At 59.1% G+C, this 115343-nt stretch carries 105 protein-coding genes, 3 tRNA genes and 2 pseudogenes (2 of these 110 running past the window's edge); 59 read left to right on the top strand and 51 right to left on the bottom strand.

Translation table 11 applies throughout. The annotated features are described in order from the left end of the window. From ACTG27_RS03465 to ACTG27_RS03455, 3 genes are all read right to left on the bottom strand, one after another. Positions 1 to 291, bottom strand: the start of a protein-coding gene (locus tag ACTG27_RS03465) for an amino acid ABC transporter permease (protein ID WP_439979103.1). 366 nt of this gene lie to the left of the window's left edge; 291 of the gene's 657 nt are visible here — the first part of the coding sequence; its start codon is at positions 289 to 291; the stop codon falls past the left edge of the window. A 57-nt stretch (positions 292 to 348) separates the two neighbouring features. Further along, entirely contained in the window at positions 349 to 1122 is a 774-nt protein-coding gene (locus tag ACTG27_RS03460) for an amino acid ABC transporter substrate-binding protein (RefSeq protein ID WP_439979102.1), read from the bottom strand. Positions 1123 to 1460: 338 nt separating this feature from the next. Continuing rightward, the gene (locus ACTG27_RS03455; protein ID WP_439979100.1) at positions 1461 to 2039 is read right to left on the bottom strand and encodes an O-methyltransferase; all 579 of its coding nucleotides are present in this window, start codon (positions 2037 to 2039) and stop codon (positions 1461 to 1463) included. A gap of 287 nt (positions 2040 to 2326) precedes the next feature. Between ACTG27_RS03455 and ACTG27_RS03450 the strand changes: the two genes are divergently transcribed. Beyond that, on the top strand, positions 2327 to 3622 hold the full coding sequence (locus tag ACTG27_RS03450) for a DEAD/DEAH box helicase (protein ID WP_005337380.1): 1296 nt from the start codon (positions 2327 to 2329) through the stop codon (positions 3620 to 3622). A 98-nt stretch (positions 3623 to 3720) separates the two neighbouring features. Then, the gene (locus tag ACTG27_RS03445) at positions 3721 to 4371 is read left to right on the top strand and encodes a DUF2913 family protein (RefSeq protein ID WP_279487932.1); all 651 of its coding nucleotides are present in this window, start codon (positions 3721 to 3723) and stop codon (positions 4369 to 4371) included. Positions 4372 to 4465: 94 nt separating this feature from the next. Here the strand turns inward: ACTG27_RS03445 and ACTG27_RS03440 are convergent, their stop codons facing one another. The 3 genes from ACTG27_RS03440 to ACTG27_RS03430 form a co-directional block, all read right to left on the bottom strand. After that, positions 4466 to 4705 (bottom strand): FeoC-like transcriptional regulator, encoded by a 240-nt coding sequence (locus ACTG27_RS03440; protein WP_005350974.1) that lies wholly within the window; start codon positions 4703 to 4705, stop codon positions 4466 to 4468. Beyond that, positions 4702 to 6972 (bottom strand): Fe(2+) transporter permease subunit FeoB, encoded by a 2271-nt coding sequence (gene feoB, locus ACTG27_RS03435; protein WP_439979099.1) that lies wholly within the window; start codon positions 6970 to 6972, stop codon positions 4702 to 4704. Before feoB ends, ACTG27_RS03440 begins: the two co-directional genes overlap by 4 nt. Positions 6973 to 7101: 129 nt before the next feature. Next, positions 7102 to 7329, bottom strand: coding sequence for a FeoA family protein (locus ACTG27_RS03430; RefSeq protein ID WP_279487935.1), 228 nt, complete (start codon positions 7327 to 7329; stop codon positions 7102 to 7104). 119 nt (positions 7330 to 7448) lie between these two features. Between ACTG27_RS03430 and ACTG27_RS03425 the strand changes: the two genes are divergently transcribed. The 10 genes and pseudogenes from ACTG27_RS03425 to ACTG27_RS03380 all read left to right on the top strand — a co-directional run bounded on the left by ACTG27_RS03425 (position 7449) and on the right by ACTG27_RS03380 (position 18654). Beyond that, positions 7449 to 7778: a translation initiation factor gene (locus ACTG27_RS03425; protein WP_005337385.1), complete on the top strand. Its 330-nt coding sequence runs from the start codon at positions 7449 to 7451 to the stop codon at positions 7776 to 7778. A 259-nt stretch (positions 7779 to 8037) separates the two neighbouring features. Beyond that, complete coding sequence (locus ACTG27_RS03420) at positions 8038 to 8595, top strand: TMEM165/GDT1 family protein (RefSeq protein WP_279487936.1); 558 nt, start codon at positions 8038 to 8040, stop codon at positions 8593 to 8595. Between the two features lie 164 nt (positions 8596 to 8759). Beyond that, a pseudogene (locus tag ACTG27_RS03415) lies at positions 8760 to 9697 on the top strand (DUF2157 domain-containing protein). After that, complete coding sequence (locus ACTG27_RS03410) at positions 9690 to 10694, top strand: DUF4401 domain-containing protein (RefSeq protein ID WP_279496507.1); 1005 nt, start codon at positions 9690 to 9692, stop codon at positions 10692 to 10694. Before ACTG27_RS03415 ends, ACTG27_RS03410 begins: the two are co-directional and overlap by 8 nt. Next, positions 10691 to 11209, top strand: coding sequence for a GDYXXLXY domain-containing protein (locus tag ACTG27_RS03405; RefSeq protein WP_439979097.1), 519 nt, complete (start codon positions 10691 to 10693; stop codon positions 11207 to 11209). The genes ACTG27_RS03410 and ACTG27_RS03405 overlap by 4 nt, the downstream gene beginning before the upstream one ends. Positions 11210 to 11280: 71 nt before the next feature. Next, entirely contained in the window at positions 11281 to 12027 is a 747-nt protein-coding gene (locus ACTG27_RS03400; RefSeq protein WP_439979096.1) for a substrate-binding periplasmic protein, read from the top strand. Positions 12028 to 12157: 130 nt separating this feature from the next. After that, positions 12158 to 12904, top strand: coding sequence for a substrate-binding periplasmic protein (locus ACTG27_RS03395; RefSeq protein WP_181497417.1), 747 nt, complete (start codon positions 12158 to 12160; stop codon positions 12902 to 12904). Positions 12905 to 13043: 139 nt separating this feature from the next. Then, complete coding sequence (locus ACTG27_RS03390) at positions 13044 to 13799, top strand: substrate-binding periplasmic protein (protein WP_439979094.1); 756 nt, start codon at positions 13044 to 13046, stop codon at positions 13797 to 13799. Positions 13800 to 14378: 579 nt separating this feature from the next. Beyond that, complete coding sequence (locus ACTG27_RS03385) at positions 14379 to 14912, top strand: hypothetical protein (protein WP_236290429.1); 534 nt, start codon at positions 14379 to 14381, stop codon at positions 14910 to 14912. Positions 14913 to 15663: 751 nt separating this feature from the next. Next, positions 15664 to 18654: a DEAD/DEAH box helicase gene (locus ACTG27_RS03380; RefSeq protein ID WP_439830101.1), complete on the top strand. Its 2991-nt coding sequence runs from the start codon at positions 15664 to 15666 to the stop codon at positions 18652 to 18654. 104 nt (positions 18655 to 18758) lie between these two features. On the opposite strand, the gene ACTG27_RS03375 is transcribed toward ACTG27_RS03380, so the two are convergent. Continuing rightward, positions 18759 to 19400: a hypothetical protein gene (locus ACTG27_RS03375; protein ID WP_429188129.1), complete on the bottom strand. Its 642-nt coding sequence runs from the start codon at positions 19398 to 19400 to the stop codon at positions 18759 to 18761. A 116-nt stretch (positions 19401 to 19516) separates the two neighbouring features. Further along, positions 19517 to 20893 (bottom strand): cysteine--tRNA ligase, encoded by a 1377-nt coding sequence (gene cysS, locus ACTG27_RS03370; protein ID WP_278166850.1) that lies wholly within the window; start codon positions 20891 to 20893, stop codon positions 19517 to 19519. Positions 20894 to 21105: 212 nt separating this feature from the next. Between cysS and ACTG27_RS03365 the strand changes: the two genes are divergently transcribed. The 6 genes from ACTG27_RS03365 (at position 21106) to ACTG27_RS03340 (ending at position 27796) form a co-directional block, all read left to right on the top strand. Continuing rightward, positions 21106 to 21603, top strand: coding sequence for a peptidylprolyl isomerase (locus ACTG27_RS03365; RefSeq protein ID WP_005337417.1), 498 nt, complete (start codon positions 21106 to 21108; stop codon positions 21601 to 21603). Further along, the gene (locus ACTG27_RS03360; RefSeq protein WP_439979092.1) at positions 21593 to 22381 is read left to right on the top strand and encodes a DUF4269 domain-containing protein; all 789 of its coding nucleotides are present in this window, start codon (positions 21593 to 21595) and stop codon (positions 22379 to 22381) included. The genes ACTG27_RS03365 and ACTG27_RS03360 overlap by 11 nt, the downstream gene beginning before the upstream one ends. Beyond that, positions 22378 to 23133, top strand: coding sequence for a UDP-2,3-diacylglucosamine diphosphatase (gene lpxH, locus ACTG27_RS03355; protein ID WP_439979090.1), 756 nt, complete (start codon positions 22378 to 22380; stop codon positions 23131 to 23133). The genes ACTG27_RS03360 and lpxH overlap by 4 nt, the downstream gene beginning before the upstream one ends. Before the next feature lie 297 nt (positions 23134 to 23430). Next, a complete protein-coding gene (locus ACTG27_RS03350; RefSeq protein WP_439979089.1) occupies positions 23431 to 26865 on the top strand; it encodes an ImpA family metalloprotease in 3435 nt (1144 codons plus the stop codon). Between the two features lie 257 nt (positions 26866 to 27122). Next, positions 27123 to 27299, top strand: a complete 177-nt coding sequence (locus tag ACTG27_RS03345; protein WP_005337420.1) for a DUF3606 domain-containing protein — start codon at positions 27123 to 27125, stop codon at positions 27297 to 27299. A 248-nt stretch (positions 27300 to 27547) separates the two neighbouring features. Next, positions 27548 to 27796 carry a GlsB/YeaQ/YmgE family stress response membrane protein gene (locus ACTG27_RS03340; RefSeq protein WP_111899579.1) on the top strand — a complete coding sequence of 83 codons (249 nt, stop codon included), beginning with the start codon at positions 27548 to 27550 and terminating at the stop codon, positions 27794 to 27796. Between the two features lie 65 nt (positions 27797 to 27861). Here ACTG27_RS03340 and ACTG27_RS03335 read toward each other — a convergent pair whose 3' ends face one another. Together ACTG27_RS03335 and tctD are read right to left on the bottom strand one after the other, a co-directional pair. Further along, positions 27862 to 29217 (bottom strand): sensor histidine kinase, encoded by a 1356-nt coding sequence (locus tag ACTG27_RS03335; protein ID WP_019445076.1) that lies wholly within the window; start codon positions 29215 to 29217, stop codon positions 27862 to 27864. A 43-nt stretch (positions 29218 to 29260) separates the two neighbouring features. Continuing rightward, positions 29261 to 29935, bottom strand: coding sequence for a transcriptional regulator TctD (tctD, locus tag ACTG27_RS03330; RefSeq protein WP_019445075.1), 675 nt, complete (start codon positions 29933 to 29935; stop codon positions 29261 to 29263). A gap of 222 nt (positions 29936 to 30157) precedes the next feature. On the opposite strand from tctD, the gene ACTG27_RS03325 reads away from it, so the two are divergent. Genes ACTG27_RS03325 through ACTG27_RS03315 form a run of 3 tightly spaced genes read left to right on the top strand, consistent with a single transcriptional unit; the run spans position 30158 to position 33129 of the window. After that, positions 30158 to 31144, top strand: a complete 987-nt coding sequence (locus ACTG27_RS03325) for a Bug family tripartite tricarboxylate transporter substrate binding protein (RefSeq protein WP_439979088.1) — start codon at positions 30158 to 30160, stop codon at positions 31142 to 31144. 11 nt (positions 31145 to 31155) lie between these two features. Next, the gene (locus tag ACTG27_RS03320; protein ID WP_005350923.1) at positions 31156 to 31587 is read left to right on the top strand and encodes a tripartite tricarboxylate transporter TctB family protein; all 432 of its coding nucleotides are present in this window, start codon (positions 31156 to 31158) and stop codon (positions 31585 to 31587) included. 9 nt (positions 31588 to 31596) lie between these two features. Continuing rightward, positions 31597 to 33129 (top strand): tripartite tricarboxylate transporter permease, encoded by a 1533-nt coding sequence (locus ACTG27_RS03315; RefSeq protein ID WP_111899578.1) that lies wholly within the window; start codon positions 31597 to 31599, stop codon positions 33127 to 33129. A gap of 424 nt (positions 33130 to 33553) precedes the next feature. On the opposite strand, the gene ACTG27_RS03310 is transcribed toward ACTG27_RS03315, so the two are convergent. The 11 genes from ACTG27_RS03310 to ACTG27_RS03260 form a co-directional block, all read right to left on the bottom strand. Beyond that, a tRNA-Leu gene (locus ACTG27_RS03310) sits at positions 33554 to 33640 on the bottom strand. A 41-nt stretch (positions 33641 to 33681) separates the two neighbouring features. Next, positions 33682 to 33755, bottom strand: a tRNA-Cys gene (locus tag ACTG27_RS03305). A gap of 35 nt (positions 33756 to 33790) precedes the next feature. Next, a tRNA-Gly gene (locus ACTG27_RS03300) sits at positions 33791 to 33866 on the bottom strand. 181 nt (positions 33867 to 34047) lie between these two features. After that, positions 34048 to 34602, bottom strand: coding sequence for a CDP-diacylglycerol--glycerol-3-phosphate 3-phosphatidyltransferase (pgsA, locus tag ACTG27_RS03295; protein WP_031227442.1), 555 nt, complete (start codon positions 34600 to 34602; stop codon positions 34048 to 34050). Between the two features lie 199 nt (positions 34603 to 34801). After that, on the bottom strand, positions 34802 to 36655 hold the full coding sequence (gene uvrC, locus ACTG27_RS03290; RefSeq protein WP_128835466.1) for an excinuclease ABC subunit UvrC: 1854 nt from the start codon (positions 36653 to 36655) through the stop codon (positions 34802 to 34804). Between the two features lie 127 nt (positions 36656 to 36782). Continuing rightward, positions 36783 to 37427 (bottom strand): UvrY/SirA/GacA family response regulator transcription factor, encoded by a 645-nt coding sequence (gene uvrY, locus ACTG27_RS03285; protein WP_005337448.1) that lies wholly within the window; start codon positions 37425 to 37427, stop codon positions 36783 to 36785. A gap of 212 nt (positions 37428 to 37639) precedes the next feature. After that, on the bottom strand, positions 37640 to 38389 hold the full coding sequence (kdsB, locus tag ACTG27_RS03280; RefSeq protein WP_439979087.1) for a 3-deoxy-manno-octulosonate cytidylyltransferase: 750 nt from the start codon (positions 38387 to 38389) through the stop codon (positions 37640 to 37642). After that, positions 38386 to 38574, bottom strand: coding sequence for a Trm112 family protein (locus tag ACTG27_RS03275; protein WP_439979086.1), 189 nt, complete (start codon positions 38572 to 38574; stop codon positions 38386 to 38388). Before ACTG27_RS03275 ends, kdsB begins: the two co-directional genes overlap by 4 nt. A gap of 121 nt (positions 38575 to 38695) precedes the next feature. After that, complete coding sequence (lpxK, locus tag ACTG27_RS03270; protein ID WP_439979085.1) at positions 38696 to 39691, bottom strand: tetraacyldisaccharide 4'-kinase; 996 nt, start codon at positions 39689 to 39691, stop codon at positions 38696 to 38698. After that, positions 39691 to 41454 carry a lipid A ABC transporter ATP-binding protein/permease MsbA gene (gene msbA / locus ACTG27_RS03265; RefSeq protein ID WP_005359702.1) on the bottom strand — a complete coding sequence of 588 codons (1764 nt, stop codon included), beginning with the start codon at positions 41452 to 41454 and terminating at the stop codon, positions 39691 to 39693. The genes lpxK and msbA overlap by 1 nt, the downstream gene beginning before the upstream one ends. Before the next feature lie 104 nt (positions 41455 to 41558). After that, positions 41559 to 43760 (bottom strand): DNA internalization-related competence protein ComEC/Rec2, encoded by a 2202-nt coding sequence (locus ACTG27_RS03260; RefSeq protein ID WP_439979084.1) that lies wholly within the window; start codon positions 43758 to 43760, stop codon positions 41559 to 41561. A 27-nt stretch (positions 43761 to 43787) separates the two neighbouring features. On the opposite strand from ACTG27_RS03260, the gene ACTG27_RS03255 reads away from it, so the two are divergent. Both ACTG27_RS03255 and ACTG27_RS03250 read left to right on the top strand, forming a co-directional pair. Further along, positions 43788 to 44306 carry a DUF2062 domain-containing protein gene (locus ACTG27_RS03255; RefSeq protein ID WP_005350890.1) on the top strand — a complete coding sequence of 173 codons (519 nt, stop codon included), beginning with the start codon at positions 43788 to 43790 and terminating at the stop codon, positions 44304 to 44306. Beyond that, on the top strand, positions 44300 to 44803 hold the full coding sequence (locus tag ACTG27_RS03250) for a DUF2062 domain-containing protein (protein WP_158111213.1): 504 nt from the start codon (positions 44300 to 44302) through the stop codon (positions 44801 to 44803). The genes ACTG27_RS03255 and ACTG27_RS03250 overlap by 7 nt, the downstream gene beginning before the upstream one ends. Positions 44804 to 44918: 115 nt before the next feature. Here ACTG27_RS03250 and ACTG27_RS03245 read toward each other — a convergent pair whose 3' ends face one another. The 9 genes from ACTG27_RS03245 to glpT form a co-directional block, all read right to left on the bottom strand. After that, positions 44919 to 46109 carry an amino acid aminotransferase gene (locus ACTG27_RS03245; RefSeq protein ID WP_005350888.1) on the bottom strand — a complete coding sequence of 397 codons (1191 nt, stop codon included), beginning with the start codon at positions 46107 to 46109 and terminating at the stop codon, positions 44919 to 44921. A gap of 145 nt (positions 46110 to 46254) precedes the next feature. After that, positions 46255 to 47196 carry a hypothetical protein gene (locus ACTG27_RS03240; protein ID WP_439979083.1) on the bottom strand — a complete coding sequence of 314 codons (942 nt, stop codon included), beginning with the start codon at positions 47194 to 47196 and terminating at the stop codon, positions 46255 to 46257. 175 nt (positions 47197 to 47371) lie between these two features. Next, the gene (gene hdfR / locus ACTG27_RS03235; RefSeq protein WP_005337525.1) at positions 47372 to 48244 is read right to left on the bottom strand and encodes an HTH-type transcriptional regulator HdfR; all 873 of its coding nucleotides are present in this window, start codon (positions 48242 to 48244) and stop codon (positions 47372 to 47374) included. Beyond that, entirely contained in the window at positions 48244 to 48615 is a 372-nt protein-coding gene (gene maoP, locus ACTG27_RS03230; protein WP_005337527.1) for a DUF413 domain-containing protein, read from the bottom strand. The genes hdfR and maoP overlap by 1 nt, the downstream gene beginning before the upstream one ends. Before the next feature lie 298 nt (positions 48616 to 48913). Next, the gene (gene eco / locus ACTG27_RS03225) at positions 48914 to 49396 is read right to left on the bottom strand and encodes a serine protease inhibitor ecotin (protein WP_005337529.1); all 483 of its coding nucleotides are present in this window, start codon (positions 49394 to 49396) and stop codon (positions 48914 to 48916) included. Between the two features lie 218 nt (positions 49397 to 49614). Then, positions 49615 to 50703, bottom strand: a complete 1089-nt coding sequence (gene glpQ, locus ACTG27_RS03220) for a glycerophosphodiester phosphodiesterase (RefSeq protein ID WP_439979082.1) — start codon at positions 50701 to 50703, stop codon at positions 49615 to 49617. Positions 50704 to 50809: 106 nt separating this feature from the next. After that, positions 50810 to 52297, bottom strand: a complete 1488-nt coding sequence (gene glpD / locus ACTG27_RS03215) for a glycerol-3-phosphate dehydrogenase (protein WP_439979081.1) — start codon at positions 52295 to 52297, stop codon at positions 50810 to 50812. Positions 52298 to 52614: 317 nt separating this feature from the next. Further along, positions 52615 to 53373: a DeoR/GlpR family transcriptional regulator gene (locus tag ACTG27_RS03210; RefSeq protein WP_005337538.1), complete on the bottom strand. Its 759-nt coding sequence runs from the start codon at positions 53371 to 53373 to the stop codon at positions 52615 to 52617. 102 nt (positions 53374 to 53475) lie between these two features. Continuing rightward, entirely contained in the window at positions 53476 to 54834 is a 1359-nt protein-coding gene (glpT, locus tag ACTG27_RS03205; protein WP_005337540.1) for a glycerol-3-phosphate transporter, read from the bottom strand. A 489-nt stretch (positions 54835 to 55323) separates the two neighbouring features. Here glpT and ACTG27_RS03200 point away from each other — a divergent pair, with 489 nt between their 5' ends. From ACTG27_RS03200 to ACTG27_RS03185, 4 genes are all read left to right on the top strand, one after another. Then, on the top strand, positions 55324 to 56172 hold the full coding sequence (locus tag ACTG27_RS03200; protein WP_005350866.1) for an MIP/aquaporin family protein: 849 nt from the start codon (positions 55324 to 55326) through the stop codon (positions 56170 to 56172). 54 nt (positions 56173 to 56226) lie between these two features. Continuing rightward, positions 56227 to 57729, top strand: coding sequence for a glycerol kinase GlpK (glpK, locus tag ACTG27_RS03195; protein ID WP_005337546.1), 1503 nt, complete (start codon positions 56227 to 56229; stop codon positions 57727 to 57729). 226 nt (positions 57730 to 57955) lie between these two features. After that, a complete protein-coding gene (locus ACTG27_RS03190) occupies positions 57956 to 59932 on the top strand; it encodes a methyl-accepting chemotaxis protein (RefSeq protein ID WP_139463902.1) in 1977 nt (658 codons plus the stop codon). Between the two features lie 193 nt (positions 59933 to 60125). Then, positions 60126 to 60359, top strand: coding sequence for a hypothetical protein (locus ACTG27_RS03185; RefSeq protein WP_429091712.1), 234 nt, complete (start codon positions 60126 to 60128; stop codon positions 60357 to 60359). Positions 60360 to 60530: 171 nt separating this feature from the next. Here ACTG27_RS03185 and ACTG27_RS03180 read toward each other — a convergent pair whose 3' ends face one another. Then, positions 60531 to 61433 (bottom strand): LysR substrate-binding domain-containing protein, encoded by a 903-nt coding sequence (locus tag ACTG27_RS03180; RefSeq protein ID WP_406595365.1) that lies wholly within the window; start codon positions 61431 to 61433, stop codon positions 60531 to 60533. Between the two features lie 191 nt (positions 61434 to 61624). On the opposite strand from ACTG27_RS03180, the gene ACTG27_RS03175 reads away from it, so the two are divergent. From ACTG27_RS03175 to dkgB, 4 genes are all read left to right on the top strand, one after another. Further along, the gene (locus ACTG27_RS03175) at positions 61625 to 62029 is read left to right on the top strand and encodes a DUF6404 family protein (protein WP_199416093.1); all 405 of its coding nucleotides are present in this window, start codon (positions 61625 to 61627) and stop codon (positions 62027 to 62029) included. A gap of 56 nt (positions 62030 to 62085) precedes the next feature. After that, positions 62086 to 62304, top strand: a complete 219-nt coding sequence (locus tag ACTG27_RS03170) for a hypothetical protein (protein WP_159163860.1) — start codon at positions 62086 to 62088, stop codon at positions 62302 to 62304. 352 nt (positions 62305 to 62656) lie between these two features. Next, a complete protein-coding gene (locus tag ACTG27_RS03165) occupies positions 62657 to 62953 on the top strand; it encodes a putative quinol monooxygenase (RefSeq protein WP_107682352.1) in 297 nt (98 codons plus the stop codon). A gap of 64 nt (positions 62954 to 63017) precedes the next feature. Further along, positions 63018 to 63821, top strand: coding sequence for a 2,5-didehydrogluconate reductase DkgB (dkgB, locus tag ACTG27_RS03160; protein WP_439979080.1), 804 nt, complete (start codon positions 63018 to 63020; stop codon positions 63819 to 63821). 162 nt (positions 63822 to 63983) lie between these two features. On the opposite strand, the gene ACTG27_RS03155 is transcribed toward dkgB, so the two are convergent. Then, positions 63984 to 64994: an HAD family hydrolase gene (locus ACTG27_RS03155; protein ID WP_439979079.1), complete on the bottom strand. Its 1011-nt coding sequence runs from the start codon at positions 64992 to 64994 to the stop codon at positions 63984 to 63986. 345 nt (positions 64995 to 65339) lie between these two features. Between ACTG27_RS03155 and ACTG27_RS03150 the strand changes: the two genes are divergently transcribed. Beyond that, complete coding sequence (locus ACTG27_RS03150) at positions 65340 to 66518, top strand: MFS transporter (protein WP_111899550.1); 1179 nt, start codon at positions 65340 to 65342, stop codon at positions 66516 to 66518. Positions 66519 to 66661: 143 nt separating this feature from the next. Continuing rightward, positions 66662 to 67333: an NAD(P)H-dependent oxidoreductase gene (locus ACTG27_RS03145; protein WP_139732359.1), complete on the top strand. Its 672-nt coding sequence runs from the start codon at positions 66662 to 66664 to the stop codon at positions 67331 to 67333. A 100-nt stretch (positions 67334 to 67433) separates the two neighbouring features. Here ACTG27_RS03145 and ACTG27_RS03140 read toward each other — a convergent pair whose 3' ends face one another. The 8 genes and pseudogenes from ACTG27_RS03140 to ACTG27_RS03105 all read right to left on the bottom strand — a co-directional run bounded on the left by ACTG27_RS03140 (position 67434) and on the right by ACTG27_RS03105 (position 73900). After that, positions 67434 to 68042 carry an HvfX family Cu-binding RiPP maturation protein gene (locus ACTG27_RS03140; RefSeq protein WP_368194582.1) on the bottom strand — a complete coding sequence of 203 codons (609 nt, stop codon included), beginning with the start codon at positions 68040 to 68042 and terminating at the stop codon, positions 67434 to 67436. After that, positions 68039 to 68824 carry an HvfC family peptide modification chaperone gene (locus tag ACTG27_RS03135; RefSeq protein ID WP_439979078.1) on the bottom strand — a complete coding sequence of 262 codons (786 nt, stop codon included), beginning with the start codon at positions 68822 to 68824 and terminating at the stop codon, positions 68039 to 68041. The genes ACTG27_RS03140 and ACTG27_RS03135 overlap by 4 nt, the downstream gene beginning before the upstream one ends. Further along, entirely contained in the window at positions 68817 to 69674 is an 858-nt protein-coding gene (locus tag ACTG27_RS03130; protein ID WP_362771297.1) for a DUF692 domain-containing protein, read from the bottom strand. Before ACTG27_RS03130 ends, ACTG27_RS03135 begins: the two co-directional genes overlap by 8 nt. Beyond that, entirely contained in the window at positions 69662 to 69994 is a 333-nt protein-coding gene (locus ACTG27_RS03125) for a hypothetical protein (RefSeq protein WP_201908065.1), read from the bottom strand. Before ACTG27_RS03125 ends, ACTG27_RS03130 begins: the two co-directional genes overlap by 13 nt. Then, positions 69987 to 70952, bottom strand: coding sequence for an MBL fold metallo-hydrolase (locus ACTG27_RS03120; protein ID WP_182925737.1), 966 nt, complete (start codon positions 70950 to 70952; stop codon positions 69987 to 69989). Before ACTG27_RS03120 ends, ACTG27_RS03125 begins: the two co-directional genes overlap by 8 nt. 111 nt (positions 70953 to 71063) lie before the next feature. Continuing rightward, complete coding sequence (gene cydX, locus ACTG27_RS03115; RefSeq protein WP_041208534.1) at positions 71064 to 71174, bottom strand: cytochrome bd-I oxidase subunit CydX; 111 nt, start codon at positions 71172 to 71174, stop codon at positions 71064 to 71066. Between the two features lie 79 nt (positions 71175 to 71253). Continuing rightward, a pseudogene (cydB, locus tag ACTG27_RS03110) lies at positions 71254 to 72278 on the bottom strand (cytochrome d ubiquinol oxidase subunit II); the annotation flags it as partial. Between the two features lie 50 nt (positions 72279 to 72328). Continuing rightward, a complete protein-coding gene (locus ACTG27_RS03105; protein WP_439979077.1) occupies positions 72329 to 73900 on the bottom strand; it encodes a cytochrome ubiquinol oxidase subunit I in 1572 nt (523 codons plus the stop codon). A 122-nt stretch (positions 73901 to 74022) separates the two neighbouring features. On the opposite strand from ACTG27_RS03105, the gene ACTG27_RS03100 reads away from it, so the two are divergent. Continuing rightward, positions 74023 to 75441 carry a PLP-dependent aminotransferase family protein gene (locus tag ACTG27_RS03100; protein ID WP_439979076.1) on the top strand — a complete coding sequence of 473 codons (1419 nt, stop codon included), beginning with the start codon at positions 74023 to 74025 and terminating at the stop codon, positions 75439 to 75441. A gap of 69 nt (positions 75442 to 75510) precedes the next feature. Here ACTG27_RS03100 and ACTG27_RS03095 read toward each other — a convergent pair whose 3' ends face one another. Next, the gene (locus tag ACTG27_RS03095; RefSeq protein WP_439979075.1) at positions 75511 to 76149 is read right to left on the bottom strand and encodes a tellurite resistance TerB family protein; all 639 of its coding nucleotides are present in this window, start codon (positions 76147 to 76149) and stop codon (positions 75511 to 75513) included. A 148-nt stretch (positions 76150 to 76297) separates the two neighbouring features. Between ACTG27_RS03095 and ACTG27_RS03090 the strand changes: the two genes are divergently transcribed. Both ACTG27_RS03090 and rsmS read left to right on the top strand, forming a co-directional pair. Continuing rightward, positions 76298 to 76765, top strand: a complete 468-nt coding sequence (locus tag ACTG27_RS03090) for an acyl-CoA thioesterase (protein ID WP_041208541.1) — start codon at positions 76298 to 76300, stop codon at positions 76763 to 76765. A gap of 94 nt (positions 76766 to 76859) precedes the next feature. Then, entirely contained in the window at positions 76860 to 77015 is a 156-nt protein-coding gene (gene rsmS, locus ACTG27_RS03085; protein WP_005337582.1) for a pleiotropic regulatory protein RsmS, read from the top strand. A 76-nt stretch (positions 77016 to 77091) separates the two neighbouring features. On the opposite strand, the gene ACTG27_RS03080 is transcribed toward rsmS, so the two are convergent. Continuing rightward, positions 77092 to 77934: a LysR family transcriptional regulator gene (locus ACTG27_RS03080; protein WP_439979074.1), complete on the bottom strand. Its 843-nt coding sequence runs from the start codon at positions 77932 to 77934 to the stop codon at positions 77092 to 77094. A gap of 109 nt (positions 77935 to 78043) precedes the next feature. On the opposite strand from ACTG27_RS03080, the gene ACTG27_RS03075 reads away from it, so the two are divergent. Together ACTG27_RS03075 and ACTG27_RS03070 are read left to right on the top strand one after the other, a co-directional pair. Then, on the top strand, positions 78044 to 78574 hold the full coding sequence (locus ACTG27_RS03075) for a nucleoside deaminase (RefSeq protein WP_439979073.1): 531 nt from the start codon (positions 78044 to 78046) through the stop codon (positions 78572 to 78574). Beyond that, positions 78567 to 79841 carry a cyanate transporter gene (locus ACTG27_RS03070; protein WP_439979072.1) on the top strand — a complete coding sequence of 425 codons (1275 nt, stop codon included), beginning with the start codon at positions 78567 to 78569 and terminating at the stop codon, positions 79839 to 79841. The genes ACTG27_RS03075 and ACTG27_RS03070 overlap by 8 nt, the downstream gene beginning before the upstream one ends. 67 nt (positions 79842 to 79908) lie before the next feature. On the opposite strand, the gene rluF is transcribed toward ACTG27_RS03070, so the two are convergent. Continuing rightward, positions 79909 to 80943 (bottom strand): 23S rRNA pseudouridine(2604) synthase RluF, encoded by a 1035-nt coding sequence (gene rluF / locus ACTG27_RS03065; protein ID WP_439979071.1) that lies wholly within the window; start codon positions 80941 to 80943, stop codon positions 79909 to 79911. A 450-nt stretch (positions 80944 to 81393) separates the two neighbouring features. Between rluF and ACTG27_RS03060 the strand changes: the two genes are divergently transcribed. Further along, positions 81394 to 82974 (top strand): alpha/beta hydrolase, encoded by a 1581-nt coding sequence (locus ACTG27_RS03060; protein WP_439979070.1) that lies wholly within the window; start codon positions 81394 to 81396, stop codon positions 82972 to 82974. A 122-nt stretch (positions 82975 to 83096) separates the two neighbouring features. Here ACTG27_RS03060 and ACTG27_RS03055 read toward each other — a convergent pair whose 3' ends face one another. Both ACTG27_RS03055 and ACTG27_RS03050 read right to left on the bottom strand, forming a co-directional pair. Continuing rightward, the gene (locus ACTG27_RS03055; RefSeq protein ID WP_043825666.1) at positions 83097 to 83465 is read right to left on the bottom strand and encodes a VOC family protein; all 369 of its coding nucleotides are present in this window, start codon (positions 83463 to 83465) and stop codon (positions 83097 to 83099) included. A 163-nt stretch (positions 83466 to 83628) separates the two neighbouring features. Beyond that, entirely contained in the window at positions 83629 to 84096 is a 468-nt protein-coding gene (locus ACTG27_RS03050) for a hypothetical protein (RefSeq protein WP_075115198.1), read from the bottom strand. Between the two features lie 154 nt (positions 84097 to 84250). Here ACTG27_RS03050 and ACTG27_RS03045 point away from each other — a divergent pair, with 154 nt between their 5' ends. The 9 genes from ACTG27_RS03045 to gloA all read left to right on the top strand — a co-directional run bounded on the left by ACTG27_RS03045 (position 84251) and on the right by gloA (position 95277). Further along, positions 84251 to 87394, top strand: a complete 3144-nt coding sequence (locus tag ACTG27_RS03045) for a DUF3427 domain-containing protein (protein ID WP_439979069.1) — start codon at positions 84251 to 84253, stop codon at positions 87392 to 87394. A 181-nt stretch (positions 87395 to 87575) separates the two neighbouring features. Next, a complete protein-coding gene (rsxA, locus tag ACTG27_RS03040; protein WP_005337600.1) occupies positions 87576 to 88157 on the top strand; it encodes an electron transport complex subunit RsxA in 582 nt (193 codons plus the stop codon). A 2-nt stretch (positions 88158 to 88159) separates the two neighbouring features. Continuing rightward, complete coding sequence (gene rsxB / locus ACTG27_RS03035; protein WP_005350799.1) at positions 88160 to 88738, top strand: electron transport complex subunit RsxB; 579 nt, start codon at positions 88160 to 88162, stop codon at positions 88736 to 88738. Positions 88739 to 88752: 14 nt separating this feature from the next. Continuing rightward, complete coding sequence (rsxC, locus tag ACTG27_RS03030; protein WP_439979068.1) at positions 88753 to 91635, top strand: electron transport complex subunit RsxC; 2883 nt, start codon at positions 88753 to 88755, stop codon at positions 91633 to 91635. 11 nt (positions 91636 to 91646) lie between these two features. After that, a complete protein-coding gene (gene rsxD, locus ACTG27_RS03025; RefSeq protein WP_307895127.1) occupies positions 91647 to 92699 on the top strand; it encodes an electron transport complex subunit RsxD in 1053 nt (350 codons plus the stop codon). A gap of 43 nt (positions 92700 to 92742) precedes the next feature. Then, positions 92743 to 93375: an electron transport complex subunit RsxG gene (gene rsxG / locus ACTG27_RS03020; protein WP_005359614.1), complete on the top strand. Its 633-nt coding sequence runs from the start codon at positions 92743 to 92745 to the stop codon at positions 93373 to 93375. A 15-nt stretch (positions 93376 to 93390) separates the two neighbouring features. Beyond that, positions 93391 to 94152, top strand: coding sequence for an electron transport complex subunit E (locus ACTG27_RS03015; protein WP_005350792.1), 762 nt, complete (start codon positions 93391 to 93393; stop codon positions 94150 to 94152). A gap of 13 nt (positions 94153 to 94165) precedes the next feature. After that, a complete protein-coding gene (gene nth / locus ACTG27_RS03010; RefSeq protein WP_439979067.1) occupies positions 94166 to 94807 on the top strand; it encodes an endonuclease III in 642 nt (213 codons plus the stop codon). A 56-nt stretch (positions 94808 to 94863) separates the two neighbouring features. After that, positions 94864 to 95277 carry a lactoylglutathione lyase gene (gene gloA / locus ACTG27_RS03005; protein WP_005347113.1) on the top strand — a complete coding sequence of 138 codons (414 nt, stop codon included), beginning with the start codon at positions 94864 to 94866 and terminating at the stop codon, positions 95275 to 95277. An 86-nt stretch (positions 95278 to 95363) separates the two neighbouring features. On the opposite strand, the gene ACTG27_RS03000 is transcribed toward gloA, so the two are convergent. After that, positions 95364 to 96239: a flagellar protein MotY gene (locus ACTG27_RS03000; RefSeq protein WP_005337611.1), complete on the bottom strand. Its 876-nt coding sequence runs from the start codon at positions 96237 to 96239 to the stop codon at positions 95364 to 95366. Positions 96240 to 96462: 223 nt separating this feature from the next. Here ACTG27_RS03000 and ACTG27_RS02995 point away from each other — a divergent pair, with 223 nt between their 5' ends. The 5 genes from ACTG27_RS02995 (at position 96463) to ACTG27_RS02975 (ending at position 100978) form a co-directional block, all read left to right on the top strand. After that, entirely contained in the window at positions 96463 to 97428 is a 966-nt protein-coding gene (locus ACTG27_RS02995; protein ID WP_201912212.1) for an autotransporter domain-containing protein, read from the top strand. A gap of 623 nt (positions 97429 to 98051) precedes the next feature. Beyond that, on the top strand, positions 98052 to 98591 hold the full coding sequence (locus ACTG27_RS02990; protein WP_439979066.1) for a hypothetical protein: 540 nt from the start codon (positions 98052 to 98054) through the stop codon (positions 98589 to 98591). Between the two features lie 87 nt (positions 98592 to 98678). Then, a complete protein-coding gene (locus tag ACTG27_RS02985; RefSeq protein WP_042056543.1) occupies positions 98679 to 99062 on the top strand; it encodes a hypothetical protein in 384 nt (127 codons plus the stop codon). Between the two features lie 312 nt (positions 99063 to 99374). Then, a complete protein-coding gene (locus ACTG27_RS02980) occupies positions 99375 to 100082 on the top strand; it encodes a phospholipase D family protein (RefSeq protein ID WP_439979065.1) in 708 nt (235 codons plus the stop codon). Between the two features lie 23 nt (positions 100083 to 100105). Beyond that, positions 100106 to 100978 (top strand): NERD domain-containing protein, encoded by an 873-nt coding sequence (locus tag ACTG27_RS02975; RefSeq protein WP_439979064.1) that lies wholly within the window; start codon positions 100106 to 100108, stop codon positions 100976 to 100978. Between the two features lie 67 nt (positions 100979 to 101045). Here the strand turns inward: ACTG27_RS02975 and ACTG27_RS02970 are convergent, their stop codons facing one another. From ACTG27_RS02970 to dapB, 4 genes are all read right to left on the bottom strand, one after another. After that, complete coding sequence (locus ACTG27_RS02970; RefSeq protein ID WP_331378125.1) at positions 101046 to 102197, bottom strand: DUF1615 domain-containing protein; 1152 nt, start codon at positions 102195 to 102197, stop codon at positions 101046 to 101048. Positions 102198 to 102498: 301 nt separating this feature from the next. Beyond that, the gene (gene carB / locus ACTG27_RS02965; protein WP_439979063.1) at positions 102499 to 105723 is read right to left on the bottom strand and encodes a carbamoyl-phosphate synthase large subunit; all 3225 of its coding nucleotides are present in this window, start codon (positions 105721 to 105723) and stop codon (positions 102499 to 102501) included. 20 nt (positions 105724 to 105743) lie between these two features. Beyond that, positions 105744 to 106880, bottom strand: a complete 1137-nt coding sequence (gene carA / locus ACTG27_RS02960; protein WP_439979062.1) for a glutamine-hydrolyzing carbamoyl-phosphate synthase small subunit — start codon at positions 106878 to 106880, stop codon at positions 105744 to 105746. 671 nt (positions 106881 to 107551) lie between these two features. Next, complete coding sequence (gene dapB / locus ACTG27_RS02955; protein ID WP_005347132.1) at positions 107552 to 108364, bottom strand: 4-hydroxy-tetrahydrodipicolinate reductase; 813 nt, start codon at positions 108362 to 108364, stop codon at positions 107552 to 107554. 273 nt (positions 108365 to 108637) lie between these two features. Between dapB and ACTG27_RS02950 the strand changes: the two genes are divergently transcribed. The 5 genes from ACTG27_RS02950 (at position 108638) to serA (ending at position 114568) form a co-directional block, all read left to right on the top strand. Next, complete coding sequence (locus ACTG27_RS02950) at positions 108638 to 109618, top strand: alpha/beta hydrolase (RefSeq protein ID WP_439979061.1); 981 nt, start codon at positions 108638 to 108640, stop codon at positions 109616 to 109618. A 438-nt stretch (positions 109619 to 110056) separates the two neighbouring features. Continuing rightward, a complete protein-coding gene (locus ACTG27_RS02945) occupies positions 110057 to 111391 on the top strand; it encodes a Na+/H+ antiporter NhaC family protein (protein WP_005361588.1) in 1335 nt (444 codons plus the stop codon). 212 nt (positions 111392 to 111603) lie between these two features. Beyond that, the gene (locus tag ACTG27_RS02940; RefSeq protein ID WP_005337635.1) at positions 111604 to 112200 is read left to right on the top strand and encodes a 5-formyltetrahydrofolate cyclo-ligase; all 597 of its coding nucleotides are present in this window, start codon (positions 111604 to 111606) and stop codon (positions 112198 to 112200) included. A 161-nt stretch (positions 112201 to 112361) separates the two neighbouring features. Further along, complete coding sequence (gene rpiA, locus ACTG27_RS02935) at positions 112362 to 113015, top strand: ribose-5-phosphate isomerase RpiA (protein WP_005353106.1); 654 nt, start codon at positions 112362 to 112364, stop codon at positions 113013 to 113015. Positions 113016 to 113335: 320 nt separating this feature from the next. After that, positions 113336 to 114568, top strand: coding sequence for a phosphoglycerate dehydrogenase (gene serA, locus ACTG27_RS02930; RefSeq protein WP_005337639.1), 1233 nt, complete (start codon positions 113336 to 113338; stop codon positions 114566 to 114568). A gap of 81 nt (positions 114569 to 114649) precedes the next feature. On the opposite strand, the gene ACTG27_RS02925 is transcribed toward serA, so the two are convergent. Continuing rightward, entirely contained in the window at positions 114650 to 115030 is a 381-nt protein-coding gene (locus ACTG27_RS02925) for a diacylglycerol kinase (protein WP_005337641.1), read from the bottom strand. Between the two features lie 144 nt (positions 115031 to 115174). On the opposite strand from ACTG27_RS02925, the gene ACTG27_RS02920 reads away from it, so the two are divergent. After that, a protein-coding gene (locus ACTG27_RS02920; RefSeq protein WP_213386391.1) for a 3-deoxy-7-phosphoheptulonate synthase crosses the window boundary here: on the top strand, positions 115175 to 115343 show its 5' portion. 896 nt of this gene lie beyond the right edge of the window; only the first 169 of its 1065 coding nucleotides appear in the window; the start codon lies at positions 115175 to 115177; the stop codon falls past the right edge of the window.

Below are 115343 nucleotides of genomic sequence, written 5' to 3'. Positions count from 1 at the left end.
GCTGTAGGCGCCGATGTTGAGGGTGAACCCGATCACCGCGGCGGTGAAGGCATCCAGCACAATGCCAGCACTCGGCAAGCCATAAAAAATCAGAAAGAGCTGTACCAGCAGCGGCGTGCCACGAATAAGCCAGACATAAAAACGAACCAGTGCCACCAATGGTGTCGAGCCATATAATCTGGCCAGCGCCACCAGCAAACCGAGCAATATTCCCAAGAAAAAGGTGATCAGGGTCAGTGGCACGGTAAAAATAAGCCCCGCGCTAAGCAGGGGCCAAAAAGAGTCGATCATTAACTGCAACCAGGCTGGCACGTTAATTACCTCGCTAGTTATTATTTTCCGGCAATATTATTGCGAGACATCAGTACCAAAATACTTAAGAGATATTTTCTGGTAGCTACCATCCTGTTTGGCAGTGCGCAGTGCCTGATTGATAGCGGCCAGCAATTCCGGCTGTCCCTTGGCGAGCAACACTGCCGATTGATCCCCCTTCGCCTCGGTCGCCGCCACCCTCAATTTGGCATCCGGTTTCTGTTTCTTGAAGTCGAGGAACGAAAGGCTGTCATTGATGGTGGCATCCACTCGCCCGGTCAGCACCAGCTGCAGTGACTGGTTGAAGCCCTCGGTGGCGACCACCTCGGCGCCCGAGGATTTCGCCAGATGAGCAAAGTTGCTGGTCAGGGACTGGGATGATTTCTTACCCTTCAGATCCGCAAAGCTGTTGATGCTGTGATTATCGCTGTGCACCACGATCACCGCTTTGGAGGTGATGTAGGGATCTGAAAAATCATACTTTTTCAGCCGCTCCGGGGTGATGGCCACTTCGTTGAGCACCAGATCGTAGCGCTTGGCATCCACTCCGGCGATGAGACCATCCCACTTGCCTTCGACAAACTCCGGCTTCACCCCAAGGCCTTTTGCAATCAGCTCGCCAATCTCCACATCAAAGCCGACCAGCTTGCCGCTCTTGTCGTGATAGGTGAACGGAGGATAGGCGCCTTCAGTGCCGATTTTGATCGCACCGGCACTCTGGATAGCGGCGAGGCTGGACTCGGCTTGCGCCGATGTCATCAAAGCCAGTGGAAGGGCTGCCAGCAAAAACAGGGAGTGCAGTTTTTTCATTATTCACCTCGTTATATTTGTAAACATCCAGCACGCTTGCCAACGATAATCCGGATTACCATGCAATTATTATTTTGAATCCTGCTGCTACCAGCACCATTTAATCGGGCCACGCCACATATACGATGACAGCCAATAAACGATTGCACTTGGTGGCACCAGCAAGAAAATAACGCGGAGGTTCCCGTTACCAAACCATGAAATATGAAGATGTTTAGTGAAATAATGAATAACGAAAAAGCAGTCCTGCATTCGCTACTGATTGCGGGGCACACTGTTTATTCATGATGAATAAAAACACACTGCCAGCCAGATACCAAATCCAGGCCATCACCTTGTTACAAACGCACCACCAGCCACTCCCCCTTGCCGACCGGCACCAGCGAGGTGACAAAAGCGGGGTCCTGCCCGACCTCGTTCATCCACTCCACCATCTCGCTGCGATGGGAGATGGCGTTATCAACCACCAGCAGGCCACGGGGTGCCAGCAGACGGCGGATCTGCGGCCACCATGCCCGGTAGTGCTGACGATCCGAATCGAGGAAGATGAGCTGATAGCCGGCTTGCGGCAAGGTCGGTAGCAACTCGCCCGCATCCCCTGCCAGCAAGGTTACCCAAGGGGCCAGCCCTGCCCTCTGAAAGTTGTCATGGGCCTGCACGCGCTTATCCTCATCCTGCTCAATGGTGGTCACGTGCCCCTCCAGCCGACGCACAGCTTCTGCCAGCCAGAGTGTGGAGTAACCATTGGAGGTGCCAATCTCCAGCACCGCCTGCGCCCCACGGGTCTGCACCAATACTGACAGCAACTCCCCCGTGTCGCGGGTGATATTGAGCAACTTGCGGTGGCGAGCCTGCTGCATGCTGTCATTGCGCTCGCCAAGCTGCTCCAGCTGGCGTTTTAACTGTTCCAGTTCCATCGATATCCCTTTCGTCCTTGCCCAAAACCGTTAGCCCACACCTCCAAGCTTGGCATTTGGGAGTCAAATGATTGCTTTCAACCGCCATTCACACCACAAAGGATGAGAAAAGAACAACCATTTGAGGCAGAATTTGTGACGTCTATCTGTTACACTTCGCGCCCGCCATTTTCCGGCTCACTCTCTGACTTGATGTCAGGCGCAGCCGTCGGTGGTTACAACCTCCGTCTCGCTCATGCCGAGCTAACCAAGCCAAACACAGCCCAGCTGGAACACAGGAACCCATTATGAGATTTGAATCGTTCGATTTTGCCCCCGAGATTTTGCGTGCTGTCTCAGATTGCGGTTATCAGGAGATGACCCCTGTGCAGCAACAGGCGATCCCGGCCATTCGCCGTGGCCGCGATGTGCTGGCCAGCGCCCAGACCGGTACCGGCAAGACCGCCGCCTTCGCCCTGCCCATCTTGCAGCGTCTGGTAGACAATCCGGCTCCGGTCCAGCCTTCCAACGCCCGTGTGCTGATCCTGACCCCGACCCGCGAGCTGGCGGCTCAGGTGGCGAGCAACATCAATGACTTCGCCAAGTATCTCGATATCACCACCATCACCATCGTCGGCGGTGGCAAGCAGGACGTGCAGGCCAAGAAGCTCAAAGCGGGCGCTCACATCATTGTGGCCACCCCGGGCCGTCTGCTGGAGCACCTCACCGCCTGCAACCTCAGCCTCTCTGGCGTCGAGTGTCTGGTGATGGATGAAGCGGATCGCATCCTCGACATGGGCTTCAGTGCCGATGTGCAGAAGATCCTGCAAGCGGTCAACAAGACCCGTCAAAACCTGCTCTTCTCCGCCACCTTCTCCGACGCGGTGAAGAAGCTGGCCAACCTGATGCTGGACAGACCGCAGATCGTCAGCGTCAACAAGCAGAACTCCACCGCCGACACCGTCAGCCACACCGTCTATCCGGTCGAGCAGAAGCGCAAGCGCGAGCTGCTCTCAGAGCTGATTGGCAAGCAGAACTGGCAGCAGGTGCTGGTGTTCGCCAGTACCCGCGAGAGCTGTGATGTGCTGGTCGAGGAGCTGAACCTCGACGGCATCAAGTCCGCCGTGGTCCATGGCGAGAAGGCCCAGGGCAACCGTCGCCGCGCCCTGCGCGAATTCATGGAAGGCAAGGTACGGGTACTGGTCGCCACCGAAGTGGCCGCCCGTGGTCTGGACATTCCGGATCTGGAATACGTGGTCAACTATGATCTGCCGTTCCTGGCGGAAGATTATGTGCACCGCATCGGCCGTACCGGTCGTGCCGGCAAGCGCGGCATGGCCATCTCCTTCGTCAGCCGTGAAGAGGAGCGCACCCTGCTGGAGATCGAGGCCCTGATCGGCCAGAAGATCCGCCGCATCATGGTGCCGGGCTATGAGGTGAGCAGCCGTGACGAGCTGATCAAACAGCTGCAAGAGCGTCGCCGCTTTGGCAAGCGCCCGCAGCGTGAAGATAACGCCGTAGCCCAGGTGATGGCCGAAGCCAAGCTGCAGGGTCAGCGCCTCAAGCGTCTGGCTGCAGCCAAGAAGCCCCGTCAGCCGAAATAAGGCGGGCAGTTGCTCTATTGAACCGCAAAGGCGCCACTGGCGCCTTTGCCATCTCTGTCATCGGTGTTGGCCCCTGGTGGTCAACTCAAGGATTGCTTATGACCTCTCAGACCTACAATCAGGCCCTGTTCGAGATGGCCACCCAGAGCCTGGCCGAACTGGCCCGCACCGCCGAGCAAAAGGCGGGCAAGCGCACTCCGGCGCAAGAGAGCCACTTTCTCTGCACCTGGATGGCCGACTCCCTCAAGGAGAAGCGCTTCTCCCGTCTGGTGATGGAAGATTTGAAAGCTTGGGTGCAGCTTGGCCGCACTCTGGGTGCGGGCGCCGATCTCAAGGGATTGCTGGAGCGCATCGCCTTCCAGTACCAGTGTGCCATGGCCAACCCGCAGCAGCTGGGGGCCAAGCTGGCGGCCCTGCTGGAGGATCTGACGGCGGCAGGCTGGCTGGTGCTGACCGAGAGCGAGGTGAACGCCAAGCTGCGCCTGCAATCGGGCGGTCAGGCGAGTCTGGTGGTAAGCCATAGCGAATATGAAGGCCATATCGAGGACGGTGAGCTTGTCAAACCCCTCACCCTCTATGTGCGCGGTGACGAGAAGGTGCTGGCCGAGGCGGCCTTCAAGCACGGCCTGCTGCTGAGCCAGGGCAACAAGAAGACCACCCTGGTCAAACATCACAAGGCCTACCGGCTGATGCCAGACAACGCCCAACCGGCGCTGGCACTGCTGAGCGAGGCTCGCCAGAGCGCCTGATCCCGCCTGTTTTCAACAATAAAAACGGCAGACCCTTGCGCAGGATCTGCCGTTTTTTATTGTTCGATCTTTGGTGATGAGGTTGGGTAGTCGTTTAGCGGATCTTGATGCCAATCTGGCCCGCGTCACACCACTCGAACATCACCTCCTCGCTCTTGCCGCAGCAACTGCCACCACAGACCCGACTCTCGCGCTTGATAACCCGCCCCTTGCGCATCCAGACGCCGAGCATGGCCTCCACCGCATCTTCCGAGGTGTGGAAGTGGCGAGCCAGATCACGCCGGCTCACCTTCTGCTGCGCGGCGAGGTAATCCCCCAGCTCGCGCAGGATCATAAGGTCACCACCTTGCGGGCAACGATGTCACCGTGACGGCGACCGGCCCACCAGAGCAGTACCAGAGAGAGGCCGTAGCTGACGATCCAGAACAGGCTCTGCTCCGGATGAGCGGCAAAGGTCGCGACCTGATAGAAGAGGGTCGCGCACATAAAGGCCATATAGTTGCACCATACCGCCGTCATCAGCGCCCACTGACGACCGGTTTCCCGCACCAGCGCGCCCATGGCGGCGGCGCAAGGCATGTAGAGCAGCACGAACAAGAGGTAGGCAAAGGCACCGGCCGCCCCGTCGAAGTGGGTCTGCATGTTGCCGTAGGTGGAGACATCCACCTCCTGCGCCTCGGCGGCAGCTTTCTGGTCGTCGAGGTTGCCAACATCAAGCCCCATGGGGTCGCTCGGGTTGATCTCCGCCAGATTGGCCGCCACGGCATCGATCGCCTCGTGGAAGCTGGCCACCAGCGAGAACTCGCTCTCCTCCTCTGCATCGCCACCACCGGCGTAGAGGCTGTTGAGGGTACCGACCACCGCCTCTTTGGCGAAGATACCGGTGACGATACCGACTGTGGCCTGCCAGTTGTCATCGCGTACACCTATGGGGTGCAGCACCGGGGTCACCGCCTGGCTTAACTTGCTCAGGACCGAGCTCTCCTGCTCCTGATGGCCGAAGCTGCCATCGGTGCCGAGCGAATTGAGCACGCTCAGCACGGCGACCACCAGCACGATGGTTTTACCGGCACCAAAGACGAAGGATTTGAGCTTCTGCCAGGTCTTGATGGCAACGTTGACCGGACGCGGCCACTCGTAATCCGGCATCTCCATCAGCATGGAGTCGCTCTTGCCCGGCAGCAGGGTGCTGCGCAGCAACAGGCCGGTGAGCACCGCCACCAGAATGCCGATGAGGTAGAGACCGAACACCAGGTTCTGGCCTGATTCAGGGAAGAAAGCCACCGCAAACAGGGCGTAAACCGGCAGACGGGCACCGCACGACATGAAGGGAGCCATGGCGGAGGTCATCAGCCGCTCCCGCTCGGAGTTGAGGGTACGGGTCGCCATCACCGAGGGGACGGTACAGCCAAAGCCCATCAGCATCGGCACGAACGCCTTGCCCGGCAGGCCGAGGCGGCGCATCAGGGCATCCACCACGAAGGCGGCACGGGCCAGATAGCCTGAACTCTCCAGCACCGCGAGGAACAGATAGAGGCAGCCAATCACCGGAATAAAGGTGGCGACGGTCTGCAAGCCGACCCCGAAGCCATCAGCCAGAATGGCGCCCAGCCACTCAGGGGCATTGACCAGTCCCAGCAGGTGGTGCACCCCATCGACAAACAGGGCGCCGCCCATGATGTCAAAGAAGTCGATAAAGGCGCTGCCAACGTTGATGGCAAACAGGAACATCAGGTACATGACAAACAGGAAGAAGGGGATGCCAATCCAGCGATTGAGCAGCACCCGATCCAGCCACTCGCTCTGGGCCTCGGTGAGCTTGCCCTTCTGCTGACGAGCCTGTTGTACCCACTGGTGGATATGGCCGTAGCGAATATCCGCCAGTTGCAGGTCGATATCCTGTCCCTGATGGGCGCGAGCCACTACATTGGCTGCGGCCGCCTGCTGACCGGGCAGCAAGGTCTCCTGCATCACCGCATCCTCTTCCAGCAGACGCAGGGCGCGACCACGGGTAGTGAGGTGATGCGGGGCGAGCAGGGTCTCCAGCTCCGCCAGATCGGTTTCAAGCTCGTGGCCGTAATCGAGCAGCAAGGCCGCTTGCGGCTGACCGATAAACTGGCGGATCTGCTGCTTGAATGCGGCAACTTGCTTGCTGTTGTGGGCAGAGAGGGCCACCACCGGGCAACCGAGGGATTTGCCGAGCTTGCTCTCGTCGATGACGATGCGGCGCTTTTGCAGGATATCCAGCTTGTTGAGCACCACCACCATGGGCAGGCCAAGTTCGCGCAGTTGCAGCGTGAGGTAGAGGGAGCGCTCCAGATTGGCGGCGTCGATGACGTTGAGCAGCAGGTCGGGTTGTTGGCCCTGGGCAAAGCGGCTGGCAATCTGCTCGTCCAGACTGCCATCCTGACTGGCCAGGCTATAGATGCCGGGCAGATCCATCAGCTTGAAGTGATGCTCACCCGCGCTGAACTCACCCATCTTCTTGTCGACGGTGACACCACTCCAGTTGCCTACCTGCTGGCGGGCGCCGGTCAGGGCGTTGAACAGGGAGGTCTTGCCGCTATTGGGGTTACCTACCGTTACCAGGGAATAATTCATACCAGCTCTACCTCTATTTTCTTCTGAACCCGCCGCGTGCGTGTGGCAAGCCGCTTTGCAGGTTCGACTTCTTGTCTCTGAACCGCTCCCGGTGACGTTTCTAAACGGGAGCGGCAGCCGAGCAGGGGGTTATACCGTCTCGACTTCTATTTGCTGGGCCAGACTCTTTTGCATGGAGAGACAGATCCCCTGGCACTGGATCTGGAGCGGGTCCCCCAGGGGGGCGGAGCGCAGATAGATGACTTCAGTCTGGGGCAACAGGCCCATCACCATCAGTTTGCGGCGCAGCGGCCGGGCGAGCTGATTCATATTCTTGATGCGAGCACTCTGTCCCGGTGACAACTGCGTGAGTACCATGACTGACTCCTGAAGTTAAACAATAATAATTCGCTTTTACTTGGGGCATTATAAGCTGTGTCTTCAACTTTTATTTGAGTAAAATCAAACTCCGCTTAGCTAACCCATAAAGTATTGCCATGAGTCACGACAACAACAGCCGCCTCGTTTACAGCACAGATGGCGGCATGATCAAGGAGCAGAGCGCTCCCCAATCCGCCTCCCCCTTCCCCACCGACGGCACCGTGCGCATTCGCCGCGAGACCAAGGGGCGCAAGGGTGCCGGTGTGATCACCATTCATGGCGTACCCGCCGATCAGCAAAAATCCCTGGCCACCCTGCTCAAGAAAAAGTGCGGCACCGGAGGCGGTATCAAGGAGGGAGTGATCGAGATCCAGGGGGATAAACGGGACCTGATCAAAACCGAGTTGGAGAAAGCCGGTTTCAGCGTCAAGCTGGTGGGTGGCTGATCCCCTTGTCACTCATGCGGTTTTTCCCTAGAATGCCCGCTCCCATCGAGGGGGAGTAGTCTCGCACGCCGGTGCCATCCATTGCATGAATACCGGTTTGCGACCCTGATCAACATACTTGGTGCCAAATCACCATGGTCAGGGTGATCCATGCAAGTCATGGATTTGACAAGACCTTTGACGGGCCAGTGCCAATACCGGGGACGGATGGCGCAGGCTTGTCTTTGGTTTATAACAATTCCGTCCCCCGGTCATTTTTATGGAAGCCTTGTTAACCTCAACCCTCAGCGTCGCCATTGCCGAAATCGGCGATAAAACCCAGCTGTTGGCGTTGCTGCTCATCTGCCGTTTTCGCAAGCCCTGGCCCATCATCGCCGGCATGCTGGCGGCTACCCTGCTCAACCATGCGGGCGCCGCCTGGATTGGCGAGTTCATCAGCCGCTGGCTCGATCCCAAGATAATGACCTGGCTGGTCGCCATCGCCTTTATTGCCATGGCTATCTGGATTTTGGTGCCGGACAAGATGGATGACGAGGAGAGCTCGCTGGATAAATACGGCCCCTTTATGGCCACCTTCGTGCTCTTCTTCATCGCCGAGATTGGCGACAAGACCCAGATCGCCACCGTGCTGCTGGCCGCCAAATATGACTCGCTGGTGCAGGTCATTACCGGTACCACCCTCGGCATGATGCTGGCCAACGTGCCTGTGGTGCTGATCGGCAAGCTGGGGGCAGACAAGCTGCCGCTCAAGGGGATCCGCATCGCCTGCGCCACCCTCTTCGTCGGCCTCGGGGTGAGCACCCTGCTCTTTGCCTGATCGCCTTTTCCGCTAACCAAGCCCTCCACCTCGGAGGGCTTTTTTGTTTGCTGCTTTGTCTATTGCGTAACCCGCTGTCGCAACCACCAGCCGCAGAGCCAAGGGGCAGTGCACGGTTGCGGGGACCTCATGCCATAATGGGGCAAACCTCGCGGAGTCCCCCCATGCACAACGTATCAAGAGAGACGCTTCTCGAATGGGTCAAACAGAGACGGCTGGCGCCTGAGAAGCTGGCGGACGCCCTGACCCTCGCCGATCTTCCCCCCATCCGGCGCGCTGGCAGTGGCTGTTTGACCGGCTGCTGCTCTGGCTCGGCGCCATCTGTATCGGGGCTGGCCTCATCTTCTTCGTCGCCTTCAACTGGCAAGAGCTGGGCCGGGTCTCCCGCCTCGCCCTGCTGGAGGCACCGCTGCTCGCCATGCTGCTTCTGCTGTGGCGCAAACCGCTGGGGGATACCCCCCGTCAGGCGCTGCTGCTCGCTATCGCCCTCAATATCGGCGCCCTGCTGGCGCTGGTGGGTCAGACCTACCAGACCGGCGCCGATCCCTGGCAACTGTTCGCCACCTGGGCGCTGATGCTGGTGCCACTGGCGGTATTTGGCCAAAGCCCCCTGCTCTGGACCTTGAGCTGGCTGCTCGGCCAGCTGGCGCTGGTGCTCTACTGGCGGCTCGGTTTGTTCACGTTCTTCTTTACCTTCGATGAAGAGGGATTGGGCTGGTGCCTTACCCTGCTCAACGCCGCCCTCTGGGGTCTGCTTCTGCTGGCACCAAACCGCTGGCGCATGATGCCAAGCTGGCTGGCGGGTCTGGCTGCCGGTTTGGGGGCCACCCTGCTCACCCTGCTGGCGTTGTTTGATGCCGCCTCTGCGCTGGTGTGGCCACTCTGGCTTGGCTGGCTCGCCGCGGCCTATGCCTTGTGGCATCACAGATTTATCGCCGGACTCGCCATGGGGTGCCTCAGCCTGATTGCCGTCATCCTCGCGGCGCTGGGCAAGTGGATGGAGCCCGACATCAACGGCTTCTTGCTGCTGAGCCTGATCGCCATCGGCCTTTCTGTCACCGCCGCCCGCTGGCTGCAACAACAACGGAGGTCTCATGAGTGATCTGACCCTTTGGCAAGCGCTGCAACAGGCCAATCTCGTGGAAGGGGATCAGCCCCGTGATACCCACCCCCACTGGTCGAGCCGCTTTCTGCTCGGGCTGGTGGGCTGGATTGCCGCCCTGTTCCTGCTCTTTTTCCTGTTTCTCACCTTCGAGCAGCTGACCCGCGAGGCCAACAGCGCCCTGCTGCTGGGGGCCGTGCTGCTGGCGGGGGCCTACGCCCTCAATCGCAGCCAAAGCGGCGATCTCTGGGATCAGTTCGTGCTGGCCCTCACTCTGGCGGCCGATGCCTGGCTGCTCTATGGCCTGCTCGATCAGCTGGATCTCCATCACGCCCTGCTCTGGTTTGGGTTGTGCCTGCTGTCCCTTGCCATCGCCGTGCTGTTCGATCACTGGCTGGTGCGGTTGTTTCACAGTGTGGCGGCGGCCCTGCTGCTCACCCTTGGTCTCGCCTGCCTCGGGCTGCAACTGCTGGCCCTGCCGCTGGTGATGACGGCCATCACCTTCTGCTGGCTGCGGGCAGATAGGGATCCAGAGCGCCACCAGCTCTATCACTCCATCACGTTGGGGCTGGCACTCTCCCTGCTGGTGCTGGGCCGCCTGCACCACCCGCTGTGGGATGGCGGCAGCAGCGTGCTGGACGAACTGGGGCTATCGCGCCTGCCGCTCTGGCTCAATCCCCTGCTCTGCGCCGCCCTGCTGCTGGCGGTAATGGTGAAGCTGAGGCTCCCTCTGCTGTTTGGCCTGCCACTGGTGCTGATCAGCGCCGTTATCCCCGGCATGGGGGCGGGTGCACTGGTGCTGATCCTCGGGTTTTATGCCGGCAGTCTGGGGCTGATGACCCTCTCGGCCCTGCTGCTGCTCGGTTATGGCTCGCTCTATTACTACGATCTTGGGCTCACCCTGATGACCAAATCCTGGCTGCTGCTGGGCTCCGGCATCCTGCTGCTGGGTGCCCGCCAGCTGCTCACCACCTTCGCGGCAAGGAGCGACTCATGAAACCTGTGACCCGACAGCTCGCCCTGTTGCTGAGCGGCCTCGCCATCCTAGCAGGCATCAATGCCACCGTCTGGCGCTATGAGCACGCCATGAGCAGCGGCGAAGTGGTGCTGCTGCGACTCGCCCCGGTCGATCCCCGCTCCCTGATGCAGGGGGATTACATGCGGCTCAACTATGAAATTGCCCGCGAGCTGACCAGCCGCAACGCCCGTGCAACTCAAGACAAGGGCAGCGACACCCTGGTGATCCGCCTCGATGCCCATCAGGTGGCCACTCTGGTGGCCGATGGCAAACCGGATCGGCTCGCCAGCGATGAGCGGCTATTGCAAGTGCACCAGAGCGAGCGGCAGTGGCAGATTGGCCCCGATGCCTACTTCTTTGAAGAGGGGTCGGGGCAGCAGTACGAAACAGCCCGCTACGGCGAGTTCCGGCTGCAGGCGGATGGCAAGACCCTGCTGGTGGGGCTGCGGGATGAGGCCTACCAACCCATCGGGCAGATCCGCGCCCGCTGGTAACGGCAGTGAGTGGCTATTTACTCTGTTCATGGTCACACTCAATACACGGTTGATCGCTAAGGATGTTCCCAATGAGGATATGGCTGATCTGTCATCTGTTGCTGCTCTGCTGGGCCTCGGCGGCCCGTGCCGATCTCGGCAAGCTCGAGTATCTCACCGAAGAGTATCCCCCCTACAACTACAGCGATGCGCAGGGACAACCCACCGGCCTTGCGGTCGATCTGCTGCAGATGATCTGGCAACACAGCGGCGTGACGCCCCAGCCGGTGCGCATCCTGCCCTGGGCGCGGGGTTATTACTTGCTAACCCAGAAGCCCAATGTGGTGCTCTTCTCCACCGCCCGCACCCAGGCGCGGGAGGATCTCTTCAAGTGGGTCTGCCCCATCGGCTACTCGGAGTACATACTGCTGGGCCGCAAAGCGCAGAACATCACCCTGACCGCCTTCGAACAGATGAGCCAGTACAAGATCAGCGCGGTGCGCTCGGATGCCGCCGAGCAGCTGCTGCTCAACAACGGCATGGATGACAACAACATCATTCCGGCCAACCGCCTGTCGCAAGGGTTGAAGATGCTGCTCTCCGGCCGCGCCGACCTGCTCGCCACCAGCAAGCTGGCGGGATATGACGCCATCCGCGAACTGAAGCTCAATGGCGACGACTTCAATGTGGCCATGGTGCTGAGCGCCGAGCAGCTCTGCTACGCCTTCAGCCGTCAGGTGCCCGACAGCGAGATCACCCTCTTTCAGCAGGGCCTGACCCGCGCCCTCGCCTCGGAAGAGTTTCGCAAATTGCAGGCCAAATACCTGCCGGTGCGCTGAGTACTCACTCACCCGATGGGCAGCAGTTCGCTGCCCATTTTATTGATGAAAGATGCAATAGAGGTGGCTAGCTATTCCCGCCACAAGCAGTCAAACTGGGCTACATAGTTGATTGCGAAGGATCTTTCCCGTGCGGACATGGCACCTACCTCATCTGCTACTGCTCTTGTGGGCCACCTTCGCGCAGGCCGATCCGGGCAAACTCGAGTATCTGAGCGAAATCTCTCCCCCGTTTAATTTCAGCGACCAGCAAGGAATGCCGACCGGATTGTCGGTGGAGCTGATGCAGCTTATCTGGAAAGCGCGGGGCGTGTCGCCCCAGCCCATCCGCATTATGCCGTGGGCCCGGGGCTACAACCTGCTGCAACAAAAACCCAATGTGGTGCTGTTTGCCACCGCCCGCACCCCGCAGCGGGAAGCGCTTTTCAAGTGGGCCTGCCCCATCGATCACTCGGAGTTTGTGCTGCTGGGGCGCAAGGCGGACAACATCACCCTCGGCTCGGAGGCCGAGATCAGCCGCTACAAGGTCGGCGTGGTGCGCTCTACCGTCTCCAAACAGCTGCTGCTCGAGCGCGGTATCGATGAGCGCCAGCTGATGCTGGCCAACCGCCTCACCCAGGCGGCCAAAATGCTCACCTCAGGTCGCGCCGATCTGTTTGCGACCAACAAGCTGGCGGGCTATCAAACTCTGCAGCAGCTCGGCTTCAAGCCGGATGACTTTCATGTCGCCTTCGTGCTGGATGCCAGACCGCTCTGCTACGCCTTCAGCCGTCAGGTGCCCGACAGCGAGGTCGCCCTCTTTCAGCAGGCGCTGACCCAGGTCGTCGCCTCAGCGGATTACTCGGCCCTGCAAGCCAAATACCTGCCGCTGCGCTAACGCCCTGATCGCCGCCGACATTGGACGCAGGATGGGACTGTGCACCCATGCTTTTTTGCCAAACATGCCCCATCGCCTTGGCGAAATCGGCCAGCTTGGTCACACTTGAGCAGATATTCCCTTGATCAGGATGGCAAAAATGAAACCATGGATTGGATTGGCCGCGGCGCTGCTGGCCACCCTCGCACAGGCGAGTCCTGAGCTCGGCAAACTGCACTACATCACCGAAGAGTACAAACCCTACAACTACGCCGATGCCAGTGGCGCCCCCACCGGCCTCGCGGTCGAACTGCTGCAACTGGTATGGAAAAAGACCAATACCCCGGCGCAGCCCATCACCATCATGCCTTGGGCGCGCGGTTACTACCTGCTGACCCAAAAGCCCAATGCGGTACTCTTCTCCACCGCCCGCACCCAGGCGCGGGATCCCCTGTTCAAGTGGGCCTGCCCCATCGGATATGCCGAGATCGTGCTGGTGGGGCTGGCCGATCGCAATATCACCATCACCAAGCTCGACGATGCCAAGGCGTTCAATATCGGGGCGGTGCGGGCCGATGTGGGGGAGCAACTGCTGCTCAACAACGGCTTTGACGAAACCAAACTGATGGCCGCCAACCGGCTGGCACAGGCGCTCAAGATGCTCACCTCAGGCCGGGTCGATCTGGTCTCCACCAACAAGACCACCATGGAGCAGCTGATCGTCGAGCAAAAACTCGATCCCGCCCGCTTCAAGGAGCAGTGGGTGCTGAGCTCTGAGCAGTTCTGCTTCGCCTTCAGCCATCCGGTGAGCGACGAACTGGTCAAGGAGTTCCAGACCGGCTTGACCCAGGTGCTGGCGAGCAGCGAATACCCGCTGCTGCACAGCAAATACTTCCCTACCCCCGCCGCCAAATAGCGGCGCCGCGTCGAGCACCAACAACAAGGGGCCCATTGCGGGCCCCTTCGCTTTTTACCGTTTGCGCTCCCTCTTTTTACCGTTTGCACTCCCCTCGCGGCGTCACCCCACCGCCCAGCCACTGCCAAGCCCCGACAATCATCAACTAATCGCTAATTAATAAAAGTTTGTGCCAGCGCAAAAAATCACTCTTTTCTGATAGTTAGCTCATCAAAACCATAGATAAGACCACTCTGGCTCCGTAATATGGCGACGGGCGTCTGTTGACCCCTTTCCGAGATCAATGGTCAACGGCGCAATCTGGTAGCGACAGTCAGGGGCGGTAGCGACTTTAGCGTAGGGTCGATTAGCGAAGCGTAATCGTCCGCGGTAACCGTCCCCTCTCCCCTTGCGGGAGAGGGCTAGGGTGAGGGGTCGGTAACGTCATTGCTTGACGAAATATCGCCGTCTAATTGGCATGGCTTCGTCATGCAGAAGGAGAAGGTTATGCCCTAGCCGGGAGGACTTATGAAAGATAAAAATGTAGAGTGCATTTAAAGCTATTACTCTCATATTTTTAATGCTATGGTTTATAACAACATGCAAATATCAAACTTAATAACAAAAATTGAAAACAATGTCTTCTCTGAGAAAGAACTAATTAATTTATTCAACAACGCGACATCAAATAACAAGATAAGTGAAGAGGATAAAGCACTTCTTATTTTCTCTATAGAGAAAAATACTCGCCTTCGATTTCCAAAGTCAGCAAAAAGAATTTTCGGTGCCAAGGAATCTTTTGCAGAAAGTAAACTCGACAAACTATACCAAGATTTATGCAAAGAATTCAATCTAAGTAATAATCAGCTTAAGAATGGCGTAAAAACTGGTGGGTTAATGATATCAGGTGAATTTTATATCGATGTTTACATGTCATATAAAAACATCGAAAATCATGGTGTAGCCATAACCCTTACACAACCAGACATAGAATCCGAATTAACTGTCACAGTAAAACGATACAAAACTTACGGTAGTGACTCCGGCACTATTAATATGCATGAGAGCAACATGGATGATTTTGATAATTCCGCACAAGTATATAAAGCATACATTCAGGAATTAATTCAATAGTTTAATAAAGGTGCATAAAACAGTCCGCCATCTCGGTAACCGTCCCCTCTCCCCTTGTGGGAGAGGGTTAGAGTGAGGGGGTAGGTAACGTCTCTGCCCTGCAACAAGGTATTTGGCATGGCTTCGCCATGCAGAACGCGAGGACTCCGTCCTCGATGGGATTTCGCCGCCGCTACGCGGCTTGGCGAGTGACTTTTCTTTGCGTGGCCAAAGAAAAGTCACCAAAAGAAAGGCCACCCCCACTTGTTCGCCCTCCTGCGTCGGGTTCCCTCGGTTCAGGCAAAAGGTCTGGCGGAACGACGCAGACGGTACATCCCTGTACCGCCTGCGTCTGCGCCGTCGTCCATGACGGCGCTCCTGACCTTGTGCCCTCACCTCGGCGAACAACAGGGGGCAACCCCGAATCTTCAGCCCCGAGGCCAGTTAACAGCCCCCTATCTATTCGGGGCAAAGAGCGGGCGGGTTGTTATCTCACAGCCAACCCCTCGCCCACCCCATGGCGAGATCAGATTGTCGCACCTATGCAAGAAGCGCCATAACCATAGTTGCATAAGTGAAAAAATCATGACGGGTACAGCAGCAAGCGGTACATATCCCTATCGGGCAAGGGTTGTATATCGAAAGCCCGATAGTAAGTATTTCACCGTAATAACCCCTTATTTCTCGAACGTCCGATTACGCCTCCACAATCGAATACAACAGGTTTATCTATAGATATTTATATATAAAAATCTAAAACAAGGACTATAAGATGGCTTCACTTATTGAAAAAAACATTGGAAGTAGCTCGTTAAGCTGGCTACCTCTTGACGATATCAATCAGTCCTACGATGAAATATTAAATTCGTGGTGTTCTGCAAATTTTTTATTTAAAGAGCTAGATGATAGCAAAAGAATAAAAGGGCTTAGGCCACCTCAAATTGGTGGTATTTTTGCCGCTCTTGGGTTTGCAAAATCAGAAGAAAAAACAGCAGCAACGATTGTAATGCCGACAGGGACAGGTAAGACAGAGACAATCCTCTCTATCGTTGTCGCTGGAAAATTCAAAAAAACACTAGTCATTGTCCCCTCTGATGCTTTACGAGAGCAGACAAAAGAAAAATTTATACACCTTGGCTTACTTAGACAACTAGAGTTAATTGACTGCAGTACTTCAAATCCTATTGTAGCCACGATTAAACATGGAATTAACAATGAGGAGGAATTACAGGAAATTTTACAGTCAAATGTAATAATATCATCCGCATCAGCTCTTTCTCTTTTCTCCAATAAAAATCTTTCAAAACTCACAAGTGTTTGTACACATCTTATTGTCGATGAGGCTCACCATATCACTGCTACCACTTGGGCTAGGATTAAGTCTCATTTTGAAAACAAACCAATATTTCAATTTACTGCAACTCCATTTAGGTCAGATCGCACAAGAATAGGTGGAAAAATAATATTTAATTATCCACTAAAAAAAGCTCAAGAAGATGGGTATTTTAAACCTATCGAATTCCACCCAATTCGGGAGTTTGTTGAGGAAAAATCAGATGCAGCGATTGCCCAAAAAGCTATAGACTTACTCAGGGAAGATATAGCTAATGGTTTTGATCACATAATGATGGCAAGAGCAAGTACAATTGAACGTGCAAAATCTATTTTTGAAATTTACTCTAATGAAAAAGATCTTAATCCCGTCTTAATAAACAGCCAGACAAAAAATAAAAAAGAGGTCTTGGCTGCCATACGAAACAGAGAACATAAAATAATAGTATGCGTTGATATGCTAGGTGAGGGATTTGATCTGCCTCAACTAAAAATATCGGCATTACATGACCCTCACAAAAGCATAAATATAATGCTTCAATTCACAGGACGATTTACTCGAACGACAAAAAATGTTGGCGATGCAAAATTCATCGCTAACATTGCCAATCCCAATATGAGTGATAGTCTTGAGGAACTTTATAAAGAAGATTCTGACTGGAATAGTGTCATCAGCGATATCAGCTCACGAAAAATCCAAGATGAGAGAGAGTATCATGAGTTTAGGTCTGAATTTTCCACCCCGAGCAAACTATTGGATTTAGGTCTAACACCCAGCATAAGTTCTACGATTTATAGAATGAGCTTAGAAAAATGGCAACCAAACAATTTTATATCATTTGGGAACAAACATTTTCAAATAGTCGACTCTACCATTAATGATGATCAAGACATCCTGATATTCTCAGTAAAATCTTTTCTGCCAGTTGGCTGGACTAGCTCAAAAGAGCTTTTTGATGAATCATGGGATTTATATATCGCGTATTACAATAAGGAATTAAATCTCCTATTCATTCACTCTTCTGCTAAAGATGGATTAGTAAAACGTTTGGTTAAACTAGTCGCTCCTGATGCATCTCTAGTTCAAGGTGAGTATGTTTTTAGAGCGCTTGCTGGACTGAAACGGTTAAAACTACAAAATGTTGGCCTTAATAAAAACAAGAGAGGCCTTCGTTATTCTATGCATACCGGAACTGAAGTAAATGATCAAATTCCAGACATAGAGGCCAATAGAGCAACCAAATCCAACATTTTTGGTAAAGGATATGAAAACGGGGAATTAGTTAGTATAGGCTGCTCTCATAAAGGGAAAGTCTGGGCCATGGACAGTGACTCTCTGGATAAATGGATTACTTGGTGCAAAAATGTCGGTCAAAAGATTCTTGATGACTCAATAAACACTAACGAAGTAATGAAAACGGCAATGCAAACTGAAGAGTTAGATACATATCCTGACTTACATCCTTTATCTATCGAATGGCCCGTTGAGTTACTCAGAAAAAATGAATTAAAGGTCACAATTCTCTCCGATACATGGGAGGAAAAATTAATACAATGCGAATTAATATTGATAGACAAGACTAACATTGATAATAAATCCATGGCAATAGGAATAAAAACTCAGCATAGTACTAACTTAATAACAGCAAAAATACATAAAAAAGGCGAGGTTTTATTCCACTCAACAGAAAACATTAAAATAAACTTAGGTGAAAGCATCATTAACATCACTGATTATTTTAATGAAAACCCACCGACAATTTTCATGTCAGACACTTCTGTAGTTGATGGAGGCCTAAGGTATTATCCCAATGAAAAATATTCTTACCTTTACGACAAAAACAATATTGAGGATTGGGAATGGGTTGGTGTAGACATATCTATTGAATCTCAAACAGAATCCAAAATAAAAAACTCAATTCAATACCATACAATCCAAAGATTATTAAATCACTATGACATTGTATTTGATGATGATGGTGCAGGTGAAGTGGCCGACATAGTGGCAATAAAAAACATTGATAATAGAGAGCTTGTGATCGACCTGTTTCACTGCAAGTATTGTACAAAATCCAATGGTATAGCAAAACCTGGAGCAAGGGTTGATGATGTATATCAAGTTGCGGGACAAGCAGAAAAAAGTGTCAAGTGGTTTGGAGACAAAGAGAATCTAATCTTACGTTTGATGCAACGTGAACGTAGTCGCTTAAAAAATGGTAGAGCATCAAGAATAGAAAAGGGCCATTTTGAAGATTTAGTGCAATTAGCAAAAATCGCTAGATATGCATCTTTTAAATGTGGAATCTCTGTTGTTCAACCTGCAATATCAAAAAAGGTAATATCTGATGACCAGTTGACAGTATTAGGTGCCACTGCAGCTTATATAGATGAAATAAGCGGTATAAAACTGAGAGTAATTACAAATATTTAGCACTGCATTTTAATATATTAAAGTCAAAACTAAATAAAAACCGCAGCCTTGAGCTGCGGTTTTTATTTCTATTCCCCAAACATGTCTTCATCCCAACCAAAAAACTATTTCCCCAACCCCTTGCACTGCTCTCCCCCTGCGGCGGGATAGGCGGTGAGCGTCTCATAGAGGGCGGCGCGCAGGCTGCCGGATTGGCAGAAATCGCAGCTGCCGCCAGCGTCTATATCGGTGATACGGGCGCCTTGCGGCCCGTCCAGTACCAAATAGGTGCTGACAAAACGGTAGGTACCGCTGGGGACGTCGAGCGGGGTGCCCGGCTCGCCAAAGGTGAAGCGCACCTTGACCTCGCTGCGATCCCGGCTGCCGGCGATGGCGCGCGACGAGAGGATCTCCGAGCCCAGCAGATTATCCCAAGCGTTGGGCAGGAAGGGGTTGCCCTCGACAAAGGGGGGCTTCTCGTCGGGGGCCTCGCGGGTGGCTATTTCGCGCGCCTTTGAGGCGGCATTGAGCAGGCAGAGCAGCTCGGGGGAGACGATAGTGGGCAGCGCGCCGCCGAGATCGCTCTGATAGAGGCCACTCGGTTTGACTTGGCGCTCCCAGTCGAGAAACTGGGCCACCTTGGCCTTGGCGCGGGCACTGGCGGCCGGATCGAGTTTGCCGCTGGTGGTGGTGCCCGCATGGGCCGGGGCGATCAGAGCTGCCGCAGAGAGGGCCAGTGCCAACACAGGCCAGCTGGATATCTTCATGATGCCATCTTCCTTATGTTCGCTTGCATGGGCCGCGCCTTGAACCAAGCGCCGGCCCTGAAAAAAGAGCGCAGCCCAAGGGCTGCGCTCTGCGTCAGGTCGTCAACCGGCAGGCCTTAAGCACGGCGCCAGCTGGTCTTGCCGGCGCTGTCTTCCAGCACGATGCCCATCTCGGTGAGACGGTTGCGGGCGGCATCGGCAGCAGCCCAGTTCTTGTCGGCACGGGCCTGATTGCGCTCGGCGATCAGGCGCTCGATCTCGGCAACCTCTTCGTCCGCTTCGTCACCCTTCAAGAAAGCCTCGGGGTCTTGCTGCAGGATGCCGAGCACGGCGCCCAGCTCACGCAGACGGGCGCCCAGCGCGGCGGCAACGGCCATGTCTTCCGCTTTCTGGCGGTTGATCTCGCGCACCAGATCGAACAGGGCGGAGTAGGCTTCCGGGGTGTTGAAGTCATCGTCCATCGCTTCCTTGAAGCGCGCTACCTGCTCGTCACCACCGGCAGCAGCGGCTACTGGCAGGTCGCGCAGGGCAGTGTACATCCGCTCCAGCGCGGCGCGGGCTTGCTTCAGGTTATCTTCCGAGTAGTTGAGCTGGCTGCGGTAGTGGCCAGACATCAGGAAGTAACGGACGGTTTCGGCGTCGTAGTGAGCCAGCACGTCGCGGATGGTGAAGAAGTTGCCAAGGGATTTGGACATCTTCTCTTTATCCACCATCACCATGCCGCTGTGCATCCAGGTGTTGACGTAATCGCCACCGTGGGCGCAGCAGGACTGGGCGATCTCGTTCTCATGGTGCGGGAACTGCAGATCGGAGCCGCCGCCGTGGATGTCGAAGTGGTTGCCAAGGTGCTTGGAGTTCATGGCGGAGCACTCGATGTGCCAGCCAGGACGGCCCGGGCCCCAGGGGCTTTCCCAGGTCGGCTCGCCGGGCTTGGACATCTTCCACAGCACGAAGTCGAGGGGGTTGCGCTTGGCATCCACCACGTCAACGCGGGCACCGGCTTGCAGCTGCTCCAGATCCTGACCGGAGAGTTTGCCGTAGTCGGCGTAGGATTCGACGATAAACATCACATCGCCGTTGTCCGCCACGTAGGCGTGCTCTTTTTCCAGCAGGGATTGCACCAGCTCGATGATCTCTTCGATGTGCTGGGTGGCGCGCGGTTCGATATCCGGGCGCACCATGCCGAGGGCGTCAAAGTCGGCGTGCATGTCGCCGATCAGACGCTCGGTCAGCTCGTCGCAGGTGACGCGGGTTTCAGCGGCGCGCTTGATGATCTTGTCATCCACGTCGGTGATGTTGCGCACATAGGTGAGGTCGTAACCGGCGTAACGCAGGTAGCGAGCCACCACATCAAAGGCGACGAAGGTGCGGCCGTGGCCGATATGACAGTGATCGTAGATGGTGACACCACACACATACATGCCCACCTTGCCCGGGTGGATAGGTTTGAATTCTTCTTTTTGACGAGTGAGTGTGTTGTATATCTTCAGCATCTTCTAACCACTGCCTGTGAGTAAAATGGTTGGTCATGATACCCCGTTCAGGGGCAGAAAACGAGGCAGAAAAGAGGGCCAATCCCGCCTGCCAGCACTGTTACGGCGCCTGAGAGACTATGCCGCCAGCCCCTGATGGGCTAGAATTGCCACCACTTTATGCCATACACCTGCGGGCACTTCGTCGTCCGCACCAAATGAAAGGACATATCATGGTCACTCTGCACACCAATCACGGCGACATCACCCTCACCCTGAACGCTGAAAAAGCCCCGGAAACCGTGGCCAACTTCCTGCAATACTGCCGTGACGGTCACTACGACAACACCATTTTCCACCGCGTCATCGACGGCTTCATGATCCAGGGCGGCGGCTATGCCCCGGGCTTTGAAGAGAAAGACACCCGCGCCCCCATCAAGAACGAAGCGGCCAACGGCCTGTCCAACAAGATCGGCACCATCGCCATGGCCCGCACCATGGAGCCGCACTCTGCCAGCGCCCAGTTCTTCATCAACGTGAACAACAACGACTTCCTCGACTTCAAATCCGCCACCACTCAGGGCTTCGGCTACTGCGTATTCGGTGAAGTGACCGCCGGCATGGACGTGGTCAACAAGATCAAGGGCGTCAAGACCGGCAACTACGGCCGTATCCACCAGGACGTGCCGGTAGAAGACGTAGTGATCACCAAGGTGACCCTTGCTGACTGATCTCTGCCGACTCGGCACTGACAAAACTGCGGCCCCGGCCGCAGTTTTTCCATCTGCCTCCCCCACTGCCAGCCCAAACTGGCGCCGCCTCGACTATCTGGCCCACGGCAACCCACGCCAGCGCTCGGCCCATGCCCTGCTCACCGCCGGTGTGTGGGATGAGCTGGCCGCGCAGTGCGCCGATATGGCACTGGTGAGCACGCTCGCCATCGGGCTGGATCGGCCGGGCAGCGATCTCGATATTCTCTGCCAGCATCCCGATCCGGCGGCGTTTGCCGCTATTTTTGCAGAGCAAGGCTGGCAGGCGAGCGCCAAGGGCGACAATATCTGGTTGCTGGAGCGCATCTTTGCCTGCCTCGACCAGCACAGTGTCGATAGCAGTTGCGACAAGAGCGAGGCCAGCTGGCCAGTGGAGCTGTACGTCACCGCCGCCCCCATCGAGACGCTGAATGGCTGGCGCCACCTCACCCTGATGGCCGCGTTGCTCGAGCGGTTTGGTGATGCCTTCTACCGCGAAGTGCTGCGCCTGCGCCTTGAAGAGGGATTGAAAGGGGAAGCGGCCATGTGCCGGTTGCTGGGTCTGGCGGGCGATCCTTACGCCGCGCTGCTGACGCTGGAGGGATGCAATCTGGCCGAGCTGTCATGGCAGCCGCCATCCCGTGACGATATCCATACCTCAACTGGCACGATGGCGCCCGCAGCGCACTGTTCGTCCCCTGTTGTTTCTACTATCTCTGCCACCCCTGTTTCGACCGAGAGCCCGACCCCCACATCATGAGCACCCTTTTTATCAGTGACATTCACCTCTCTGCCCAGCGGCCCGATATGACCGCGGCACTGGTGCGCTTTCTCGAGCACGACGCCCCCGGCGCCGATGCCCTCTATGTGCTGGGGGATCTCTTCGAATTCTGGATTGGCGATGATGACCCCAATCCGCTCCATCAACAGATGGCCGACGCCTTTTTGGCCCTGAGCCAGCAGAACGTGCCCATCTACTTTATCCACGGCAACCGCGACTTTCTGCTGGGCCAGCAGTTTGCCAAGCGCGCGGGGATGACATTGCTGGGTGACCCTTGCGTGATCGACCTCTATGGGGAACGGGTAGTGCTGAGCCACGGCGATCGGCTCTGCACCCTGGATGAGGGGTATCAGAAGTTTCGCCGCATCACCCAGCTCAAGTGGCTGCGCTGGCTGTTCCTGCGGCTGCCGCTTGCCCGCCGTCAGGCCATCGCCTGCAAGATGCGCGGCCAAAGCCAGATGGAGAACGCCCACAAGAGCCAGATCATCATGGATGTGACGCCCGCGGCGGTGGACGACACCCTGCGCGCCCACGACTGCCGGATGATGATCCACGGCCACACCCACAGACCCGCCATCCACGACTTCACCCTCGATGGCCACCCCGCCCGCCGCATCGTGCTGGGAGACTGGTTCGAGCAAGGCTCGGTGCTGGTCTGTCGCCCCGGCGAGCAGCGGCTGGAAATGCGTGCGCTGGCAACGATCGACCCCGCCGCTCAGCCATCCGTCTGACATCCCCCCTGTGCGGGTTGCAGGCAAAACCTGCGGCCCAGCATCCCCTGTTAACCCGGTGAAGCGACTCATTACGGTGAGCTCAGGCTGGTATGGCCTGTGCTGATGGGGTGCTCGCCCCATCCCTATCGGTTCTGCTGCGCCAGCAACACCAGATACGGCAAAAGCCGGCCAAAAAAACATCCAAGATGCTGAAAATAAAGCAAAATGACCATTCAATCAGCGTTGAAATAAGCAAGGCAGCTCATTAGACTACCGACTCCCCTACCCGTCGTAACACAAGGAACGTATCAGACAATGAAAAAGACGGTTCTCACTCCCTTACTGGCGCTGTTGATCACAGGCTGTGGCGGCGGTGATGGCGAACAGGAAGAGACCCCTACCCGCCCCCCTGTCACCCCCAACTATTTCGAGGCATCCAGCCAGAGTAGCGCGGGCGGACAGTTGAACCCCACCAGCCTGCGGTTGGCGGCGGGTGAACAGGGGCGCTTCTCGGTACAGGCTGACAGCGGTTACCTCCTGACCGAGATAAGCGGATGTGATGGCACCCTGGACGGCCTCACCTATACCACTGGCCCCATGAGCAGCGATTGCCAAATCTCGGCCAGCTTCACGCAGGAGAGTGCCGCCGTCTATTTCAACGCCACCACCCAAGCTTCTCAGGGGGGCGCGCTAAGCCCCGACGCCCTGCGTCTGAACGCCGGTGAACAGGGCCGTTTCACCGTGCAGCCCGAGAGTGGCTTCGTGCTGGCGCAGATCGCTGGGTGTGAGGGCACACTGACAGGTAATACCTACACCACAGCCCCCATGCGCGCCGATTGTCAGATCTCGGCCCGCTTTATCAGCGATGCCGCCAATGCGATTGCCCGGGAAGATCATACCCTTGCCAGCGAGCAATCCCTGATCGCCCATGCCCGTGCGGCGATTGCCGACAGTGAGGCGCACCGCACCGAGCTGGTTCGCAGCCTCTATCAGGGAATGGCACAGATCAGCTGGAACCCGAGCCACGACTCCATCACCTTTTCCAGCTTCCAGCCGGAGAGCACGGTGACCCTGCTCCCCTCCAACATCAATGGCAAGGGGGAGAGCGAGATCCGGGGGCTGGTGATGGTCTCAGAGCAAGCCGATTACCGTCAGGCAGCCATGGGGGCGAACCTGTTTTCCGTTGACCGCACAGCGCAGAGCGAGGCACTGCTCAAGGGCCTGATTGGCTGGCTGACCCGGGGCAAGGATAGCGATGACCTGCGCATCCTCACCGCCCAGATGCCAAGTCGCGCCGATAGCGTCTATTTTCCCCACAACGAAGGCGTGCGTGACTGGCTCAAGGCGATCTATCCCGACAAGCACAGCATCAACCCGGCCAATACCTGCGATTATCAGGCGCTGAGCGACTGTATCGATACCATGGCGCCGGAGCTTATCGTGATCAGCGATATCGACCGCCAAGGACTCGGGTATCAGGGGATCGCAGAGGCGATCGCCAAGGCCAAAGCGGCCGGGATCCCGCTGCTGCTCTCCAACTACCGGCGCGATGCCAGCCCGCTGCTAAGCCCCCTCTATCTCGATATGGGGCTGGTCACCTGGGGCAACTACTGGTCAAAACTCAGAGCCAGCGATCTGGCAGTGAACACCATCATGGCACCCGACGCCCAGCTGATGGCGGTCGATACCCTGCTTGGCAACCTTCTGGATCGCAACTTCACGACCCAGTGGCTCGATAGCTGCGGCGGCAACTTTATCAATTGCGGTGGCTCGGAGAGCTTCAACCAGCAGTTCAAGCTGGGTGCCGACTGGCTGAGAAATGCGGCCATCACCCTCGACAAGGCAGGGATCAGTCCCTTTGCCCGTGACGGCGTGACACTGTTGCCCGCCACCCTGCTGCTGGCCGACAAATACCGTGCCGCCATCGACTACCCCATCGCCTGGGATGAGCATCAATCCTGGCAGCAGGCGATGTTTGCCGACTGGCTGGTGAGCTATGCCCGCACTCGTACCCCGGCCCAACCCGATCTGGGGGAGTACGTCACCGATCGCAGCAAGGTAGTGAAGGGACAAGCGACTCACTATGCCTATCCCGCAACGCTCACCGACAGTCGGCGCATTGCGGTTCCCTACAGCGGGCAGTGGACCACCACCGGCTGGTATGCCCTGCCGGGACAAACCATCACCCTGAGACGCACCGATAACGCCGATGTGTCCGCTACCGTCCGACTCAACTACCACAGGCCCAACACCAATCGCGCCTATGAGCAGAAGATCTATCGAGCCCCGCTGGAGCTGACCACCGGACGACTGATCTTGGCCAAGGGGGGCAGCGTCACCTTCACCTCGCCCTATGGCGGCCCTATCTACCTCTATCTGGAAGGGGCGGCTGCATCGCTGGCCGTCCAGGTGAGCGCCACGGGCGTCACCCGTCATCCGGCCATCATGGATTTCAGTGATGAGCAGCAGATCCGCGAGTTCAACGAGCGGCTGGAACAAACCGAGCTGCCCCATATCGATCTGCGGGCCGATGGCGCAGAACAGCATCTGCGCCGGGATCGCTTCACCAAGGCGGTGGGTGGCGTCATCCCCGACACCAATGCCCTGCTCGACAGCATCGCCCGGGATCACATCAATGGTGTCTACACCCTGGCGGGCCTGAAAATTCAGGGCAAGGGGCTCGATGAGTCGCTGCCTGCGGATGTTAAAAACGCCTGCGTGGCACTGTTGGGGGAGGGGTGTCTCGATGAATCGCTCCATACCCGCACCATCATCCAGCATGCCAACTATGACCAGAATGCCCATTGCGGCAGCGGTTGCAGCGGCAACCCGTGGGACTCTTCCGGCAGCATCAGCCCGACCGGCTGGCTCGACAATCACGAGCTGGGCCACAACCTGCAGACCAACCGGTTGAACGTGCAGTACGCTGCGGCAGGCGATGCCGACAACTGGAGTGGCTACGGGAGCCGGGCGGGGGAAAACTCCAACAACATCTTCCCTTATGTGGTGAAGTGGCGCGCCCATTATCTAAGAGATGGCAACACGGCGCCCATCAGGGATGGACACATGAATCACAAGGATCTCTTCTATGTGTTCATGTCTGATGCGGCGCAGGTAAGGGACAGGAGTGGCAACCGCGTTGTGCTCGGGGCCAACTGCAAGGTGCTCGATACCGGCGAGAGTCGCTACGAAGCCCCCTGGAAGAGCAATGCCTACGCCGTCCACAACGGCTATCGCATGGCGTTTTATATCCAGATGGCATTACGCGCCCACCGTATGCTCCTGACTGATGGCACCCGGCTGAACGATGGCTTCACTCTCTTCACCCTGCTCTATCAGCATTCACGGATCTTCGGCGCGGCAGCCGACAGTGAAGCGCAGTGGAATGCCAACAAGGATAGGCTCGGCTTTAGCCTGTTCCCCTACTCGGGGCATGCGGTCTATGGCGGCAAACGGGTGCGCGACATACCGGGCAATGACTTTATGCTGGTTGCACTCAGTCGGCTCACCGGTTGGGACTGGCGCAATCATTTCGATCTGCTCGGCCTGCGTTACTCAAGCCTCGCGGTCGCTCAGGTGCAGGCCAACCAGCGTTATGGCAGCCTGCCGATGGGGATGTATGTGCTGGAGGATGACCTGCCCCCAGCCAACATGAGCGAAGGTGTCACATTCCTGCCGCTCTCCGAAAGCGACGGATCCACCCTCTGGCCCCGTAACAGTGGCTCGCCAAGCGCCTGCCCAACACCCTGAATCCGGTCATCACAATAACCACAACAAGCGCCCGGCAGGGCGCTTGTTGTTTATCCAGCCTCTGGCCCCGTTGTTGATGATGTGAAGAGGGTGGAATTAAGTGGTGATCGCTCACAGATCAGCAAAGCAAACCTGCACTCCTCCTTCAGTCCCCAGGTTGTGTGAACCCCGTCACCTTGCCCCTTGCCGATTGAGAGGATGATGGCGCTCAGGCAGAAACGTCTTTCTCGCCAGTATTTCAACAAGTTGAGGTTTGTATGCCTGACAGCAATGCGGTCGCTCACCCGTTCGATGCCAAGAAGATCAATGTCAACGATCCCTATGAGATGAAGCAGTGGATCAAAATGTTCGAGTGCACCGAGGTCCAGCTGAAACGGGCGGTCAAGGCAGTCGGCACCTCAGGCAAGGCGATCAGAAAATACCTCAAGAAGTGAGGGCACCACCCCGTCACAAACCCGGCCCCGCTCGCGGGGCTTTTCTCATCTTCGCCTTTACGTGAGCCCATCCCCGCCCCTGTTTGGCGGCGCACATACCGCCATTCAACCGCTCATAACCGGACTGTGCAGCCCGACCAGCACTGGCCGCCGTCCGACAGCTTGTGACCAGCCAGCGCCGTCCGGCCCTTCGCATCCCGGCATCCCTGCCTATAATGCGGGCTCAAACACACAGAGAGGATTAATCCATGGGCTTTATCAGCTGGATCGTATTGGGACTGTTGGTGGGTATTCTGGCGAAGTGGATCATGCCGGGTCGCGACGGCGGTGGTTTCTTCATGACTGCCCTGTTGGGGATTGTCGGTGCCATGGTTGGCGGCTACATGGGTACCCTGCTGGGGCTGGGCTCGGTGACCGGTTTCAATATCCCGAGCATCGCGCTGGCCACCGTGGGCGCCCTTATCGTCCTGTTTGTCTTCAACAAGATCCGCAGCTGACCCCCAACGCCATCTATGTGTAGATAAACAGGGCACCGCGAGGTGCCCTCTCTTTTTTATCGCCCTCACGATGTTGCCAGCGGCAAGATCAGCCTCACCAGCAAGCCCCCCAGCTGGGTCGCTGGCAGCAACACCACTTCGCCGTGGTGGTAGTGGGCGATATCGCGCACCAGTGCCAGACCCAGCCCCGCTCCCGGCTGTTCGCTCCCCTGCTCGAGGCGCTGGAACGGCTGCCAGACCCGCTCCGCCAGCTCGGGGGCGATGCCGGGGCCGCTATCCTCCACCTCCAGCCAGATCTGCCCGTTGCTTCGCACCACCCGCGCCGTCACGGTGCCGTGGGGCGGGGTGTATTTGATGGCGTTGTCGAGCAGGTTGGCGCACAGCTCCCCGAGCAGCAGCGGCTCCCCCGCCACCATGATGGCGGACTCCTCCCCTTCGTAACCGAGATCGATCCCCTTGCTCCGCGCCTGCGCCAACCGTGACAAACAGGCCTGCTGCACCAGCGCCGTCAACTCCATGGGCTCACGCTGGCGCAGCCCGGAGCACTCGTCCGATTTGAGCCGGGCCAGCAACAGTAACCGTTCGGTCAGGGCGATGGTGTGATCGAGCCGCACGGCCATGGCATCGAGGCTTTCGCTCATCAGGGCCGGATCGCCACTGCCGCGCGCCACCTCAACTTGGGTTTTCAGGATGGTAAGCGGAGTGCGCAGCTGATGGGCTGCATCGGCGCTAAAGCGCTCCTGCCGGGCCACCAGCTGGCGCAATCGGGCCAACTGACGGTTGAACGCCTGCACCAGCGGCCGGGTCTCCTGCCAGGGGAGCAGGTCGGGCAAGGGGGCAAGATTGGCGGCATCGCGGCGCAGGATCTCCCGCGACAAACGGCGCATCGGGGTGAGCAGCCGCTTGAGCAACAGATAGGCGAGCAGCAGGGTGAGCACCACCAGCGCCCCCTGGGTCAGCAGGGCCGACCAGAGCAACTGCTCCGCCAGCTGCTGGCGACCGAGCAGGGTTTCCGCCACAGTGATACGAGCCATGCCGTTGACGCCCCCCTCGCCTACCGGTTGCAGCAGCATCACGGCACGGATCGGTGCCTCCTGATAGAGCCCGTCGTAGAAGTAGGCGAGCGCCGGATAACGGTCGGTCAGGGGCGTGCCGTCCGGCATGGGGGGCAAGTCGTCAAAGCCGGAGATGACCCTATCGTCGATGCCGCGCACCTGATAGAAGAGGCGATCGCGCATGTTGCGCTCGAAGCTGTCGAGCACCACATAGGGCACATCCACCCTGAGGCTGCCTTCGGCTGCCGTCAGCCGCTCGGCGACGGTGCGGGCCGAAGCAAGCAGGGTGCGATCATAGGCCGAGGTAGCCGCCGCCAGCGCGCCGTAGTAGCTGTACCAGGCCGAGGCGGCCCAGAGGATCAGCAAGGGGCCCCCCAGAAACAGCAGCAGTTGATGGAGCAGGGAGCGACTAATGGGAAGCCTCCGGCGCCGCTTCCAGCAGATAGCCCAGCCCGCGCAGGGTGGTGATCACCACCCCGCTGCCCACCAGCTTTTTGCGCAGCCGGTGGATATAGAGATCGATGCTGTCGAGCCCTACCTCGTCATCGAGGTTGAACACCTGCTCGAACAGCTGCCCCTTGGCGACCGGCCGCCCGTGGCGATACATCAGCGCGGTCAGCAGCGCCTGCTCACGCGGAGTCAGGGCCAGGCGGGCATCGGCCAGCAGAAAATAGCCGTCGGGGTGCAGGGTCAAGTGCCCCAGTCGCAGCTCGGCACCACCGCTTTCGCTGCGCCGCAGCAGGGCTCGCAACCGGGCATCCAGCTCCCCCAGATCGAACGGCTTGGCCAGATAGTCATCGGCTCCGGCATTGAGACCGCAGATCCGCTCCTCCACCGCGCCGCGGGCGGTGAGCAGCAGCACCGGCACCCCCTGCCCCCGACTACGCAACCGGCCGAGTACCGCCAGCCCGTCGAGCTTGGGCATCTCGATATCGAGCACCGCCAGCGCGTACTGTTCGTGGCGCAGCAGGTGGTCAGCCTGAGCCCCGTCAGCCACCCAATCCACCGCGAAACCGGCGCTGGTGAGTGCCCGCGACAGCCAGTGGGCCAGTTCGTGATTATCTTCCGCCAACAGCAAGCGCATCCCTCTCCCCTTGTTCCTAACCACGGCATTCAGCCGCACTGCTTCAACTGCATCCCTTCGTCACTGCTATTGCGGGAGAAGGTGCGATCAGGGTCACACTCCCGGCTCTTGGTCAGCGATTGAAAGGTGAATGAAAGGTTGTTGTTTTAACAATTTCGCATCACTTCGTCTATCGACGGAGTCACACCCAGGAAAAACAACGACAAGATGGAGCACACAACCATGAAGCAACGCACACGTCATGCCCTCGCCCTGCTGACCCTGCTCGGCGCCCTGCCACTGCAGGCGGCCGAAAGTGCCACGACCCCGAGCCGTACCGAATGCATCGCACCGGCCAAACCGGGCGGTGGTTTCGATCTCACCTGCAAGTTGCTGCAGGTGAGCCTGCAGGAGACCGGCACCATCGACAAGCCGATGCGGGTCACCTACATGCCGGGCGGGGTCGGTGCCGTGGCCTACAACGCCATCGTGGCCCAGCGCCCTGCCGAGGCGGGGACTGTGGTCGCCTTCTCCGGTGGCTCCCTGCTCAACCTCTCCCAAGGCAAGTTTGGCCGTTACGGGGTGGACGATGTGCGCTGGCTGGCGGCAGTGGGTACCGATTACGGCATGATCGCGGTGCGCCACGATGCTCCCTATCAGAACCTCAAGGAGCTGGTGAGCGCCATGGAGCGCGATCCCAACAGCGTGGTGATCGGCGCAGGCGCCTCCATCGGCAGTCAGGACTGGATGAAGACGGCGCTGCTGGCCAAACAGGCCGGGGTTGACCCGCACAAGATGCGCTACGTCGCCTTTGAAGGGGGTGGCGAGCCGGTCACCGCGCTGCTTGGCAACCATGTGCAGGCGGTCTCCGGCGATTTGAGCGAGATGGTGCCCTATATCGGCGGCGACAAGCTGCGTGTGCTGGCGGTGTTCTCTGCCGAGCGGCTGCCCGGCAAGCTGGCCAACATCCCCACCGCCAAAGAGCAGGGTTATGACTTGGTGTGGCCGGTGATCCGCGGCTTCTATGTCGGCCCCAAGGTAAGCGACAGCGAATACCAGTGGTGGAAGCAGACCTTCGATCAGCTGGTGAAGACCGACACCTTCAAGGCGCAGCGGGATCTGCGCGGCCTGTTCGAGTTTGACCTCACCGGCGAGGCCCTCGACAGCTACGTCAAGGAGCAGGTGGCGCAATATCGCGAACAGGCCAAAGCCTTCGGTCTGGCCAAATAGGAGCCGCAGCCATGAGCGATCGCATCTTCGCCGCCATCTGGCTGCTGCTCTGTCTGGCAGGCGCCGCCATCGCCTGGCAGATCCAGAGCGAATACAGCTATGAGCCGCTGGGGCCACGCCCCTTCCCGCTCGGCATCATCGGCCTGATGGCGCTCTGCGCCCTGTTGCTGCTGCGCCGCCAGCCGGACACCGTCAGCTGGCCGCCGCTGCGTACCCTGCGCCACCTCGCCATCATGGTGGTGGCGCTGGCCGGGTACGGTGCCAGCTTCGAGTGGCTGGGCTTTCCGCTGGCCACCACCCTGCTCACCTTTGTACTGGGGCGCCTGTTTGGCGCCTCTGCCAAAGCCGCCCTACTCTCCGGCGTCGTCGGCGGTCTGGTGCTCTATCTCGCCTTCGACCGGCTGCTGGATGTCACCCTGCCCCTCGGCGTCTGGTTCTCTTAAGGAGTCAATATGGATACCTGGATGTACCTATCCCAGGGCTTTGCGGTGGCACTCACCCCGGAGAATCTGGTGATCGCCCTCATCGGCTGCTTTGTCGGCACCGTGGTCGGCCTGCTGCCGGGCCTTGGCCCCATCAACGGGGTCGCCATCCTGTTGCCGCTGGCTTTTGCCCTGAAACTGCCCCCCGAATCGGCGCTCATTCTGCTCGCCACCGTCTACATAGGTTGCGAGTATGGCGGGCGGATCTCCTCGATCCTGCTCAACGTGCCGGGGGATGCCGCCGCCATCATGACCGCGCTGGATGGCTACCCCATGGCCCAGCAGGGCAAGGCGGGAGTGGCCCTCTCCATCTCGGCGGTCAGCTCCTTTGTCGGCTCCATGCTCGCCATCGGCGGGATCATTCTGTTCGCCCCGGCGCTGGCGCGCTGGTCCCTCGCCTTCGGCCCGGCGGAGTATTTCGCCCTGATGGTGTTCGCCATCGCCTGCCTTGGCAGCATGATGAGCCAGAACCCGCTCAAATCCTTTATGGCCGCGCTGATTGGGCTCGGGCTCGCCACCGTTGGAGTGGATGCCAATACCGGCGTCTATCGCTTCACCTTCGACAGCGTTCACCTCTCGGATGGGGTGCAGTTTATCGTGGTGGTGATCGGCCTCTTCTCGGTGAGCGAAATCCTGCTGATGCTGGAGCACACCAGCAGCGGCGGCAAGCTGGTGCGCACCACCGGGCGGATGCTGTTCAACTTCAAGGAGCTGGTCCATTGCACCGGCACCATGTTGCGTTCCTCCACCATCGGCTTCTTCGTCGGCATTCTGCCCGGCGCCGGTGCCACCATCGCCAGTGCCATCACCTACATGACCGAGAAGCGGCTGGCGGGGCCCAATGCCAAATTCGGCGAAGGGGACATTCGCGGCGTGGCCGCGCCGGAGGCGGCCAACAACGCATCGGCCTGCGGCTCCTTTATCCCCATGCTGACCCTGGGGGTGCCGGGTTCGGGCACCACAGCGGTGATGATGGGGGCACTGACCCTCTACAACATCACCCCCGGCCCCACCATGTTCACCGAACAACCCGATGTGGTGTGGGGACTGATCGCCGCCCTCTTGCTGGCCAACGTCATGCTGCTGGTGATGAACATCCCCATGGTGGGGCTCTTTACCCGCATGCTCTCCATCCCACTCTGGTTTTTGGTGCCCGCCATCGCCAGCGTCTCGGCAGTGGGTGTCTATGCGGTGCACAGCACTACCTTCGATCTGCTGCTGATGGTGGCCCTCGGGGTCTTTGGCTACCTGCTGCGCAAGATGCACTTCCCCATGTCACCGCTCATTCTGGGCTTCGTGCTGGGTGAAATGCTGGAGCAGAACCTGCGCCGCGCCCTCTCCATCAGCAATGGCGACACCGCCATCCTGTGGAGCAGCGGCATCAGCCAGACCCTGCTGGTACTGGCCATTGCAGTGATCACCCTGCCCCCGCTGGTACGCCTGCTGCGCCGCCGCAAAGCCGATCCGCTGATCCCGGACGCCCGCCCGGAGCAGGGTGCCTGATCCGATAGAAAGATGACGGGACATATTGATATAAAAGGGCGAGATCTGAACGATCTCGCCCTTTTTAACAGACCGCATCCATCTGTCACTAACGGTATAAAAACATCCAATATATCAACGCTAATCGCCCCGCTTTCTCTGACACCTCAAGAGTCTCAAACTGACGTCATTCAACCAGTGTTATGAGCAAGCCGCTACGTGACAAGGAAATATTCAGACTGGCCGCTGTATCCCTTGTTCTCGATCTGTATTCCCCACCGAGTCAGGGGGTGGCAAGCCTGATAGTGAGCTTGAGCTGGCAATTAAACGCCGCAGGCTCTACCGGACTACACCTGTGTGGCTCAAATGTGGACTCGGAGGAAAAAGAAAAAGGCCACTATTTCTAGTGGCCTTTCGTAACTCTTTGATTGCTTTACTTAATAACTGGTGCCCGAGGCCGGAATCGAACCGGCACGACGCGAACGTCGAGGGATTTTAAATCCCTTGTGTCTACCGATTTCACCACTCGGGCACCGCAATCGGTATCAAGCTCGCGTGGCGGGCTTGTCAATATGGAGGCACGTTCCGGAGTCGAACCGGACTAAACGGATTTGCAATCCGCTGCATAACCGCTTTGCTAACGCGCCATGCAAAAGAGAGTTGGCTCTCTATTGTCTGAATTTGGAGCGGGAAACGAGACTCGAACTCGCGACCCCGACCTTGGCAAGGTCGTGCTCTACCAACTGAGCTATTCCCGCATTGGTCTGGCTGACTGCCTGACTACGAGGACGCATTCTAGCGATGTTCCTCGCCCAGTCAACCAGAAATATTTAATTACCTGATCGTTCGGGCGTTTTTTGCCCTTTTTGAACAGTTTTAGCGCCTTTGGCCGTTTCCTGCCTCAAATCAGCGGAAACCTCACCTTGCAGCGCGGGTGACTCACAGGTTGGCGTGGTGAGTCAAATCGCCCCAGGCTGCCTTCATGTACTGGAACATCGACCAGAAGGTGAGCACGGTGGCGACATAGAGCATCACATAGGCGAGCCACACCATCCAGACGTTGTATTGCCAAATCAGACCGGTGAGTGACACCATCTGGATCATGGTCTTCCACTTGCCAATCCAGCTGACCGCCACCGAGGAGCGTTTGCCGAGCTCGGCCATCCACTCACGCAGGGCGGAGATGATGATCTCGCGGCCAATCATGGTCATGGCGGGGATAGTCACCCAGATGGTGTTGTAGTGTTCGACGATGACCACCAGCGCGGCGGCGACCATGATCTTGTCGGCAACGGGGTCAAGGAAGGCGCCAAAGGCGGTGGACTGATTGAGCTTGCGAGCCAGATAGCCATCAAACCAGTCGGTGGCAGCGGCCAGAATAAAGATGATGGCGGCAGCCAGATAGGACCATTGATAAGGCAGATAGAACAGGATGACGAAGACGGGAATGAGCAAAATCCGGAAAAACGTCAACAGGTTAGGTATGTTTGTCATTATTTTCAGCCACTTCTTGTACGTCGCTACATAGTGCGCCAAAGCCGATTTGCGATGCAACCGCACTGGCGCCCGTCTTGGTCTTTTTAATCCATCAATCTTCTCAAAATGCGAGGGCCATTATGGCATTTACGGCCCCCCCGCGTCACGGCTCTTGTGCATCAAGGAGTTAGCGATTTTGCCATGCCGTTAACCCTGCTCAGGCGCTGTGCAAACCATCGTGGATGGTCTGGGCCAGCTCCTGACTGATGCCGGGTACCTTGGCCAGTTCATCCACGCTCGCCTTTTTGACCTCCTGCAGGCCGCCCAGATATTTGAGCAGCGCCTGCCGCCGCTTTGGCCCCACCCCCGGAATATCCTCCAGACTGCTGCTGGTGCGGGCCTTGGCACGCCGCGCCCGGTGGCCGGTAATGGCAAAACGGTGGGATTCATCGCGAATATGTTGAATAAGGTGCAAAGCGGGCATATCTGCCGGTAAATGCAGCTCTTCGTGGCTCTCCCCCATGATGAGAGTTTCCAACCCCGCCTTGCGGGTGACCCCCTTGGCAATCCCCACCAGCAGCGGATATTTACCGCCGAGAAACTCCAGCTGACGGGCCAGGATCTCTTCGGCGCGGCGCAACTGGCCGAGTCCACCGTCGATAAACAGCACGTCCGGCACCTTGTCCGGCTCCTGCTGCTTGCCAAAGCGGCGCTCCAGCGCCTGCTCCATCGCCGCGTAGTCATCACCACCTGTGATGCCGTCGATATTGAAACGACGATATTCCGATGAGAGCGGCCCCTCCCGGTTGAACACCACGCAAGAGGCCACGGTGCGCTCCCCCATGGTGTGGGAGATATCGAAACACTCCATGCGGGCGATGGGGCGCTCCAGCTCCAGCAGCTCTTCCAGCTGGTCGTAGCGGGCGGTGATGGTGCTCTTGTGAGCCAGCCGCGAGCGTAGCGCCGTCTCGGCGTTGATGGAGGCGAGCTTGATAAAGCGGGCCCGTTCGGCGCGGGTACGGCTCACCACCCGCACCTTGTAGCCTGCGGTCTGGCTCAGAGTCTCGGCGATGACGCTCTCGTCCTCAAGGGCCACATCGAGCAGCACCTCGCTCGGGATCTGCCGCCCCCCCTGCCCCGACAGATAGAACTGCAGCAGGAAGGATTGCACCACCTCGTCGAGTTGGGTATCGGCCGGCACTTTCGGGAAGTAGCTGCGCGAGCCGAGCACCTTGCCCTGACGGATAAAGAGCACGTGGATGCAGGCAGCGCCTTGCTCGAAGGCGACCCCCACCACATCCAGCTCGTCCAGCACGTTGCCGCTCACCGACTGCTGCTCGGTGACCCGGCGCAGCGCCAGGATCTGATCCCGGTAGCGGGCCGCCTCTTCAAAGCGCAGATCACCGCTGGCTGACTCCATCTTGCCCACCAGCTCGCCAATCACCTGCTGGTTCTTGCCCGCCAGAAACAGCTTGGCCAGCTCCACCTGCTGGGCATATTCGGCCTCGCTCACCAGTCCAGGTACGCAAGGGCCAGCGCAACGCTTGAGCTGGTAGAGCAGGCAGGGACGGGTGCGGTTGGCATAGACCGCATCTTCGCACTGACGCACCGGAAATATTTTCTGCATCAGATGCAAACTCTCGCGCACCGCGCCGCCAGAGGGGTACGGGCCGAAGTACTCCCCCTTCACCTTGCGGGCACCGCGATGGACGCCGATGCGTGGATGCTGGTGCGCGGTGATGATGATCCAGGGGTAGGATTTGTCGTCCCTCAGCAGCACGTTGTAACGGGGCTGGTACTGCTTGATGAGATTGTGCTCGAGGATCAGCGCCTCGGTCTCGGTGTGAGTGACGGTGACCTGGATATCGGCGATCTGGCGCACCAGGGTGCGGGTCTTGATGCTGTCGACGTTGGTGCGAAAGTAGGAGGCGAGCCGCTTTTTCAGATCCTTGGCCTTGCCCACATAGATCACGGTGCCACCGCTGTCATACATGCGGTAGACGCCGCTCTGATGGGTGACGGCGCTCAGAAACGCCTTGCTGTCGAAGAGAGGTTCGGGAGAGAGGGTCATCAGCTACTCGGCTCACACAAAGGCAAAGATTGACGGGCAGAGCATACTGCCCCCGCGGCCTGAAAAGCAAAGGGGCAGAAAAGCAAAAAGGCGGCACGCGCCGCCTTTGTGACCACACGCCACCCGATTAGAGGGTATCGGCATCCAGCATGCCATAGCGAATGGCCAGATGGGTCAGTTCCACGTCACCGTTGATCCCCAGCTTGCTGAACAGACGATAGCGGTAGCTGTTGACCGTCTTCGGGCTCAGGTTGAGCTGCTCGGAGATATCAGTCACCTTCTGCCCCTTGGTGATCATCATCATGATCTGCAGCTCGCGCTCGGAGAGGGACTTGAAGGGATTCTCGTCAGCGGAGGCAAATTGGCTGAGGGCCATCTGCTGGGCAATCTCCGGGGAGATGTAGCGCTGACCGGAGTGCACCAACCGGATCGCCTGGATCATCTCGTCAGGGGCTGCCCCCTTGGTCAGGTAACCGGCAGCGCCGGCCTGCATCACCTTGGTGGGGAACGGATTTTCTGAATGAATTGTCAGCACTATGATGCGCACATCGGGGCGGATCCGCAGAATTTTGCGGGTCGCTTCCAGACCACCAATACCCGGCATGTTCATGTCCATCAGGATCACGTCCGGATGGTGTTGGCGGCAGAAAGTGACTGCGGTCTCGCCGCTCTGTGCTTCGCCCACCACCTTGATCCCGCGCACATCTTCAAGAATGCGTCTTATCCCTGTACGCACCAGCTCATGATCATCGACCAGGAATACATTTATCACCCAAACACCCCGTTTTATCTCGTTTTAGCCGCCCGGTTAGGGTTAACAGGGCGTCTTGCATCATAACCAAACTCGTCGCTTTGGCAAACCATGCACGCCAAAAGTTTGAGAAAACCCATGTTTAGCGTTTAAAATCAAATAATTATATAAATTTTCAAAACAAAAAACGGTGTCTTGCGACACCGTTTTTCATGATGTTAGTGCTGTGGCCATCACTTGGCCAAAAAGGCCCGCACCTTCTCCAGATCGGCCTGGGTATCCACCCCGACCGGCGGCGCTTCAAGGGCCTGGGCGACGTGGATCTTCTCCCCGTACCAGAGCACCCGCAGTTGCTCCAGTGCCTCGACCTGCTCCAGCACGCTCGGTGCCCAGTCTATGTAACGCTGGATAAAGCCGGCGCGATAGGCGTAGATGCCGATATGACGCTGGTAGTGGTCACCAATCTGCTCGTGACTGTTGGCAAAACGATCCCGATCCCAGGGTATGCTGGCGCGACTGAAGTAGAGGGCGTAACCATCCTTGTCAGTCACCACTTTCACTGCGTTCGGATTGAACGCCTCTTCGGCATCCTGGATCGGCACCGACAGGGTCGCCATCGGCGCCGTGGCGGCGGCCAGATTATCCGCTACCTGACGAATGATGGCGGGCGGAATGAGCGGCTCATCCCCCTGCACATTGACGATGATGGTATCGGCGGCAAAGCCGTAGTGACGACACACCTCGGCCAGACGCTCGGTGCCGGACTGATGATCCGGTGAGGTCATGCACACCTCGACGCCGGTGCTCAGCAGTGCCTGCTGCACCCGCTCGTCATCGGTGGCGACGATCACCCGATCGGCACCCGATTGCAGGGCTTTCTCCACCACGTGCTGCACCATGGGCTTGCCATGGATATCCGCCAGCGGCTTGCCCGGCAGACGGGTTGACGCATAGCGGGCAGGAATGACGACGACGAAACTCATGACGGCAGCTCATCGCTGTTGAGCGGACGGGCACGGTTCTCCAGTAGTACCGGGATCCCATCTTCCAGCGGATAGGCCAGCTTGTCGAAGCGGCAGACCAGCTCATGAACTGCTTTGTTGTAGTGCAGCTTACCCTTGCAGACTGGGCAGGCGATGATGTCGAGCAACTTGATGTCCAAAGCCAAAACGATACTCCTTCAACGATGTCGCGCTGGCGGCTTCATCACGCCAGCGATGGATGTCGAGCAACCAGATATTCCATACGGGGCATATCAACCCCCTGCTCCCCCACTGAGGCGAGAGAGATTAATCTTGCGCCCTGATCGCGCCCTTCCCCTTTGTCCCCAGCTTGTGCAGCAGGGTATCGAGCAAGGAGGCGGGCAACTCGGCACTGACCGGCAGATACCACCAGTTTGCGAGGGCAAACGGACGACACTTGACCGCATCCTTCTCGGTCATCAGCAGCGGCTTGCTGGCAAAGCGGCCCACCAGCTCATCCCGATCGAAGGGGTGATGATCGCCGTAGGCGGCCTGTTGATCCAGCTGATAGCCGAGCCCTTCCAGGGTGGCAAAGAAGCGGGGCGGATGACCGATCCCAGCCAACGCATCGACCGGCCCCGACAAGGGGGCAGCCAGCGGGGCATCGTCGCGCACCCGGCGCGGGGTGTCGGCGACCAGTTGCATGGGGTACTCCCCCTTGCCCGGCTCGCCGCCGTTGCAGATGATGGCGTCCACCCGTTTGAGACGAGTGACCGGCTCGCGCAGCGGCCCCATGGGCAGCAGGCAGGCATTGCCGAAACGGCGCGCTCCGTCCACCACCACCAGCTCGATGTCGCGGGCCAGCGCGTAGTGCTGCAGGCCGTCGTCGGTGATGATGATATCCACCTCACCGCTCTGCTCCAGCAGTCGTACCGCGTCGGCCCGTTTCGGGGCAACCACCACCGGACAACCGCAGCGCCGGGCAATCAACACAGGCTCATCACCTGCTTGCGCCGTGGTGCTGGTCTCATCCAGCCGATAGGGGTAATGGGGCGCCTTGCCACCATAGCCACGGCTCACCACCCCGGGGCGATAGCCGCGGGCTTGCAACTGCTCCACCAGCCAGACCACCACCGGCGTCTTGCCGTTACCCCCCACCGAAATATTGCCCACCACGATCACCGGCCAGGAGGAGCGATACCCCTTGCGCCAGCCATGACGATAGGCGTAGCGGCGGGTGCCGCTGATGATGGCAAACAGCAGGGCAAAGGGGGCCAGCAACCAGCGCCAGCCACTTTTGCGATACCAGAGCCGTTCCAGCATCAGGCCTTGCTTCCCGCGTTGCCAAACTGAATGGCGCGCAGCTGGGCATAGGTGCCGCGCTGCTCCATCAGTGCTTCGTGGTTACCGCGCTCGACGATATGACCTTCGTCGATCACCAGGATCTCGTCCGCCTTCTCGATGGTGGAGAGACGGTGGGCGATCACCAGCGAGGTACGCGCCTTGCAAAGCTCGTCGATAGCCGCCTGAATGTGGCGCTCGGATTCGGTATCGAGGGCCGAGGTGGCCTCATCCAGCAGTAGAACCGGCGCATCGCGCAGCAGGGCGCGCGCAATGGCAACACGCTGACGCTGGCCGCCGGAAAGGGATGCACCGTTCTCGCCAACCACAGTGTCATACCCGTTGCTCATCTTGCTGACGAACTCGTCGGCGTGAGCGATACGGGCGGCCTGCACGATCTGGTCTCGGCTGTATTTGTCTTCTGCGGCGTAGGCGATGTTGTTGGCCACCGAGTCATTGAACAGGTGAACATGCTGGGAGACCAGCGCGTACTGCTTGCGCAGCTCGCTCAACTTGTATTCGCGGATGTTGATGCCGTCCAGCAGGATCTCGCCCTGATCGATGTCGTAGAAGCGGGTCAGCAGGCTGGCAATGGTACTCTTGCCAGAGCCGGAACGGCCCACCAGCGCCACCGATTTACCCGCCTCCACCTTGAAGCTGACGTTGTGCAGCGCCGGAGTATCCTTGGTCGGGTAGGTGAAGGTGACGTTGCGAAACTCGATCTCGCCGCGGGCACGCTCCAGAGTGCGGGTGCCAGTATCCTGCTCCGGCTCGGTGTCGAGCAGGCCAAACAGGCTGTGGCAGGCGGTGATGGCGCGCTGGAACTGGTTGTTGACGTCGGTCAGGCTTTTCAGCGGCTTGAGCAGCATCATCATGGAGGTGATCATGACGGTAAACGTACCGGCCGTCAGAGTTGACTTGACGCTGTCAATGGTCGCGACGTAGAGGAAGGCAGCCAGCGCGATGGAGGCAACCATCTGCACAACAGGGCTGCCGATGGCATCGGCGGCGACCATCTTCATAGTCTGCTGGCGCATGTTGTTGCTGACCTGGAAGAAGCGTTTCTCTTCCACCTTCTGGCCACCAAACATCAGCACCTCTTTGTGCCCTTTGAGCATCTGCTCGGTGGAGGTGGTGATATCACCCACCGCCTGCTGAATGTGACGGCTGATCTGGCGGAAACGACGGCTGATAAGGCCGATGATGACCCCCACCAGCGGGCCAACCACCAGGAAAATCACCGATAACTGCCAGGAGTGCCAGAACATCAGGCCGAGCAGACCGACCACGGTCGCCCCTTCCCGCACCAGGGTCACCAGCGTGGTGCTCGCCGCCGAGGAGACCTGACTGGCGTCATAGGTCACCTTGGAGAGCAGATGACCGGTGTTCTGGCGGTCGAAGAAGCTCATCGGCATCGCCACCATGTGATTGAACACCTGCTGTTGCAGACGCATCACAACGTGGTTGCCGACCCAGGCCATGCAGTAGTTGGAGAGAAAGTTGGCGACACCGCGCAGGGCCACGATGCCGAGGACGAAGAAGGGCATCCATTTCAGAACGGTGCTGTCGTTGCCATTGATGCCCTGATCGATCAGCGGCTTGATGGAGTAGACAAAGGTGGTATCCACGGCGGCGTAGCCCAGCATCCCTATGATGCCACCGACCAGGCCCAGCTTGCGATCACGGACATAACCGAGCAGGCGTTTGAATACTGGCCAGCTCTCTTGTGAGGTTTCTTGTTGCATGAATAGCCGTTAGTAATGGAAATGACGGGCTATTCTAGCCAAAGCGCAGGCTTACACCAAGCGCCGCCACCTATATCGCATTCCCACACGGCAGAAATGGCGGATTATTGCTCAAACCACACTCGCGGTCGCCACCAGTCGCCACTGCGCCGGTACCAGGGCCCCAGATCTCGCTCGGCGGTGACGCTCAAGCCCGCTGCGGTGGGTTCGACCAGCATCGCCCCTTGCTGACCGGTGATCCACTGGCGGGCATCCCGATAGCGGGCCACTACATCGGGACGGGGAAAGCCCCACTGATTCATAAAGCCGGCGCTGTGGATCACATCCTTTGCCGCCACCGCCGCGACAAACGGGGGCGTGGAGGAGGTGCGACTGCCATGATGGGGGCTCACCAGCAAGGTGCTGGCCAATCCCTTTCCCTCCAGCGCCACCAGCCGCTGCTCGGCCTGCCGCTCGATATCGGCACTGAGCAGCACGCTGCGCTGCCCATCGTTGATACGCACTACGCAGCCATCGTTATTGCGCCCGCCACCGGGACGTTCTGGCCAGAGCACTGCAAACGAGAGCCCCTGCCAGCGCCACTGTTGCCCACGCTGGCACAGGGTGGTTCCCTCACTGAAGGGGTAAGAGGAGAACTCGTGGCGCACCGGCATGGCGCTGAGCAGTCGCTTGCGATTGCCGGCATGGTCCCGATCATTGTGGCTGATGATGAGGCGATCGATGACCCGGATCCCCAGATGGCTCAGCTGAGGCAGGATCACCGCGTCCGCCATGTTGTAGCCTCCGGGATAGCGATCACCTGTGTCATAGAGGATGGCACGCTCCCCCTTGCTGATCAGCACTGCCAGCCCTTGCCCCACATCCAGCACCCGCAGTTGCCAGCGGACTGGCGTTGGCCAGAGCGCCAACAACAGCGCACACAGACCCGGTAGCCAGAGCCAGCGTGCCGGGCGCCACTGCGCGGCGAACCAGAGCAGCAACAGCAGGGTGCAAAGCGGTAGCCACCAACCGGGCAGTGGCCACCACAGTTGCAGTTGTTCGGAAAGCCAGCTCAGGATCGTCAGCACCCACTCGAGCCCCAGATCCGCCAGCCAGAACAGGCCGTAGGCGAGCAAAGTGGAGATCGGCGCCAGCAGCACCCCAATCAACGCCAGCGGTATGATGGCGATACAAAAGAGCGGTACCGCCAACAGGTTGATCACCATGGCAAGAGGCGCTATCCCCTCGAACAATGCCAGTTGCAGCGGCAGCAGACCAAGCAGCAGCCAGAGCTGGATCTGCCAGAGCCCCGGCTTGTCGTGGAGATATCCCACCAGCAGCAGGATGGCCACCGCCAGAAACGAAAGCCAGAAGCCGGCCGAATAGAGGGCGAAGGGATCCCAGAGGGTCAGCACAACAAAGGCCCACAGCCAGATGCGCCAGGCCGGCCACTCCCGCCGGCTCCAGCGCAGCACACTCCACACCAGCACCATGATCAGAGCCCGTTCGGTGGCCACTGCAAATCCGGCCAACGCGCTGTAGACAGCGGCAAACAGCAGGGAGGTGATGATGGCGCCGCGCAGACCAAACAGCCTGCCCAACCACCACCCAAGCACCGCCACCAGCGCGATGTGTTGCCCTGAGATGGCGATGATATGGGTCAGGCCGCTGCCGCGAAACAGCTCCCACTGGGCATCCGTGATGCCGCTCTGCTCGCCAAAAGTGAGCGCCGCCAGCAAGTGAGCATGATCAAGTGGACGCCAACTCTCGGTCGCGGCCCCCAACCAGCGTTCACGCCAACCCGCAGGTGCCTGTTGAATATCTATCACCCGACGCAGATTGCCGGTGGCGGTGATCCCCTTGCCCAGCAGCAGACGCCGCCCATCCAGCCCCGCCTCGTTGGCCAGACCGTGAGCCGGTTTCAACGAGGTCATCAGGGTGATCCGGCTACCTACCGTCATGGCTGGCAATGCCTGATAGGCATTGACCCGGATCAGGGGCTCAGGTGTCACCGGTTGTTCGTCGAGGATGCTCACCCGCAGCAGCAGCCGGACAAATTTATCCCCCTCGGGCTCTGCACTTTGCAGCTGTGCGGTTATCATGTGGCTCGTCTGATCGCCCAACCGCTCCAGCCAGGCCAGCCGATAGGCAAGATTGGCCTGCATCCAGAGGATGCCGAGCAGGAGAAACAGCCACCGCCAGGCACGGCAATATGCAAGGGGGATCAGCAGGGACAGCAACAGGCCCCCCCATGCGAGTGAAGGTAACCATGGCCAGAGCAGTGAGGAGCTTGCCCCCAGGGCAAACGACAACAGACGCAGATCCATGGAGCAAGTATTTAGCAAGGTTTCAATATGCCCAAACGACTCATTAAACGCTGGATGCCCGATCAGCAAACCCTGAAAGAACACAAGCACCTGCGGCTGTTCGGCAAACTGCTGCTCGATGCCAACCTCTGGCACCTCAACCGCCGCTCGGCTGCCGGGGCATTTGCGGTGGGCCTCTTCATGGCCTGGGTGCCGCTCCCCTGCCAGATGCTGCTGGCTGCCGGTGGAGCCATCCTGTGCCGGGTCAATCTGCCGCTCTCGGTGGCGCTGGTCTGGCTCTCCAACCCCTTTACCATGCCGCCCCTGCTCTATGGTGCCTATCTGGTGGGTTGCCAGCTGCTGGGACATTCGGCGCAGCAGATAGAGATTGAGTTCACTTGGGAGTGGCTGGTCTCGGTGCTGGGAACTGTGGCACCGCCGCTGTTGCTGGGCTCGCTGATCCTTGCCCTGCTCAGTTCTCTTATCGGTTACACCCTGATCCGTACCTTTTGGCGGATCAGCACGGTGCGCCAGTGGCAAAAACGCAAGATGGCCCGCCCATGCTGAGTCGCTGGTTTTCCCGCTTCAAGCTCGATCCCGACACGCTTCGCCAGCAGAAGTGGTTTGCCCTGTTTGGTGAGCGACTGCTTGCCCCTGCCCTCTGGCAAGGGGGCACTCGCGCCCTGAGTGGTGCGGTGGCGGCCGGGATCTTCGCCTGCTGGTTCCCCATCCCGATGCACTCGCTCATCGCAGTCGGTCTGGCGCTGGCATTCAGCCTCAACCTGCCACTGGCGCTGCTGGCGGTCTGGTTCAACAATCCGCTGACTTTGCCGTTCATGTATCTCTACGCCTATCGCACCGGTTGTCTGGTACTGCACCAGACACCGGAGCCTTTCCGCCTCAGCTGGACCCTGCACTGGCTGGAGCAGGAGGCGGCCACTCTGGTGCCTCCCTTCCTGCTCGGCAGCCTGCTGCTGGCGGTACTCACCGCCCTGAGCGGCGGCGCCCTGACCGCGCTGCTGCTGCAACTGCGCAAGCTGTGGCAAGGTGCCCGCCACCAGTGAGCCCCCTTCCCATCGTTTGACGATCAGCCGTTGGCGATCAAAAAAGCCCGTCACCAAGATGACGGGCTTTTTCATGGCATAGTGCTGCATAGTGCCAGAGCATCAGGCGATGCGATTACAGCACCTTGGCAATGGCCTCGCACAGGGGATCGATATTGGCGCGGGTAATACCGGCTACGCTGATCCGGCCTGAGCCGACGATGTAGATGGCAAATTCGCTCTTGAGGCGCTCCACCTGATCCTTGGTGAGACCGGAGAAGGAGAACATGCCGTTCTGCTCGCGGATAAAGCTGAAATCCTGGCTCACGCCGAGGGCAGCCAGCTTCTCTACCAGCAGCTCGCGCATCTCGCGAATACGCACCCGCATGGCGGCCACTTCTTCGACCCACTCGGCATAGAGAGCCGGATCGCTCACCACGGCGGTGACCACAGCGGCGCCGTGTGACGGCGGGTTGGAGTAGTTGGCACGGATCACGGTCTTGACCTGAGTGAAGGCCACATCGGCAATCTCCTTGGTCGCGCTCACCAGCGTGAAGGCGCCGACCCGCTCGTTATAGAGGCCGAAGTTCTTGGAGAAGGAGCTCGCCACCAGCAGCTCGTCATGGCACTCGGCGAAGATACGCAGGCCTTCGGCATCCTCTTCGATACCACGGGCAAAACCCTGATAGGCGAAGTCAAACAGCGGCAACCAGCCGGCAGCAGCACTCTGCTTGGCCAGCGCGCGCCACTGATCGCTAGTGGGGTCGATACCGGTCGGGTTGTGGCAGCAACCGTGCAGCAGCACCAGCTCACCCGGCTGCACTTCGGCCAGCGAGGCCTGCATGGCGGCAAAGTCGAGTCCCTTGGTGGCGGCGTCGTAGTACTTGTACCACTTGACGGTCAGGCCCGCGGCCTGGAATACGCTGACGTGGTTGGCCCAGGTGGGATCGGAGATCCAGATGGTCTTGGCCAGACCGTTGCGCACCACGAATTCGGCCGCGATACGCAGGGCGCCGGTGCCGCCCGGCGCTTGGGCGGTCTTGGCGCGGCCGCTGGCAACCAACGCAGAATGCTGCCCGAACAGCAGTTGCTGCACGATGCGGCCATATTCGATATTGCCTTCAATACCGAGGTAGTTCTTTGTCTTCTCGTCGGTCAGCAGCTTCTGCTCGGCTTTCTTGACGCAGTGAAGAATGGGGGTGGCACCGGACTCGTCCTTGTAGATCCCTACGCCCAGATTGATCTTGTGGCTGCGAGAGTCAGCGCGGAAGGCTTCGGTCAGGCCCAGGATCGGATCCGCTGGGGCGGCAACAACCTTTTCAAACATGGTATTCCCTGTATTCCGTTGAGTTCGTTGGGTGGCAAAGCGGCTTGATAAACAAAAGCGCTCATCTGGCGAGCGCTTCGTCAACTCTTTATATCACCGCGTTCAATGGGGGAAAACCGCTTTTTGGCTCGCTTTCAGGCCAATTTCAACCAACGGCATGCCACGCTGGCGCCAGTGCGCACACCTCGGCAGACAAGCCACCATTGGACTCAACCAAACCGCTACAAACTGCTAACAATGACTTGGGGATCCGGCTCAGCTCCCAGGGCCGAGCCTCAATCAAAGGTTGGGCATACGCGCTGAGGATGGGGGCCAGATCACGGGGCAGCCACCAGCTGGCCGGACGGCCCAAGCGCTGGGCCAGCGCCTGCAGCCGATCCACCCCGGCAGGGTCGAGGGCGGTGAGATGACTCCACAGCACATTGGGGGGCAAGGCGGCCACCACCTGCTGCAAGGCTAGAGGAGCCGATGGGGGGGACCACACCAGCAAGGTGCCGGGTTCAAGAGGCAGCTCGGCAAAGGCGCCAACGCTGTCTGTGGTGATCACCCGCTCGATACTCCCCTCCCCCCACAGGATCTTGCCAAGACCCGCCAGGGTGCGCTCGGGCAGCGCCACCTCCCCCAGCGCCTGCAACCAGGGGGCTGCGTCGATCAGGGTGCCGCCGCTGAAAAAGAGGCTGAACGGCTGGGCGGCGCGCAAGCGCAACAGCTGATCGGCACAGAGCCGGATCCCCTTGTCCTCGAAATCAATCTGCTCGTTGGGGGTGAAGTTCACTTCGCTCTTGCGATAGAGCGCCGCCAGCACCCGTTCGTTGACCAGCTCCCCCAATTGCCAGCCCTGAGCATGCAACCACTCCTCAGGTTCGGGGGGCGCGGTGGCGATCTCGGCCAGCATCAGCTCGCGGGTGAGATAGCGCCGTCCGGCCGGGGTGAGCTCATAGCAGTGGCTGCCATGGGCGAGCAGCAGCTGGTTATCCTTGAGCAGGCCCACCAGCGGTTGCCACTGGCGGCCACGGATCACCACAGGTGAGTGGCTCAGCAACTGCTGCGCCAGTGCCCGCCATTCGGGGTGACTAAAGTCGATCAATTACAATCCATCCCTGTCAGTGCTCAATCGGATAAACAAACAGCCTGAAAAGGTACCGTTACAGGCCGATGACGCCAAGCCTCCCGCGCCAATTACGTGACTTCGCTCCCTGCAATTTTCCCCAAACAGAAGAGCCCACCGTGGGGTGGGCTCTTTCTTGGATAACACTCGACGCTTATTCGACGTTGAGGCGCAGTTCGGCGTCGTGCCAACCCAGTGGCAGGGTCAACAGCTGATCGATCAGCTCCCGGCGATCGGATTTCTCCAGATAAGCGAGATAGAGCGGACGGCTCAGCGGCTGGCCCCCTTCTACCAGATGCAACGCCCCCTTCTCGAGGAAGGGGCTGACCATCCGCCGTGGCAGGTAGGCAGCGCCACCGTTGGCCAGCACGAACTGCAACGCCATGCTGGCAGAGCTGGAGTGCAGCACCGGGGTCTTTTGCAGGCTCTGCAACCGGCTCGGCTGCGGCTCGAAGCTGGTACCCCAGTCGAGATGGATGTGGGGCATCTGCATCAGGTTGTCAGCATTGGCCGCCGGATCCCGGCTCACCAGCTCGAACACCAGCTCCCCGATGGGATGCAGGGCAATCTCGTCGATCTTGGTCGGCTCGGAGAGCAGAGCCAAATCGAGAGAGCGTTCCAGCAACTGACGGCAGAGGTGCTCGCGGGAAGCCGTTTCCAGCCGCACCGCCAAGCCGGGCGCCAGCGCATAGATGTGGTTGAGCCAGTCATTGAAATCGAGCTCCCAGAAGACGGCGGGAGCACCGATAGCCAGCTGCTGGCTGAAACCGGGCGAGAGCGCCACATCCTGTTTGGCACGACCGAGGGTATGGAGGATGGCGTCTGCATAGGGCAGCAGACGCTCACCGGAGGCTGTCAAACGGATGTTGTTGCGATGACGGGCAAACAGACTAACACCGAGTTGCTGTTCAAGCTGGCGGATCCTGAAGCTCACCGCCGACTGGGTCAGATAGAGATTTTCAGCAGCCCGGCCAAAGTGCCGGGTCTTGCTCACCTCGATAAAGGTCCGAAGCAGCTCGGTATCCATTAATCGATGGACTCGTCACTGCCGCCGCCGCTGCCACCGCCGACATCAAAGCTGCCGCCACCGCTGCTCTCTTCGCTGGCGCCGCCAACGACGGTGCAGAGGCGATGAACGCGCTTGGGACCGATCACCTTGAGGTACTTGAACCACACCTTGGCATGGGGGTTGGCACCGGCTGCGCCGGATTTGACCTGTTCGACGAAGGCGGACTCGACATCGTCACGGGGTGCAAGGTTGCCCTGGTAGAGTGCCAGCATGGCGGTACCATACTTTTCCAGACTGTCCGCTTCGGCCACAGTGAATTCGCCACTGCGACGCAGGCCACGGGGAAAATGTTTGAAGTCGTTGAAACGCTTGTCTGATTCGAAGCTCATAGTGCTCTTTTTTCTGGTTAGTTTGACCTTTGCGGGCAAGTATCATCAGGCCATCGCCGAGTGCAAAATCAATTTTCTCACTATGTTAATAAATATCTTTTATCGAAGTCACTTTGCCCCATCGTTGACGCCGATTTTGTGGCATAACACACAAAAAACGTTGATAAATAATAAACTTATGTAAACGTGCAGCCAATTTGCACGTCACTTTTTGGACTGTGCAGGCAAAAATAAAGCGCCATACGGCGCTTTATTTATCACATCAGGTGAACCAGCTGAACCTTTGGTTCAAACATGCTTACTCAATCATGGCCGGTTGGGCCAAGTTGTCGGCACGCCACAGACGGTAGCGCACTTCATACTCCTGCGGCACGTAGATCACGAACGGCAGTTTTGAGTTGTAGTTCACGAAGAAGCCCTGACCGTAGATCTGGACGAAGGTCTCTTTCTGTTGGTTATCCGGGCACATCATCAGGGTGCTGATGGGGTCGGAGACTTTGCCCAGTTTCAGGTAGTTGTAGCCCCAGCCTTTGACGCTGTGCTGTTCCAGGTTGCCTGCAAAACGCGGTACGTTGCAATCAACCATCATCTTTTTGCCGACCTGCAGCTCGACCATCATGTCGGCTTCTTTCTCGACTTCAGGCAGGCGGATCACCACACGTTCCTGATTCACGTCAGCGGCTGGGAACATGCTGATATCAAATTTTTTCGGCTCGGCGGCGAAGGCATGGCCACCCAGCAACAAGGCGCCCAGCAGGCTAAAACGCAATACGGTTTTCATCTGTACCTCATGGGGTTGGTTCAACGCCGCTAGACTAACCGCTCTGCCGATTTCATGCCAGCGATCTGCTACGTAAAAACTGCGTAAAATGATGCAGATCCGGCACACCATGACGTGATCTGGCTATTTTCTGACAGGGCGCACACTCCCGTTGCGGGAACCTGAAACAAAAAGCGAGGCCAATTAGCCTCGCTTTGCATTCAAATGGCGCCAGAGTGCTATTTGGCCGCCTCTTGATGGGCCTTGATGACGGCCACCGCCTTGTCGGGGAAGTCGCTGAACACCCCATCCACATCGGCCTGATAGAGGAAGATGTTAAGGAGATCGGTAAAGTCCTTGGCATAGGCCGGGATCTGCCCCTCATCCTGACGGAAGGTATAGGGGTGAACTTTCAGGCCCGCCGCATGGGCTTCTTTTACCATGCCGGTGAAGACCGGTTTGCCCAAAGTGCCCGGCTCGGTGACGATCATCGGTTTCCACGGGCCAATCCCTTCGGCATAGCTGGCGATGGTTTTCATCGCTCCCGGCTTGAACATCCAGTCATAGTTGTAGGGGGTCGCCTTACCCTTGGCGTCGTAGACCATGGTCTCGTTCCAGTCGGTCTCGGCCATCAGCTGCACCAGTTTCAGATCCATACCCATGGCGGGCATCAGCTCGCTGTTGATGCGCTTGAGTTCATCGGCATCGAAGCACTGCAGATAGACCTTGTCATCCTTCCCGGTGTAGCCGTACTCCTTGAGCACCCTCAGCACTGCTTTGGAGATATCCTTGCCTTCGTGACGGAACAGCCAGGGCGCCTTGATCTCCGGGTAGATGCCGATGTTCTTGCCGGTGCTCTTGTTGAGCCCCTGGATCATCTCGATCTCCTCCTGGAAGGTGTGGATCTTGAAGTCTGACTTCCAGAGCGCGAAACGGGCCGGATAGACCGGCACCTGCTTGCCATCCACCAGCTGGAACGGCTCGGTCATACGCAGGGAACGCACCTCGTCCAGGGTAAAATCCACCACATAGTAACGACCGTCCGGACGGGCACGGCCAGGGAAGCGCGCAGCCACATCGGTGATGCCATCGAGGAAGTGATCGTGCATCACCACCAGCTGGTCATCCTTGGTCATCACCAGATCCTGCTCCAGATAGTCAGCCCCCATGCCATAGGCCAGCGCCTTGGACTCCAGGGTATGCTCGGGCAGGTAGCCGGAAGCGCCACGGTGGGCGATCACCACCTTGCCTTCATCGGCAGCCAACACGGGTAATGAGAGGGATGCCCCAAGGCTCAAGGCGATGAGGGAAACGGCGAGTTTTTTCATATGTGATGCTCTTTATTATTGTGTGTAGGTAATTGTTCTATCAGAGGTTTGTTGCATATTTACGGTGGAAAGCGGTGGGCAGCAGCGCACTGCCCACCGTCACTCATCAGCTCGCCTTGCGCAGAGCCTGATGGTATTGGTCGAGCCAAATCTGCAGGATCTGCTGCTCTGAGTCGTTCAGGCGCAGCCCCAGCTTGCTGCGGCGCCAGAGGATATCGTCCAGTGAACAGGCCCACTCCCGCTCGATGAGATAACGCACTTCCGACTCGTGCAGGCCGCCACCGAAGTGAATGCCGCGATCCTCTTTCAGCCAGAGACGGGCATGGGCACCATAGGCCTCGGCAATACGCAGGGCACTGCGATCATCGAGCCAGTCAAACTCCAGCGCAAAGGCGCGGGCCAGCTCGCGCACCGAGCAGTCAAACTCGCCGCCGGGCAGACGGCTGGTCGCCGTCCAGTCATCCCCCATCTGGCTAAACCAGGGCTTGAGCTTGTTGCAGGCGGCCTGCGCCAGCTTGCGATAGGTGGTGAGCTTGCCGCCAAATACCGAGAGCAGCGGCGCACCGTCGGATTCGCCAGAGAGTTCGAGGGTGTAGTCGCGGGTCACCGCCTGCGGCGAGTCTGACTCGTCGTCGCAGAGCGGGCGCACCCCGGCGTAAGTCCAGATCACATCTTTCGGCGCAATTTGGCGAGTGAAGTGGGCGTTGACCACCTTGCACAGGTAGGTAATTTCGGCCTCGCTGATCTTCGCTTCCCGCGGGCTGCCGTGGTGCTCCACATCGGTGGTGCCGATGAGAGAGTAGTCCTGCTGATACGGGATGACGAAGACGATGCGATTGTCTTCGTTTTGCAGGATATAAGCCTCTTCGCGCTCATGGATGCGCGGCACTATCATGTGACTGCCTTTAATAAGGCGAATGCCGCGGGGGGATTTCTCGTGCAGGCTCTCGTCATAGAAGGTCTTGACCCAGGGGCCCGCTGCATTGACCAGACCACGGCAGGTGACGGTGAACTGCTCGCCCCCTTCCCGCTCCAAAGTGAGCGTCCAGTGTTTGGAACCGCGCACCGCCTTGATGCAGCGAGTGCGGGTCTGCACGTCGGCCCCCTTGTCACGGGCCATCATGGCATTGAGCACCACCAACCGGGCATCGTCGACCCAAGCGTCCGAGTATTCAAACCCCTTATTGATCCCTGCGGTCAAGCCATCTTGCGGCAGGAAGCGCACGCCACAGCTCCCCTTTAGCTTGTCGCGCTTGGCCAGATTGTCATAGAGGAACAGACCGGCGCGGATCATCCTGGCCGGACGCAGGTGCGGGCGGTGCGGCAGGCGAAAACGCATGGGACGGGCGATGTGAGGCGCCATACCGAGCAGCACCTCACGCTCCGCCAACGCCTCTTTCACCAGCCGGAATTCGTAATGCTCGAGATAACGCAAACCGCCGTGGATCAGCTTGCTGGAGTTGGACGAGGTGGCAGAGGCGAGATCTTGCGCCTCAAACAGGGCAACCTTCAGACCCCGTCCTGCCGCATCGGCTGCGATGCCGACCCCGTTGATGCCGCCACCGACGACGACCAGATCATAATGTTCGCTCATGTTCACCTACTTTCATTTTTATGATCGCTATAACAGCAATGTTTGATTTCGCTCATTTTAGAACATGAAAATACAACAAACGAACATTTTATGGTGAAAGTGTGATCGCCACAGCCCGCCAGAGGTGGCAAAGAGGACAGGTCAGCTGAGCAAATGGCGTCGGGCCGAAATCAGCGGGTTACTAGCCAAAAAAACCAGATTGAATAGTGGTTTTGGCAATACCCATAAAGGGGTGAGATGAGTGCAGGAATGGGAGACAAAAAAAGAAAGGAGGCCGCCCTGACGGGCGACCGGCACAGCCTTGGCGTGTTTCGCCGTCAGCAGATGTGGCAGGCGATCTGGTGTTGCGCCATCAATCGCGCTAGCTTTTCCGGTGGCTCCTGATCGGTAAAGAGGGCGTGGATCTGGCTGAGATTGCCCAGATTGACCATGGCATTGCGACCGAACTTGGTGTGGTCGGCGGCCAGGAACACCTGACGGGAGTGAGCGATGATGGCCTGGGCAATCTTCACCTCGTGATAGTCGAAATCGAGCAGGGAGCCGTCGTTGTCGATCCCCGAAATCCCGATGACGCCATAGTCCATGCGAAACTGACCGATAAAGTCGCGGGTCGCCTCCCCCACGATGCCGCCATCGCGGTTGCGGATCTCGCCACCGGCAATGATGACGGTGAAGTCATCCTTGGCCGTCAAAATGCTGGCCACGTTGAGGTTGTTGGTGACGATGCGCAGCTCACGGTGATCGAGCAGGGCGCGGGCGATCGCCTCGGTGGTGGTGCCTATGTCGATAAAGAGCGATGAGCCGTCGGGAATATTGGCCGCTACCTCGCGGGCGATGCGCTCTTTCTCCTTGAGTTGCATCACTTTACGGGCGCTATAGGCGGTATTGACGGTACTCGAATGCAGGGAGGCACCGCCATGATGGCGCCGGATCTTGTTCTGTTCGGCGAGATCGTTCAGATCCCGGCGAATGGTCTGGGGGCTGACGTCAAAGTGGGTCACCAGATCGTCGGTCGAGACAAATCCCTGCCGCGTCAGGACGTCCAGGATCTCCAGATGTCGTTGGGTTTGCTTCACGCTTGCACTCCGATGATGAGACAAAAAAAGGCCCCGGCAGATGCGGGGCCTTTTGGCAGTTTACCTGATCCCCTTTGGGATCAATAAGCTGAGGATCACGTTTTATGCCTTATGGGCAGCCGCTTTCTTGGCCGCAACGGCAATGTTCTCATGCTTGAGGGTCATCGCCAGCAGAATGATGGAGAGCACGCAGGAGACGGTCAGCACCATGAAGCCGCCATCCCAACCGAAGTGGTCAACGGTATAACCCAGCATGGCGTTGGCTGCCACGGCGCCGCCCAGATAACCGAACAGACCGGTGAAACCTGCCGCAGTACCGGCTGCTTTCTTCGGTGCCAGCTCAAGAGCATAGAGGCCGATCAGCATGACAGGGCCGTAGATCAGGAAGCCGATAGCCACCAGCGCCATCATGTCGATGGTCGGGTTGCCGGCCGGGTTGAACCAGTAAACCAGCACAGCCAGGGTCACCAGCACCATGAACAGGATACCGGCCGGGGCACGGCGGCCCTGGAACATCTTGTCAGAGATCCAGCCACACAGCAGGGTGCCCGGAATACCGGCCCACTCGTAGAGGAAGTAAGCCCAGGAGGAGTTGTCGACGGTGAAGTGCTTGGCCTCTTTCAGGTAGGTTGGCGCCCAGTCCAGCACACCGTAACGAATGAGGTAAACGAAAGCGTTGGCGATCGCGATGTACCACAGCAGTTTGTTGTGCAGCACGTACTTGACGAAGATCTCCTTGGCGGAGAACTCCTGCTCGTGGCTCTCGTTGTAATCCTTCGGATAGTCGTTCTTGTACTCCTCGATGGGAGGCAGACCGACCGATTGCGGGGTATCACGCATCACGAAGAAGGCGATCACCGCGATGGCGGCCGCCGCTGCCGCAGGCACATAGAAGGCACTGCGCCAGTCGTTGAACCAGCCCATCCCGAGGATAAACAGCGGGCCAATCATGCCGCCGCCCACGTTGTGCGCCACGTTCCAGACCGCAACCACTTCACCGCGCTCTTTCTGTGACCACCAGTGCACCATGGTGCGACCGCAGGGCGGCCAGCCCATGCCCTGTGCCCAACCGTTCAGGAACAACAGCACAAACATGATGGCAATACTGGAGGTGGCCCAGTGCATGGTACCCATCATGAACATGATGGCAGCCGAGAGCAGCAGACCGGCGGAGAGGAAGTAACGGGCGTTGGAACGGTCAGAGACGTTCCCCATCAGGAACTTGGACAAACCGTAAGCGATGGAGACCCCGGAGAGCGCGAAACCGAGATCACCACGGGAGAAGCCCTGCTCGATCAGATAGGGCATCGCCAGACTGAAGTTTTTCCGTACCAGGTAGTAGCCGGCGTAACCGAAGAAGATCCCGAAAAACACCTGCCAACGCATGCGTTTGTAGAAGGGGTCGACCTTGTCAGCCGGGAGCCTGTCGATGTGCGCCGCAGGCCTGAAGAGACTAAGCATGTTCTGCTTCCTTATTGTTGTTATGGGCGGTTGAGGATGCCCTGACCATTCCAACGAATCATGTGAGTCCGCTGATTCGCAAGCGAGCCTATTGTGCTCATATGCGCTCATTTAATCTGTGATGCATGCTCAAATATTGCAGTTTTATTACAAATAAAAGCTCCAAATGAGAAATCACTCAGCAAGCGCCAGCCCTTGTGTGGCAAGGGTTGGGAGCTACCCCCTAAGTGGTAACTGGCGGTTATCAAGATGCTTTACGTCACATTTTCTTAGCAATGAGTGGGATCTTGTCCACATTTCCTATGGAGGGGGGATGGTGAAATTATGGGGAAGGGTTATTTTCTGTCACGACCGATAACGAGCGCAAACGAGCATAACGTTTGCGCAAGACGCAAAAACAACAAGGAAACGTTTTCGGCAGCAACGGATAGACACAAAAAGATAAAACGGAACATCAAACCTCTACGGGTGGATATAAGGAACAAAAGTATGAGCATACAAAGACCCAATACCCTGCTTGGCGAGTGCATCGCCGAGTTTATCGGAACCGGCCTGCTGATATTTTTCGGCGTCGGATGTGTGGCGGCACTGGTGCTGGCAGGTGCCAACTTCGGGCAGTGGGAAATCTCCATTACCTGGGGTCTGGGTGTGGCCATCGCCATCTATGTGACCGGCGGCATTTCAGGTGCTCACCTGAACCCGGCTGTAACCCTGGCGCTGATGACCTTCTGCGGTTTCGACAAGCGCAAGGTGGTGCCCTACATCATCGCCCAGATGGCCGGTGCCTTCTGCTTCGCCGCCCTTGTCTACTTCCTTTATGGTAACCTTTTCACCCAGTGGGAAGTGACCCATAACGTGGTGCGCGGCAGCGTCGAGAGCCTCGGCACCGCCGGGATCTTCTCCACCTACCCCAATGCCCTGCTGACCAATATGCAAGCTTTTGCCGTCGAGCTGGTGATCACCGCCGTCCTGATGCTGGGCATCATGGCGCTGGGTGACAACAACAATGGCGCCCCCAAAGGGTTCGCGGCCGCCCTGCTGATCGGTATCCTGATCGCGGTGATCGGCGCCTCCCTTGGCCCGTTAACCGGTTTTGCCATGAACCCGGCCCGTGACTTTGGTCCGAAACTGTTCGCGTTCTTTGCTGGCTGGGGTGATGTTGCCCTGACCGGTGGTCGTGACAACCCCTACTTCTGGGTTCCGATCCTTGGCCCCATCGTTGGCGCCCAGATTGGTACCGCTCTGTATGTCAAAGTGCTGGCTCCCTGCGTCCCGGGCAACCGTGTCGTCACCACCGAGCAAGCGACCCAAACCGCCAAAGAAGAGGCTGCCGCATAAGAGCGGCCCCCTCCAACGTATAAAAACGTGGAAAATAGAAACGTGGAGAACATCATGTCTGCTGAAAAGAAATATGTCGTCGCTCTGGACCAGGGAACCACCTCTTCCCGCGCCATCGTGTTTGATCAGGATGCCAACATTGTCGGTACCTCCCAGCGCGAATTCACCCAGCACTACCCGAAAGCGGGCTGGGTAGAGCACGACCCGATGGAGATCTGGGCGACCCAATCCTCCGTCTTTACCGAAGTGCTGGCCAAGACCGGCCTGCGCAGCGAAGAGATCGCCGCCATCGGTATCACCAACCAGCGTGAAACCACAGTGGTATGGGAAAAGGCCACCGGCAAGCCCATCTACAACGCCATCGTCTGGCAGTGCCGCCGCACCGCCGCCATCTGCGAGGAGCTGAAAGCACGTGGTCTGGAAGAGTACGTTCGCGAGAACACCGGTCTGGTGCTGGATGCCTACTTCTCCGGTACCAAAGTGAAGTGGATCCTCGACAATGTGGAAGGTGCCCGCGAGAAGGCGATGAACGGCGAGCTGCTGTTTGGCACCATCGACACCTGGTTGGTCTGGAAGATGACCAATGGCGAAGTGCATGTCACCGACCCGACCAACGCCTCCCGCACCATGCTCTACAACATCCGTGAGCTGAAGTGGGACGAGAAGATGCTGGACGAGCTGGGCATCCCCATGTCCATGCTGCCGGAAGTGAAACCCTCTTCCGAAGTGTACGGCTACACCACCCGTGGCGGCGGCTCCCGCATCCCCATCGCCGGTATTGCCGGTGACCAGCAGTCTGCCCTGTTCGGCCAGCTCTGCTTTGAAAAAGGGATGGCCAAGAACACCTACGGTACCGGCTGCTTCATGCTGATGAACACCGGCACCGAGCCGGTTCGCTCCAGCAACGGCCTGCTGACTACCGTCGCCATCGGCCCGAAAGGGGAAGTGAACTACGCGCTGGAAGGTGCGGTATTCATGGGCGGCGCCACCATCCAGTGGCTGCGTGACGAGCTGAAGATCATCCACGATGCCCGCGATACCGACTACTTCGCCTCCAAGGTGGGTGACACCAACGGCGTCTATCTGGTACCGGCCTTCGTTGGTCTGGGCGCGCCCTACTGGGATCCCTATGCTCGCGGCACCATGGTTGGTCTGACCCGTGGTGCCAACCGCAACCACATCATCCGTGCTGCGCTGGAATCCATCGCCTATCAGAGCCGCGATGTGCTGGATGCGATGCAGCAGGACTCCGGCATCAAGCTGGCAGCGCTGAAAGTAGACGGTGGCGCCGTAGCCAACGACTTCCTGATGCAGTTCCAGGCTGACATGATGCACACCCCGGTGGTACGTCCGACCCGCATCGAGACTACCGCCATGGGTGCCGCCTTCCTGGCAGGTCTGGCAGTCGGCTTCTGGAAGAGCTCGGACGAGCTGGAAGACAAGTTCAGCGTGGACCGCGAGTTCATCCCGCAGATGGACAGAGACGATCGCGCCAAACGTTACAGCGGCTGGCAAAAAGCGGTTGAGCGTTCACGCCGTTGGGCTGAAGAGGATTGATCGGGCATCCGACATTCTGTTGAGAGAAACCCCAGAGAGGCCGACCGCAATGTCGGCCTCTCTTTTTATGCTTTCCCTTGCCGCTTTCTGCCCCCTTCCCCGCTAACTGCTCCCTCCTGTTTTTCTGCCGCCCTCTGTTGTTACCATCCGCCACAACACAATTGAGTTCTCTATCTATAATCATCATCTGGGTCGCATATGCGACCTTATTTATGAGGAGAGCGATATGGAGAGGGCGATACACCGTTTTACACTGCAATCACTCTGGTCAGGGCTCGGGATCCGCACCCGGATCCTCGCTGGCGTGGCGATACTGATGGCCATCGCCATCAGCTGCATCACCTTGATCCTCGAGCAGATATCCCACAGTCAGGCCCAGCAGCGGGTCGAACGCTACGAGCTGCCAAGCAGCGTGGATCGCATTGCCAACCAGCTGACAGCGCAGCTTATCCAGCATCTGACCGAGGCACAGGCGCTGGCCAGCAACCGTTTTGTCATCGACTGGCTGACCGCTGGCATGCCAGAGCAAGAGTGGCCCGCCATGGAGCGCTACTTTCAGGATCTGCAACGGCGGATCGGCGGCAACGTCTTTATCGCCCCCCGCCAGAGCAACACCCTGATCAACTTCAGCGGCGGCCCCACCGCCCAGAAATCGCTGAGCGAATCAGACCCGAAAGATGGGTGGTTTTTCGGCTTTCTCAAACGCAGCAAACCCTATGAGTTGAACCTCGACATCTCCGATTTTGACAAGCGCGCCTCCCTCTATATCAACACCGCCGTCACCCACGAGGGCAAGACCCTGGCGGTGGCAGGTACCTCCATCGACATGAGTGCCCTGAGCAAGCTCATCAGCGGCTACCGGATCGGCAAGAGTGGTCAGGTCTATCTGGCCGACATGGAGGGCAATATCGAGATCCACCCCGAGCAGGAGGTGGAGGGGGCCGCCCACCACCAGCAATCCTTCCTCGATACCGTCAAACGGCTTATTCCCAATGCCCGGGAACAGGTGGCCGTAGAGGCGCTAACACTGGAGGGGCAAACCTACCTCATCGCGGTGCGTTACATCCCCACCCTCAACCGGCTGCTGATTGGCGAGATCAACAGCGCCGAGCTGGAAGAGGGACTGCAGGAATCCCGCCAGCTCATCATCATGGTGTCGCTCGCCATCGGCGGGATCGCCATGCTGGCCTCCGCCTGGCTGGCTCACTCCATCAGTCGCCCGATTCGTCAGGCAGCCGATGGCATGCACCACATCACCGCCGATCGGGATCTGGCAACCCGCCTCGACTTCTCTGACGAGTCGGAGCTGGGCATGATGGCCCAAAGTTTCAATCAGCTGATCCAGAGCCTGAACCAGAGCTTCTCCCGCTTCCAGCAGTCAGGCAGCGCCCTCTCCGCGCAGTCGTCCCAATCCATGCAGCAAGCCCAGGCACTGGCAGGAGAAGCGTGCCAGCAGGCCCAGAGCATTCAGGAGCTGACCACTGTGGTCACCACCATCGGTGACAACGCCGAGCAGATCGCCAGCCGCTCTGAAGGGGTCAACGACGTAACCCAACGCATCGCCAACCATATGCTCAGCATCGAGCAGGATGTGACCCAGAGCGCCGCGCAACTCGACACCTTGCGCAGCAGCATCGGCAGCTCCTCGGCCCTGCTCGATGAGGTGGTGAAAGACAGCAACAACATCACCCAGATCATGAACCTCATCCGCGATGTCTCGAACCAGACCAACCTGCTGGCCCTCAATGCGGCCATCGAAGCGGCCCGTGCGGGGGATATGGGACGAGGCTTTGCGGTGGTGGCCGACGAGGTACGCCAACTGGCGGTGCGTACCCAGACGGCCACCAAGGATGTGCAGGATCTTATCTTGCGCCTGCAGGAGGGAACCCGGCAGGCCAGCAGCTCGATGGCAGACTCCCGCAACTTGAGCGAAGAGGGATACAATCGGATGAATCAGGCCAGAGAGGTGCTGGTTGATGCAACCAGCCAGATCAACCAGACCGCCCTCGAGATCAACGAGATCAGTGCGCTGGCGCAGGCGCAGAATCAACAGATGGGGCAAGCCAGAACGGCGCTTGATGAGCTCGCCATGGTGGCCGAACACCAGCGAGAACACGCGCAGGAGAGCAATGCCGCCAGCCGCGAACTGTTCGAACTGGCCAAGGCCATCGACGAGCAGATCCGCCAATACCGGATTGGCTAGGCCCGGCGCTTCCCCCTCTCCCTCTCAATAACCAAGACGCCACCGCAGGGTGGCGTTTTCATTTTGCAAATCATTTTGCCTGCGCTCTCGAAACGGGAATGACGACAAAACTCGCAAGATATTGATAATTAACATGAAAAAATGTGGAACGGCCATTGCTTAGTGACATCAGACTCAACAGAGGGATATCGCCATGAAACCAACCACCAATCAAGCGCCCGTAGCCCACGTCGCCACTCAAAAAGAGACACTGACTCCCCGCGAAGGCACCTTCCTGATGATGGTGGCCCAGCTAGTGGTGCTCACCTGCATCGTACTGGCCGCCACCGTCGGCGGCCTCTCATGGCAGTGGACCCTGCTGCTGACCATTCCGCCGGTGATCGGTGGCGCCCTGCTCAGCCGGGTATGGGGCAAACTGCCCCAGTAACTCCGCTTCAGCTCACACACCTTCCCGAACCGGCGGCCGACCCTCAAGTCGGCCGTCTGTTTATCTGCCACCAGGCTAATGCTGATTAGCCGCAACGAAGGTGCGGCTTGTTCTTCGCCAAGCAAACCGCAGCGACGAACCGTTCAAACAAACCGCACAAACCAACCTGAACTACAGGGTATGGCTGCCCAGCTGCTCTTTGAGAAAATCGAGCCAGACCCGCAGTCGGATATCCCGCTGGGCATCGGAGTAGAAGACCGCATTGATGGGGCGCGAGGCGCCACTGTTACTGCGGGCCAGCACCTCCACCAGCGCGCCGCTCTCCCGATCCGGCCCGGTCATGAAATCCGATAGACAGACAATCCCCTGCCCAGCCAGCGCCAGCTGACGCAAGGTTTCACCGCTGCTGGCACGCAGGCTGGGGGTGATGGCAAAGCGATCCCCCTGCTCGGCACTGAGCAGCGGCCAGTGGTTGAGGTGATCGGGATGCAAAAAGCCGAGCAGCTCGTGACCGCTCAGCAGATCCGCCGGTTGGCGCGGGGTGCCGCGCTCGCTCAAATAAGCGGGAGAGGCCAGCAGCCGCAACCGCGAACGGCCCAGCGGCAGCGCGCGCAGGGAGGAGTCGGTCAGCTCGCCGATGCGGATGGCCATGTCCACCCGCCGCTCCATCAGATTGATAAAGCCCTCCGAGCTGTGCAGCTGTAGCTCGATGGCAGGGTAGCGGCGGCGAAACTCGCCGATGATCGGCACCAGCCGGTGCAGAATAAAGGGGGTAGCGGCATCGACTCTCAACACCCCTTCGGGTTGTTCCCGGCGCATCAGCAGATGCCCCTCCGCCTCGCTCATCTCGGTCAGGATCTTCACCGCCCGCTGATAGAACCAGCACCCCTCCTCGGTCAGGCTGACCCGGCGGGTGGTACGATTGAGCAGCACGGTGGAGAGCTTCTCCTCCAGCCGCTTGATGCCGCGACTCACCACCGAGTTGTCCATGCCGAGGTTCTCCGCCGCCTGGCGAAAACTGCCCGCCTCCACCACCGCCACAAACAGGGTCAGTTCATCAGAATGGGTCTTCATTGCTGTTATCCGGACAAGAGTAATGGGCCTTTATAGGCGCAGCCGCTGTGGATTGGCAAGCGTGCTCAGACAGGCGATCTTGTTTTTCGAAGAGAAATAACTAGAGAGAATCACTATCTCTCATCCTGTTTAATCAGTAGAATGCGATCAAGAGGAATCGTATGAAGCCAGATTATCAAGGGGATACATTAATGGAGTTTGAAGAACGGCTGGCTATTGCCCATCAACTACTGGCTGACAGTGGCCTCAAGGAATTTCACTACAATCCGTGGCTGTTCAAATTGCTGCGTAAACTCGGCGTCCCCGTCAAGCCGCCTTATTACGCGGGCTGGCTTACCAATTTCCTCTGTTCCGGCCTCTCTATTGCGCCGTTATGGGGTCTGATTATGTGGACATTCGTCTGGCATCCAGAGGGAAGGGATCTTTTATCAGCCCTGTTCAACACAGCCATGTTCGCTGGCGTATTTGGTCTTTTCACCTTAATTGGACTCTGGCTCAAACGCCGGCAGCTTGGATTGACCCCATGGGAGCAGTTGGAGCACCAGCACATCAATGAAGGCACAGAGAAGAAGGTCAAAGCTCCTGCTGCCGATTGAAACTGGGTGCAATACAGGCTCTGAAGAGCACACTTTCACAGACCCGGACTCTCACCTTGCCAGATTTCGTTAAATTTTTTATCAGCTTTTCAATTAACTGCCTCATCCAAACCGCCATTGGCCTCTTGGTTCTCGCCTACAGGCTTTTCCGCCACCACAATGGCAACTGGCGCAGCTATCGACGAAGCTGGGATCCTCTCCCTCTATTTGCCTCCATTTTCCTGGGCATGGTGATCGCAAAAAAGCTTCATCCGGCCATCATGGCAGCCTTGTAATGATTGGCCATAGCTTGGACGTTCATAGCCACAAATAATCAAGTAGTTCACTAGATGATCAAACATTTGTGCCCTCACTGTGAGATAAGCTGTGGATCAAAGCGTCCATACAGGCCAGTAATATCTCTTTGCGGGTTTTAGGTGGTTTGCCATTGAACGCGCAATCAGCGAAGGTGAGCTGGTGACTCATGCAGAAACAGGGGTGTTGACTACAAATTCAGACAATCATTCATAAAAATTTCTCACTACTGCTATTGCTGCTCTCCCCCCAATACTGTTTTGCGACCAGCGCCCTGTTTCCTGCAAGTCACGGCAGGCATACTGACCCTTCGTTTTTGCCAAGGAGGTTCAGATGTCATCACCCGTGATTGTGATTGCCCAGCTTGAAGCCAAACCCGAATTCGCCCCCCAGTTTCGCGCCGCCCTTGAGCCGCTGATTGCGGCCACCTTGCAAGAGGCGGGCTGCCAGCGCTATCAGCTGCATCAGGACTTGGACAATCCACACAGCTGGATGCTCTACGAGGTATGGGAGAGCGAAGCGGCCCTCACCGCCCATCAGAGCCAACCCCACTTTACCGAATTTGTCGCCAAGGCCGAGCCATGGTTTGCCAGCAGCGCCATTCGCCGCTATCAGCCGCTGGGCGCCTGACGGGCCCTTGCGCCACTCCTGTTTAGCCCGTCAAGGGCCAACCACCACCCCATTGAGGAATGAGATGATCAATATGCCACCCATGGGTCTGGGCACCTTCCGCCTGAAGGGCGAGCCGCTGCTTGCCACCCTGACCAACGGTCTGGAGCTGGGCTATCGCCATATCGATACCGCCCAGATCTATGACAATGAAGCCGAGGTCGGCGCCGTGCTGACCCGCAGCACTGTTGCTCGCCACGAGATCTACCTGACCACCAAGGTGTGGACCAGCGAGTTTGGCCCGGGCAAGCTGCTCCCGAGCCTTGAGGTGAGCCTGGAAAAACTGGGCACCGACTATCTGGATCTGGCGCTGATCCACTGGCCCTCCCCCAAGGATGAGGTGCCAATGGCGGTCTATCTGGAGCAGCTGGCCGAGGCCAAAGCACAAGGCCTGACCCGCGAGATCGGTGTCTCCAACTTCACCGTGGCCCAACTCAAACAGGCCATCGATATTTTGGGGCCTGGGGCCATCGCTCACCAACAGATCGAGGTTCATCCCCTGCTGCAAAATCACAAGGTAGTCGAGTTCTGCAAAGCCCAGGGTATCGCCGTCACCGCCTATATGCCGCTCGCCTATGGCAAGGTGCTGAGCGAGCCGCTGCTGATGGAGATTGGCCAGCGCCACGGGGTATCGGCGGCGCAGGTATCGCTGGCGTGGCTGCTGGCGCAGGGCATGACAGTGATCCCGAGCTCCACCAAGCGGGAGAATCAGGCCGCCAATCTGGCCGCCCTCGATATCACCTTGAGCAGCGAGGAGATGGCCGCCATCGCCACGCTGGATCGGGGTGAGCGCTGCGCCAATCCCGACTTTGCCCCTGCATGGGACTGACGCGAAAGGCGTGAGACTAACGCGAAAGAAAGGCTGGCTCTGCCAGCAAGCCAGATAAAACAGGGAGAGCATCATGCTCTCCCTGTCTCTTTTCTTGCCTCACGCTTTGTAGCGCTTGCTGAACGTCCAGTCGCCATATTGATGCCAGATACAGCCCCGCAATCAGGGCGCGTTCTGGCAAAGGGCGGGATCGAACACTTGCTTCCAGTCTGATTTCATATCGACCACCACCCAGCCCCGTGCTTTTGCCTGTGCCAGCCCGTCGATCAGCTTGCCGCTGGCTGGCGGATGGCTGTCGTAGGCGTATTCGCGCTTGGCATCGGTGTGGTGCACCAGCAGGCCGAAAGTGTGGTAATCCGGGTTGGTCGAGGTGTATTGCAGCATGGGCACGTCGCCATCGCTGTTACCAAAGGCGCCGACCGGACGCTGCCCCATAAAGAGGTGAATGGCGGCCGGTTTCGCCTTGCTGTCATCGAAATAGGCGCCGTTCATGGTCTTGCGGATCTCGCTGCCCTCCCCGGTCAGGGCAAACTCGCCGAGGGTAAAGGAGCCAATCACCTGCTGGGGCGGGATGCCATACATCTGCTCGGACATCACCCGCATAAAATCGACGCCGCCGCCGGAGACAATCCAGGTCTGAAAGCCATTGTCCCGCAGATACCCCAGCAGCTGCTTCATCGGCAGATACCCGAGCTGATCGTAGTGGCAGCCAAAACGGGGATCCTTGCTGCTGTTGACCCAGCGAGTGACCCGCTCGGCAAACTCGGTGGTAGTCATGCCGCTGTGGGTCAGTCCCACCAGCTTGGCGAGCCCCTTCTCCCCCGATTTGGCCACGGCCTTGAGGTCGTTGTTCAGCACTGCCGCGACAATGGGGTCGGCCTTCCACTCCGGATGTTCCGGTGCCAGGCGCTTGATCTCGTCCATCGCAAACTGCAGCTGATAGGTCATGGGCGCTTCAGGCCAGAGGGTGCCGTCATTATCAAACACCACATGGCGCTTCTCTGGCGGAATAAAAGTGGCCTGTTGCTGATCGGTGGCATTGGTTACCCAGCGGGTGATCGCCTGCTTGGCTGCCGTGTCATTCCAGGCAGAGAGGGGATCGCTCTGGCCAGCCTGTACCGCAAAGGCACCGCACAGCAGCAAAAGAGAGGAGAGTCGATTCAATGCCATCATGTTACCTGTCAGCTGGATATTGCCTGTCTATTGCCTGTAGATGAAAGCGCACGGCCATCACAACACCGGCGCGCATGGATTCAACACACTCGGGTTTCACAGGGAAAATCCTATGGCGGCCCGCTTGTACTGGAGCTTAAGCAAGCTCAGAAAAAGAGCAGCGTTCATCCCGTTCTGCGAGGCAGATCACTGCGTTGCGCTCACGCCGCGGGCAACCCCCCCTCCCCATCGTCATTACTGCTGATTTGGCAAAAGTAATTTGATGTTACCGTCATTTTTGCCAACAAAACCCATCGGCATACTGGCGCCATTCTCCCGTCGGGAGTCCCTATCCAAGGAGTTGTTATGCCACTGGCGTTATTTGCCCTTACCTTAAGTGCCTTTGCGATCGGCACTACCGAATTTGTGATCGTGGGGCTTATCCCCACCATAGCCCAGCAGCTTAATGTCTCGCTCCCCTCGGCGGGCCTGCTGGTCAGCCTCTATGCCCTTGGGGTAGCCATCGGCGCCCCCGTGCTCACAGCGCTCACCGGCAAGGTGCCGCGCAAGTGGCTGCTGGTGGGACTGATGGCACTCTTTACCGCCGGCAACCTGCTGGCCTGGCAGGCCCCCGGTTACGAGAGCCTGATCGTGGCCCGCATCCTCACCGGATTGGCGCACGGGGTCTTCTTTTCGGTAGGCAGCACCATCGCCACGGGTCTTGTGGCCAAAGAGAAGGCAGCGAGCGCCATCGCCATCATGTTCAGCGGCCTCACCGTGGCACTGGTAACCGGCGTACCGCTCGGCACCTGGATTGGTCAGGTCTTTGGCTGGCGTGAAACCTTTCTGGTAGTAAGCCTGCTCGGCCTCATCGCCATGGTGGGCAGCCTGCTGCTGATCCCGAGCAACCTGCCCAAGGGGGCAGCCTCGACCATCCGCGAGCAACTCTCGGTACTGACCAAAAAGCCGCTGCTGCTGGTCTACGCCAAAACCGCCCTTGGTTATGGCGGCGCCTTCACGGCCTTCACCTTCCTCGCCCCCATCCTGCAGCAGGTGAGCGGCTTTAGCGCCGGTGCGGTGAGCCTGATCCTGCTGGTGTACGGGGTATCGGTTGCCGTCGGCAATATCTGGGGCGGCAAGCTGGCCGACAAGATGGGCCCATTGCCCGCACTGAAACTGCTGTTTGCCGGTCTGGCGCTGGTGCTGCTGGCCCTCACCTTCACCGCACCCCATCCGGTGCTGGCCGTGCTCACCGTGCTGGTGTGGGGCGCCTTTGCCTTCGGCAACGTGCCGGGTCTGCAGGTACTGGTGGTGAAGCAGGCCGAACTGCACACCCCCAAGGCGGTGGATGTGGCATCGGGCCTGAATATTGCCGCCTTCAACGTCGGCATTGCACTGGGATCTGTGGTTGGTGGCTTGGTGGTAGAGCACCTCGGCCTGATGCACACCCCCTGGATCGGCGCCCTTATCGTTCTGCTGGCCTACGGGCTAACCCATGTCAGCGAGCGCCGCGAAGCCCTCCGGCTCGCTGCCTGTCAGGCATAAGCTGCGCCAGCAGGCGTCACGCAAGGGCGTGGCGCCTGCTGCAATCGGCGCGGCAGGCTTCTATGCTGTGACACAGCCTCAAGCCCTCAACTGTTTCAGTAACCAAGCCGGTCACCCTCGCATCATTTGCCACGGAGTCTGTTATGAAGGTGCTTATTGTCTATGCCCATCCCGAACCCAAAAGCTTCAACGGTGCCCTCTTCTGCCACGCCATCAGGGCGCTGGAGCAAGCGGGTCACACAGTGATGACCAGCGATCTCTATGCCATGGGCTTTGATCCCGTCTCGGATCGGCGCAACTTCACCGCCGCCAGCGATCCCGATTTTCTCAAGCTGCAGCTTGAAGAGCTGGCTGCCACCGAGCAGGGCAGCTTTGCCCCGCAACTGGAGCAGGAGATGCAAAAGCTGGAGGCGGCCGACCTGCTGATCTTCCAGTTCCCGCTCTGGTGGTTTGGCCTGCCCGCCATTCTCAAGGGGTGGGTGGATCGGGTCTTTGCCATGGGGCGGGTTTATGGTCAGGGCCATATCTACGAGAGCGGCAAGTTTCGCGGCAAGCGGGCGTTGCTGAGCCTCACCACCGGCGGCCCTGCCGAGACCTATCTGCCCGACGGCTTCAACGGCGATATCGACGGGGTGCTGCGCCCCATCCAGCGCGGGATCCTGCAATTTGTCGGCTTCGACGTGCTGCGCCCCCATATCTGCTATGCCCCGGTGCGGGTCTCGCAAGAAGAGCGGGAAGCCTGGCTCGCCCAGTGGGCCGATCGCCTTGGCCAGATTGAGCAGGAGTCCCCCATCGCAGTCGGCCGCTACCAGTAGTAGCTGACGCCCCCCAAAGCACAAAAACAGCGAGCAGCCCCCGGCCGCTCGCTGTTTTTCACGCTCTGTCGTTATGGTTTTTGTTATCCGTGGGCAAGCATTATGCCGCCTGTGGTACGCCTGCTTTGCCGGTCACCGCCCGCTTGAGCCAGTAGTCGAGGCTGACGTAGCGGCCCCCGCCGTAAACCAGCAGCACCAGCAGCATCACGAAGTAGGTGGCGGCAAACTCCATCCCGTTGTTGAGCATCACGGGATCCCCGAGCTCGGTGATGTAGTTGTAGCGACCGGGGAAGTTGGCGGCCAGCCACTCGATAAAGCCGTTGAGGCGCACAGTAGCCTCCATGCTGCCGGTGGCGATGGCATCCCAGCCGTGCTTCCAGTGAACCATGGCGCTCGCCACGCTCATCAGGAAGATGGTGGGAATGGCCATGATACGGGTAAAGAGGCCAAGGGCGATGCAGATGCAGCCCAGCACCTCGGTGCCCGCCGCCAGAAAGGCGAGCAGGGTCGGGAACGGCAGGTTGAGCCCCCCTTCCGAGACCGGGGCACCAAACCAGGCGACGGTGCCGGCAAAGCCCATCACCTTGGAGTGGGCCCCCACATAGATGACCGGAATGAGATAGAGACGAATGGCCAGCAGGGCCAGAAAATCGAGCCGCTTGCACTGGGCCACCGCCCGCTCGTACCACTGGATCAGGGTGTTGTTCATGGGAATTCTCCTTGGTGTTTGCTAAATGGGGGCAAGGGGGCGCCGGGCTGGCGCTCGCCAACGGACAAGGTCAGCAGACCCAGCCGGTGAAAATGGCGAGCCCACTCGCTCAGATCAAAATCACTGCGAACCTGTTGCAGGAACGCGGCTTGGGTGATCCCAGGCTGCTGTTGCAGCAGCTGGATCAGCGCCACATCCCATTCGCGCAAGCGCTGGGTCACCACCTGATGTTCCGGGCTGCGAAACAGGCCATAGAAGTGGTTGCCCTGCCGGGTCGGCACCACGCCGCTGCGACGAATGGCGAAGGGGAGTTCAAGCAGTTGCAGGGTGGGATTGAGCACAAGCGGACTCTCCGCTGTCACCTCAACCCCCGATATAACTTGCGGCACTACCCCTTCATCAATCTCGACACAGAGGCAGGCCCACTCGTACTCCAGCAGCGCCAGCCGCTGCCTGGGCCAGTTGAGAGAGCCTTCACTGTGGCGATGCTGCACATAGCGGACAAACTCGGTGGCGATATGGTGAAACTCGGGGGCCTCGGCGCCGTGCTGGATAACAAAGCCCTCCACCAGTTGCCATCTGTCCACCAGCGCCCAGTGAGCGTGGGTGAGCGGAAAAGCGCTCTCCAGCACCGACTCCACATTGGCGCGCACGCTGCGGGCATAGTGGCTGGCGATGCCATCCTGCGGCAGCCGCACCCGGCTCGCCAGCCAGGCGGTCTGCTGCTGCATCCGCTGCGGGGCCGTTTTGGGCGCAGTGATCAGTGATAACCGTCTATCCATAGCGCACCTCCCGCACCTGACTGTCGATCGCCTCGCAACAGGCGCCGTGCACCCGCGCCAGCTCGGCCTCCAGCTCTGCCAGCGGTGGCAGATGGTGATCCCGCTCCAGCAACAGGGGGCGCAGGCCATGGGTCTGCACCGTATAACGGGCCAGCGCCACCACCTCCTCACAGACCGGACGACCATGGGTATCCAGCAAGGTGCCATCCGCCTCTTCCAGATGACCGGCGATATGGAAATAGCTGATCGCACTGCCCGGCAGCCCGGCGATCATCCGCTTGGGGCAGTAACCGTGGTTGCGGCTGTTCACAAAGACGTTGTTGATATCGAGCAACAGCTCGCAGCCGCTGCGCGCCACCAGCTCGGCGAGAAAATCCTCCTCCGGCATCTCGTGGTCATAGCCGTGGTAGTAGGAGATATTTTCCAGCACCAGCGGGCGGGCCAGCGCATCCTGCACCTGCGCAATCCGCTCGGCCAGATAGGGGATGTTCTCCCACTGACGCGGCACCGGTAGCAGTTCGTAAAGATACCCCTGCTGGTCGCGGGAAAAGCTCAGGTGCTCGCTATAGATCTCTATGCCGAACTCGTCCAGAAAGGTGCGGATCTGGCTGAGCAGGGTGCGATTGAGGGGCTGGCAATCGCCGAGGGAGAGGCTGAGGCCGTGGGCCACCAGCGGGTAACGCTCGGCCAGCTGATGCAGCTGCGCCCGCCTGGCGCCGCCGATGGCCATCCAGTTCTCCGGCGCCAGCTCGAGAAAATCGATGCCGGGGCGGACGGGGCCGGAGCAGAGCGCATCCAGATGCTCCTGCCGCAGCCCGATCCCCCGACTGCGGGAGCTTATTGGCCGCATACCCCCTCCGTCATCTTGCTGCCGCTGTTGGTACCGGATCTGTCGCTATCAATCCCCTCTCCCGCCACGCCGCACTTGCCATCGCGGGCGCGCACCAGTCGGCCTTGCGGATCGCTGTCGAGGGCCTGCTTCTCAAAGCGCTTCTCGGTGCCGCACTTGCCCGCCGCACACTTGCCGCCGTGCTGTTCGCTGGGGGCCGCTTTCACCGGCGCATCGCTCGGGGTGGCCGCCAGCGCCAGCCCCGGGGTCAGGGCAATCAGGCTGGTCATGGCGATGGAGAGGGTCAGTTTGTTGGTTTTGTTGCTGCTTGGGTTACTCATGGGTGGACTCCTTGACGGATGAAACTGGGTAGCTGGAGAGATCGCGGGCGGCAATCACCTGACCGCGGAACTGCGACTTGACGATGTCGAGCGCCTCGCTCTTGCGGCTCAGCCCCAACCCCATCCAGTGGTTCAGCACCAGCAACTTGGGGTTCACCTCGGCGGCAATCTTGGCCACCACCGATGGCTTGGCATGAAGCGAAGCCGAAACCGGGTCGGCCCCTTCGTGGATGGCGAGCGGCATCACCAGAATGTCGGCGCCCCGGGCAAAATCGAGGAAGGCGGGGTTGGAACCGTTCTGATCCGCCGAGATGACGATGCTCCCCTCGGCACTCTGGATCCGGTAGGCAAGACAGGGCACGTCACCGTGGGGGATGCCGAGCGCGGTGATGGTCAGCCCATCCTGCTGATAGACGGTGTGGGGTTTTGGCCCCCGATAGGGGACATCAATCAGGGTGATGGGGAAGAGACCATCGGTGCCATCCTTGAAACCGCTCAGGTAGGCATACGCCCCCTTCTCCTTGTTGAAGAGGGCGTCAAAGTAGCCGCTCATGCTGGGGAAGGCCGAACCTGCCTCGGGCCCCGCCAGATCCAGCGGGTCACTGCGCTCGAAGAAGTAGGCTCCCTTGAGCAGAGCGGGCAGGTCGGTCACATGGTCGGTGTGAAAGTGGGTGATGCCGATAAAATCGACCTCTTCGAGCTTGGCCCCCGCCTGACCGAAGCGCAGGTAGACGCCGCCACCGGCATCGATCAGGATGCGGGATTTCCCCTTCCACCAGATCACCTCGCTGGAGGAGGCACGCTGATCGTCGGAGATGGGGCCGCCGCTACCGAGCACCTGCAGGGTGAAGTTCTTGTCCAGTGGCGTCAGTTGTACGCCCTGGCTGGCGGCACCCGCCGGCGCGGCGGCAAGGGCGCAGCCGATGGCCAGCGCCACCGCTTTCAATGTCTGTTTCATATTGATTACCTGTCGGTTGAGTGACAGTTCGCGACTGTCAGTGAAGTGGCAGGGTGGGTGATCGGGCTGCGCCACTGGCAGCCCGACCGGGCATGCGGGCAACCCCGCAGATCAGATCTGGTCGCGGTCAGCCGCTTCCCAGCGCGCTTCCAGCCAGAGCAGATTGCACAGGCCCAGCAACAGGGCAAAGCCAAGCCCCAGTATCCAGGTGAAGTACCACATGGCGTCCTCCTTATGGTCAGTAGAGTTGATGGCCGTCGCGCTTGATGCGGGCACGGTCGAGCTTGCCGCGCACCACCCGATAGACCCAGCCGGTGTAGCCGAGGTTGACCGGCATCAGCACCAGCACGATGCCGAACATGATGGCCAACGTCTTGTAGCTGGAGGTGCCATCCCACAGGGTCAGGCTGCTCGCGGCATCAAGGGTTGAAGGGAGCACAAAGGGGAAGAGCGAGATGGCCACCGAGCCAAGCATGGCGATGCAGGCCACGGCGCTTGCCACCAGAGCCAGCCGTCCGCGCTCCAGCCAGGCGGCGATGCCGCTCGCCAGTGGCGCCAGCGCGCCCATCACCGGCACCAGCCAGAGCAGTGGCTGCTCGTGGTAGTTGCGCAGCCAGCCGGCGACATGGGGGGTAACCCCCTTCATCAGCGGGCTCAGCACGGCGTTGCCGTCAAAGGGCTGGCCCGCCAGACCGGTCAGCTGATAGCCCTGCAGATCCACCAGATGCCAACCGGCCAGCAGGTAGAAAAAGGTCACCAGCGGGGCCAGCAGGATGGCGATACCCCGTGCGCGCACGCAGGCGTCCCCGTTACCTTGGCTTGCAGAAAACCGGCGCCGTGCAGCAGCAGCAAGGTGATGGCGGTGGCCAGCACCGAGAGCAGCCAGCCCCAGTGGAAGGTGAACGCGCCGTAGTGCAGACGCAGCGCCGTGTCGAAGCGAAACGGCAAGCCCTGCATCACCAGACCGATGGCGGCGCCGAGGATCAGGGTCGGTATCAGGCCCCCCGCCACCAGCGCCCTATCCCACCAGCGGCGCCACAGCGGGTCGGTCAGCTTGCTGCGATAGTCAAAACCGACCGGGCGCAGAAACAGGCCGAGCAGCAGCACCACCATGGGGATGTAAAGCACCGAGAAGGCGGCGGCATAGACCAGCGGCCAGGCGGCGAACAGGGCGCCGGCACCGGCAATCAGCCATACCTGATTGCCCTCCCACACCGGCCCCACGCTGTTGATCACCAGCCGCCGGTCGTCGTCATCCTGCGAGACCACCGGCAGCAACATGGCGATGCCGAGATCGAAGCCATCCATCACGATAAAGCCGACCATCATGAAAAGCAGCAGCGCCCACCAGATGAGTTTCAGAGTTGCGTAATCCATCAGGCGATCCTCGCAAGTTCGGGTTGTTCACCGCTGTAGCGGCCGGTATGGAGAATGGCGGGCCCCTTGCGGATCACCCGGCGCAGCAGGAACAGCTCCACAACCAGCAACAGGGTGTAGATGGAACAGATGGCGATAAGACTGAACCAGAGCTGGCCCGGGGTAAGCAGGGAGACCGAGGCCGACACCGGCAGCACGTCGCTGATGGTCCAGGGCTGGCGACCGAACTCGGCCACAAACCAGCCCGCCTCGATGGCGATCCAGGGCAGCGGAATGCTCCAGAGCAGGGTCTTGAGCAGGCGTGGCGAGCTCTGCAGCCGGTTGCGGCAGAGCTGGACAAAGCTCACCACCATCAGCCCCAGCATCACGACGCCGAGCCCCACCATCAGACGAAAACCGAAGAAGAGCGGCGCCACCTGCGGGATGGAGTCCTCCACCGCCTTGGCAATCTCCGCCTCCCCCGCCTTGGCGATATTGCTGGCATAGGGGGTGAGCAGCAGACCGTAGCCGAGATCCTTGCCGTGTTTGGCAAACAGCGCCCGGTTTTCGGCCGAGTCGTTGCCGGCGCGGATCTGTTCGAGTGCACCGGACGCCACCATGCCGCTGCGAATGCGCGCCTCGTGCTGCACCTTGAGATCCTTGATGCCGGTCACCGCCTCATCGAGGGAGCGAGTGGCGATGATCCCCATCAGATACGGGATCTTGATGGCGGCGTGAGTGGTCTCCCCCTGCTGATCCGGGAAGCCGAACAGGGTAAAGGAGGCCGGGGCCGGCTCGGTGTGCCACTCCGCCTCGATGGCGGCGAGCTTCACCTTCTGCACCTCGCCGGTGCGATAGCCAGACTCATCCCCGAGCACGATGACCGAGAGGATGGCCGCCAGTCCGAAGCCGGAGGCGATGGCGAAGGAGCGCAGGGCAAACTGCACCTCGGTCTTGCGCAGCAGATACCAGCTGCTCACCCCCATCACGAACATGGAGGCGGCCACATAGCCCGCCGCAACGGTGTGAACGAACTTCACCTGCGCCACCGGATTGAGCAGCACGGCGGCGATATCCACCAGCTCCATCCGCTGGGTCAGCAGGTTGAACTCGGCCCCCACCGGATTTTGCATCCAGCCGTTGCCGATCAGGATCCAGAGCGCCGAGAGGTTGGAGCCGAGCGCCACCAGCATGGTCACCAGCAGGTGCTTGCCGCGGGAGAGCTTGTCCCAGCCAAAGAAGAAGAGCCCCACCAGGGTCGATTCGAGGAAGAAGGCCATCAGCCCCTCGATGGCCAGCGGGGTACCGAAGATATCCCCCACGTAGTGGGAGTAGTAAGCCCAGTTGGTACCGAACTGGAACTCCATGGTGATCCCCGTGGTGACCCCCATGACGAAGTTGATGCCAAACAGTTTGCCCCAGAAGCGGGTGATGTCCTGATAGATCACCTTGCCGGTCATCACATAGGCCGACTCGGCGATCACCAGGATCCAGGACAGCCCCAGGGTGAGGGGGACAAACAGGAAGTGGAACAGGGCCGTGGCGCCAAATTGCAGGCGCGACAGGCTGACCACGTCATCCGGATTGATCATGTGTCACTCTCTTTTGTTGTATTTGCCTTGCACGTTTCATGCAGGACAAGTACACCACGGGTCATGACACCTATAACAGATGCAGTTATAGTGAATAGCACCTATAACAGTTGATCCAGATCATGCCTCTTTACCAACAACTGGCCGAACGCCTGAGCCGCGAGATCGATGACGGTATCTGGCAACCGGGGGAACGCATCCCCTCCATCCGCCAGTGCTGCAAGACCCACCACCTGAGCCCGATGACGGTGCTGCAGGCGTATCAGCTGCTGGAGAGTCAGGGGCGGATCCTCGCCCGCCCCCAGTCCGGTTACTACGTCAAGGCCGCCTCGCCACAGGTGGCGCGCCACACCCCGAGCCAGACCCACTACAGCGGCTCGGTGGATATCAACGATCTGGTGTTCGAGGTGTTGCAGGCGAGCAAATCGCGGGCACTGGTGCCTCTTGGCATGTCGGTGGCCGACCCGACCCTGTTCCCCCATCCCCAGCTCGGGCGGGCGCTGGCCAGCTGCATGCGCAGGCTCGACCCCTTCAGCACGGTGGCCGACCTGCCCCCCGGCAACGAGGCGCTGCGCCGCGCCATCGCCCAGCGCTACGCCAGCGACGGGGTCGCCATCAACCCGCAGGAGATCATCATCACCACCGGCGCCATGGAGGCGCTCTCCCTCAGTCTGCAGGTGCTGACCGAGCCCGGTGACTGGGTGGTGGTAGAGTCGCCCACCTTCTATGGCGCCCTGCAGGCCATCGAGCGGCTGAAGCTCAAGGCGGTGGAGATCCCGGTGATCCCGGGGGTAGGCATCGATCTGGCGCTGTTGGAAGATGCCCTCAGCCAGATGCCGATCAAGGCGTGCTGGCTGATGGGCAATGTGCAGCACCCGCTGGGCCACACCATGCCCGATGCGCACAAACAGGGGCTGATGGCACTGCTCAACGCCCACAAGGTGCCGCTGGTGGAGGATGACGTTTATGCCGAGGTCTACTTCGGCCGCGAGCGCCCCAAACCCATCAAGCACTGGGATCAGCGCGGTGACAGCCTGCTCTGCAGCTCCTTTTCCAAGTGTCTGGCGCCGGGCTTTCGGGTCGGCTGGGTGGTGGCGGGGCCCCATGCCGAGCGGATCCAGCGGCTGCAACTGATGTCCACCCTCTCCACCAATGTACCGAGCCAGCTGGCACTGGCCGAGATGCTGCGTCAGGGCGGGGTGGATGCCCACTTTCGCCGTCTGCGCCACACTCTGGCCCAGCGCCAGCAGCAGATGCGGGCAGCGCTGCAGCGACTGTTACCAAGCGAGGTGCGGATCTCCTCCCCCGATGGCGGCTACTTTCTCTGGCTGGAGTTTGCGCCCCGCCTCGACAGCCGCGCCCTCCACGCCATGGCGCTCGACTGCGGCTTCTCCATCGCCCCCGGCGCCCTCTTCTCCAGTCAGGGGCAACACAACCACTGCCTGCGCCTCAACAGCTCCCATCCCTGGAGCGAACAGCTGGAGCAGGCGCTCCACCAGCTTGCAGGCCTGATAAAGCGGCAGCTGGCAACAGAGGGGTGATCGCCAAAGCGCAGAAACAACAACGCCCCTTGGGCGGGGCGTTATCGGCAATCCATGGCGGTGAGGGTATCAGGCGGGGGCGTTAAGCTGGGCCACCTGCCGCTCGATGCTCCCTTTGAGGTTGTCATCGAGTTTGAGGGCGCGCGCCAGTTCGTCGAGATAAGCGCGCTCCATAAAGTGATCCACCTCGATGGCGAGCAGGGAGGCGAGATAGACCTCGGTGGCCAGCTCCATGTCGGTCACTTCCCGCGCCAGCGCGTGGGGGTCGAGGGGGCGGGCCAGCTCGGCGTCAATCCAGCGGGCCGCATCGCTCTGGCCCTGTTCGGTCAGGTACTCCTGAATTTTCTGGCGCTCGGCGCCGTCGATATGGCCGTCGGCCCGGGCTGCCGCCACCATGGCGCGCACCAAGAGAGCCGATCGGGCGTCCAGCGCATTACCTTCCAGAGTGCTGACGGGATGGGTCGGCTGGGCGGGCGCCGCCTGCTGGGCCTGCCAATCCTGATAGAGCTTGTAGGCCAGTCCGCCAAGGGCCGCGGCGCCGCCCACGGCAGCCGCCTTGCCGCCATATTTGCGCATCTTCTTGTTGCCCAGCAGCAGACCGAGCGCACCACCGGCCAGCGCCCCCTGCATCTGCCCCTTGCGCTTGTCTCCGCCTTCGTTGAGCCAGCCTTTGCCAGCCCCCAGCAACTGTTCCAGCATCTGTTTCATGGTGTCACTCCTGCGGGTCAAAAAAGTGAAATCGGGATGAATAGAGCCAGATAGTGACCCCGCCCCCCTGAATCGGGGATGAACCCTTGACCGGGCAGGCCGATGGGGCAAAGCTCAGGGAAACTCTTCAGGCAATAAGGATGTGACTGTGCCGAATCGCGAACTGACCCTGCAATTTCTGGCCGAACCCTCTGACGTCAATTTCGGCGGCAAGGTGCATGGCGGCATGGTGATGAAGTGGATCGATCAGGCGGGCTATGCCTGCGCCGCGGGCTGGTGCGGCGGCTATGCAGTGACCGTCTATGTGGGGGGGATCCGCTTTTTGCGCCCCATCCAGATTGGCCAGCTGGTGGAGGTGCATGCTCAGGTGATCCACACCGGCACCACCAGCATGCATCTGGCGGTGGATGTCTACAGCCGCCACCCCACCGAGACCGAGCGCCACAAGACCACCCACTGCATCATCATCTTTGTGGCGATGGATGAGCAGGGCAAACCGACCCCGGTGCCCCAGTGGCAGCCGCTGAGCGAGAGCGATCTGCAGTTGCAGCAGTACGCCAAAAAGCTGATTGCCCTGCGCGAGGAGATCGACAAGGAGATGCGCCAGCACCTCTGACCTTCGTGGCTCACAACCCGACAGAGCGGGCGCTTTCGGCCAACGGCGGCGCCCCTGTATAATCCCCCCTTTTCCCGCAACCGGAACCCTGCCCATGTCACTGGAAACTGCCCCGCCCGAGGTGAAACTCGCGGTGGATCTGATTGAACTGCTGGAAACCAATGAGCTGGCCCCCGAACTGGTGCTGGCGGCGCTGGCCATCGTAAAAAATGACTACGAGCGCAAGCTGGCGGAGGGGAAGGATCACTGATCCCTCCCCGCACTTTTTCCGCCTTATCTTTCCGACTTCAATTGTTCCCCACAGAAGTTTTTCCCCGCATAGCCACTCACTGCGGCCCCATCACCTCGTCGCACAGGGCGATCAGGGCGGCACTCAGGCGGCTGAGCGGCTCGCCCCCATCCTTTGCCGCATGGAGCGCCAGCTCCACCGATGCCACCTTGGGCCACTGAGTCAGGGCCAGCTGATCGGCGGGCATCAGCCGTTTGGGCAGCAAGCTCACACCAATGCCTGCGCTCACCGCCCCCTGCAAACTGGCGAGACTGGCGCTGACATAGGCGACACGCCAGCGCCGCCCCAGACCATCGAGCGCCTCGGTCATCTGCTGGCGATAGAGCCCTTCGCTCGGGAAGGCAACCAGCGGCAGCGGATCACGCCCCTTGGCCGGCCAGTCGCGACTATCGACCCACACCAGCGGCTCACGCCAGCTGGCGAGCGGCGAGCCCTGTCCGCGCACCTGCTTGACCAGCGCCAGATCCAGCTCCCCCGCCGCGAAGCGCTGCCAAATGTGATGGCTCAGGCCGCTCTCCACCTCCAGCCGCACCTCGGGATAGTCGCGGGCAAAGGCGGCCAGCACCGGGGTGATGGCTCCGGCGGCGAAATCCTCCGGCACCCCGAGGCTGAGGGATATGCTTCCCTCGCTCACCTGCTCCTCGGCCTGAGCCAGCAGCGCCAGAATGCGGCGGGCCAGTCCCAGCAGCTGCTCCCCCTCGGCCGTCGCCACCACCTGCCGACCGGAGCGATCCAGCAGCGGGCAGCCAATCTGCTGTTCGAGCCTGCGCATCTGCTGGCTGATGGTGGATTGGGTCAGGTGGACCCGTTCACCGGCCCGGGTGAAGCTGCCGGTGTCGATAATGGCGACAAAACTGCGCAGTAACAGGGGATCCAGCATGGGTTTCTCCATTTATAAAACCACTGAAACTCATTTTATCATTTAATTTCCAAATGGTTTGTTTCGCCGCTAGGCTGGCATTTGTTTAGTCAAATCAGGGTTTTTCATCATGTCTGCGCCCCTTGGTGCCTCTGCCAACACCCGCCCGATCTGCTCATCAACCACCCTCCCGATTCATCAGCGCTGGCTGGAGCAGGCGGTGCAACTGGCCAGAGCCAATCACCGGCAGGGTGGCCGCCCCTTCGCCGCCCTGCTGGTACGCGATGGTCAGCTGGTGGCGAGCGCGGTCAACGGTATCCATCTGGATGGGGATCCGACCCGTCACGCCGAGCTGGAGGCGCTGCGCAAGGCAAGCCAGTGCGGGCCGCTCGCGGGTGCCACCGTCTACGCCAGTGGTCACCCCTGCCCCATGTGCCTCGGCGCGCTGGTGATGAACGGCATCGCCGCCGTCTACTACGCCTTTGATAACGCCGATGCAGCCCCGTTCGGCTTTGACAACACTGACGCCTATCAAAAGCTGGGGCTACCGCTGGCACCGCCTCCTCTGCCGCTGGTCAAGCTGGCCGTCCCCCTGACGGCGGCGGATCTCTACGGCTCCCAGTTACAACAAGCCACACAAGCAGCGCCTGATCATGAGTAAGGGGACTTTCGAACGCCAGGCAGAGGCGCGCCGCCAGCAGTTTGCCCTGCTGGTGCTGGTGATCCTAATTGGCCTGAATCTGCGCCCCTTTCTTACCTCCATCGGCCCGCTGAGCGGCGAGATTGGCCGCGCCCTGTCGCTCGGGATGGATACCCTGGCCTGGCTCACCCTGCTGCCACTGTGGCTCATCGGGGTCGGCGTGCTGCTCACCCCGCGCCTGCGCAGCCTTGCCAGTGCTACCACCCTGCTGGGGCTGGCCCTGCTGCTGCTCGCGGCGGGCAGTGCCCTGCGTTTTGATGCCCAGAGCGGCGCCCTGCTGATCACCACCGCCGCCCTCTGTGGCCTGGGTTCGGCGCTGGTGCAGGGAGTGCTGCCCGCCCTTATCAAGCAGCACTTTGACCGCAAGGTGCCGCAAGTGATGGGGATCTTCTCTGCCTGCATGATGGGGGGCGGCGCGCTCGGTGCCAGCCTTACACCACGACTGGCGGCGAGCCTCGACTGGTCGCAGGCACTGGCACTCTGGAGCCTGCCGCTGCTGCTGGCTCTCGCTTGGCTGGGGTGGAAAGTGCGTCTGCCAAGCACCGCGGCGGTCGCGATCCCCCACGGCGAGCAGCGGCTGATCACCCTGCCCCGCAGCTGGTTGCTGATCGTCTGCTTTGGCATCATCAACAGCGGTTACGGCATAGTCGTGGCCTGGCTGGCACCCGCCTATATGGCGAATGGGTGGAACGCTGCGCAGGCTGGCGAGCTGGTCGCCTGGCTGGCACTGGCGCAGACTGCCAGCGGCCTTGGCTTGCCGCTACTGGCGGCGCGCAGTCTGGATCGGCGGCCGTGGATGGGGCTGGCGATTGCCATGCAGCTGGCAGGATTTGGCGGCCTCTGGCTGGCGCCAGCCAGTGCCCCGATTCTCTGGTGCATGCTGTGCGGCGCCGGTCTTGGCGGCAGCTTTTCCCTCATCATGGTGATTGCGCTCGATCACCTGCCCGACCCGCGCCGCGCGGGCACCCTGAGCGCCCTGATGCAGGGCTTCGGCTTTATGCTGGCGGCCACCGGCCCCTGGGTGGCGGCACAGCTCTATCACTATGTGGGCGACTTTGCGGCCGCCTGGCAGTGGCAACTGGGAGGATTGCTGCTGATGAGCCTGCTGGTAGTGCGCCTCGACCCGCGCCACTACCCTCGCGTCATGGGGTTACCGACCACCAGCGAGCCAACCCTTTCGGCGCCCCGCCCAACCGACTCTGCGACCCAAAGCAACACACCGGCCTGAGGCCGGTGTGTTGGAGATAACCGTGTTGGGGATTACAAGGTAGGCTGATGCCACTCAGGGGAGCAACTCAGCGCCCCTTCTTCTGCCGTCCGCTGTTAGCAGTGCGCGGCTTGCCAGCGGCCGGTTTGCCCCCCTTGCCGGGTGCCCCTTTGCCTGCACTGCCCTTGCCAGCGCCGCCCTTGTTGGCAGCACCTTTGCCCGCGCCCCCCTTGCCCACCGGCAGCTTCTTCTCGAAAGCTTCCGGGCCCGGCACATTGGGACGACCGCCAATCTCGTGATCGTCATCGCGGCGCGGCTTCTTGCCTTGGGCCGGCTTGGCGGTTGGCGCCGCTGGGGCCTTGGCCGCCTTCGGTTTGTCGCCTTTGGCCGGTTTCACCTCGGAGGAGGAGTCCTCAATCAGCTTGAACAGATCGATCAGCTCATCGTCGGTCAGATCGCGCCACTCGCCCACCGGCAGCCCCTTGAGGCTGACGTTCATGATGCGAATGCGCTCCAGCTTGGTCACTTCAAAACCGAAGTGCTCGCACATGCGGCGGATCTGGCGATTCAGCCCCTGCACCAGGGTGATGCGAAAGACGAACGGCGCCTCTTTCTTCACCTTGCACTTCTTGGTCACAGTACCGAGGATCGGCACCCCGGCCGCCATGCCGCGCACAAACTCATCGGTCACCGGCTTGTCGACGGTCACCAGATACTCTTTCTCGTGATCGTTGCCCGCCCGCAGGATCTTGTTGACCAGATCGCCGTGGTTGGTGAGGAAAATCAGCCCCTGCGAATCCTTGTCGAGACGCCCGATGGGGAAGACCCGGGTGCTGTGGTTGACGAAATCGACGATGTTGTCCTTCTCGCCCGCCTCTGTGGTACTCACGATGCCAACCGGCTTGTTGAGGGCGATCAGCACCAGACTGTCCGCCTCGCGCGGCTCGATCACCTGACCATTCACCTTGACCAGATCGCCAACCTGCACCTGATCGCCAATCCCGGCGCGCTTGCCGTTGATAAAGACATGGCCCTGCTCGATAAAGCGGTCGGCCTCGCGGCGCGAGCAGATGCCGCTCTCGCTGATGTATTTGTTCAGGCGCATGGATTCGTTAGCCAGCATGGGTCACCTGCCACAGGGTCTGGGCCACGCCCGGTTGTGCCATCGGCTGTGCCGGGGAGGCTGTCTGCTGCATCAGCCAATTCACTACGTCAAAGTTCTGCATACCATTCCATCTTCAAAAAAGGCCAATGCCAGCTTATTCATCAAAAAACGCCGCTACAGTAGCATAATAGCCCCCTCTCAGGGGCAGATAGTTGCAAGGTCGCAGCGCCCAAGCGGGCATCCGCGAACAAGTTCACGCCGCCAGATGGCCCGCGATGCAACCGTTGAACGGCCAGCCTGATGCCAACGGCGTGATCAGGCGCCCACAGCCAGCGCGGCAGAATGCCATCAACTATACATATCACCTTGTTTCCATTAGGCTTTAAGCCGGTTGGCTGCGCCCAATGTGCTGCGCCAAACTCGCCCGCCCAGAGGCGGCCCCCCCCCTCTATCGCCAAGGATTGCACCATGCTGGCTCACACTCGCCGCCTTGTTCGCCGTGCTCTGCTGACCCTGTTGCTGCTGTTGCTGACCGCGTGGGCGGTGATTGCCTACTTCGCCTGGCAAGCAGCGCCGCTGCAACTGTGGCACACAGTGGTGCCCCCAGAGCTCAGCGCCGATGAGCTCGATAACAGCGACTGGCAAGCCTATCTGACCCGCGAAGCAGAGCTGTTCGAGCTGGTGGCCACCGAGGTGGTCGCCAAGACGCCGCCGGAGCAGCAACTGGCCAGCAATCGCTACTATCAGGACGCGCCCATCAATCCCGCCCGCTTTCAGCAGAACTGGAACCGCTCCTACCTGCTGCGCCCCGAGGGGGAAATCAAAGGGGTGGCGGTACTGCTGCACGGCCTGACCGACTCCCCCTATAGCCTGCGCCATCTGGCCAGACGCTATCAGGAGCAGGGCTTTATCGCGCTGGGGCTGCGGATCCCCGGCCACGGCACCGTGCCCGCTGGCCTCGTGGATGTGGATTGGGAGACCTGGCTGGCCGCTACCCGACTTGCGGTGCGGGAGGCCAGATTGCTGGCACCGGGCAAGCGGCCGCTGCATCTGGTGGGCTTTTCCAACGGCGGCGCGCTGGCGGTGAAATATGCGCTCGATGCGTTGGCCGACCCGAGCGGCACGCTGGCAAAACCGGATCGGCTGGTGCTGATCTCCCCGATGATCGGGGTGACCCGCTTTGCCCGCTTCGCCGGGATCAAGGCCGTGCCTGCCCTGCTGCCCGCCTTTGCCAACGCAGCCTGGCTCGACACCATGCCGGAGTTCAACCCGTTCAAATACAACTCGTTTCCGGTCAACGGGGCGCGCCAATCCTATCGCCTGACTCACGCCATCCAGCAGCAGGTGCGCCAGCTGGCCGCCAGTGGCGAGCTGGCGGCGTTTCCCCCCGCCCTCACCTTCCAGTCGGTGATGGACTACACCGTCAGCACCCGCTCCATCATTGCCGATCTCTACCACTACCTGCCGGCCAACGGCAGCGAACTGGTGCTGTTTGATATCAACCGCAGCACCCTCTTTGGCCCGCTGATGAGCTCGGCCTCCGAGCTGGCGCTGCACCGCTTGCTGCCAAACGCCCCTCAGCACTATCGCCTCACCGTGGTGGGCAATGTCGACCCCGCCTCCCCCGCAACGCAGGCCAGAACGCTGGCCAGCGCCGATCAGCCTGAGCAGCTCCGCCCGCTGGGCATCGACTATCCCAAGGAGATCTACTCCCTCTCCCATGTGGCGCTCCCCTTCCCGATGGACGACCCCCTCTATGGCATGGCGGCACGCCCGGAGCAGCGGGAGCAATACGGCATCAATCTCGGCGGTCTGGCCCTGCGTGGCGAGCGCGGAGTGCTGATCGTCAACCCCGGCGCCCTCACCCGCACCTCCTCCAACCCCTTCTACCCCTATCTGCAGCAGCGGGCGATGGAGACCCTCACCGCCCCTCCCGTGGCTCGGTCTGCAGCCGTAACCCCTGCCAGCAGCGGTCAACCTGATGCGGCCTATCAGGCCGAGCTGGAGCAGTTTTTACAGGAGAGCGACGAGAGCAGCGCGCCTTTCTAGGGTGTTTCTGGAGTATCGGCAAAGAGCCACTGGCGCTGGGTCGATGGCGATACAAGAAAGGGGCCGTCAATTGACGGCCCCTTTCTATTGATGATGGCGATGGGAGTGATGGCTTGGTGGGCTCAGGGATAGATGCTGACTTCTATCAGGTTCTGGTCCGGATCGAGGAAGTAGATGGATTCTATCGGCCCACAGGCACCGCTTTTGGTCACAGGCCCCTCGACAATCTCCACCCCGTGGCAGGCAAGCTGGGCCATCACCTGCTCCAGCGGCCAGCGGGTGATAAGGCAGACATCTCCCGACCCCACCTGCGCCCGATTGCGCGGCTCCTGCCCCAGCAGTTGCAGATTGATCTTCTGGTTGCCAAACCCTACCGCCCGGCGCCCCGCACCGAAGGTGATGGCCTCCATATTGAGCACCGAACTGTAAAATTCCACGGCCCGTTCGATATCACTGACCGTCAATACCAGATGGTCGATATGGCTGATCATGGTTACCTCCTGGTGGTGATCTGGCTGATGTGACCGACATATGCCCGCAAACATCCGACTGTCGTCGCCACAGCGGGCAACCCCATCTTACCCGGCAAGGGAGAGCCCATGTGTGCCGTGGCGCGCAAAGCGAGCGCAAATGATCTGGTCAAATAAATTCGCGTTACTGCACCGCTGCGCACGCTTTATCCCGCTGGGCCAGCAGGGCTTCATCATCACTGTCCATTGCCGCCAGAATCGCCTGATTGCAGGCACGCTCCGCCAGCTTGGCCGGACTCTGTTTGGCATCCCCTATTTCGGCGATAAGGGGCCGATAACTGACGGCCGCCGAGCAGTACATGGTGCGAAATTTGGGCAGTTGCCAACTGCTGTCATCCTGCCGGGTCAAGTCATCGCACAGCTTGTGAAACAGGGCGGACGCCTTGACCGTGCACTGGCTAAAACGCCGCACATCCTGCTCGTAGGGACGACAAACGCTCGGCTGCTGGATCTGCCACAGCTGAAAAGAGAACGGGACTGACTCCCCCTCATACTGCACCACCAGCGTCTTGGCCTCGGTGCCATAGATATCCGCAACCTGCTGCTGTACCAGATTGAGATAAGCCGAAAAAAGATAGGAAACCGGATCCATCACCACCTCCCTGTGGTTGTCACTGCCGGGCTTTATTACCGAAAACCGGGGCGATTTTCAAACGAGTAACAGGCGACAACAGCTTACTGATTTGGTTGGAAAAAATGATACTCTTCTCGCCACCCTCATGTACAACGTTCAAGGCTAAAGTGCGATGCAACAATGCGGTATTTATGAACAGCTCATTACTCAACTGCTGACATCTCGACTCGACCGCGCGCGCTTTTACGTAGGGGAACGCCAACTTGAACCTGCCGAAGCGGCAGTTTGGTTATCCAGATTTCTGAGCCGGGTTTTGGAATATGCGGTGGGTTCGGTCACTGGAGAGGATCAGCTGCAACGGCAGATCGAGCTGGCTAACCAGTTATTGCTTTGGCTAAAGGATCGCACCCAAGACCCAGACTTTATTGGCGAGAACCTCATCGATAGTCAGGGGAAAATTCTGACCGCGCTTTACCAGTTGGATAACCCCATCTCCGCCAATTTAAAGCAATATGCCGAGGATATTTTCCCTCTGACAGGTCTCACTCAGAGCGAACTGTTTTGTGGCAGCAATGCGGGTTTGTCGATGGAGTCGGAGATTAAACGGGAGATATTATCTGCAGATAACATCTGCTGGCTGGTCTCATTTATCAAATGGGCAGGTATCCGGATTTTCCGTCATGAGCTGGAAGAGTTCACTCGCAGCGGCCGCCAATTAAAAGTAATTACTACCTCTTATATGGGAGCGACCGATGCCAAGGCAGTTGAATTTTTAGCCAACCTCCCAAATACCGAAGTCAAACTCAGCTATAACACCCAGCGCGAGCGGTTGCATGCCAAGAGCTATCTCTTTTGCCGAAATACCGGCTTTCATACCGGCTATATAGGTTCCTCCAATCTCTCTCACTCTGCCCTCACCAGCGGCTTGGAGTGGAACCTAAAAATCACCTCGCAAGAGATCCCTCATATTATCGAGAAATCCCTGAGTACCTTTGAAACCTATTGGGAATCCGATGATTTTGAGCTGTTTGATGGCAAGCTGGAAAGCCGTACAAAATTGCAGCATGCACTGCAAGAGGCCCGTGGGGATGTGGACAAAAATAGCCCTGCCTATTTCTTTGATATCACGCCGTTTCCCCATCAACTGGAGATCCTTGAACAATTGGCGATGGAGCGCGCTTTACACCAGCGCTTCCGTAACTTGGTGGTTGCGGCCACCGGTACAGGGAAAACCCTGATCTCCGCTTTTGATTTTGCGCGTTTTCTGAAAACCAAACCCGACGCCAAGTTCCTGTTTGTCGCCCACAAAGAGGAGATCTTGCGCCAAGCATTGGCCTCGTACCGCGGTGTGCTCAAGCAATCCAATTTTGGCGAACTCTTAGTCGGCGGCGCCGTGCCAACCCACTACCGTCAACTATTTGCCTCGGTGCAATCCTTGAATAACCAGCTGGCTAATTTACGTCTTAGCCCAGATTATTTCGATTACATCGTCATTGATGAGGTTCACCATATTGCGGCAGCCAGTTATCGCGGTCTGCTCGCCGCCTTTGAACCTCACATTCTGTTGGGATTAACCGCAACGCCAGAGCGCCATGATGGCGGTGATATTCTTGCCGACTTTTGTGGTGTCATCGCAGCAGAGATCCGCTTGCCCGAGGCCATCAATCGTCGCCATCTCTGTCCGTTCCAATATTTTGGTATCGATGATGATACTGACTTGCGCCAAGTGGCTTGGAAAAATGGCCGTTATGACATCACTGAGCTCACCAATATTTATACCCACAATCAGCAGCGGGTACAGAAGATAGTCCAGAGCCTCAATGAGATCGTCACCGATATTACCAAGATCAAAGCGCTGGCATTTTGTGTGAGCCGTGAACATGCCGACTTTATGTGCAAGACATTTTTATTGAAGGGCATCAAGGCTGACATCCTCACTAGCGATAACCGAGACGAGCGGCATAGTAAACAACAATATTTGCGCACTGGGGTTATCAATATTCTCTGCGTGGTGGACATCTTCAACGAAGGGGTTGATATCCCGGAAGTCGATACCTTACTGTTTTTACGACCAACGGAAAGTCTCACCATCTTCTTACAGCAATTAGGGCGCGGCCTGCGGCTGGCGAGCGATAAAGAGTGCTGCACCGTGTTGGACTTTGTTGGCAATGCCCGTGCGGAGTATGACTTTGCCCAGAAATTCCGGGCACTGGTGGGCAAAACCAACAAGGCGATCAGCCACGAAATCAAACAGGGCTTCCCTCACGCCCCCTTGGGCTGCCGCATCGAACTCTCAAAACAAACCCAAGAGTTAATTCTGAGCAATATCAAAAAGGCGACCCTCAATACCTCGCGCCTCATGGGCCTGATCCGCCGTTTCTCACTGGATTGTGATTTACCGCTGACGCTGGCGAACTTTTTGAAGTTCTACCCTCACATCAGCCTTGAGGAGATCTACAAGCGCGGCAATTGGAGCACCTTGGTCAAACAGGCCCGCAACCATACCATTTCTGAAATGAGCGATGAGAAGCTGTCGACCCTCTACACCCGGGCCATCAAAACCCGGCTATTGGGCTGCGATGCGCTCCATTACTTGAACTTCTTACAAACCTTGGTGGCAGACGCCTTTACCTTAACGGCCGAACACGATGAACGTATGGCCTTGATGTGCCATTACGACTTCTGGCAACAGAGCGGCCCCAATGCAGGCTTTAGCTCCTTGGCGCACAGCCTGAAACAACTCAATCAACCAGAGTTAAGGGCCGAGCTGGCAGATCTGTTGCCCATGCTGCTCAACCGGGTGCAACACGAACAAAGCGCCATGCCAAACCTTCCCGGTAATCCGCTGCAACTGCATGCTCGCTATGCCAGAGAGCAGGTGCTGGTTGGCTTTGGCGCGACCACCTTCGCGCAGCAACCCACGGCTCGCGAAGGGGTCTATGTCATCGCAGAGCAAAATATCGAGTTGCTGTTCGTGACCTTGAACAAAACGGAACAGCACTTCTCCCCCACTACCCGTTATCACGACTACGCCATCAACGAGTCGCTGTTTCATTGGCAGAGCCAAAACAGCGCTCGCCCAGAACGGGGTAAGGGGCTGAGTTACATAAACCACAGAGCAGAAGGTAAGCGCTTGTTTCTGTTCGTTCGTGAGCAGAGCAAAGATGAATTTGGCCGCACCCTTGGCTTTGTGAACTTTGGTGAGGTGGAGTACGTATCCCACACTGGCAGCCAACCGATGAACATTAAATGGCGTCTCACTACTCCGATGCCGCCATTTATGTGGAAAGAGGCCGCCAAACTGGCTGTTGGTTAGTAAGGCTTCTCACCCGGTGGGAAGATGACGTAAAACCCACCGGATTCTCGCCCAAAACCCCGGCTAAATTATCCAGTTGCATAATAACCATGCGGCCTTGCGGTTGTTTAACTGGCCCTAACGTCAGATAATACCGCCCGCCTTCAAACCCCGATAACCCGACTTTCAGTGACGGTAATTGATGACTGAGTACCTGCTTTTATTGATCGGCACCGTGCTGGTTAACAACTTCGTGCTGGTGAAATTCCTCGGCCTCTGCCCCTTTATGGGGGTCTCCGGCAAGCTGGAAACCGCCATCGGCATGGGGCTGGCGACCACCTTCGTGATGACCCTTGCCAGTGCCAGCTCCTATCTGGTGGAGCACTATATCCTGCTGCCGCTGGATATCGCCTATCTGCGCACCCTCGCCTTTATTCTGGTGATCGCCGTGGTGGTGCAGTTTACCGAGATGGTAGTGCGCAAGAGCAGCCCGACTCTCTATCGCCTGCTGGGGATCTTCCTGCCCCTCATCACCACCAACTGCGCGGTGCTCGGGGTGGCGCTGCTCAGCATCAATGAGCGACACGACTTTATCCAGAGCGTGATCTACGGCTTTGGCGCCGCGACCGGCTTCTCGCTGGTGTTGATCCTGTTTGCCGCCATGCGCGAGCGTCTGGTCGCCGCCGATGTACCCGCGCCGTTTCGCGGGGTGTCGATTGCCATGATCACCGCCGGTCTGATGTCGCTGGCCTTTATGGGCTTTACCGGCCTTATCAAGATATAACCATGATCCATATTCTCTTTGCCATTCTGGTGCTCACCCTGCTGGCGCTGGCGTTCGGGATTATCCTGGGCTTTGCCGCCGTCAAGTTTCATGTGGAAGCAGACCCCATCGTCGATCAGCTCGATGCCCTGCTGCCCCAGACCCAGTGTGGCCAGTGCGGCTATCCCGGCTGCAAACCCTACGCCGAGGCGCTCGCCAACGGCGATCAGATCAACAAGTGCGTACCCGGTGGCGAGGCCACCATGCGCAAGATTGCCGATCTGATGGGGGTCGAGCCCCAGCCACTGGGGGGCAGTGACGAGGCCGCAGTGCCGGTCAAGAAGGTCGCCTTTATCCACGAAGATCAGTGCATCGGCTGCACCAAGTGCATTCAGGCCTGCCCGGTGGACGCCATCGTCGGCGCTACCAAGGCGATGCATACCGTGATTGCCAACGAGTGCACCGGTTGCGATCTCTGTGTCGATCCCTGCCCGACCGACTGCATCGAGATGATTCCGGTGCCCACCACGGTCGATAACTGGAAGTGGGATCTCAATAACGTGCATGTTCCGGGCAAGATTCCGGTCAAGATTGTGGAATAAACAGCGGAGCAACCATGCATTCCTTACTCGAACGTATCAAAGCCGGCACGCTCTGGGACTTTCACGGTGGCATTCACCCCGCCGACAACAAGCTGCAATCAAGCCAGAGCCCGGTGGTAGACGCCGGTCTGCCGCCACGCCTCATCATTCCGCTGCGCCAGCACGCAGGCCCCGCCGGTGATCTGCTGGTTCAAGTGGGCGACAAGGTCAAAAAAGGGCAGCCGCTGACCCGTTATGCCAAGGGGCGGGTCGTCCCTGTCCATGCCTCCACCTCCGGCACCATCACCGAGATTGGCAACCACACGGTTGCCCACCCCTCCGGACTCGGCGATCTCTGCGTCATTCTCACCCCGGATGGGGAGGATGAGTGGGGCGAGCGCAATGGCAAAGCCGATTACTGGAATCTGGAGCGGGGCGAGCTGCTCGAGCGCATCCAACAGGCAGGGGTAGCGGGCCTTGGCGGCGCCGTATTCCCCACACACAGCAAGCTAGATGGCCGCGGCCAGCTCACCGAGATCCTGATCGTCAACGGGCTGGAGTGCGAACCCTATATCACCACCGACGATCGGTTGATGCAGCAGTATGCCGACGAGATCATGGATGGCATCCGGGTGCTCAAGCACCTGCTCAAACCGAAACTCACCCTGATCGGGGTGGAAGACAACAAGCCCGAAGCGATCGAGCAACTGACTCGCCACGCCACCGATGAAGATGTGCTGGTCAAGACGGTGCCGACCAAGTACCCCTCCGGCGGTGCCAAGCAGACCATCGAGCTGCTCACCGGCCGTCAGGTACCCAAGGGGGGCCGCGCGGTCGATATCGGCATCATGGTGCTCAACGTCGCCACCGTGTTTGCCATCAAGCGCGCCATTATCGACGGCGAGCCGCTGATCGAGCGGATCGTCACCCTCACCGGCGACAGCTTCAAGAAACCCGGCAACGCCTGGGTGCGCCTAGGTACGCCGGTGCGCTGGCTGTTGCAGCGTTTCGAGCTGCAACCGGAAGCGGAGCAGCGGGTGATCATGGGAGGCCCCATGATGGGCTTTACCCTGCCCCACGCCATGGTGCCTGTGGTCAAGGCCACCAACTGCCTGCTGGCGCCGACGCAGGCCGAACTGCCCGCCCCCGGCCCGGAGCAGCCCTGCATCCGTTGCAGCGCCTGTGCCGATGCCTGCCCGGCCACCCTGCTGCCGCAAGAGCTCTACTGGTACAGCCGGGCCAAGGAGTATGACAAGGCCGAGAAGCTCAACCTGATGGACTGCATCGAGTGCGGCGCCTGCGCCTGGGTCTGCCCGAGCGAGATCCCGCTGGTGCAGTACTACAAGATCGCCAAGGACGACATTCGCGAAGCCCGCGCCGAGGCCGAAAAAGCCGAGCGCGCCAAACAGCGTTTCGAGGCCAAGCAGGCACGCTTCGAGCGGGAGAAAGCGGCCCGCGAAGCGCGCCATGCCGAAGCCGCCGCCCAGCGCCGTCAGACCATGACGGCCGCAGGCGGGGAGGATCCTGTGGCAGCGGCACTCGCCCGCATCAAAGCCAAGCAGGATGCGCCCATCACAGCCATTGCCGCCACCGCAGAGGGCTTGCCTGACAACAGCGCCGTGATTGCCGCCCGCGAAGCCCGCAAACGGGAAGCGGAGGCGCGCCGCGCCGCCAAACTGGCGGAAAGCGCAAACAGCGAAACAGCCGCTGCGCTGCAATCCACCGAGGCGGTTGACCCCGCCAGCGATCCCAAGAAAGCAGCCATCGCTGCCGCACTGGCCCGCGCCAAGGCCAAGAAAGCCGCTCAGGCTGGCGAGAGCGCCGAGCCTGTGACTGCCGAAGCCGTTGCTGCCCCTGCGGTAGATGCTGATCAGCAAAAGGCAGAGGTTGATCCGAAAAAGGCAGCGATTGCCGCCGCCATTGCCCGTGCCAAAGCCAAAAAGGCCGAAGCCAGTGGCGAGCCGGTAAGCGCAGCCAACAGCGCGGCAACTGAACCAGACACCCAAAGCGATGCGCCCGTCGATCCCAAGAAAGCGGCTATCGCTGCAGCCATCGCTCGTGCCAAGGCCAAGAAGCTGGCCCAGCAGGGTGACAGCGCTGAGGACGATCTGACAGACACCGCCGGCACCAGCGAAACGGCTGCAACCCAAAGCGATGCGCCATCTGCGGCCAGCGAAGCGGTTGATCCCAAGAAAGCCGCTATCGCCGCTGCCATTGCCCGCGCCAAGGCCAAAAAGGCAGCCCAGCAGGGCGAGAGTGCCGGTGCTGAAGGTGCGCTGAGTGAGCCTACTGCCAGCGCACAGACCCGCGACGTGGCGGTAGCCAAGAGCGAAGTAACCACCAGCCAAAGCGATACGGCAGCAAGCGAAGCGGTCGATCCCAAGAAGGCCGCTATCGCCGCTGCCATCGCCCGTGCCAAGGCCAAAAAACTGGCCCAGCAGGGCGCAAGTGCCGGTGCTGAGGGTACGCAAGGTGAGCTATCAGCAAGCGCGGAGACCCGCGACGTGGCGCTAGCCAAGAGCGAAGTAACCACCAGCCACAGCGATACGGCTGCAAGTGCAGCGGTCGATCCCAAGAAGGCCGCTATCGCCGCTGCCATCGCCCGGGCCAAGGCCAAAAAACTGGCCCAGCAGAGCGCAAGTACCAGTGCTGAGGTAGAAAATGCCGGAACTGAGGGTGAGCGCGCACCGGCCGAGCCGATGCAAAGCGATGCAGCCAGCAGTGAGCAACCACTTGCCGTCACTGCCGCGCCTGAAGCGAGCGCCCCTGTGGCTGATGCCCCGGTTGATCCGAAAAAAGCGGCCATTGCAGCCGCGGTGGCCCGCGCCAAGGCGAAGAAGCTGGCGGCCGAGGCGGCCAGAGCAGCAGAGACTGCCGCGGAAGATGCCCCGTCAGCCGACCGAACAACCACAAGGTAATCGACAGACTCATGTTCAATATTGCGACTGCGCCGTTTGCCCATAACCGCAAACAGACCCGAACCCTGATGCTGCTGGTGATCCTGGCCTGCATGCCGGGCTTGCTGGCCCAGACCTGGTTCTTCGGCTGGGGCTCCTTTATCCAGATCCTGCTGGCGCTGGTCACTGCGCTGCTGTGCGAGGCGCTGGTGCTCAAGCTGCGGGGCCGCGCCATCAAGCCTGCCCTGATGGATGGCAGTGCGGCGGTCACCGCCGTGCTGATCGGTCTCTCCCTGCCGCCGCTGCTGCCGTGGTGGATGCTGGTGGTGGGCACTGCCTTTGCCATCATTGTCGCCAAACACCTTTACGGCGGACTGGGTCAGAACCTGTTCAACCCGGCCATGGTCGCCTATGTGCTGCTGCTGGTCTCCTTCCCGGTGCAGATGACCAGCTGGCTGCCGCCGGAGAGCGTGCGCGCCTACAGCCTCGGCTTTGGTGATGCGGCGTCGGTGATCTTTACCGGCTTTAGCCTCGACGGCTACAGCATGGCCCAGCTCAAGCAGGGGGTGGATGGTCTCACCATGGCGACCCCCCTCGATACCCTGAAAACCGGCCTGACTCAGGGTCTCACCACCGGCGAGATCCTGAGCGGCCCGCTGTTTGAGGGTTGGGGCGGAATCGGCTGGAGCTGGGTCAACCTCGGCTATCTGCTGGGCGGCCTGTTCCTGCTGCAACAGAAAGTGATCAACTGGCGCATTCCCACCGCGATTCTCGGTGCCCTGCTGGCGGCCTCCACCATCGGCTATCTGGTAAGCCCGGATGCGACTGCCACGCCCATGTTCCATCTCTTTAGCGGCGCGACCATGCTGGGGGCCTTCTTTATCGCCACCGATCCGGTCAGTGCCTGCACCACGCCGCGCGGCCGACTGGTCTATGGCGTGCTGATCGGGGTGCTGGTCTACATCATCCGCCGCTTTGGCGGCTATCCGGATGCATTCGCCTTCGCCGTGCTGCTGGCCAACCTTTGCGTACCCTTTATTGACAGCCTGACTCGCCCGAAAGTGTATGGAGCCCGTCGCCAATGATGTTTCTGCCCTTTTCCCCCATCACAGCTGACGGAGCCCGTACATGTTAAAGAGCATGCGCAAGAACGGCCTTATTCTGGCGATGTTCGCGCTCGGCTGTACCGCGCTGGTGGTACTGACCAACGAGTTGACCAAGGATAAAATCGCCCACCAGCAGCAGCTGGAGAAGCAGCAGACCCTCTCGGTATTGCTGCCAGAGGGGAGCTATGACAACGATCTGGTGGCCAGCTGCAAGCAGGTGACCAGCAGGAAGTATCTCGGCAGCGATCAGCCGCAGGCCCTCTATACCGCCAGCAAGAATGGCGTGGTAACCGGCTATGCGCTGGAGGCGATCGCACCGGATGGCTACAGCGGGGCGATCCGCATCGTGGCGGGCTTTGATGCCAAGGGCACCATCACCGCCGTGCGTGTGCTCGCTCACAACGAGACCCCTGGCCTTGGTGACAAGATCGAGCTGAAGAAATCGGACTGGATCAACAGCTTTGCCGGAAAATTCCTGACCCATGACAACGAGCCCCAGTGGGCGGTGAAGAAAGATGGCGGCGAGTTCGATGCCTTTACCGGCGCCACCATCACCCCGCGAGCCGTGGTCAAGGCGGTGAAGAACCTGCTTAAACTGCAGCAGGAGCAACCCGAACTGCTCAGCAACGCCCCGGCTTGTCCGGCGGCGAACTAACGGAGTCGAGCCATCATGAACCAGATGGAACAGATTGAAACGGGCGCAACCCCGATTGCCGAGCTGGAAAGCCGCAAGGGCGAGCTCAAGGAGCTGATGAGTCAGGGGCTGTGGAAGAACAACCCCTCGCTGGTGCAGGTGCTGGGGCTTTGCCCGACCCTTGCCGTCTCCTCCACCTTTACCAATGCGCTGGGGCTCGGCCTTGCCACCATGGCAGTGCTGGTCTGCTCCAACCTCGCGGTCTCGCTTGTGCGCAACTGGGTGCCGAAGGATATTCGCATTCCGGTCTATGTGATGATCATCGCCTCGCTGGTGACCAGCGTGCAGCTGCTGATGAACGCCTACACCTATGGCCTCTATCAGGCGCTCGGCATCTTTATCGCCCTCATCGTCACCAACTGCGTCATCATCGGCCGCGCCGAGGCCTATGCCTCCAAGAACCCGCCGCTGCTGGCGGCCCTCGACGGCCTGATGATGGGCCTTGGCTTTACCCTGGTGCTGCTGGTACTGGGCGGCATGCGCGAGATCATCGGCATGGGCACCCTGTTTGATGGCGCCGAGCTGCTGCTGGGCGAGTGGGCCAAATCCCTGCGCATCGAGCTGTTCCACGCCGATGCCAGCCTGCTGCTGGCGATTTTGCCGCCGGGCGGCTTTATCGGGCTGGGACTGCTGATCGCCGCCAAGAACGCCATCAACGACTGGCGTGATCGCAAACAGGCAGCCACAGTGGCCCACTGCAACGTTGCCCCGGCTCGCGTCCGGGCGACCGAGCTATGATCGGACGCAAGGCATGAACAACCAGAAACGCAGAGAGATCCTCGAGCGGCTGCGGGCAAACAACCCCAACCCCACCACAGAGCTCAACTTCAACTCGCCGTTTGAACTCCTGATCGCCGTGCTGCTCTCGGCGCAGGCGACCGATGTCAGCGTCAACAAGGCGACCGACAAGCTCTATCCGGTGGCCAACACCCCGCAAGCTATGCTGGATCTCGGGGTGGACGGGCTCAAGGAGTACATCAAGACGATTGGCCTCTTCAACACCAAGGCCGAGAACGTCATCAAGACCTGCGCCATCCTGCTGGAGCGCCACGGCGGCGAGGTGCCGGAGAATCGCGAAGCGCTGGAAGCCCTGCCGGGAGTCGGCCGCAAGACCGCCAACGTGGTACTCAACACCGCCTTTGGCTGGCCCACCATCGCCGTCGATACCCATATCTTCCGGGTATCGAACCGCACCGGCTTTGCGGTAGGCAAGAACGTGGATCAGGTGGAGGAGAAGCTGCTCAAGGTAGTGCCCGCCGAGTTCAAGCTGGATGTTCACCACTGGCTGATCCTGCACGGGCGTTACACCTGTCTGGCTCGCAAGCCCCGTTGTGGTTCCTGTATCATCGAGGACTTGTGCGAATACAAAGAGAAGGTCTATCCCGAGAACTGATAGCCTCGCAACCGAGATTGAAAGCAGTACACATCACCAACCCGGAGAACTGAGCAATGAGAATTCTGCATACCATGCTGCGTGTCGGCGATCTGCAACGCTCCATCGACTTCTACACCCGCGTCCTTGGCATGAAGCTGCTGCGCAAGAGCGAGAACAGCGAGTACAAGTACACATTGGCCTTCGTCGGCTACGGTGACGAGAAAGATGAAGCGGTGATCGAGCTGACCTACAACTGGGGGGTGAGCGAGTACGAACTGGGCTCAGCCTACGGCCACATCGCGCTGGAAGCGGACGACATCTATGCCACTTGCGATGCCTTGCGTGCCGCCGGTGCCAAGATCACCCGCGAACCGGGCCCGGTCAAGGGCGGTACCACCGTCATCGCCTTCGTCGAAGATCCGGACGGTTACAAGATTGAACTGATCGCCAAGAAAGATGCCGGTACTGGCCTAGGTGACAGCTTCTAAGCTGCCCTAATCCCACTGCCGAATGGCAGGATCAAAAAAGAGCGCAGACGCGCTCTTTTTTATGCTTCTCTGACCGGGCCGCAAAGCTAGATCTCGCCATTGCGCCCCATGCTGATCACCACCCGCCGGTTCTTGGCACGACCCTGTTCGGTTTCGTTGGAGGCAACATGCTGCTTCTCGCCATGCCCCTCCACCGAGATCTTGCCAGGATCGATCCCCAGATCGACAAACACCTTCTTGATGGCATCGGCCCGCTTCTCGGAGAGTTTCAGGTTCGGCCAGCGGCCGCCATAGCTGTCGCTGTAGGCATCGATCACCACCACGTCGATGCTCTTGTCCGCCTTGATAAACTCGCTGATCATCGCCAGCCGCCGCTTGGAGGGGATGGAGAGCTGATCGCTGTTCTTGTCGTAGGTAAGCACGCTAAAGGCGATATCGTTGAAGCTGTAGGGCAAGAGCCCGCTCAGACAGTCGATAAAGGCCTGATATTTCACCCGAAAGTTGACTGACGAGAGGGACACTCGCACCGCGCGGTTCTGGCGATACCAGTCCCGATACTGGAAGGTCGGCATCCGCCCCCCCTCCAGCTCGTCGAGCATGGTCCAGGCGGTTTGCCCCTCCACCAGCCCATCAAACTGCTGATAGAAGCGCAGCTGGCTCACTTCTCGCCCGGCAATCCCCGGGCGCCATACCGGCGGCATGATGCCAAGGCTCACCGTCTGGGTCTGGGCCTGTGGCCGCTTGCCCTTGAGCTCGAAGTCGAGGTTTATCTTGCGTCCGGCGCGGCTGACAAAGGCCCCCGTTCCCCAGTTGGGAATAGGGTGCTCGAGGCGACACTCAATCTGGGTATCGGAGGTCAAACGCCAGACGGATTGATCCAGACCGGCACCAAATTCGGTGACCCCAGCCTGTAACTGCATACTCACGGATATGCTGACCAACCCCAACACCCAAGCGTTCAATTGCTTGTCCTCCACACGATCTCACAAGAGATATCGGCGGCAAGAGGCCAAGCTTTAGCGACAAACTGCAAAGGCGTGCCGTTGGTGTGGCAAAGGCTTGCCCCTCAGCGGCAACCGACCGAAAGCGGCGCTTATTCCCCCCTCTTAGCTCCGTGCCAACCGGCAGGAAGCTCGCTACAGTAAAGCCAGGGCAATCAGACGCCGCTTATCGGGAACCACACTCATGCACCGCTCTTGCTCCTCTTTATTGCAGATGTTGTTGCCAATGCTGCTGGCGCTATCCGGCAGCGCCGTCAAGGCCGCAACACAGGATCAGGAGTGGGCACAAGAGCGCGCCAATGCGGTGCTCTCGCTGATGACCTTCACCGTGGTGCCCGACATCACCGCCAGCAACCTCGATATCGGCAGCGGCACCAATCAATCTGCCGCCCTCAACATGACCCAGATCGGTGGCGGCGCCACCATGAGCGAAGCCGTGCCCATCTATCTGGAAGGGGCGATCGGCTTTAGCCGCTACGATCCCCAGTTTGTGGTGAGCAACGGCACAGAGAGCCGCACCCTCCCGACCAAGTGGAACAGCCTGACCGCCTCTGGCGGGATCGGCTGGGATATCGCCCTCCATGAAGACCCGCGCGGTGGCCACTGGGTGCTGCGCCCCATCGCCAACGTCTCGCTCGGTACCATGGCCAGCGATCTGCGGATCGGCAACTGGCTGCTGGAGCGCACCAAGGGCTACTCGCTGGATTTTCTCGATGGTGGGCAGCTCAATATGTACGGACTGGGATGCTCGCTGATGCTCGACTACGAGCTCTTTTCAAAGGCGCAGGATATCGATGTCGAAGTGCGCTACTCCTACCAACACCTGCAAAGCTTTGGCGGTACCTCGACCAGCGTCCGTGGTCACGCCGAGGCGGAGAACCTCGGTCTCTATCTGCGCCGCCGGGCCCCGCTGTTCCACTGGACCCTGCTCGACAGACCGGTGCGTTATGTACTGGAGGGGGCCCATACCGCATATCTGGGGGAGCAGCGGGGGTTGCTTGGCTTTGACTCCCTCAACTCCATCGGCGCCGGTCTGGAGCTGGACAGCAGCAAATACGACATCATAGTCACCCGTACCCGGCTGGTTGCCCGCTATATGTTCAGCCACAACACCAGCGGTTATTCCATCGGGTTGGCCATGAGTTTCTAAGTCGTTATTTTTGCCTGACAAAAGTGGGCAATCCTCAGTGAAAGCACAGTAACACACCAGATAATCACGCCCTATTGACGGAGGGTTTATTTATCCTGACCCTTTCATATGCCTCACCACCCCGTCATATCAGGTAAAAATATCCACCTGCTGGTAGGCTAATTCCCCCCTCACACACCGAATATTGGAGTTTTTTGTCTGTGTATTTACGGCGCGCAATGGCTGATTGGCCCTTGATATCGCCAGCCTGTGCCATCATGCAACATAGGAAATACTCTACTCCCGGCATTGCAGCCCTATGGCCAACTTTATCGACACCCATAAGGAACCATCCCGGATGGTCCCCCATCTTTTGCACAGTGACTTGAACTGCACCTAACCTATTGTTTTAAATGATTTATAGTTTTTCATATTTTATGAATCCAATTAATCCTGTTTTATTTTACTTACATCACCCGACTGCTAAATTTGGCGTCATCCCGGCAGGGCGAGGCGCACTGAAACGACTGACTGCGGGCTACCGATAACAGGTGTGCAATGAGCACAGAAATAACGTTCAGGCATAGCAACCGTTATTTTGACGACATCACACTTGCTAATCCTTGTTGATTTGAGGTTATCTGATGAAAAAAACGCTGCTTGCTCTCTCTGTATTGGTCATGACCGGAACTGCATATGCAGGGGTGCCTGATTTATCCGCCAGCTGTCCTGGACATATTAATCTTCGCATCGAAGATGGCACGGCTTATATCAATAACCAGCAAATTCCACTTAAAAAAGTGAATTCAAATTTCTACGAGGCGAGCAAGGGGCGCACCACCCTCTCCATGGTGAAAAATGGCGACTGGGGCATCACCTATTTTGTCAAAAATGGCAACAGCGGCGCCTGCCAGCTCAATGACGATGAGAACGATGACGACGGCGATGATGAGAGCGCCAGCAGCAGTGCCTACAACGGTAGCACTGCGCAAACCAAGGTTGCCGAGAACGCCTGCATGAACGCCGTCGCCAGAAAAGCGGGCGTCAGCCGCAGCAAACTGACCCTCGACTATGTGGCCGACTCCCAGGCGGGGATGATGATTGATATCAAAGGGCCCCATGACCGGCTCTGGCAATGCCTCACCGACGCCCGCGGCCATATTTCAGGCATCAATCAGGACTGATTTCGAGCCACAGCTCAGCGGGGCTCACACCTACTGTGGGGGCTCCACCCCTTATCCATTGCAATTATTTGATACAGGTAAATGAAGATGAAATCCAAACAGACTCTTCTCAATGTCGCCCTCGGTTGCCTGCTGGCGGTCGGTATCTCCGGCTGTGCCGTGGCCAAAACCCATCACGGCCACAAGACCCATGCCCAAGCGCACGCTCAGGAAGGGGCCGTGCAGTATGGCGACGAGAGCCCGTGGGCTGGCAACTATAAAGCGGTCACTGACGATGGCCGCACCGTGGCCGAAATTCACGTCGATACCACAGGGGAGACCTATATCGATGGCAATCAGGTCAAACCAAGCCACAGCGGCAGCGACTACCTGAAATTCAAGCAGGAGACCATCACTTACACCCTGCGCAAAAGCGGTGCCAGCTGGAAAGACAGCGATGCCGGCACCAGCGGCCGCATCCTGTTCGATTGATAATCCCGACACCGGCCTTGCCAGACACCAAGCCCCGCCAAGGGGCTTTTTTGCACCTGCGATTTACCATCAACCACAGCCCGCCCCGAAAAATCCAGCCTTGTCACAGAGTTAGTGCAATCTGTCACATATTCCTGTTGATGAAATTGTTAGGATGGTTCAGTTCGGCGCCCAATTATCCGCATGAAACCATGATGTCGATTGCCAGCCGCACTGGCTGGGTGATCACGGCGCCCGGAATGGAAATGACCTGCCGAACGCCAGCCAAGTATTTGCGCCGCCAGTTACACCACAGGGATAGAGATTTTTGCCATGGCCAAGTTTTTGAATACCAGCGCAACCAACTATTTTCTTGAAGAACTTATCAAAGATGCCAAAGAACGTCTGATCCTGATCAGCCCCTTCCTCAAGCTCAACGACAGGATCAAGGAGCTGCTCACCGACAAGAACCGCCTCAAGATCGATGTGCGGATCGTCTATGGCAAAAGCGAGCTGCAACCGGAAGAGATCAGCTGGCTCAAAGAGCTCACCTATATCCGCACCAGCTTTTGCAAAAACCTCCATGCCAAGTGCTATCTCAATGAAGAGATGTGCATTGTCACCAGCCTCAATCTCTACGAGTTCAGTCAGGTCAATAACAACGAGATGGGGGTATTGATCCAGCGCTCGGAAGATCATGACCTTTACCGTGATGCCTATGATGAGGCACAACGAATTATTCGGGTCAGTGATGAAGTCCGCATATCACTTGAACGGGTTGTCAGTGAAGCCGAAACCCAACAGCCTTCTGCTAACGAAAATGAGTCAGCCACTGAAAAACTGACCTCATCCAAACTGGCGCAAAAATGGGGGCTCAAAACCAATGAGTTGCTGGAAAAAATGGTGACTCACGGCTTGCTTGAGCTGCGTGACAGCAAGCATTACCTCACAGCGAAAGGCAAAGAGGAAGGAGGGGAGTTTAGAATGAGCCCCAAATTTGGCCCCTATTTCCTCTGGCCAGAGGCCATGAATCCCCTCTAATTCACAGACTGGATAAATGTGAAATGGACTTCACTCCCGTTATTGCGGTTCTGCTGGGCCAGTTCTGGTATCTGCTGCCCCTGTTGTTGATTGCCACCCTGATCAAAACGCCCAGGTTCAAGGGGATTGTTGGGGAGACATTTATCAACTTGGGCATCCAGCTTTTTCTCGACAAGCGGGAGTACCACCTGCTCAAGAACGTGACCCTGCCGACCCCGCAGGGCACTACCCAAATCGATCATGTGATCGTCTCGCGCTTCGGGCTGTTTGTGATCGAGACCAAGAACATCAAGGGGTGGATATTTGGCAATCCAGCCAACAAGAGCTGGACCCAGCAGCTCTATCGCCGCAGACATACCTTTCAAAATCCCCTGCGCCAAAACTATCTGCACCTGATGACGCTCAAATCCTTGTTGGGTCTTGCTGATCATCAGCTCCATTCGATTATCTACTTTATTGGCGACTGCACCTTTAAAACCCCCATGCCGGATAACGTGATGAACCGTGGGCTTATTCGCTATATCAAGAGTAAAACCACGCAGGTGTTGACCCCTGCCGAAGTCACCAGAGTGATCGACACCATCCAGCGGGGACGACTGGCCGCCAATTGGCAGACCCATAAACAGCATGTGGCGCAGTTGAAAGCACGTCACAGCGAGGTTCCCCACCCACCTTTATCCGTAGCTGCAATGCCTGTCGTCAATCAGGTGGTGAACGCCGCGCCAACCATCACCGAATCGCTCACCCAAGCAAATCCACTATGCCCCAGATGCGGCAACCCGATGGTATTGCGTACCGCCAAACGGGGGGATAACCGAGGCAATCAGTTTTGGGGATGTAGTGAATACCCCAAATGCAGATTCATTGTAAATCTGACGGGGAACAGCAAGGCATGAACTGCCACACAAGGGGAAACTCACTCTGACATCAAGGGCGGCCAATTGGCCGCCCTTGATGTGTTTCTTAGCGAATGGTCGCCATCTGCCGCACGCAGCGCTGCTCTCTGTCATCCACCCGCTTGGCAAACCAGGCGGTGGTGAGGTTGCGGGTAATTTTCGGGCTCTTTAGCTGAATGCCGGGCAGGATGGCGCGGGGCAGTCGCTTGCCCGCTTGCTTGTCGGCCAGGGTAAAGATGCGATGGTAGAGATCGGTCTCGGCAAATTCGGCGGTATCCCCTTTGCGAAGGCTCTGGTGGATCGCCTGCTTGCTCATATTGACCCGGTTGGCGAGGGTGTAGACGGCAAGCTCGGTATTGCCCGGCAGATCCGAGTCATAGCGGATCAGATCCCCGTCCAGCGCCAGAGTTTTGCCACTCAAACGGCTGACGGCGGCCTGAAAGGCGGCATTGCGACTGGCGTACCAGCCGGCGTTGAAATCGGCAAAGCGGTAGAGGGTATCTGGGTAGTCGGCGGGATAACCGAAGATATGTCTGGTGCCAAACCAGATGCCGCCGCGACGGGTAAAGACTTCGTGGCGGATGGAATCCTTGATTGGATAGGGGTAGCCACGGGCGTTGGCCTCGGCAAAGGCGATGCTCACCTGCATCGGGCCACCGGTATGCACCGGGTTGAGGTTGCCAAACAGCGTCTTGCCCATCGGCAGCATGCTGATCATATCTTCGAAGATTTCACTCATCTCCCGTTCGGTACGCAACTTGTCGATGCGCTCGGCATAGCTCTTGCCGGTGGGCGAGTTGATGGAGAGCGCGGCCCGCACCATAAATTCGGGGATCAGCAGCTTGGCTGCCCGTGAGTTGATCTCTTTCCAGGCGATCTTGCCAAGGCCCGGCACCACGGGGTCGGCCTGATAAGTGGCTTCCTGCTCCGCCACCGCCAGCACGCTACAGACGTTGTGATCATTGACCGTCACCCCCTGGGTGGTGAGCGCCGTCACCACGTCGTTGGCCCACCCCTGTTTGTCAGGCACCTGACGGGGCAAGAAGCGCACGATACGGCTCTTCATATCCGCCGGTTTGCGCGGCTGCATGGCAGGCGGCGTTTTGGGGTTGCTCACGCTCGCCTCTTTGGCAGGCGCGGAGGCGGGATCACTGGCACAACCGGCCAGCAACAAGGCAGAGCAGAAGGCAAGAAGACGACAGGAAGGCAAAGCGGTCATAAGCATGTCCATTTTTTGTAGGCCCTACAGGCAGCGCCGCTGGCACTGCACTGACAAGCAAAGTGGGGCCATTGTAGAGGATTGCCTGCTGCAGTTGAAACTTGTGCTCGCAGCATCCCCTACCCTTGCCTGCTTTTACCACCCCACGCGCCATCCGTTGTCTGCGATGCGGAAGACATGACCTTCTTCAAGAATTCACCCGGCCCGAACCGAACGGCGAGCGCCTGATAAAAAGAAACCCCCGCCATCGCTGGCGGGGGTTGGTCGTCTGGCAAGCCGGGCTGATGCCTGCTGCAAACTCTTAGCGGTTTTTCACCTTCTGGTGCAGCTCCTGCACCGAGTTGACATTGGCGGTGGCATCCACGCTGATGGCCATGCAGGTGGCAAACGCCTCGTTCATGGTGGTGGTATACGCCACCTTGTTCTGCAAGGCGGCGCGACGCAGCTGCTTGGAGTCCTGGATCGCCACCCGCCCTTCGGCGGTGTTGACGATGTAGGTGTACTCGCCATTCTTGATGCGGTCGAGAATGTGCGGGCGACCTTCGTGCACCTTGTTGACCAGACGCGGGTTGATGCTCGCTTCACCCAGTGCGACCGCGGTGCCGTGAGTGGCATCCAGCTCGTAGCCCAGCTCCAGCAGCTTGGCAGCCAAATCGACCACCTGCGCCTTGTCGCTGTGACGCACTGACAAGAGGGCACGACCCTCTTTCGGTACGGCGTGGTTGGCACCCAGCTGCGCCTTGGCATAGGCCTCGGCAAAGCTGCTGCCCACCCCCATTACCTCACCGGTAGAGCGCATCTCTGGCCCGAGCAGCGGGTCAACCCCCGGGAACTTGGCGAACGGCAGCACCACCTCTTTCACCGAGTAGTAGGGTGGGATGATCTCTTTGGTGAAGCCCTGTTGTTGCAGCGACTGACCGGCCATCACACGGGCGGCAATCTTGGCCAGCGGGGCGCCGGTCGCCTTGGAGACGAACGGCACGGTACGGGCGGCACGCGGGTTCACCTCGATGAGGTAGATGTCATCGCCCTTGACCGCGAACTGTACGTTCATCAGGCCGATAACGCCGAGCTCCAGCGCCAGCTTGCGCACCTGCTCGCGGATCTCGTCCTGAATCTTCTTGGACAAGGTATAGGGAGGCAGGGAGCAACCGGAGTCACCGGAGTGGATACCGGCCTGTTCGATGTGCTCCATGATGCCGCCGATGACCACATCGGTGCCGTCGCAGATAGCATCCACGTCCAGCTCGGTCGCATCGTCCAGGAAGCGGTCCAGCAGTACCGGCGATTCGTTGGAGACGCTCACCGCCTCGGCGAAGTAGCGACGCAGATCCTGCTCGTCATAGACGATTTCCATGGCGCGGCCACCCAGCACGTAGGAGGGGCGAACCACCAGCGGGTAGGTAATGCGCTCGGCCAGCAGCACGGCCTGCTCCAGCGCGGTAACGGTGCCGTTTTCCGGCTGCTTGAGGCCGAGGCGCTCGACGGCAGACTGGAAGCGCTCGCGGTCTTCGGCGCGGTCGATGGCATCCGGGCTGGTACCGATGATCGGCACACCGTTGGCTTCCAGTGCTCGGGCCAGTTTCAGCGGGGTCTGGCCACCGTACTGAACGATGACGCCCTTGGGTTTTTCGATGCGCACGATTTCCAGCACATCTTCCAGGGTCACTGGCTCGAAGTAGAGACGGTCGGAGGTGTCGTAATCGGTAGAGACGGTCTCCGGGTTGCAGTTGACCATGATGGTCTCGTAACCGTCTTCGCGCAGGGCCAGCGCCGCGTGCACGCAGCAGTAGTCGAACTCGATACCCTGACCGATACGGTTCGGGCCGCCGCCGATGATCATGATCTTGTCGCGGTTGCTCGGGGCCGCTTCGCACTCCTCGTCATAGCTGGAGTACATGTAGGCGGTGTTGGTGGCGAACTCGGCGGCGCAGGTATCGACCCGCTTGTAGACCGGGAAGATGTTGTGGCGGGCGCGCAGTTTGCGCACTTCCCCTTCGGCCACGCCGAGGATCTTGGCCAGACGGGCATCGGCAAAGCCTTTGCGCTTGAGGGCGCGCAGGAAGTCGGCATCCAGACCCGCCATGCCGCGCTCTTTCACCTCTTCTTCCAGCTTCACCAAGTCTTCAATCTGCACCAGGAACCAGGGGTCAATCTTGGTCAGCTTGAAGATGCCATCCATGGAGAGACCGGCGCGGAACGCATCGGCGATGTAGAAGATACGGTCACTACCGGCGTCCTGCAGCTCGTGACGGATGCGGGTCAGGGAGTCCGGGGCATTGAGGTCAACCATGGGGTCGAAGCCGGTTTTGCCGGTCTCGAGGCTGCGCAGCGCCTTGTGCAGGGACTCCTGGAAGTTGCGGCCGATGGCCATCACTTCGCCGACCGACTTCATCTGGGTCGTCAGACGGTCGTTGGCACCGGCGAATTTTTCGAAGTTGAAGCGCGGCACCTTGGTGACCACGTAGTCGATGGCCGGCTCGAAGGAGGCCGGAGTACGGCCGCCGGTGATGTCGTTCATCAGCTCGTCTAGGGTGTAACCGATGGCGAGCTTGGCGGCGATCTTGGCGATGGGGAAACCGGTCGCCTTGGAGGCCAGCGCGGAGGAGCGCGACACCCGCGGGTTCATCTCGATGATGACCATGCGACCATCTTTCGGGTTGATACCGAACTGGACGTTGGAGCCGCCGGTCTCGACGCCGATCTCGCGCAGCACCGCCATGGAGGCGTTGCGCATCAGCTGGTACTCCTTGTCGGTCAGCGTCTGGGCTGGCGCGACCGTGATGGAGTCACCGGTGTGGATACCCATGGGGTCGAAGTTTTCGATGGCGCAGACGATGATGCAGTTGTCGTTGCGATCCCGCACCACTTCCATCTCGTACTCTTTCCAGCCGATCAGCGACTCGTCGATGAGCAGCTCTTTGGTCGGCGACAAGTCCAGACCGCGCTCGCAGATCTCGACGAACTCTTCGGTGTTGTAGGCGATGCCGCCACCCGAGCCGCCCATGGTAAAGGAGGGACGGATGATACAGGGGAAGCCGACCATCTGCTGCACGCCCCACGCCTCTTCCATGTTGTGGGCGATGCCGGCACGCGGGCACTCGAGGCCAATGCTGCGCATCGCCTTGTCAAAGCGGGAGCGATCTTCGGCCTTGTCGATGGCGTCGGCGGTGGCACCGATCATCTCGACACCGAACTCGGCCAGCACGCCATGCTTCTCCAGCGCCAGTGCGCAGTTAAGCGCAGTCTGGCCGCCCATGGTGGGCAGGATGGCGTCCGGGCGCTCTTTCTTGATGATTTCGCGCACCACTTCCCAGGTGATGGGCTCGATGTAGGTGGCGTCAGCCATCTCCGGGTCGGTCATGATGGTGGCCGGGTTGGAGTTGACCAGAATGACGCGGTAGCCCTCCTCGCGCAGGGCTTTGCACGCCTGGGCGCCGGAGTAGTCAAATTCGCAGGCTTGGCCGATGACGATGGGGCCGGCGCCGAGGATCAGGATGCTCTGAAGGTCATTACGTTTTGGCATGAAACTCTTTCCTCTATTTCTTAGGCGCGATACTGCTTAATCAATTCAATAAAGTGGTCAAAAAGACCGGCACAGTCGTGCGGGCCCGGGCTCGCTTCGGGGTGCCCCTGGAAGCTGAAGGCCGGACGGTCGGTGCGATGGATACCTTGCAGGGAACCATCGAACAGGGAGACGTGGGTGGCGCGCAGGCAATCCGGCAGGCTGTTCTCGTCTACCGCAAAGCCGTGGTTCTGAGCGGTGATCATGACGGTGTTGTCATCGAGGCTCTTCACCGGATGGTTGGCGCCGTGGTGGCCAAACTTCATCTTGACGGTCTTGGCACCGGAGGCCAGACCCAGCAGCTGGTGACCCAGACAGATGCCGAATACCGGCGTGTTGGTATTAAGGAAAGCCTTGATGGCCTCGATGGCGTAGTCGCACGGCTCGGGGTCGCCGGGGCCGTTGGAGAGGAAGATGCCATCCGGGTTCAGCGCCAGTACCTCGGCGGCCGGGGTCTTGGCAGGCACCACGGTCAGGCGGCAGCCACGGTCAACCAGCATCCGCAGGATGTTGCGCTTGACGCCAAAGTCATAGGCTACCACGTGGTATTTCAGCTGGTCGGCATCCGGGGTGACGTGCCCCTTGCCAAGCTGCCAGCTCCCTTCGGTCCAGTTGTACGCCTCACCAACCGTCACCTCTTTGGCCAGATCCATCCCCTTCAGACCGGGGAAGGCGCGGGCCTGTTCGAGGGCATAGGCTTCATCGACCTGTTTCCCGGCCAGAATGCAGCCAGCCTGAGCGCCTTTCTCGCGCAGGATGCGGGTCAGTTTGCGGGTGTCGATGTCGGCGATGCCAACGATGTTGTGAGACTTGAGGTATTCGGAGAGGGATTGCTGATTGCGGAAATTGGAGGTAAGTATCGGAAGGTCCCGGATGATCAATCCCTGAGCATGGATCTGACTGGACTCTTCATCTTCGCTGTTGGTGCCGGTGTTGCCTATATGGGGGTAAGTGAGGGTGACGATCTGACGGGAATAAGAGGGATCGGTGAGGATTTCCTGATAGCCCGTCATCGACGTATTGAAAACCACTTCACCAACGGAACATCCCTCGGCGCCTATCGACACGCCTTTGAACACAGTTCCATCTTCCAGCACTAGCAATGCAGTGTGATTCAAGACAACCTCCAGTTATTTAGCTTTAAATTCAGCAATTTACCTGGGTGTTGCGGGCTCGGTTCCGGTCTTGGACAGGACTCGAACCCGGCAGATTTCTGGCAAATTGGGCGCATTCTACTTAAAAAAAGTGGCATTTCAACGTCTTTTCTCAGATGAAATGCATCTAAATTCAATAAAAAGGCAACATTACCCATTATCTATGCACTTAATCGCTTTGCAACCCCCTCCCACGAAAGAAAAGGAAAAACCACCACCAAAAGATGCCACCAAGCCAGCAATAGCGACAAAAACAAACAAAAAAAACCAATCAAAACAATGACATTTATTTTTACACAAAAAACATTAATGAAAGATTTAACGCTTTTATGATGACAAGAGTGAATATGAAAAATGGAAAACGTTTTTCTGCATTTGAATTTTTAGTCTTTTTCAGTCCATGTAAAAGAATGGCTTTATCCGCCATAAAGATGCTCAAATCTGTTACCTGGTGATGACATTCAGGAAGGGAAAATCTGGCGGATCACGCAATAGTGTGATTTATAAGGCATTCAGTTAAAAATTGCAGGAAGCGTGTCTTTTTACACAAACTCTGGCTAACTGACAGCAAAAACCCCGGCAAGCCGGGGTTTTTCACTGGGGTAGCAGTAGTACGAAAGTGCCGCTCAGAGACATCACTTGAGATTGAGCACATCCTGCATGTCATAAAGACCGGCACCCTGCTGACCAAGCCACTTGCCCGCCCGCACAGCACCGTTGGCGAAGGTCAGGCGGCTGGAGGCCTTGTGGCTGATCTCCACCCGCTCGCCGATATCGGCAAACATGACGGTATGCTCCCCCACCAGATCGCCGGCGCGAATGGTGGCAAAGCCGATAGTGTTGCGATCCCGCTCGCCAGTGATCCCCTCGCGACCATAGACGGCGCACTCCTTGAGATCCCGGCCCAGCGTTTTGGCGACCACTTCACCCATGGAGAGCGCAGTACCGGATGGCGCATCCACCTTGTGGCGATGGTGGCCCTCGATGATCTCGATGTCGGTGTAATCCCCCATCACCTTGGCGGCCTGCTCCAGCAGCTTGAACACCAGGTTGACCCCGACCGAGTAGTTGGAGGCGAACACGATACCGATCTGCTTGCCCGCCTCTTTCAGGGCGGCCTTGCCTGCATCGTCAAAACCGGTGGTGCCGATCACCATCTGCTTGTGGTGGGCCAGCGCAAAAGCAAGATTGGCCAGGGTCACCTCCGGACGAGTGAAGTCGATGATGAGATCAAACTCGTCACGCACCTTGTCCAGACTATCGCTGATGGCCACACCCAGATGGCCCAGCCCATTGAGCTCACCGGCATCAAGGCCGATCACCGCCGAACCCGGCCGCTCCAGTGCAGCCCCGACCACTACGCCATCGGTGTTGGTGATGGCCTCCAGCAGCACCTTGCCCATACGACCATTACAGCCCATCACGGCCACACGGATCGGATTGTCCATCTCCACCCTCTCATCTCTTTTAATTATGGAAAGAGACCGTTTTACCAGCCCGCGCCGGGTTTGAAAAGCTATGATGCCACCACTCCTTGCTGCACTCGCCAACGGCAGCGCCCACTGGCTGGCCAAGAACTTCCTTTTGGTCACAGGCCGTTTTTCATCGTCTCACTCCATCATTTGGCAGACCGGGTGCCATCTGATAGGTTCGAACGAGTGAAATGCCAGCACAAGCAAAATCAGGGCAACGCCCGTGTCGATATCAAACGAGGTGCAAGGATGAGCACAGGATTGCTGTTTGCTGTGGGGTTGATATCACTGACCCTGATCATACTGGCCGCGGCTCTGCTGTTTGGCGGGCCGAGCCCGGCACCGGCGATGGCCAGCATCAACGACCCTTTCAAGGGGAGTGACTGGAGCAACATGCCACCCCTCTCAAGATACCCGGCACGTGACGGCACGCAGCTGGCCTATCGGCACTATGGCGCAGAGGGCAATACGAAGAACAACAAGGTCAAGGGCAGTGTGGTACTGGTTCACGGTTCTTCTGCCAGCAGTCAGAGCATGCACAAGATGGCAAGCGCCTTTTCGCAAGCGGGATACGACGCCTACGCCCTTGATATTCGCGGCCATGGTGCATCGGGCAACAAAGGCACCATTGCCTACATCGGTCAGCTTGAAGACGATCTGGAAGATTTCATCAAGTCGGTGGCCCCCGGCAAGCCTGTAACACTCATCGGCTTCTCGTCAGGGGGTGGCTTTGTGCTGCGCGTTGCTGGCAGCTCGCGACAAACCCTGTTCGAGAGCTATCTGCTGCTCTCCCCCTATCTTGGCCCCACCGCCGCCAACTACCGGCCCAACAGCGGTGGCTGGGTGCGTGTCGGCTTGCCTCGCCTCATCGCCCTGAGCATCCTCAACGGTTTCCATATTTCCGCACTCAACCATCTGACCGTGCTGAACTTTGCCCTTAATGATGAGGCGAAATCTCTGCTGACCCCCTCCTACTCCTTCAACCTTGCCTCGAACTTTCAGCCAGAGCGCGACTATCAGCAGAATTTACGCAATGTGCAACGCCCCTGCGCCGTGATCGCGGGCGCAAATGACGAAGCCTTTCACACAGATCAACTTGAACCTGAGTTAAGACGTCTCGGCATCTCCTGGCCTGTCACCCTGCTGCCCGGTATTGGCCACATTCCGCTGACGCTGGAACAGGATGCTCTCGCGACAGCCGTTCAGGCGGTGGAGAAACTGACACAGTAACCACACAGCCCAGGTCTTGTGTCCACGCGTTCTGGAAATATCCGCACCATGCTCACGTAGAGATAGAGAGAGGTGCGGCTGACGTTTGGCAGCGGGAGAAATCCCCAAGATGGCATACAGAGACCTTATCGTTTACCTCTTTCCTTATTAAAAGCACGCGATACCCCCAGATACCCGCGGACTGCGCCAGAACAGCAATGAACAATAAACAACACCAACTTCTTTTTCCGAATATTCTTTGGATATCTCAATAACACCAGAATCATCAAACAAAAACACCTATCCATCTGGACGTCTATCTTGACCAAGCGAGGTTGACTCACTACTGTGGGCACCCCAATGCGGCAGGATGCCCGCCCTGTTTTCCCCCTATCCCTATCCGATACAGGTACAAAGCAGTTCATGACAGGAGGTCATTGTTCAATTTCAGAGGAACACATGATCCAGACTCAACCCAGTGCCAGGGCCTTGCTGCCACTTCTGGTTTTTCTCGCACTCTTTATCGGTACCGGTACCTGGCTGACCCTGCAGGGGGTCGAGTTCGCTTTCTATCAGCTGCCCGCTCCGGTTGCTGCCTTGCCTGCGGTGATGCTGGCCCTGCTGCTTGGCAAAGAGAGCTTCAACAGCAATCTGGAGACCTTCTTCAAGGGGGTTGGCCACAGCAATATCATGGCGATGTGCCTTATCTATCTGCTGGCGGGCGCCTTTGCCAGCGTGGCCAAGGCCACCGGCGGCGTTGATGCCACCGTAGCGCTGGGCCTGTCGCTCATCCCTGGCTGGGCGCTGTTGCCCGGGCTGTTCCTCATCTCTGCCTTTATTGCTACCGCCATGGGCACCTCCATGGGCACCATAGGTGCCGTGGCCCCCGTGGCGCTGGGCGTGGCGCAGGCGGCCGGTATCGATCCGGTGCTGATGGCAGGTACCATTCTCTCCGGCGCCATGTTTGGCGATAACCTCTCCATCATCTCCGACACCACCATAGCGGCCACCCGCAGTCAGGGGTGCGAGATGAAGGACAAGTTCCGCGAGAACTTCAAGATTGCAGCCCCAGCTGCCATCGCGGTGATCCTGCTCTATCTGACCCTGGGCTCAGTAGGTGAATCCCCAGCCAACGGCAGCGCCATCGAACTGTTCAAGGTGATGCCTTATCTGCTGATCCTGGGGCTAGCGCTCGCCGGAGTGAATGTGTTTGTGGTGCTGGGGATCGGCATTCTGGCTGCCGGAGTGGTGGGCATGATCAACGGCTACGCCATCGGTCAGTTCAGCAAGGATATCTATCAGGGCTTTACCGGCATGCAGGAGATCTTCCTGCTCTCCATGCTGATCGGCGGCCTCGGCGCCCTGATGGAGCGTCAGGGTGGACTGGCATGGATCAGCGAGCGCATCAGCGCCCTGATTGCCCGTTTCACTCGCGAGCACAATGGTGAACAGAACGAGAAAGCCGCCGAGCTCGGCATCGCCGGGGTGGTGAGCCTCACCAACCTCTGCACCGCCAACAATACCGTCGCCATCATTGTTGCGAGCAAGGTCGCCCGCGATCTGGCCGAACACCACGGTGTCACCCCGCGCCGAGCCGCCTCCATGCTCGATATTTTCTCCTGCGTGGTACAGGGTCTGATCCCCTGGGGCGCACAGGCGCTGCTGCTGGGATCCATCTTCGCCCTGTCGCCGTTGGCGGTGGTAAGCATGAGTTTCTACCCGATGGCGCTCGCGGTAGCGGCGCTGATTGCCGTGTTCGTGAAGCACCAGATGCGCGGCAAAGCTGACAAGTAACAGACCAGAGGCTGGCGCGCCGACATGCCATCAACAGGGGCCACACCCTGGCACTTGTTGACTCACTATCGGATCCGCCAGCATTTATCCCACCGTCCCGGGCATCAGCCGTCCGGGGCGAGAGTCCCCTGTCACCCCTTAACGTCAAGAGTGAATGTGCTAAGGTAGAGCGCGTTCAAGCCATCGATGCGCAGCTATACCAGAGGTTCCCCATGCATGAGTCCCAACCCGAACGTCAATCCCTGCGCCAACTGGTTCGTCAACGCCGCAAAAATCTGAGTCCGGCCGAGCAGCAGGCGGCGGCCCAACAGCTGCTGGCCCAGTTCAAGCAACACCCCGAGATCCTCGCCGCCAAACGCATTGCCCTCTATCTGGCCAATGACGGGGAGATCAATCCCTTGCCCACCATCCATTGGCTGTGGGCCCAGCACAAAGAGGTCTACCTGCCGGTGCTCCACCCCTTTACCCCGGGTCACCTGCTCTTTTTGCGCTATACCGCCACCAGCCCCATGGTACGCAACCGCTACGGCATCGAAGAGCCGGAGCTGGATATCCTGCAGGTGGTGCCCCACAGCACGCTCGATCTTATCTGCACCCCGCTGGTCGCCTTCGATGCCCAGGGCAATCGCCTTGGCATGGGGGGCGGCTACTACGATCGCACTCTCGCCATCTGGCATGAGCACAAGCTGGGGCCCAAGCCGCTCGGCATTGCCCACGACTGCCAGCAGGTGGATGCGGTCCCGCAAGAGGAGTGGGATGTGCCGCTGCCCCAGATCATCACCCCAAGCCACTGCTGGCGCTTTGAATAAGCTGTTTTTGGCAGGCAGCCCCTGCTTGGTGCGCGCAAACGCAGAATAAACAGGCAAACGATTTACAAAGTCCCTCTTTTTGCCCCGGAACGTGAGCAACAAGGTCGCGACGGAGTACCGGGTTGGATATAATGCGCCCGCTTTTTTCTTAAGGAACGATCATGACTCAAGATGAAATGAAGAAGGCGGCCGGTTGGGCTGCGCTCAAGTATGTGGTTCCCGGCACCATCGTCGGGGTGGGCACCGGCTCTACCGTCAACCACTTTATCGACGCGCTGGCGACCATGAAGGACGAGATCAAGGGGGCGGTATCCAGCTCCGTGGCCTCTACCGAGCGCCTCAAGGGCTTCGGCATCACCGTATATGATCTCAACGAGATCGATGCCCTCTCCGTCTATGTGGATGGCGCCGACGAGATCAACGCAACCCGCGACATGATCAAGGGCGGTGGCGCAGCCCTGACCCGCGAGAAGATCGTTGCCGCCGTCGCTGACAAGTTCATCTGCATCATCGACAACACCAAGACAGTCGACGTGCTGGGCCAGTTCCCGCTGCCGGTGGAAGTGATCCCGATGGCCCGCGAATACGTGGCCCGCGAAATTCGCAAACTGGGTGGCAACCCGGTGTGGCGTGAAGGCGTGGTCACCGACAACGGCAACCACATTCTGGATGTGAAAGGCATGGCCATTACCGACGCCAAGGCGCTGGAAGTACGACTGAACGCCATTGTTGGTGTGGTCACCAACGGCCTGTTCGCCGCGCGCGGCGCCGACGTGGTCCTGATCGGTACGCCGGACGGCGTGATTACCCAGTAATCCCGACACCGGTAGCACAGTACAGCGGCATCCTCGCTCGCCAGCGCCACTCTGCCACCCCTGACGCAGCAGCAGCGTTGATTGAGTCCCGGGACGGGATATGACCCAAACATTGCACTGTGAATAAATGACGGCGCCTGATGGCGCCGTTTTTATTTATCCCTCAACAAGTTGCATACGGATGTTTACAACATTCGTTGATAACTTCAAAGAATTTGACTTTCGTCACAAATATTCCCTCTCCCAAACGTTTTTGCTACTTTACGGTTTTCTTCGCACACCAAATCTGCACTTACATTTGCACATACAGAGGGATCGTCATGACTGCCAAGTTTTCGTTGGACAAGGATAAAATCAAGGTTCTGCTGCTGGAGGGGGTTCACCCCAACACCGTAGAGACCTTTCGTGCCGCAGGTTACACCAGTGTGGAGTATCTCAAGACCTCGCTCTCCGAAGAGGAGCTGATCGAGCAGATCCGCGACGTCCATTTCATCGGGCTGCGCTCCCGCACCCAGATCACCGAGAAAGTCCTCGACGCCGCCAACAAGCTGGTCGCCATCGGCTGCTTCTGCATCGGTACCAACCAGGTCGAGCTGGAAGCGGCCCAGATCCGCGGTATTCCGGTCTTCAACGCCCCCTTCTCCAACACCCGCTCGGTCGCCGAGCTGGTACTGGGCGAGATCCTGCTGCTGCTGCGCGGCATCCCCGAGAAAAACGCCAAGTGCCATCGCGGCGTGTGGGAAAAACTGGCCAATCGCTCGGTGGAAGCCCGCGGCAAGAAGCTCGGCATCATCGGCTACGGCCACATCGGTACCCAGCTTGGCATCATCGCCGAGAGCATCGGCATGAAGGTTTATTACTACGATATCGAGAACAAGCTCTCGCTGGGCAACGCCATTCAGGTGCCGAGCATGGTCGAGCTGCTCAATATGTCTGACGTCATCAGCCTGCACGTGCCGGAGACCGCCTCCACCAAGAACATGATCGGTGCCGAGCAGCTGCGGATGATGAAACCGGGCGCCATCTTCATCAACGCCGCCCGCGGTACCGTGGTGGATATCGATGCGCTGGCTGACGTCATCAAGAGCGGCCATATCGCCGGCGCCGCCATCGACGTCTTCCCGGTCGAGCCCAAGTCCAATGACGAGGAGTTCCAAAGCCCGCTGCGTGGGCTGGAGAACGTGATCCTGACTCCGCACATCGGTGGCACCACCCATGAAGCGCAGGAGAACATCGGGCTGGAAGTGGCCAACAAGCTGGTCAAATACTCCGACAACGGCTCCACCCTCTCTGCCGTCAACTTCCCGGAAGTGTCGCTGCCGGGCCATAAGGGCTCCAGCCGCCTGCTGCACATTCACCGCAACCAGCCGGGCGTGATGAACCAGATCAACCAGATCTTCGCCGAAGAGGGGATCAACATCGCCGGTCAATACCTGCAGACCAGCAGCCATATCGGTTACGTGGTGATCGACGTGGAGACCGAGCACAGCGAGAAGGCGCTCGCCAAGCTCAAGGAGATCAACGGCACCATCCGTGCCCGCATCCTCCACTGATAGCCCCTTATCTGCGCAGCAAAAAGCCCGTCGTGATGACGGGCTTTTGTGTGAAGCAGAACCTCAAAGCAGCGTGATGGCTTACCACCACCCCAACAGGTTGCGGCCCACCAGAGCGCCCCACACCAGGGCATTGAGGGCCAACGCGATAAAGACGGCGGCAGAGCCCAAATCCTTGGCGCGACCGGAGAGCTCATGATGCTCGGAGCCAACCCTGTCTACCACAGCTTCAATGGCAGAGTTGAGGATCTCGACGATCACCACCAGCCAGCTGATGACGATAAGCAGCAGGATCTGGTTGAGAGAATCCCCCAGCCAGAAGGCCAGCGGCATCAGCAACAGGATCAGCATCAGCTCCTGCCGAAACGCCGCCTCGTTAATCCAGGCTGACTTGAGCCCCTTCATGCTGTAACCGGTTGCGTTGATGATGCGGGTGACCCCGGTTGCCCCTGGCTTTGCCACGCTAACTACCTCATTTGGAATCGATTTTGGCCTCACATCCTATCAGAGCCCCCCAAGGTTTCAATCAGGGGACTTTTGCTTTATTTTATCTCTTTGCTTTTTCGCCCCTTGCGGCTGACACCACCCACTCGAGACTTGAGTTGTATGTCCATTCACACAGATGAATTGCGCACCCGTCGCCTGGAGTCACTGATCACTCCGAGCGAGCTTGCACACGCGTTTCCGATCACCGATACCATTGCCCAGAATCTGCTGGATGCCCGTCGCGAAGTGGAAGCCATTCTGGCCGGAGACGATCAGCGCCTGCTGGTCA

It is taken from the genome of Aeromonas sp. 97A, from assembly GCF_051919185.1.
Lineage (GTDB): Bacteria > Pseudomonadota > Gammaproteobacteria > Enterobacterales > Aeromonadaceae > Aeromonas > Aeromonas veronii.
Note: the sequence above shows the minus strand (reverse complement) of the source record. Positions and strands in the feature narration are given on the sequence as shown.

Coding starts and splice junctions, on each gene's coding strand:
- ACTG27_RS03015 (WP_005350792.1), top strand. CDS start 93,391: ATGAACCAGATGGAACAGATTGAAACGGGCGCAACCCCGATTGCCGAG.
- ACTG27_RS03430 (WP_279487935.1), bottom strand. CDS start 7,329: ATGGTACTCACGCAGTTGTCACCGGGACAGAGTGCTCGCATCAAGAAT.
- ACTG27_RS03185 (WP_429091712.1), top strand. CDS start 60,126: ATGAAACCAACCACCAATCAAGCGCCCGTAGCCCACGTCGCCACTCAA.
- ACTG27_RS03390 (WP_439979094.1), top strand. CDS start 13,044: ATGAAACCATGGATTGGATTGGCCGCGGCGCTGCTGGCCACCCTCGCA.
- ACTG27_RS03445 (WP_279487932.1), top strand. CDS start 3,721: ATGACCTCTCAGACCTACAATCAGGCCCTGTTCGAGATGGCCACCCAG.
- ACTG27_RS02940 (WP_005337635.1), top strand. CDS start 111,604: ATGCATGAGTCCCAACCCGAACGTCAATCCCTGCGCCAACTGGTTCGT.
- ACTG27_RS03320 (WP_005350923.1), top strand. CDS start 31,156: ATGAGCGATCGCATCTTCGCCGCCATCTGGCTGCTGCTCTGTCTGGCA.
- ACTG27_RS03100 (WP_439979076.1), top strand. CDS start 74,023: ATGCCTCTTTACCAACAACTGGCCGAACGCCTGAGCCGCGAGATCGAT.
- ACTG27_RS03055 (WP_043825666.1), bottom strand. CDS start 83,465: ATGATCAGCCATATCGACCATCTGGTATTGACGGTCAGTGATATCGAA.
- ACTG27_RS03460 (WP_439979102.1), bottom strand. CDS start 1,122: ATGAAAAAACTGCACTCCCTGTTTTTGCTGGCAGCCCTTCCACTGGCT.
- eco (WP_005337529.1), bottom strand. CDS start 49,396: ATGAAAACCGTATTGCGTTTTAGCCTGCTGGGCGCCTTGTTGCTGGGT.
- ACTG27_RS03375 (WP_429188129.1), bottom strand. CDS start 19,400: ATGAAGATATCCAGCTGGCCTGTGTTGGCACTGGCCCTCTCTGCGGCA.
- rsxC (WP_439979068.1), top strand. CDS start 88,753: ATGCATTCCTTACTCGAACGTATCAAAGCCGGCACGCTCTGGGACTTT.
- ACTG27_RS03070 (WP_439979072.1), top strand. CDS start 78,567: ATGAGTAAGGGGACTTTCGAACGCCAGGCAGAGGCGCGCCGCCAGCAG.
- ACTG27_RS03380 (WP_439830101.1), top strand. CDS start 15,664: ATGGCTTCACTTATTGAAAAAAACATTGGAAGTAGCTCGTTAAGCTGG.
- maoP (WP_005337527.1), bottom strand. CDS start 48,615: ATGAGCTTCGAATCAGACAAGCGTTTCAACGACTTCAAACATTTTCCC.
- dapB (WP_005347132.1), bottom strand. CDS start 108,364: ATGGACAATCCGATCCGTGTGGCCGTGATGGGCTGTAATGGTCGTATG.
- carB (WP_439979063.1), bottom strand. CDS start 105,723: ATGCCAAAACGTAATGACCTTCAGAGCATCCTGATCCTCGGCGCCGGC.
- ACTG27_RS02995 (WP_201912212.1), top strand. CDS start 96,463: ATGCACCGCTCTTGCTCCTCTTTATTGCAGATGTTGTTGCCAATGCTG.
- kdsB (WP_439979087.1), bottom strand. CDS start 38,389: ATGAGTTTCGTCGTCGTCATTCCTGCCCGCTATGCGTCAACCCGTCTG.
- ACTG27_RS03410 (WP_279496507.1), top strand. CDS start 9,690: ATGAGTGATCTGACCCTTTGGCAAGCGCTGCAACAGGCCAATCTCGTG.
- ACTG27_RS03260 (WP_439979084.1), bottom strand. CDS start 43,760: ATGGATCTGCGTCTGTTGTCGTTTGCCCTGGGGGCAAGCTCCTCACTG.
- ACTG27_RS03130 (WP_362771297.1), bottom strand. CDS start 69,674: ATGCGGCCAATAAGCTCCCGCAGTCGGGGGATCGGGCTGCGGCAGGAG.
- ACTG27_RS03095 (WP_439979075.1), bottom strand. CDS start 76,149: ATGAAACAGATGCTGGAACAGTTGCTGGGGGCTGGCAAAGGCTGGCTC.
- ACTG27_RS02950 (WP_439979061.1), top strand. CDS start 108,638: ATGAGCACAGGATTGCTGTTTGCTGTGGGGTTGATATCACTGACCCTG.
- ACTG27_RS03365 (WP_005337417.1), top strand. CDS start 21,106: ATGGTCACTCTGCACACCAATCACGGCGACATCACCCTCACCCTGAAC.
- rsxD (WP_307895127.1), top strand. CDS start 91,647: ATGTTCAATATTGCGACTGCGCCGTTTGCCCATAACCGCAAACAGACC.
- rluF (WP_439979071.1), bottom strand. CDS start 80,943: ATGCTGGCTAACGAATCCATGCGCCTGAACAAATACATCAGCGAGAGC.
- ACTG27_RS03145 (WP_139732359.1), top strand. CDS start 66,662: ATGAAGGTGCTTATTGTCTATGCCCATCCCGAACCCAAAAGCTTCAAC.
- ACTG27_RS03250 (WP_158111213.1), top strand. CDS start 44,300: ATGCTGAGTCGCTGGTTTTCCCGCTTCAAGCTCGATCCCGACACGCTT.
- ACTG27_RS02990 (WP_439979066.1), top strand. CDS start 98,052: ATGAAAAAAACGCTGCTTGCTCTCTCTGTATTGGTCATGACCGGAACT.
- ACTG27_RS02985 (WP_042056543.1), top strand. CDS start 98,679: ATGAAATCCAAACAGACTCTTCTCAATGTCGCCCTCGGTTGCCTGCTG.
- ACTG27_RS03200 (WP_005350866.1), top strand. CDS start 55,324: ATGAGCATACAAAGACCCAATACCCTGCTTGGCGAGTGCATCGCCGAG.
- hdfR (WP_005337525.1), bottom strand. CDS start 48,244: ATGGATACCGAGCTGCTTCGGACCTTTATCGAGGTGAGCAAGACCCGG.
- ACTG27_RS02975 (WP_439979064.1), top strand. CDS start 100,106: ATGGACTTCACTCCCGTTATTGCGGTTCTGCTGGGCCAGTTCTGGTAT.
- serA (WP_005337639.1), top strand. CDS start 113,336: ATGACTGCCAAGTTTTCGTTGGACAAGGATAAAATCAAGGTTCTGCTG.
- ACTG27_RS03325 (WP_439979088.1), top strand. CDS start 30,158: ATGAAGCAACGCACACGTCATGCCCTCGCCCTGCTGACCCTGCTCGGC.
- ACTG27_RS03350 (WP_439979089.1), top strand. CDS start 23,431: ATGAAAAAGACGGTTCTCACTCCCTTACTGGCGCTGTTGATCACAGGC.
- nth (WP_439979067.1), top strand. CDS start 94,166: ATGAACAACCAGAAACGCAGAGAGATCCTCGAGCGGCTGCGGGCAAAC.
- ACTG27_RS02980 (WP_439979065.1), top strand. CDS start 99,375: ATGGCCAAGTTTTTGAATACCAGCGCAACCAACTATTTTCTTGAAGAA.
- rsmS (WP_005337582.1), top strand. CDS start 76,860: ATGTCACTGGAAACTGCCCCGCCCGAGGTGAAACTCGCGGTGGATCTG.
- ACTG27_RS03075 (WP_439979073.1), top strand. CDS start 78,044: ATGTCTGCGCCCCTTGGTGCCTCTGCCAACACCCGCCCGATCTGCTCA.
- ACTG27_RS02970 (WP_331378125.1), bottom strand. CDS start 102,197: ATGACCGCTTTGCCTTCCTGTCGTCTTCTTGCCTTCTGCTCTGCCTTG.
- cysS (WP_278166850.1), bottom strand. CDS start 20,893: ATGCTGAAGATATACAACACACTCACTCGTCAAAAAGAAGAATTCAAA.
- gloA (WP_005347113.1), top strand. CDS start 94,864: ATGAGAATTCTGCATACCATGCTGCGTGTCGGCGATCTGCAACGCTCC.
- ACTG27_RS03425 (WP_005337385.1), top strand. CDS start 7,449: ATGAGTCACGACAACAACAGCCGCCTCGTTTACAGCACAGATGGCGGC.
- ACTG27_RS03440 (WP_005350974.1), bottom strand. CDS start 4,705: ATGATCCTGCGCGAGCTGGGGGATTACCTCGCCGCGCAGCAGAAGGTG.
- uvrC (WP_128835466.1), bottom strand. CDS start 36,655: ATGACCCTCTCTCCCGAACCTCTCTTCGACAGCAAGGCGTTTCTGAGC.
- msbA (WP_005359702.1), bottom strand. CDS start 41,454: ATGCAACAAGAAACCTCACAAGAGAGCTGGCCAGTATTCAAACGCCTG.
- ACTG27_RS03165 (WP_107682352.1), top strand. CDS start 62,657: ATGTCATCACCCGTGATTGTGATTGCCCAGCTTGAAGCCAAACCCGAA.
- ACTG27_RS03060 (WP_439979070.1), top strand. CDS start 81,394: ATGCTGGCTCACACTCGCCGCCTTGTTCGCCGTGCTCTGCTGACCCTG.
- ACTG27_RS03420 (WP_279487936.1), top strand. CDS start 8,038: ATGGAAGCCTTGTTAACCTCAACCCTCAGCGTCGCCATTGCCGAAATC.
- ACTG27_RS03150 (WP_111899550.1), top strand. CDS start 65,340: ATGCCACTGGCGTTATTTGCCCTTACCTTAAGTGCCTTTGCGATCGGC.
- ACTG27_RS03255 (WP_005350890.1), top strand. CDS start 43,788: ATGCCCAAACGACTCATTAAACGCTGGATGCCCGATCAGCAAACCCTG.
- ACTG27_RS03120 (WP_182925737.1), bottom strand. CDS start 70,952: ATGAAACAGACATTGAAAGCGGTGGCGCTGGCCATCGGCTGCGCCCTT.
- ACTG27_RS03135 (WP_439979078.1), bottom strand. CDS start 68,824: ATGGATAGACGGTTATCACTGATCACTGCGCCCAAAACGGCCCCGCAG.
- ACTG27_RS03190 (WP_139463902.1), top strand. CDS start 57,956: ATGGAGAGGGCGATACACCGTTTTACACTGCAATCACTCTGGTCAGGG.
- ACTG27_RS03245 (WP_005350888.1), bottom strand. CDS start 46,109: ATGTTTGAAAAGGTTGTTGCCGCCCCAGCGGATCCGATCCTGGGCCTG.
- rsxG (WP_005359614.1), top strand. CDS start 92,743: ATGTTAAAGAGCATGCGCAAGAACGGCCTTATTCTGGCGATGTTCGCG.
- ACTG27_RS02945 (WP_005361588.1), top strand. CDS start 110,057: ATGATCCAGACTCAACCCAGTGCCAGGGCCTTGCTGCCACTTCTGGTT.
- ACTG27_RS03405 (WP_439979097.1), top strand. CDS start 10,691: ATGAAACCTGTGACCCGACAGCTCGCCCTGTTGCTGAGCGGCCTCGCC.
- glpT (WP_005337540.1), bottom strand. CDS start 54,834: ATGCTTAGTCTCTTCAGGCCTGCGGCGCACATCGACAGGCTCCCGGCT.
- tctD (WP_019445075.1), bottom strand. CDS start 29,935: ATGCGCTTGCTGTTGGCGGAAGATAATCACGAACTGGCCCACTGGCTG.
- ACTG27_RS03125 (WP_201908065.1), bottom strand. CDS start 69,994: ATGAGTAACCCAAGCAGCAACAAAACCAACAAACTGACCCTCTCCATC.
- pgsA (WP_031227442.1), bottom strand. CDS start 34,602: ATGACAAACATACCTAACCTGTTGACGTTTTTCCGGATTTTGCTCATT.
- ACTG27_RS03155 (WP_439979079.1), bottom strand. CDS start 64,994: ATGATGGCATTGAATCGACTCTCCTCTCTTTTGCTGCTGTGCGGTGCC.
- ACTG27_RS03315 (WP_111899578.1), top strand. CDS start 31,597: ATGGATACCTGGATGTACCTATCCCAGGGCTTTGCGGTGGCACTCACC.
- ACTG27_RS03045 (WP_439979069.1), top strand. CDS start 84,251: ATGCAACAATGCGGTATTTATGAACAGCTCATTACTCAACTGCTGACA.
- feoB (WP_439979099.1), bottom strand. CDS start 6,972: ATGAATTATTCCCTGGTAACGGTAGGTAACCCCAATAGCGGCAAGACC.
- cydX (WP_041208534.1), bottom strand. CDS start 71,174: ATGTGGTACTTCACCTGGATACTGGGGCTTGGCTTTGCCCTGTTGCTG.
- ACTG27_RS03180 (WP_406595365.1), bottom strand. CDS start 61,433: ATGAAGACCCATTCTGATGAACTGACCCTGTTTGTGGCGGTGGTGGAG.
- ACTG27_RS03140 (WP_368194582.1), bottom strand. CDS start 68,042: ATGAACAACACCCTGATCCAGTGGTACGAGCGGGCGGTGGCCCAGTGC.
- ACTG27_RS03450 (WP_005337380.1), top strand. CDS start 2,327: ATGAGATTTGAATCGTTCGATTTTGCCCCCGAGATTTTGCGTGCTGTC.
- ACTG27_RS03400 (WP_439979096.1), top strand. CDS start 11,281: ATGAGGATATGGCTGATCTGTCATCTGTTGCTGCTCTGCTGGGCCTCG.
- rsxA (WP_005337600.1), top strand. CDS start 87,576: ATGACTGAGTACCTGCTTTTATTGATCGGCACCGTGCTGGTTAACAAC.
- glpQ (WP_439979082.1), bottom strand. CDS start 50,703: ATGAAAAAACTCGCCGTTTCCCTCATCGCCTTGAGCCTTGGGGCATCC.
- dkgB (WP_439979080.1), top strand. CDS start 63,018: ATGATCAATATGCCACCCATGGGTCTGGGCACCTTCCGCCTGAAGGGC.
- ACTG27_RS03345 (WP_005337420.1), top strand. CDS start 27,123: ATGCCTGACAGCAATGCGGTCGCTCACCCGTTCGATGCCAAGAAGATC.
- glpK (WP_005337546.1), top strand. CDS start 56,227: ATGTCTGCTGAAAAGAAATATGTCGTCGCTCTGGACCAGGGAACCACC.
- ACTG27_RS03050 (WP_075115198.1), bottom strand. CDS start 84,096: ATGGATCCGGTTTCCTATCTTTTTTCGGCTTATCTCAATCTGGTACAG.
- lpxK (WP_439979085.1), bottom strand. CDS start 39,691: ATGCTGGAACGGCTCTGGTATCGCAAAAGTGGCTGGCGCTGGTTGCTG.
- ACTG27_RS03385 (WP_236290429.1), top strand. CDS start 14,379: ATGCAAATATCAAACTTAATAACAAAAATTGAAAACAATGTCTTCTCT.
- glpD (WP_439979081.1), bottom strand. CDS start 52,297: ATGAGCGAACATTATGATCTGGTCGTCGTCGGTGGCGGCATCAACGGG.
- lpxH (WP_439979090.1), top strand. CDS start 22,378: ATGAGCACCCTTTTTATCAGTGACATTCACCTCTCTGCCCAGCGGCCC.
- ACTG27_RS03340 (WP_111899579.1), top strand. CDS start 27,548: ATGGGCTTTATCAGCTGGATCGTATTGGGACTGTTGGTGGGTATTCTG.
- ACTG27_RS03455 (WP_439979100.1), bottom strand. CDS start 2,039: ATGGAACTGGAACAGTTAAAACGCCAGCTGGAGCAGCTTGGCGAGCGC.
- ACTG27_RS03080 (WP_439979074.1), bottom strand. CDS start 77,934: ATGCTGGATCCCCTGTTACTGCGCAGTTTTGTCGCCATTATCGACACC.
- rsxB (WP_005350799.1), top strand. CDS start 88,160: ATGATCCATATTCTCTTTGCCATTCTGGTGCTCACCCTGCTGGCGCTG.
- ACTG27_RS03105 (WP_439979077.1), bottom strand. CDS start 73,900: ATGATCAATCCGGATGACGTGGTCAGCCTGTCGCGCCTGCAATTTGGC.
- rpiA (WP_005353106.1), top strand. CDS start 112,362: ATGACTCAAGATGAAATGAAGAAGGCGGCCGGTTGGGCTGCGCTCAAG.
- ACTG27_RS03175 (WP_199416093.1), top strand. CDS start 61,625: ATGGAGTTTGAAGAACGGCTGGCTATTGCCCATCAACTACTGGCTGAC.